Source organism: Nocardia sp. NPDC058058, assembly GCF_042885355.1.
Lineage (GTDB): Bacteria > Actinomycetota > Actinomycetes > Mycobacteriales > Mycobacteriaceae > Nocardia.
In genome coordinates, this window is record NZ_JBHVSA010000001.1 from 1,948,070 (window position 1) to 2,063,412 (window position 115,343).

69 protein-coding genes (1 of these 69 cut by a window edge) are annotated in these 115,343 nt (G+C 68.2%); 29 read left to right on the plus strand and 40 right to left on the minus strand.

Going from position 1 to position 115,343, the window contains the following annotated elements; translation table 11 throughout:
- Window positions 1-148 precede the first annotated feature (148 nt).
- A complete protein-coding gene (locus tag ACFVUS_RS09080; protein WP_387762895.1) occupies window positions 149-2,362 on the minus strand; it encodes a SulP family inorganic anion transporter in 2,214 nt (737 codons plus the stop codon).
- A gap of 209 nt (window positions 2,363-2,571) precedes the next feature.
- Complete coding sequence (locus ACFVUS_RS09085; protein WP_387762898.1) at window positions 2,572-4,821, minus strand: SulP family inorganic anion transporter; 2,250 nt, start codon at window positions 4,819-4,821, stop codon at window positions 2,572-2,574.
- Window positions 4,822-5,187: 366 nt separating this feature from the next.
- Here ACFVUS_RS09085 and ACFVUS_RS09090 point away from each other — a divergent pair, with 366 nt between their 5' ends.
- Together ACFVUS_RS09090 and ACFVUS_RS09095 are read left to right on the plus strand one after the other, a co-directional pair.
- Complete coding sequence (locus ACFVUS_RS09090; RefSeq protein ID WP_387762900.1) at window positions 5,188-5,604, plus strand: hypothetical protein; 417 nt, start codon at window positions 5,188-5,190, stop codon at window positions 5,602-5,604.
- A 284-nt stretch (window positions 5,605-5,888) separates the two neighbouring features.
- The gene (locus ACFVUS_RS09095) at window positions 5,889-6,401 is read left to right on the plus strand and encodes a hypothetical protein (protein WP_387762902.1); all 513 of its coding nucleotides are present in this window, start codon (window positions 5,889-5,891) and stop codon (window positions 6,399-6,401) included.
- A gap of 71 nt (window positions 6,402-6,472) precedes the next feature.
- On the opposite strand, the gene ACFVUS_RS09100 is transcribed toward ACFVUS_RS09095, so the two are convergent.
- Window positions 6,473-9,775: a hypothetical protein gene (locus ACFVUS_RS09100; protein ID WP_387762905.1), complete on the minus strand. Its 3,303-nt coding sequence runs from the start codon at window positions 9,773-9,775 to the stop codon at window positions 6,473-6,475.
- Between the two features lie 174 nt (window positions 9,776-9,949).
- Between ACFVUS_RS09100 and ACFVUS_RS09105 the strand changes: the two genes are divergently transcribed.
- Entirely contained in the window at window positions 9,950-10,681 is a 732-nt protein-coding gene (locus tag ACFVUS_RS09105) for a peptidase S1 (protein ID WP_387762908.1), read from the plus strand.
- On the opposite strand, the gene ACFVUS_RS09110 is transcribed toward ACFVUS_RS09105, so the two are convergent.
- Entirely contained in the window at window positions 10,678-11,814 is a 1,137-nt protein-coding gene (locus ACFVUS_RS09110; protein WP_387762911.1) for an agmatine deiminase family protein, read from the minus strand. The two genes, ACFVUS_RS09105 and ACFVUS_RS09110, sit on opposite strands and share 4 nt — an antisense overlap.
- Before the next feature lie 257 nt (window positions 11,815-12,071).
- On the minus strand, window positions 12,072-12,644 hold the full coding sequence (locus tag ACFVUS_RS09115) for a TetR family transcriptional regulator (RefSeq protein WP_364632151.1): 573 nt from the start codon (window positions 12,642-12,644) through the stop codon (window positions 12,072-12,074).
- Window positions 12,645-12,735: 91 nt separating this feature from the next.
- Between ACFVUS_RS09115 and ACFVUS_RS09120 the strand changes: the two genes are divergently transcribed.
- Window positions 12,736-13,767, plus strand: coding sequence for an agmatine deiminase family protein (locus ACFVUS_RS09120; RefSeq protein WP_387762915.1), 1,032 nt, complete (start codon window positions 12,736-12,738; stop codon window positions 13,765-13,767).
- A gap of 7 nt (window positions 13,768-13,774) precedes the next feature.
- On the opposite strand, the gene ACFVUS_RS09125 is transcribed toward ACFVUS_RS09120, so the two are convergent.
- The 7 genes from ACFVUS_RS09125 to ACFVUS_RS09155 are packed head-to-tail and all read right to left on the minus strand — an operon-like array spanning window position 13,775 to window position 21,083.
- Complete coding sequence (locus ACFVUS_RS09125) at window positions 13,775-14,584, minus strand: ABC transporter ATP-binding protein (RefSeq protein ID WP_387762917.1); 810 nt, start codon at window positions 14,582-14,584, stop codon at window positions 13,775-13,777.
- Window positions 14,581-15,579 (minus strand): ABC transporter ATP-binding protein, encoded by a 999-nt coding sequence (locus ACFVUS_RS09130; protein WP_387762920.1) that lies wholly within the window; start codon window positions 15,577-15,579, stop codon window positions 14,581-14,583. Before ACFVUS_RS09130 ends, ACFVUS_RS09125 begins: the two co-directional genes overlap by 4 nt.
- Window positions 15,576-16,433, minus strand: a complete 858-nt coding sequence (locus ACFVUS_RS09135; protein WP_387762922.1) for an ABC transporter permease — start codon at window positions 16,431-16,433, stop codon at window positions 15,576-15,578. The genes ACFVUS_RS09130 and ACFVUS_RS09135 overlap by 4 nt, the downstream gene beginning before the upstream one ends.
- Entirely contained in the window at window positions 16,433-17,380 is a 948-nt protein-coding gene (locus tag ACFVUS_RS09140; RefSeq protein WP_387762925.1) for an ABC transporter permease, read from the minus strand. The genes ACFVUS_RS09135 and ACFVUS_RS09140 overlap by 1 nt, the downstream gene beginning before the upstream one ends.
- 1 nt (window position 17,381) lies before the next feature.
- A complete protein-coding gene (locus ACFVUS_RS09145; RefSeq protein WP_387762927.1) occupies window positions 17,382-19,028 on the minus strand; it encodes an ABC transporter substrate-binding protein in 1,647 nt (548 codons plus the stop codon).
- Window positions 19,029-19,062: 34 nt separating this feature from the next.
- Window positions 19,063-20,049 (minus strand): nitrilase-related carbon-nitrogen hydrolase, encoded by a 987-nt coding sequence (locus tag ACFVUS_RS09150; RefSeq protein ID WP_387762929.1) that lies wholly within the window; start codon window positions 20,047-20,049, stop codon window positions 19,063-19,065.
- A complete protein-coding gene (locus ACFVUS_RS09155; protein WP_387762932.1) occupies window positions 20,046-21,083 on the minus strand; it encodes an agmatine/peptidylarginine deiminase in 1,038 nt (345 codons plus the stop codon). Before ACFVUS_RS09155 ends, ACFVUS_RS09150 begins: the two co-directional genes overlap by 4 nt.
- Window positions 21,084-21,461: 378 nt before the next feature.
- Here ACFVUS_RS09155 and ACFVUS_RS09160 point away from each other — a divergent pair, with 378 nt between their 5' ends.
- The 3 genes from ACFVUS_RS09160 to ACFVUS_RS09170 all read left to right on the plus strand — a co-directional run bounded on the left by ACFVUS_RS09160 (window position 21,462) and on the right by ACFVUS_RS09170 (window position 25,089).
- Window positions 21,462-22,406, plus strand: coding sequence for a M23 family metallopeptidase (locus ACFVUS_RS09160; RefSeq protein WP_387762934.1), 945 nt, complete (start codon window positions 21,462-21,464; stop codon window positions 22,404-22,406).
- Window positions 22,407-22,561: 155 nt separating this feature from the next.
- On the plus strand, window positions 22,562-23,758 hold the full coding sequence (locus ACFVUS_RS09165; protein WP_387762936.1) for an acyltransferase: 1,197 nt from the start codon (window positions 22,562-22,564) through the stop codon (window positions 23,756-23,758).
- A 134-nt stretch (window positions 23,759-23,892) separates the two neighbouring features.
- Window positions 23,893-25,089: an Ig-like domain-containing protein gene (locus ACFVUS_RS09170; RefSeq protein WP_387762939.1), complete on the plus strand. Its 1,197-nt coding sequence runs from the start codon at window positions 23,893-23,895 to the stop codon at window positions 25,087-25,089.
- A gap of 81 nt (window positions 25,090-25,170) precedes the next feature.
- Here ACFVUS_RS09170 and ACFVUS_RS09175 read toward each other — a convergent pair whose 3' ends face one another.
- Complete coding sequence (locus ACFVUS_RS09175) at window positions 25,171-26,568, minus strand: lipase family protein (protein ID WP_387762941.1); 1,398 nt, start codon at window positions 26,566-26,568, stop codon at window positions 25,171-25,173.
- Window positions 26,569-26,679: 111 nt separating this feature from the next.
- On the opposite strand from ACFVUS_RS09175, the gene ACFVUS_RS09180 reads away from it, so the two are divergent.
- The gene (locus tag ACFVUS_RS09180) at window positions 26,680-26,898 is read left to right on the plus strand and encodes a hypothetical protein (protein WP_387762943.1); all 219 of its coding nucleotides are present in this window, start codon (window positions 26,680-26,682) and stop codon (window positions 26,896-26,898) included.
- A gap of 62 nt (window positions 26,899-26,960) precedes the next feature.
- On the opposite strand, the gene ACFVUS_RS09185 is transcribed toward ACFVUS_RS09180, so the two are convergent.
- From ACFVUS_RS09185 to ACFVUS_RS09200, 4 genes are all read right to left on the minus strand, one after another.
- The gene (locus ACFVUS_RS09185; protein ID WP_387762946.1) at window positions 26,961-28,295 is read right to left on the minus strand and encodes a flavin monoamine oxidase family protein; all 1,335 of its coding nucleotides are present in this window, start codon (window positions 28,293-28,295) and stop codon (window positions 26,961-26,963) included.
- Between the two features lie 53 nt (window positions 28,296-28,348).
- Entirely contained in the window at window positions 28,349-28,969 is a 621-nt protein-coding gene (locus ACFVUS_RS09190; protein WP_387762949.1) for a TetR/AcrR family transcriptional regulator, read from the minus strand.
- A gap of 66 nt (window positions 28,970-29,035) precedes the next feature.
- Window positions 29,036-30,268 carry a cytochrome P450 gene (locus tag ACFVUS_RS09195; RefSeq protein WP_387762952.1) on the minus strand — a complete coding sequence of 411 codons (1,233 nt, stop codon included), beginning with the start codon at window positions 30,266-30,268 and terminating at the stop codon, window positions 29,036-29,038.
- Window positions 30,269-30,394: 126 nt separating this feature from the next.
- Window positions 30,395-31,555 (minus strand): hypothetical protein, encoded by a 1,161-nt coding sequence (locus tag ACFVUS_RS09200; RefSeq protein ID WP_387762955.1) that lies wholly within the window; start codon window positions 31,553-31,555, stop codon window positions 30,395-30,397.
- A gap of 107 nt (window positions 31,556-31,662) precedes the next feature.
- Here ACFVUS_RS09200 and ACFVUS_RS09205 point away from each other — a divergent pair, with 107 nt between their 5' ends.
- The gene (locus ACFVUS_RS09205; RefSeq protein ID WP_387762958.1) at window positions 31,663-32,337 is read left to right on the plus strand and encodes a class I SAM-dependent methyltransferase; all 675 of its coding nucleotides are present in this window, start codon (window positions 31,663-31,665) and stop codon (window positions 32,335-32,337) included.
- Window positions 32,338-32,476: 139 nt separating this feature from the next.
- Here ACFVUS_RS09205 and ACFVUS_RS09210 read toward each other — a convergent pair whose 3' ends face one another.
- Window positions 32,477-34,171 (minus strand): PucR family transcriptional regulator, encoded by a 1,695-nt coding sequence (locus ACFVUS_RS09210; protein WP_387762960.1) that lies wholly within the window; start codon window positions 34,169-34,171, stop codon window positions 32,477-32,479.
- A 194-nt stretch (window positions 34,172-34,365) separates the two neighbouring features.
- Between ACFVUS_RS09210 and ACFVUS_RS09215 the strand changes: the two genes are divergently transcribed.
- The 3 genes from ACFVUS_RS09215 (at window position 34,366) to ACFVUS_RS09225 (ending at window position 38,634) form a co-directional block, all read left to right on the plus strand.
- A complete protein-coding gene (locus ACFVUS_RS09215) occupies window positions 34,366-35,154 on the plus strand; it encodes an FAD binding domain-containing protein (protein ID WP_387762963.1) in 789 nt (262 codons plus the stop codon).
- Window positions 35,151-37,961, plus strand: coding sequence for a molybdopterin-dependent oxidoreductase (locus tag ACFVUS_RS09220; protein ID WP_387762966.1), 2,811 nt, complete (start codon window positions 35,151-35,153; stop codon window positions 37,959-37,961). Before ACFVUS_RS09215 ends, ACFVUS_RS09220 begins: the two co-directional genes overlap by 4 nt.
- A 226-nt stretch (window positions 37,962-38,187) precedes the next feature.
- The gene (locus ACFVUS_RS09225; RefSeq protein WP_387762969.1) at window positions 38,188-38,634 is read left to right on the plus strand and encodes a hypothetical protein; all 447 of its coding nucleotides are present in this window, start codon (window positions 38,188-38,190) and stop codon (window positions 38,632-38,634) included.
- Window positions 38,635-38,651: 17 nt separating this feature from the next.
- Here ACFVUS_RS09225 and ACFVUS_RS09230 read toward each other — a convergent pair whose 3' ends face one another.
- The gene (locus ACFVUS_RS09230; protein WP_387762972.1) at window positions 38,652-39,266 is read right to left on the minus strand and encodes a cutinase family protein; all 615 of its coding nucleotides are present in this window, start codon (window positions 39,264-39,266) and stop codon (window positions 38,652-38,654) included.
- Window positions 39,267-39,468: 202 nt separating this feature from the next.
- On the opposite strand from ACFVUS_RS09230, the gene ACFVUS_RS09235 reads away from it, so the two are divergent.
- Complete coding sequence (locus ACFVUS_RS09235) at window positions 39,469-40,329, plus strand: helix-turn-helix domain-containing protein (RefSeq protein ID WP_387765460.1); 861 nt, start codon at window positions 39,469-39,471, stop codon at window positions 40,327-40,329.
- A 7-nt stretch (window positions 40,330-40,336) separates the two neighbouring features.
- Window positions 40,337-41,455, plus strand: a complete 1,119-nt coding sequence (locus ACFVUS_RS09240; RefSeq protein ID WP_387762975.1) for a serine hydrolase domain-containing protein — start codon at window positions 40,337-40,339, stop codon at window positions 41,453-41,455.
- A gap of 11 nt (window positions 41,456-41,466) precedes the next feature.
- Here the strand turns inward: ACFVUS_RS09240 and ACFVUS_RS09245 are convergent, their stop codons facing one another.
- Window positions 41,467-42,027: a dihydrofolate reductase family protein gene (locus ACFVUS_RS09245; protein ID WP_387762978.1), complete on the minus strand. Its 561-nt coding sequence runs from the start codon at window positions 42,025-42,027 to the stop codon at window positions 41,467-41,469.
- Window positions 42,028-42,151: 124 nt separating this feature from the next.
- Here ACFVUS_RS09245 and ACFVUS_RS09250 point away from each other — a divergent pair, with 124 nt between their 5' ends.
- On the plus strand, window positions 42,152-42,808 hold the full coding sequence (locus ACFVUS_RS09250) for an LppP/LprE family lipoprotein (protein WP_387762981.1): 657 nt from the start codon (window positions 42,152-42,154) through the stop codon (window positions 42,806-42,808).
- Here ACFVUS_RS09250 and ligD read toward each other — a convergent pair.
- Window positions 42,805-43,776 carry a non-homologous end-joining DNA ligase gene (gene ligD, locus ACFVUS_RS09255; RefSeq protein ID WP_387765462.1) on the minus strand — a complete coding sequence of 324 codons (972 nt, stop codon included), beginning with the start codon at window positions 43,774-43,776 and terminating at the stop codon, window positions 42,805-42,807. The two genes, ACFVUS_RS09250 and ligD, sit on opposite strands and share 4 nt — an antisense overlap.
- 98 nt (window positions 43,777-43,874) lie before the next feature.
- On the opposite strand from ligD, the gene ACFVUS_RS09260 reads away from it, so the two are divergent.
- Window positions 43,875-44,687 (plus strand): class I SAM-dependent methyltransferase, encoded by an 813-nt coding sequence (locus ACFVUS_RS09260; protein ID WP_387762984.1) that lies wholly within the window; start codon window positions 43,875-43,877, stop codon window positions 44,685-44,687.
- Here the strand turns inward: ACFVUS_RS09260 and ACFVUS_RS09265 are convergent.
- From ACFVUS_RS09265 to ACFVUS_RS09285, 5 genes are all read right to left on the minus strand, one after another.
- Window positions 44,668-73,161 (minus strand): non-ribosomal peptide synthase/polyketide synthase, encoded by a 28,494-nt coding sequence (locus ACFVUS_RS09265; RefSeq protein ID WP_387765464.1) that lies wholly within the window; start codon window positions 73,159-73,161, stop codon window positions 44,668-44,670. The two genes, ACFVUS_RS09260 and ACFVUS_RS09265, sit on opposite strands and share 20 nt — an antisense overlap.
- Entirely contained in the window at window positions 73,142-74,182 is a 1,041-nt protein-coding gene (locus ACFVUS_RS09270) for a MupA/Atu3671 family FMN-dependent luciferase-like monooxygenase (RefSeq protein ID WP_387762987.1), read from the minus strand. The genes ACFVUS_RS09265 and ACFVUS_RS09270 overlap by 20 nt, the downstream gene beginning before the upstream one ends.
- Window positions 74,175-74,435, minus strand: coding sequence for an acyl carrier protein (locus ACFVUS_RS09275; RefSeq protein ID WP_387762990.1), 261 nt, complete (start codon window positions 74,433-74,435; stop codon window positions 74,175-74,177). The genes ACFVUS_RS09270 and ACFVUS_RS09275 overlap by 8 nt, the downstream gene beginning before the upstream one ends.
- Window positions 74,432-76,087 carry a fatty acyl-AMP ligase gene (locus ACFVUS_RS09280; RefSeq protein ID WP_387762993.1) on the minus strand — a complete coding sequence of 552 codons (1,656 nt, stop codon included), beginning with the start codon at window positions 76,085-76,087 and terminating at the stop codon, window positions 74,432-74,434. Before ACFVUS_RS09280 ends, ACFVUS_RS09275 begins: the two co-directional genes overlap by 4 nt.
- 197 nt (window positions 76,088-76,284) lie before the next feature.
- A complete protein-coding gene (locus tag ACFVUS_RS09285; protein ID WP_387762996.1) occupies window positions 76,285-77,739 on the minus strand; it encodes an MFS transporter in 1,455 nt (484 codons plus the stop codon).
- 127 nt (window positions 77,740-77,866) lie between these two features.
- On the opposite strand from ACFVUS_RS09285, the gene ACFVUS_RS09290 reads away from it, so the two are divergent.
- Window positions 77,867-78,454 (plus strand): TetR/AcrR family transcriptional regulator, encoded by a 588-nt coding sequence (locus tag ACFVUS_RS09290; RefSeq protein WP_387762999.1) that lies wholly within the window; start codon window positions 77,867-77,869, stop codon window positions 78,452-78,454.
- Between the two features lie 4 nt (window positions 78,455-78,458).
- On the opposite strand, the gene ACFVUS_RS09295 is transcribed toward ACFVUS_RS09290, so the two are convergent.
- Both ACFVUS_RS09295 and ACFVUS_RS09300 read right to left on the minus strand, forming a co-directional pair.
- Window positions 78,459-79,748, minus strand: coding sequence for an NtaA/DmoA family FMN-dependent monooxygenase (locus ACFVUS_RS09295; RefSeq protein ID WP_387763001.1), 1,290 nt, complete (start codon window positions 79,746-79,748; stop codon window positions 78,459-78,461).
- Between the two features lie 78 nt (window positions 79,749-79,826).
- Window positions 79,827-82,919, minus strand: coding sequence for a BTAD domain-containing putative transcriptional regulator (locus tag ACFVUS_RS09300; protein ID WP_387763004.1), 3,093 nt, complete (start codon window positions 82,917-82,919; stop codon window positions 79,827-79,829).
- 240 nt (window positions 82,920-83,159) lie between these two features.
- Here ACFVUS_RS09300 and ACFVUS_RS09305 point away from each other — a divergent pair, with 240 nt between their 5' ends.
- The 7 genes from ACFVUS_RS09305 to ACFVUS_RS09335 are packed head-to-tail and all read left to right on the plus strand — an operon-like array spanning window position 83,160 to window position 90,627.
- Window positions 83,160-84,674 (plus strand): GMC family oxidoreductase, encoded by a 1,515-nt coding sequence (locus ACFVUS_RS09305; RefSeq protein ID WP_387763006.1) that lies wholly within the window; start codon window positions 83,160-83,162, stop codon window positions 84,672-84,674.
- Window positions 84,671-85,777, plus strand: a complete 1,107-nt coding sequence (locus ACFVUS_RS09310) for an NAD(P)-dependent alcohol dehydrogenase (RefSeq protein WP_387763009.1) — start codon at window positions 84,671-84,673, stop codon at window positions 85,775-85,777. The genes ACFVUS_RS09305 and ACFVUS_RS09310 overlap by 4 nt, the downstream gene beginning before the upstream one ends.
- 19 nt (window positions 85,778-85,796) lie before the next feature.
- Window positions 85,797-87,305 (plus strand): GMC family oxidoreductase, encoded by a 1,509-nt coding sequence (locus ACFVUS_RS09315; protein WP_387763011.1) that lies wholly within the window; start codon window positions 85,797-85,799, stop codon window positions 87,303-87,305.
- Window positions 87,306-87,338: 33 nt separating this feature from the next.
- Window positions 87,339-88,787 carry an aldehyde dehydrogenase family protein gene (locus ACFVUS_RS09320; protein WP_387763013.1) on the plus strand — a complete coding sequence of 483 codons (1,449 nt, stop codon included), beginning with the start codon at window positions 87,339-87,341 and terminating at the stop codon, window positions 88,785-88,787.
- Between the two features lie 44 nt (window positions 88,788-88,831).
- Window positions 88,832-89,053, plus strand: coding sequence for a hypothetical protein (locus ACFVUS_RS09325; RefSeq protein ID WP_387763016.1), 222 nt, complete (start codon window positions 88,832-88,834; stop codon window positions 89,051-89,053).
- Entirely contained in the window at window positions 89,043-89,945 is a 903-nt protein-coding gene (locus ACFVUS_RS09330) for a catalase (RefSeq protein WP_387763018.1), read from the plus strand. The genes ACFVUS_RS09325 and ACFVUS_RS09330 overlap by 11 nt, the downstream gene beginning before the upstream one ends.
- A 25-nt stretch (window positions 89,946-89,970) precedes the next feature.
- Window positions 89,971-90,627 (plus strand): NADPH-dependent F420 reductase, encoded by a 657-nt coding sequence (locus tag ACFVUS_RS09335; protein WP_387763021.1) that lies wholly within the window; start codon window positions 89,971-89,973, stop codon window positions 90,625-90,627.
- A 9-nt stretch (window positions 90,628-90,636) separates the two neighbouring features.
- Here ACFVUS_RS09335 and ACFVUS_RS09340 read toward each other — a convergent pair whose 3' ends face one another.
- From ACFVUS_RS09340 to ACFVUS_RS09355, 4 genes are all read right to left on the minus strand, one after another.
- Window positions 90,637-91,956, minus strand: coding sequence for a DoxX family protein (locus ACFVUS_RS09340; RefSeq protein WP_387765466.1), 1,320 nt, complete (start codon window positions 91,954-91,956; stop codon window positions 90,637-90,639).
- Between the two features lie 88 nt (window positions 91,957-92,044).
- Complete coding sequence (locus tag ACFVUS_RS09345; protein WP_387763024.1) at window positions 92,045-92,779, minus strand: MBL fold metallo-hydrolase; 735 nt, start codon at window positions 92,777-92,779, stop codon at window positions 92,045-92,047.
- A gap of 11 nt (window positions 92,780-92,790) precedes the next feature.
- The gene (locus tag ACFVUS_RS09350; RefSeq protein ID WP_387763027.1) at window positions 92,791-93,738 is read right to left on the minus strand and encodes a fumarylacetoacetate hydrolase family protein; all 948 of its coding nucleotides are present in this window, start codon (window positions 93,736-93,738) and stop codon (window positions 92,791-92,793) included.
- Window positions 93,739-93,746: 8 nt separating this feature from the next.
- On the minus strand, window positions 93,747-95,081 hold the full coding sequence (locus ACFVUS_RS09355; RefSeq protein WP_387763029.1) for an alpha/beta hydrolase family protein: 1,335 nt from the start codon (window positions 95,079-95,081) through the stop codon (window positions 93,747-93,749).
- Window positions 95,082-95,185: 104 nt separating this feature from the next.
- Here ACFVUS_RS09355 and ACFVUS_RS09360 point away from each other — a divergent pair, with 104 nt between their 5' ends.
- Window positions 95,186-95,815 (plus strand): TetR/AcrR family transcriptional regulator, encoded by a 630-nt coding sequence (locus tag ACFVUS_RS09360; RefSeq protein WP_387763032.1) that lies wholly within the window; start codon window positions 95,186-95,188, stop codon window positions 95,813-95,815.
- Window positions 95,816-95,817: 2 nt separating this feature from the next.
- Here ACFVUS_RS09360 and ACFVUS_RS09365 read toward each other — a convergent pair whose 3' ends face one another.
- From ACFVUS_RS09365 to ACFVUS_RS09380, 4 genes are all read right to left on the minus strand, one after another.
- The gene (locus ACFVUS_RS09365) at window positions 95,818-96,309 is read right to left on the minus strand and encodes a hypothetical protein (protein WP_387763034.1); all 492 of its coding nucleotides are present in this window, start codon (window positions 96,307-96,309) and stop codon (window positions 95,818-95,820) included.
- A 306-nt stretch (window positions 96,310-96,615) separates the two neighbouring features.
- Complete coding sequence (locus ACFVUS_RS09370) at window positions 96,616-97,488, minus strand: DUF3298 domain-containing protein (protein ID WP_387763036.1); 873 nt, start codon at window positions 97,486-97,488, stop codon at window positions 96,616-96,618.
- Window positions 97,489-97,848: 360 nt separating this feature from the next.
- A complete protein-coding gene (locus tag ACFVUS_RS09375; protein ID WP_387763039.1) occupies window positions 97,849-100,500 on the minus strand; it encodes an AAA family ATPase in 2,652 nt (883 codons plus the stop codon).
- Between the two features lie 189 nt (window positions 100,501-100,689).
- Complete coding sequence (locus tag ACFVUS_RS09380; RefSeq protein ID WP_387763041.1) at window positions 100,690-102,084, minus strand: hypothetical protein; 1,395 nt, start codon at window positions 102,082-102,084, stop codon at window positions 100,690-100,692.
- 236 nt (window positions 102,085-102,320) lie between these two features.
- On the opposite strand from ACFVUS_RS09380, the gene ACFVUS_RS09385 reads away from it, so the two are divergent.
- Complete coding sequence (locus tag ACFVUS_RS09385; RefSeq protein WP_387763043.1) at window positions 102,321-105,008, plus strand: AAA family ATPase; 2,688 nt, start codon at window positions 102,321-102,323, stop codon at window positions 105,006-105,008.
- Between the two features lie 683 nt (window positions 105,009-105,691).
- Here ACFVUS_RS09385 and ACFVUS_RS09390 read toward each other — a convergent pair.
- From ACFVUS_RS09390 to ACFVUS_RS09400, 3 genes are all read right to left on the minus strand, one after another.
- Window positions 105,692-106,633 carry a response regulator transcription factor gene (locus tag ACFVUS_RS09390; protein WP_387763046.1) on the minus strand — a complete coding sequence of 314 codons (942 nt, stop codon included), beginning with the start codon at window positions 106,631-106,633 and terminating at the stop codon, window positions 105,692-105,694.
- Window positions 106,634-106,724: 91 nt separating this feature from the next.
- Window positions 106,725-109,763 carry an AAA family ATPase gene (locus ACFVUS_RS09395; protein WP_387763049.1) on the minus strand — a complete coding sequence of 1,013 codons (3,039 nt, stop codon included), beginning with the start codon at window positions 109,761-109,763 and terminating at the stop codon, window positions 106,725-106,727.
- A 39-nt stretch (window positions 109,764-109,802) separates the two neighbouring features.
- A complete protein-coding gene (locus ACFVUS_RS09400; protein WP_387763052.1) occupies window positions 109,803-110,129 on the minus strand; it encodes a hypothetical protein in 327 nt (108 codons plus the stop codon).
- A gap of 261 nt (window positions 110,130-110,390) precedes the next feature.
- Between ACFVUS_RS09400 and ACFVUS_RS09405 the strand changes: the two genes are divergently transcribed.
- Together ACFVUS_RS09405 and ACFVUS_RS09410 are read left to right on the plus strand one after the other, a co-directional pair.
- Entirely contained in the window at window positions 110,391-111,188 is a 798-nt protein-coding gene (locus ACFVUS_RS09405; RefSeq protein ID WP_387763055.1) for a hypothetical protein, read from the plus strand.
- A gap of 137 nt (window positions 111,189-111,325) precedes the next feature.
- Entirely contained in the window at window positions 111,326-113,404 is a 2,079-nt protein-coding gene (locus tag ACFVUS_RS09410; RefSeq protein WP_387763058.1) for an alkyl/aryl-sulfatase, read from the plus strand.
- Between the two features lie 81 nt (window positions 113,405-113,485).
- Here the strand turns inward: ACFVUS_RS09410 and ACFVUS_RS09415 are convergent, their stop codons facing one another.
- Entirely contained in the window at window positions 113,486-114,829 is a 1,344-nt protein-coding gene (locus ACFVUS_RS09415) for a hypothetical protein (protein WP_387763060.1), read from the minus strand.
- 458 nt (window positions 114,830-115,287) lie between these two features.
- Between ACFVUS_RS09415 and ACFVUS_RS09420 the strand changes: the two genes are divergently transcribed.
- A protein-coding gene (locus tag ACFVUS_RS09420) for an alpha/beta hydrolase (protein ID WP_387763063.1) crosses the window boundary here: on the plus strand, window positions 115,288-115,343 show its 5' end (the start). 1,000 nt of this gene lie beyond the right edge of the window; only the first 56 of its 1,056 coding nucleotides appear in the window; it begins with the start codon at window positions 115,288-115,290; its stop codon lies beyond the right edge, outside the window.

Below are 115,343 nucleotides of genomic sequence, written 5' to 3' on the forward strand. Positions count from 1 at the left end.
AGTCTTTTGCCGCCGTTCCCGCCGTATTTGTCCTGGGGGGTGGCTTGCTACCTGCTGTCGCAGTCGTGGCCGCCCCCGGCGGTGGGGTGGCTCTTCCTGTTGGCGTGGCGCCGGTTTGCCGCGCGGCCCCCGACAGTGCGGTGTCAGATCAGCTCATCGAGGACGCGGCCAGGACCGATAGGTCGGGGTCGGTGATCTCCGATAGGCCGTTGGCGGTGATCTGCATGACCCGGGCGGTGCCGATGTCGAAGAACAGACCCGAGACGGCGACACCGCGGCGCAGCATGGCATCTCGAACCACCGGGTGGTTGCGCAGCGTCTCGAGCTGCACCGCCACATTCACCATGGCCAGCTGATCGGCGCGATCGAAGCCCGCCGCGGCGGCGGCCTGGCCGACCGAATGGCCGCGATGCCAGCGATCCACGCTCGAACCGGCATTGGCGAGCCAGTCGCCCAAGCCCGGCCCTTCCGGAACCCCGCTCAGCAACGCCTTCATCGCACCGCAGGACGAATGTCCGCACACCACAACGTGATCCACTTCCAGCTCCTCCAGGGCGAAGGACAGCGCGGCTTCGACCGAGGAGTCCTGTCCGTTGGGCGGCACCAGGTTTCCGACATTGCGGATGGTGAACAGGTCACCCGGACCGGTATTGGTGATCAGGTTCGGCACGACGCGCGAATCGGCACAGGTCAGGAAGAGCGAGTGCGGATTCTGTCCGTCGCGCAGTTCGTCCAGGTGCGGGCGAACCACATGCGCGTTGCGGCGGTGGAAGGCTCGGACGCCGTTGTCGATGGGGTTGCCCTCACCTTCACGCCACGGCCGCAGCACCTCGTCGAGCAGCCCCTTGGACCGTCCGCGCACCGGCGGACCGGTGAGCGCGTCGGCCATCGGCGCGGACCCGAGTTCCACGAATTCCACTCGGCCGCCGGTGTTCTCATGCTGCGAGGCCCAGTCGTGAATGGCCTCGTAGGCGGCGTGATCGAGGAAGTCGACGCTCATCTCCACCAGCACGGTGGAGCCCTCGGGCACCTTCGCCAGCTGCGCCGAGAGCTTCGGCAGCGCCAGGAAGGTGCAGGTGCCGTCGATGCTGACCATCCAGCGATCGGTGCCGATCACCGGATCGGCGGATACGTTCACCCGCACCACCCGCCACAGCAGCAGCGCGAACGCCAGCAGCAGCCCGATGAGCACGCCCTCCAACAGGTTCAGGAAGACCACCGCGAGCACGGTCACCACGTAGACCAGCAGGTCTCCGGTGCGCCGGGCCAGGCGGATATGGGCCAACTTCACCAGCTGGATGCCGATCACGATGAGCAGACCGGCGAGCGCCGACTTCGGAATCTGCTGCACCACACCGACGAGCGCGACGGAGAACACCAGAATCCAGATGCCGTGCAGGAACGCCGAGGCGCGACTGCGCGCACCGGCCTGCACATTGGTGGCACTGCGCACGATGACACCGGTGACCGGCAGACCGCCGAGCAGACCGGAGGTCATATTGGCCGCGCCCTGCGCCATCAACTCGCGGTCGAAATTGGTACGCGGACCGGTGTGCATCTTGTCCACGGCGACCGCGGACAGCAGCGATTCCACACTGGCGATGAGCGCGATGGTCAGTGCGGCGAGCGCGACCGCGCCCCAGCCGCCGGACGGCATCTCCGGCAGTCCGATGGCGTCGAACAGCGAGCCGCTCAACACGATTCGTTCCACATTGCCGGGCACCACCATGGACAGCCCGGTGGCGATGACGATGGCGACCAGCGGTCCGGGTAGCGCGCGCAGCTTGCCGGGCACGTACTTCCAGCTCAGCATGATCGCGATGACCACGGCGCCGATGAAGAAGTCGTCACCGTGCAGGTTCAGCAGTTCATTGGGAAGTTCGACCAGGTTCTTCCACGCGGTGCTGTGCGACGCCCCTCCGAGCAGCACATGCAGCTGTTGCAGCGCGATGGTCACGCCGATGCCGGCGAGCATGGCGTGCACCACCACGGGTGCGATGGCCAGCGCGGCGCGGGCAATGCGGCTGAGTCCGAACAGGATCTGTAGCAGTCCGGCCGCGACGGTGATGAAACACGCGACCTTCCAGCCGAATTGGTTGATGGTCTCGGCGACCACCACGGTGAGACCGGCGGCGGGGCCGCTGACCTGCAATACGGATCCGCCGACCAGGCCGACCACCACGCCGCCGACCACAGCGGCGATGAGACCGGCGGCGATCGGAGCGCCGGAGGCGACGGCGATGCCGAGAGATAGCGGTAGTGCGACCAGAAAGACCACAATGGACGCGGGTAGATCGTGGCGCAGGAGCGTGCTGGACCAGCGGTCCGCTCTACCTGGCGGTGAATCGGTGTCGGTAGACATCTCGGCTCCTTCTCCGGATCGAATCGATCCGAAAGCGTCGAACATGTTCTGTGGGCATCGAATTGATGCTGTGGACAGCGTTGGCCACAGACTCACCGGACGAGCTGTTTGTAAGATTAGAAGTAAAGACTTAGTAAAAGCTGAGAAAACCGAGGCCATAATGTAAAACGGGCGTGAACCCTTTCGGATTCACGCCCGGCGTGCGCCGCCTACGCCGATCGACCGGCGCCAACGGTTTGCAGAAGACCTCTCGAACCGATGTCGGTCACTCTGCGATCCCCGATCTCCGCGATCCCGTCCATCGTGACCTCCACCACTCGGGCGGAGGCGATATCGAAGAACAGACCGGAGAGCACCACGCCCCGCTCGAGCACCCCGCGCCGAACCACGGGATGCCCGTAGAGGGTTTCCAACTGCACGGCCACATTCACCATGCCGAGCTGATCCACCGGCCCGAAGCCGGCCGCCGCGGCCGCCACCGCGACCGGGTGCCCGAGCCGGAAGCGCACCAGACTCGGGCGCGCGTTGGCGAGCCAGCCGTCCAGATCCGAACCGGTGACCGCCTCCGAGTGCAACGCCTCCATCGCGCCGCAACTCGAATGTCCGCACACCACCACCGAGCGCACATCCAATTTGTCCAGCGCGTAGATGAGCGCCGCCTCCATGGACGCGTCCCGCCGATCGGCCGGAATCAGATTGCCGATATTGCGGACCGTGAACAGATCACCCGGACCGCTGTTGGTGATCACGTTCGGCACCACACGCGAATCCGCACAGGTGACGAAGAGCGAATCCGGTTCCTGCCCATCGGCCAGCACGCCCAGGTGCGGGCGCATCACATGCGCGTGACTGCGGTTGTAGGCCGCCACCCCGGCGACGATGGGATCGACCTCTGCCCCGGTGCGCCGCCACGGACCCAGCACCTCGTTGAGGGTGTGCCGCGAATGTCCGCGCGCGGGCGGGCCGTCGGTCGCGCCCGCCATGCGCACGCTGCCCACTTCCACGAATTGCACTGTGCCGCCCTCGGATCGGTGCTCCTGCACCCATTCCTGCACCGCGTCGTAGGCGGCGTGGTCGAGGAAGTCGACGCTCATCTCCAGGGTGACGTCCGCACCGGTGGGCACCTTGGCCAGTTCGGCCGTCAGCTTGGGCACCGCCAGGAAGGTGAAGGTGCCGTCCACGGTGACCAGCCAGCGGGTGCTGTCGACCTGGGTGGCGTGCACCGCGACCCGGACCACCCGCCACAGCAGCAGCGCGAAAGCCAGTGCGAGCCCGACCACCATGCCCAGCAACAGATTCCAGAACACCACCACGATGATGGTGGCCGCGTAGACCACCAGATCGCCGGTGCGCTGGGCGCGCCGGATATGCGCGAGCTTGATGAGCTGGATGCCGACCACGATGAGCAGTCCGGCCAGCGCGGCCTTGGGAATCTGGCGCACCACCCCGACCAGGGCGACCGAGAACAGCAGAATCCACAACCCGCACAGCATGGTCGAGGCCTTGCCCCGCGCGCCCGCCTTCACATTGGTGATGCTGCGCACGATGACCGCCGCCACCGGCAGGCCGCCGATCATGCCGGACACGATATTGGCCGCGCCCTGACCGATCAGTTCCCGATCCAAATCGGTTCGGCGCGCGGAGTTCTGGCGGATGCGGTCCACCGCGACGGCCGAGAGCAGGGTTTCCACGCTGGCGATGAGCGCGATGGTCACCGCCATCAGCGCGACCGTGCCCCAACCGCCGTGCGGCACCTGCGGCAGCCGAATCTCGTCCAGCAGTGAGCTGTTGAGCACGATGTGCTCGACGCGGGTGGGCAGCACGAAGGACAGCGCGGTGGCCGCGACCACCGCGACCAGCGGGGCGGGCACCACCCGCAGCTGCGCGGGTAATCGCTTCCAGCCCACCAGGATCACGATGACCAGCAGACCGACCGCGAGGTCGCCGCCGTGCACCGAGCGCAATTCCTGCGGCAGGCCGACCAGGCTGTCCCAGGAGGAACTGAGCGAATTACCGCCGAGCAGCACGTGCACCTGCTGAAGCGCGATGACCACGCCGATACCCGCGAGCATGGCGTGCACCACGACCGGAGCGATGGCGAGCGCGCCGCGCGCGATGCGACTGAGCCCGAAGACTATCTGCAGCAGTCCGGCCAGCACGGTGATGAAACAGGTGGCGGCCCAGCCGAATTGGTTGATCGATTCGGCGACCACCACGGTGAGGCTGGCGGTCGGGCCGCTGACCTGCAGTGTGGAGCCGCCGATGAGTCCGGCTACCACCCCTCCCACTACCGCGGCGATGAGACCTGCGGCGACCGGGGCTCCGGCGGCGACGGCGATGCCGATGGAAAGCGGTAGCGAGACCAGGAACACCACCAGGGAGGCTGGTAGATCATGGCGTACCAACTCGGCGAGGCCGGGGAGCGACGTCCGGGGAGGCTGTTCGGTGTCGGTGGACATATTTCTCCTTCGCCGGTACGGCGGGAGCCGCCCGGTTCATCGGTCAACATGTACTGGCATCGAGAGCGAGCGACGGGCGAGGCTGTGACAGCACGACGCTAGGCAGAACGGCGTAATCGTAAAGACTCTTTAAAGAATCCGGAAAGGGTTTGCGGAAATTGGGGCGAACCTCTACCAAACTGTGACCTGCGCCACTTGCTGGACGGATGCCCGATTTGGCGGCAAACCGACTGGTCGACTGTCCGAAAAGTCTCGTGATCTCGACAATCCCGGTGCTACGCTCGTAGCGCAAATCGATCGAAAGCTTAACGGACACAATATCTTCCGTTGGGGTGGATGCTTTCATTCACAAAGAAACGAATTGTCATGATTCTCGTCTTCATTGCCAAAGACATCGACGTTCTGGATGACGGTTACAAGGACATGGGCAGCGAACTGGGTATCGCCTACGCCTACGTTCCCAAGCTATGGCCCGGCGGCATCCGGCTGGAGAAGAAGGAAAATCTCTTCATCACCGCGCACGGCAACAAGAAGGTCATCGGTGACGAGGGGCCGACCCTGTCCATCGACGCGACCTCCCTGGCCAAGATCATCTCCCAGATCATCCCGCTCAGCTACACCGGCGATATCTACATGTCGACCTGCAATTCCTACGAGTTCGCCAAAAGCCTCAAGAAGGAGTTCGGCGACAATCTGCCGCTGACCGACTACTACGGCACCAAGAAGTCGATCCCCTACAAGATTCAGGGCCCCTCCGGCGACAGCTGGCACAAGGCGCCCTGACCACCCGGATCCCGCCCGAACAAATACTGCCGCTGGTGAGCTCACCCGGTAGGTGGCACGCGAGCCACGCACGACGGCAACGCTGCCGTCCACGACCCCCGATCGGTGACCGGTTCACCGATCACCGAGGCCGGCAACGCGGCTCGCGTGGCTGCTCACCTCCCGCGAGCCAAAAGTGAACTTGGAATATTTCATTCCGAAAGGGCAACGGTAGCAAAGGATCTTGCAGTAGCCTCCTGGCCAGACCGGGTCGATAGGGCCCGGCTCGCCCTTGGAGAGTACGCATGAAGTTCGTGAAATACGTTGCTGCCGTTGCCATGTCGGTCGCCGCACTGGTGTCCTTGAATACCGGCCCGGCCAGTGCCGGCGCGAGAGGCGCGGTGCTCGACACGAATCAGGTACTGGCCCAGGGCGATTATCTGACGACCCTGCCGCAGAGCGGTTCTCGGGCCTTCGCCATCCTGCAGGGCGATGGCAACTTCTGCGTCTACCGTGGCACCGGCCCGAGCAACAACCAGGGCGGCGTCTGGTGTTCCGGAACCTCCGGCCACTCCCAGGTTTTCGGCATCATGCAGGGTGACGGCAACTTCGTCATCTACCGGGGCACCGGCCCCGGCAACAATCAGGGCTATCTGTGGGGCACCGGCGGCCGCAGTGGCGCTTCCGGCTTCTACCTCCAGCTCAACGGCACCGGCTTCGGACACTCCAACCCGAACCTCCAGGTGGTCGGGTTCCCCGCCAACGGCCACAACACCTGCTACTGGTCCAGCGACGGCAACTGCGCCCTGGGCGGCTAGCACCCGACAGCACTCGGCGATGACGTTGCTTCGCCGAGCGATGCGGCTCGTCGAAGCAACGCGCGGGTTTCCTATTCGTGCGCGGTGAAGGTGTTGTGGGCGGCGCGGCGGACGTCGGGGGCGGGGTGGGTGCGCAGGGTCGTCAGGAGGGTGGACCAGGGTGGGGTCCAGCCGAACTTGTTGCCGCACTTGGCGATCAGGTCGACTGCCGCCAGGGCGGTGGGTGCGGTCGGGGAGGCCGCCAGGGCGGTGGCGATGTGTTGCCAGCTGGCGGCGGGGATTTCGTCGGGGAGTGAGCCGAGGCGGGCGGACAGGCTGCGGGCCGGGTAGGTGGTCAGGGCTCCGATTGCCAAGGGAGACAGGGCTTCCAGGGCCGCGCCGGTCCGGTCGGGCTCGGTCCAGCGCAGCGCGGCGACGGTCAGGTCGATCGCCTGTTCGTGCCAGAGCGGGTCGGGGGTGAGCAGCGCGGTGACGCGGTCCGCCAGGGGGCGGGCGTCGTCGTTGTTCCGCAGGACCGGGGTGAGCCAGTGCAGCAGGGTCGAAAGTCGTTGGCGGGCGGGGAGATCGCGGTCGGGGAAGGTGTCGGTGGTGTGCGCGAGGAGTTGTTCCACGGCGGTCTCGACCGCCGAGGGGTGACCGGTTCCGGCCGCGTCGGCGAGCAGCGCGCGCATGGCGGCGGTCCAGAGGCCGATCTCGGACAGGTCCGTCAGGCGGGCGATCAGGACGTCCCGGGTGTCGGTCGGGGACCAGCGATACCAGCGGGTCAGGGCATCAAGGGCTTGGACGGCGACGCGGTGGTCGGGTCCGGCTGCCAGATCGCGCAGGAAGGCGGCGAATCGAAGGCGCTGCGGGACCGGCAGCAGCGACGGGGAGATATCGAGGACCGCGCCCGCCACATCGGGCTCGGTGGCGGCCTCGGCCAGCAGTTGCCAGGACGCGTCGCTGTCCAGCAGCCGGGCGGCCGCGAAGACGATGGCGCGCCGGATATCCCGGTGCACGCCCGGCCGGGCGCTCACCGCACCGATGATCGCGGCGGCATCGGGTGCGCGCAGGGTGGCGAGCAGTCGCACGCCCTCCTTCACCGAGGTGATCTTGGGCGAATCGAGCAGGGGCGCAAGGGTTTCGCCGAGCCGCGGGCGCGGCACCAGGCGGGCCAGGGTGGCGATGGAGCTGACCGCGACCCGCGCGCGATCATCGCCCACATATCCGGCCAGTACGGCGATGGCCCGCTCGGGTTCGGTGCAGCGGCCCAGCGCGGTCAGTCCCGCCTCGGCCACGATGACATCATCGGACCCGGTGTACGCGCGCACGCGCGCGAAAGTCCCCGGCAGCCGCCCCAATTGGCGGATCGCGTTCGCACGCTCACCGGCCGAGGCTTTCGGCGATTGCGCATAGGCGTCCAGCAGCCCGGCGTAGCGGTCGATGTGCGCGGTCGTCCAATTGTCGAATCCCGCGTGGAACATGGGCACGTAGTGAGTCTTCGAGGACAGAAACCGCCCGGTGGGAGCCTTGCGCAGCAAACCGTCCAGCAGATCGGTGCGGCGCCGGGCAATGAATTCGGCCACCTCCGGCACGGTGATGAGCGAGCGATCGCGGCGCAGCATATCGTCGAGATTCGTATCGCGCCGAACGGGATCGGTGAGCGCGAATCGGGCCGCGGCGCGCACGGTCGAATCATCGGATGCCCCGCACGCGCGCAGCACCAGATCCTGCAATCCCGGCACCGCGAAGGCACGGCGCTCCAGGCCGGTCGCCAGCGCGAGGGTCAGCTGCCACCGGTCCCGCGCGGCATCGGCTTCCAGTCGCGGTCGCAGCGCCTCGAACACTCGCAGCTCCGCACCGCGCGGCAGATTCTCGCGCAACCCGTACAGGTTCAGCCAGGTCGTTGTCTCGGCCAGCATCGCCGAAATACGCAGTGCCGCATCGGAATAGGAATTGTCACCGGTCTGCGCACCACGTTTCAACAGCGTCCGCATCAGCTCGCCGATCGCGCCCGAGGTGGCATAGGAGCGATCGCGCGCCTGCATGGCATCGGCGGCCACCTGTTCGAGCGCCGGAAGCTGCGCCGGCGCGAGCAACGACATGGGAATGGCGCGGACGGCCTGTAAAGCACTGCGGCGCACCGGTTCCTGTTCATTACGCAGTCGCCGCAGCAGCTCGAAGAGCTCACCGATCACGGCACTGTCGCGGCTACCGACGGCAGCGATCACCAGCAGCGGGTAGGCGGTGGCGCGCTCCTGCGCGGTGGGTCGCCGAATAGCTTCGGCCAGTATGGGTTTCGCCTCGGCCCAGGGCAGCCGGGCGGACAGGCGCTCGGCGACTTCCGGCACATCGGAGCCGCCCGGCCGGGCCAGCAGCTCCCGGGCGAGGGCGGTGCGCGCCGCACCGGGCAATGCGTCGAGGGTGTGCAGATCGACTTCCCCCGGATTCAGACCGGCGCGCATGAGAGCCGGGGTCGCGACGGCCGCGCGACGGGACGGCGGCAGCGTGCGCAGGAACCGATACCGCTGTCCGGGTGCACAGGCCAGGTACAACTCCCCCAGCTCGGCATCGGAGCATTCCCGCATGGCCTGCCACAGCGCCGGTCCGGCGAGTCCGCGCCCATTTCCGCTGGGGTGCAACAGCAGTCGGCGCACGGCCGCCGCATCGTGCCGGGCCAGCCTGCCCGCCAGCGGGTGCAACGCCACGATGGAGACGTGATCGACCGCGAGCGCGGCCAATGCGAGCAGCCGATCCGGGTCGTACAGCGCCGCCGTGGTCACGCTCGCGGTGAGCTCGGGCCACAGTTCCCGCCATTCATCGCGACCGGCCGCGGGCGCGCGCTCGGCCACATAGTCCAGGACGACCCCGATGCGCGTGCGACACAGCGCCGCCCAACTCGGCACCGCGTACGCCAGCTCCGGCAGCATCTCGGCCACCAGCGCCGGTGAGCAGTACGGCAGCAGTCGCGCGGCCTCGATATCGCCGAATGCGGATCGCGTCGGCGGCAGCAGCGCATCGGCGAGTGCCGTGCGCTCGCCCCGGCTCAATGCCCGGACCAGGGCGCGGCGCGCGCGCTGCGACAGGCTGGGCAGTACGCGCACCACCATCTCGGGCGGGACGCCGAGCCGGACGACCGCGGTGAGCGCGCGCACGGCGCATTCGGGGTCCGGAGAATCCAATTGCCCCAGTAGATGATTCCGATGTCCCGCGATCAGGGCCAGCTGGATGGCGGTCAATTGTTGATACCGGTCCCCGCCGGACAACTCGGTGAGCATCCGATCCAGTTCCGGAGTTCCGGCCAATCGGCGCGCCTCCCGGGCAATGGCCGACGCGCGTCGCGGCAGCGACAGCTCCGCGACTTCCTCCAGAAACCGTTTCCCCTGCGCAGTCACCCGGTCACGGTACCGCTCACCCTGGGCCGGGGCAGCGTGGCACAGTCCCAACAAAGGGGACATTCCAGATAAAAAATCCTGAATGGTATGTTTTATTCGCTTTCCAGATCCACCCGGTTCCAGTCCGCGCGAGCGGGCATTTCTGCTGTTGTCCCTCCCCGCGAGAGGTTCGGCATGGCATCCCTGGGCAAGATCTGCACGTATATCGGATCGGTCACTGCCACAGTGGTTTTCGGCCTCGCGCTGACACCCTCGGGCACGGCGACCGCAGCCGGACCGGCGGTGCTCGGTCCGGGCTCGGGTATCGCGATCGGCACCAGCGAACCCGATGAGTTCTCGCTGTGCACACTGACCGCGATCGGCTTCGACGCCGCCAATCGCCTGGTGGGAATTACCGCCGGACATTGCGGTGAGGTCGGCGCCCAGGTGCTCGCCGAGAATTCGATCGGCACCGGTTATATCGGCAGGCTGGCCGAACTGGATTACTGGTGGGATTGGGCGGTCATCGAATTCGATCCGGCCAAAGTAATACCGGTCCGCCAAATCACCGCGAGTACGGTCGCCGGAATCGGCGCACCACCCGGCCCGCTGCAAATGGTCTGTAAGAACGGCCGCACCACCGGATTCACCTGCGGCCCGGTCTGGGAGACCATGGCCGAGGGATTCAGCAGCCATGTCTGCGCGGACTACGGCGATTCCGGTTCCCCGGTGCTGGTCGGTGATCAGCTGGTCGGCATGATCGTCTCCGGTCAGCCCATCCAGCTCGGCAGCGTCAACCTGCGCTTGCCCTCATGCGCCAATCCCGCGAATCCGGTGCACGAGCCCGACCTGGCCACCGGCATCGGCCACGTGCTGGCCGATATCAACGCGCACGGTGGCACGGGCGCGGGCTTCCGTCTGCTCTAGACCGCGGGCTGCTGCTGGGTGGCGCAGTGAATACCGCCGCCGCCCTCGGCAACCGTATTGATCTCCACCTGCACGACGGTGCGACCGGGATGCAGATCGGCCACGATGCCCTTGGCGTGATCATCGGCCGCGCGATCACCGAAGCGCGGCATGATGACCGCGTTATTGGCGACATAGAAGTTCACGTACGAGCTGAGGAACGAATCCCCGCGATCGCCGAGATTGCCGGGATCCGGCTCGGGCAGTTGCACGATCTCGAGTTTGCGCCCCTTGGCGTCGGTCTCGTTGCGCAGCACCTCGAAGGCCTGATCGTAGGCCCGCACCCACACGTCATCGCCCTCGGGCGGCTGCGACATGATCACCACGCCCGGATCGGCGAAGCGCGCCAGCGAATCGATGTGGTAGTCGGTGATGTCCTGTCCGGCAACGCCTTTGACCCAGATGACCTTCGACACGCCGAACAGATCCTTGAGCGCGCGCTCGATATCGCTGCGGGATTTGCCGGGATTGCGATTGGAGTTGACCAGCGAGCTCTCGGTGGCCATCAGCGTGCCCTCACCGTCGATCTCGATGGAACCGCCCTCACCCACGATCGGCGCGTCCACGCGCGGCAACCCGAGACGGTTCAACAGCGTGCCCGCGACCGCGGCGTCGCGCCGATGCTGCTGTTTGTTGCCCCAGCCGTTGAAGTGCAGATCGACCCCGGCCAGACCGCCCGCGCCGAGCACGAAGGTGGGTCCGGTATCGCGAATCCACAGATCGTCGGTGGCGATCGGAATGACCTCCACCCCGGATCCGCACGCCTGCTGTGCGGCATCGGCCTCGGCGGGTTCGGCCAGCATGGTCACCGGCTCGAATTCGGCGATGGCGCGGGCGATTCCGGCGATGTCATCCTGCACCGCCGGACCGTCCTGCCCCTTCCACACCGAGTCCAGTGGCGGCCAGGACATGAAAGTGCGTGCGTGCCTTGCCGATTCGGGAGGCATGCGCCAGGCCCCGCCCGGACCGGACGGTGTGGCCGAGCCGGAGGACAGCAATCCCCCGTCCTCGGGCGAGCAGGCCAATAGCGCCGCGCCGCCGACTACCGCGAGAGCGCTCGAACGAAACATCGTCCTGCGCGAGAACTCAGCCATCATTGCCCCTATCCAGGTCGAATCACCTGACTAACATTTTGGTCAGCTCACACGCTAACAAGCCTAGTTCCCCTTCAGCTACCGCGTGGGACCATGAGGAATCCCACCCGTCGCCCTCACGAAAACCTCATGGAATCTGACCTAAATTTTAGTCAGATTCCCGCAGTGGGTGACCTCGAACCTCGCCATGAACAGGAGAAACCGTGAGAATCGCGTACGCGCACCGCTGCCGCCGACACCGTGGCCGGAACGCGAACCTACTCGCCGAGTTCGGCGAGCAGCGCACCGCGCAGCAACTTGCGGGCCTGCTCCAATTCCAGGGTGCCGCTGAGCCAGCGCATGCTGAGCCCCTCGACCAGCGCGGTGAGGCGTTCGGCGGCGTCATCGGCGGCCACCTCCGGGCCGATGGTGCCCTGTGCCTGGGCGCGGCGAATGAGTTCGCTGTTGAAATCGGTCCAGCGGGCCGACGCGGCGCGCAATTGGTCGCGGAGTTCGGGCTGGAAGACCGCCGAGGCCCGCAATTCGCCCCAGGCGCTGCTGTTCTCGACCACGACCGAGGAGTCCTGCAATTCGCGCAGCAGCGCCTCGCTGAGATGACCGCGCGGATCGGTTTCGGGATCGGCCGCCACATCGGTGTACTGCTCGGCACGCGCGGTGACGAAATCCAGTGTGCTGGAGACCAGACCGGCGCGGTCCTGGAAGTGGTAGTAGATCAGGGCGGTCGAGACCCCGGCCTCCTTGGCGAGTTCCTCCACCCGCAGGCCGCGAATGCCACGCTGGGCCACGACCCGGACCGCGGCTTCCATTATCTCGGTGCGACGACGAGACATGCTCTCTCTCCACTGTTCTGAACTCGGACGACAGTACAGCCTACCGTACGATCTTGACTGAATATTTGGTCAACCAGCTAGAGGAGACCCCATGTTCGACCAGTCCCCCACCGGCCGCCGACTCGGCGCGGAATGGGAAAGCCATAACCGCACCTTCATGTCCTGGCCCGCACTCGAATCGGTCTGGAAACGCGATCTGCGCTATATCCGGGACGATATCGCGCGGGTGGCGCGGGCCATCGCGGACTACGAATACGTGGTGATGCTGGCGCGCCCGGATCAGGCCGATGCCGCGCAGCGCGCGTGCGGACGCCAGGTCGAGGTGGTGCCGCTGCCGGTGGACGATCTGTGGGCGCGCGATACCGTGCCGGTTTTCGTCGAACAGCAGGGCATCGTGATCGGCGTCGACTTCAATTTCAACGGCTGGGGCAATAAGCAGGTCCATGACAATGACGCGTACGTCGCCCGGAATCTGCTGTACCAGTTCCAGATTCGCGGTGAACAGGCCCCGTTGATCGCCGAGGGCGGCTCGTTCGAGACCGACGGTCAGGGCACGCTGCTGGTCACCGAGAGTTCGGTGTTCAATGCCAATCGCAATCCCGGTAAGGACCGGGACCGCATCGAATTCGAGCTGAAGCAGACGCTGGGCGTCACCAAGGTGATCTGGCTGGCCGGGGTGTACGGCGAGGACATCACCGATGCGCACGTGGACAGCCTGGTGCGCTTCGTCGCGCCCGGAGTCGTATTGCTGGACACCGCGTTTCCGGGTATGCCCGCCGATTCCTGGTCGCGGGCGGCGGATCAGGCGCGCATGGTGCTGAGCAATTCCACCGATGCGATGGGCCGGCCGTTGCGGATCATCGATCTGCCGCAGCCCGATCCGTACAAGGTCAGCGCCTATGACGACGATATGGTCACCACCTACGCCAATTTCTATATCGCCAATGACGCGGTCTTCCTGCCCGAATTCGGCGATCGCAAGGCGGACCGGCGCGCCCGGGACATCCTGCAGGAGCATTTCCCGCAGCGCGATATCGTCCCGGTGCGCATCGATGTCATCGCCGCGGGCGGCGGCGGAATCCATTGCTCCACACACGATCTGCCCGGACGGCCCGCCGACTGAGCTGCCCTCATCCGGCGACCGACGCCGGCGCGACGGTGCGGCGGCTCGGTATCCAGCCCGGGCGCGGCACGCTCTCCAGCAGGGCGCGGGTGTACGGATGCCGCGGGTTGCCGAGCAGTTCATCGGTCGGCCCCTGTTCCACCACCCGCCCCTGCGCCATCACCAGGCTGTACTCGGTCACCTGCCGCACCACGGCCAGATCATGGGTGATGAACACGTACGAAATGCCGGTCGCCGCACGGACATCGGCGAGCAGGTTCAATACCTGCGCCTGAATCGACACATCGAGCGCGGCGACGGCCTCGTCCAGCACCAGGACCCGCGGGTTCGCCCCGAGCGCCCGGGCGATGGCGACCCGCTGCCGCTGTCCACCGGAGAGTTGCGCGGGCAGCGAGCCCAGCAGTCGTTCATCGAGCGCGACCATCTCCGCGAGTTCCCCGACCCGCGCCCGTACGGTCGCGGGTGTTCCGGTGTGGTGCAGTGCGACCGCTTCGGTGAGCGCCTGCCGAATGGTGTGCCGCGGATCGAGGCTGGAATACGGGTCCTGGAACACGATTTGGGCCTCCCCGGCGCGTTTGCGCCGGGCGCGGGTGGAGCGGGACGGTTGTGAGCGATCGTTTCCGCAGCAGCTGATACCGCCCGAACTGGGCTGTTCCAGCCCGATCACCATGCGCGCGACCGTGGTCTTACCGGAACCGGATTCGCCGACTATGCCCAGTGATGAGCCGGCCGCCAGTTCGAAACTGACATCGTCGACGGCGGTGAACGTGCCGAACCGCTTGGTCAGATTGCGCACGCTCAGTACGGATGTCGTCATGCCGGGGTCCTCTTCAGGTCGAGCCGCAGTTCCGTGCTGTGCAGGCAGCGCACCGATCCGGTGGGTTCGGTGTGCAATGCGATCGGGCCGGATGCGGTGCAGTCGTCTTGCCGATGCGGACAGCGGTGCGAGAACCCGCAATTGAGATCGGCCTGCCACGCGCCGATGGGTTGTCCGGGAATGACGGCCAGCCGCGCACTGGGATGTTCGAGATCGGGCCGCGCCCGCGCCAGCGCGGCGGTATAGGGATGCAGCGGATCATGGTGCAGCCGTTGCGATGTCTGGGTTTCCACGATCTGACCGGCATACATGACCGCGGTCCGATCGCATACCGCCGCCGCCAGATCCAGGTCGTGCGTGATGAACAGCAGTGCGACGCCCGAATCCCGGCGCAGCTCATTGAGTATCGCCATCACCTCGGACTGGGTGGTGACGTCCAGGGCCGTGGTGGGTTCATCGGCGAGAATCATCTTCGGCTTGCCGAGCAGCGCCGCGGCGATCATGACGCGTTGCAGCATGCCGCCGGACAGATCGCCGGGATACTGCTTCATGCGTCGCGCGGTATCGGTGATCCCCACGGCGGTGAGGACTTCCTGCGCTTGCCGGGTCGCGGTGCGCCGATCCACCCGGGCGACCGAACGCAGCTGTTCGGTCAGGAAATCCCCGATCCGGCGCACCGGATTGATGGCGATGCGCGGGTCCTGGAAGATCACCGCCAGATCCGCGCGCGCCCGGCGCAGCGGTTCTCCGCGCAGGGCCAGCAGATCGTGGTCGCCGAGCCGGATCTCCCCGGTGGCCACCGCGCGTTCGGGCAGCAATCGCGCGATCGCCTTGGCGGTCATGGATTTTCCCGCACCGGATTCACCGACGAGGCCCAGGGCCTCACCGCGTTCGATGGTGAAGGAGATATCGCGCAGGACGGTGCGCTGCTCCCCCTGCGTGGTCAGGGTCACGCCGAGCTCACGCACGGTGAGCAGCGGGCTGGCTGCGGTCATCGCGGCTCCTTGGTGTACCGGTCATTGAGGCGTTCGCCCAGGATGTTGAAGGCCACCACCACCAGCACCAGCACGGTGCCGGAGACCAGGGATTCGGCCGGATAGCCCTGGAGCACACCGGTTTTGCCCTCCGAGGCCATTACGCCCCAATCCGCCTGCGGCGGTTGTACGCCCAGGCCGAGGAAGGAGATGGCGGCCAGATCCAGTGCCGCCCAGCCGAACAGGATGGTGGACTGCGCGACCAGCAGAGCGGCGATATTGGGGGCGATATGGCGGACGCAGATGGTCCAGGCCGAACAGCCCTGTACCTCCAGGGCTTCGATATAGGGCAGCGACCGTTCGCGCAGCGCGGCGGCGCGCACGATCCGCACCACGTACGGGGTGTACGCCACGGCCAGCGCGATGGCCGCGGACCACTGGCTCGGCCCGGCGATGGCCGCGACCAGGACCGCGAGCAGCAGTCCCGGGAACGCGAACACCAGATCCGAGCCCGAGGAGATGACACTGTCGACCCAGCCGTGCCGCCAGCTGGCCACGATCGCCAGTACGGTCCCGGCCAGCATGGCCAGCGCGATGACGATGAGCGCGCCGAGCATGGAGGAGCGGGCACCGACCAGCACGCGCGAGAACAGGTCGCGCCCTTGGGAATCGAAGCCGAGCAGATGCCCGCCGCCGGGTCCGATGAAGGCGTTGGTGAGATTGCTCTGATTCGCCGGATAGGGTGCGAGCAGCGGTCCGAATACCGCCACCACGGCGGCCAGGATGATCACCACCGCGCTCGCGTAGCCGAGCCAGCCGATACCGGAGAACCTGCGCAGCAGCGCGCTGCCCGGCCGGTTCATGGTGAGGGTCATCAGCTCGCCGCCGTTCCGAGCGCCACCCGCGGATCGAGCCGTGCGAAGAGCAGATCGACCAGCGCGTTGATGATCACGAACCCGGCCACCATGAGCAGCGAGATCGCCTGCACCACCGCGAAATCCTTACTGGCGGCGGCCTTCACCAGTGCCGAGCCCAGACCGTTGAGGCTGAACGCCTCCTCGACGATGGACACCAGCACGATCAGGGTGGCGATGGTCAATCCGGTCACGGTCATGATCGGAATCGAGGCATTGTGCAGCACATGCCTGCGCAGGATCGCGCCGCGCGGAATGCCCCGGCTGATCGCGGTCTGCACCCGTTCGCTCTTGGCCTCGGCCCGCACCGAGGCCCGGGTCACCCGGGCCACCAGTGCGAGCGAGGAACTCGCCAAAGCTATTGCGGGCAAGGTGAGATGCCACAGCTGATCGGTGAAGCCGTGCCCGTCGCCCAGGGCCGGGAACCAGCCGAGGTTGACGGCGAACACGCTGATCAACAGGAGCGCCGCCACGAAGGACGGCAGTGCGGCGAGCACCGTGGTGACCAGCAGTGCGATGGTGTCGACAATGCCGGGTTTGAGCGCGCTCACGATACCGACGCCGATGCCAACCACGATCACGATCAGCGAGGCGTACCCCACCAGTTCGATACTGGTGGGCGCACGCTGGGCGATGAGCGTTCCGACATCCTGGCGGCTGGTGGTGGAATAGCCGAAGTCACCGTGCAGCGCCGAGCCGAGCCAATGCCAATACCGTTGCGGCAGTGGCTCGTTCAGGCGATAGCGATCCTCCAGGATGGCGCGCGCCTCCGGGGTGATCTGGCGGCCGCCGGTCAGCACCGAAATCGGGTCTCCCGGTGCGAGATACAGCGCACCGTAGATGGCGATGCTCGCCGCGAACATGGTCGCGCACAGCAGGGCGAGCCGCCGGAGCAGGAACCTGGCCATCTCAGCTCCCCGCGCCCAGCATGGCCAGCACCGGGGATTGCATGTACGCGAACGAGGTCGGGACGCCGGTGAGCTTATCGCTCAGTACCAGGCAGGTGACCGGGTGCGCGACCGGGATCCAGGGCAACTCCTGCATGAGCAGCTTGTCCACCTCGACCATATCGGCGGCGCGGCGGGCCGGGTCCGCCTCGGCGCGGGCCTTGTCGAGCCAGTCCGTGATGGCGGCGTTCTCGTAGCCGGAGTAGTTCTGATTGCCCTGCGGCAGTACATATGTCGCGATCAGCGCGGCCGGATCGGCGTAATCGCCGTAGGTGGTGGTGCTGAACGCGTCCACACCGGCCCGAGCTTTGGGATCGGTGAAGAAGTTGATGTAGTTCTCCGGGGAGACATTGAGCAGCTTGGCGTTCAGGCCGATGGTATTGGCCACTTCCAGCCAGGCATTGGACATGGTCGCGACGGTCGCCATACCGGAGGAGGTGCCGATCACCAGCGGCTTGCCCTCCGCGCCCGCCTCGCGAATGAGGCGTTTGGCCTCGTCCAGATCCCGTTTCACCTCGGGTGCGGCATTCCAGGCGGCGCTGAAGACATCCTTGGCGTAACCCCAGGTGCCGGGGTTGGCGGAAAGCCTGGGCTCCAGCGCGTTACCGGCGTACACGGCGTTGATGAAGCTGCGCCGATCGAAGGCCAGCGACAGTGCGCGCCGCACCCGGACGTCGCCGAGGACGCCGGTGAGGTTGGCGGGGATGAGGAATTCGCTCTCCAGGGTCGGGCCCATATGCACCGAGACGCCCGCGGTGCGCTGGAGTTGGGCCAGGTTCGAGGTGTCGGTGACATAGCTGCCGTCGATCTCGCCGGTGGTGAGGCCGGTGGTGAGGGTCGCCGCGTCCGAGACGCCGCGGAAGGTGACCTCTTTGGTCAGGGGTTTGAGGGTGCTATCCCAATAGTTCGGGTTCGCCGTCACTTTCAGCGTGTCGCCCGAGGTCCACTTGGTGAGCCGATACGCCCCGGTGCACATGGTGCCGGCCTCCGGGGTGCCGAATTTCGCACCGGCGCTTTCGGCGAACGCCTTCTGGATCACGATGCCGGGCATGGCCGAAAGTTCGCCCGGCAGCCAGTAATCCGGTGTGGTGAGGTTGATGGTCACGGTGCCCGGACCGGTCGCGGTGATCGAGTCCACGCGGTCGAAGACCGTGCCGTAGAAGCCGCCGAGTGCGGGATTGCGATGCCGTTCGAGGCTGTAGACCACGTCCTCGGCGGTGAGCGGTTTGCCATCCCAGAAGGTGACGCCGGGGCGGATGGTCAGCGCCAGCTGGGTCGGGGTGACATAGCGGTAATCACTGGCCAGGCCGAAACCGATACTGCCGTCCGGCTTTTGGCGCAGCAGCGCGTCGCACATGGTGGCGACGACGGTGTTCTCCGGATAGTCGAAGGCGGTGGCCGGATCGACGGTGGTGGGGTCGCGGTACAGCGCCCAGGTGGCGGAGTCCACGCCCTTGGTCGCGGCGGTGGTGGTGGACGGGAGGTTGAGCAGCGTGGCGGCGTCCGGGGCGGGCGGGGCGGCGGACGGCACCCGCCCGCCGCAGCCGGTGACGACGATGGCCACACATAAGGCGATCAGGGTGGCGCGGATTCGACTGTTCGTGAGCATGGTCGGAACCTGTTTTCGAAGTGGGGCGGGTGTGTCAGGGAGTTCCGGGCAGTGGCGAAACGGGCGCGGTGAGAACGGCATACGCGTCCGGGCGGCGGGTGTCGAAGAAGCCGAACCCGAGCCAGTCGCGGCGTTGATCGAGATCGAGATCGGCGACCAGGACGGTGTCGCGGTCGCGCGGGGCACGCACCAGGGTGCGGCCGTAGGGGTCGGAGATGAAGGACGAACCGTAGAAGGTGAGGCCGTCCTCGAGGCCGATGCGGTTGACCACCACCATGAAAGTGGCGTTGGCCAAACCGTTTCCGGTGATCATGCGGTGCCACAGCGGTTCGGTGTCGAAGTCCACCGGTTCGGGTTCGCTGCCGATGGCGGTGGGGTAGACCAGGATTTCCGCACCGCCCAGCGAGTAGGCGCGGGCGAGTTCGGGGAACCACTGGTCCCAGCAGGTGGGGAAGCCGAATTGTGCTCCGGCGGCGGAGATTACCGGGTAGCCGGTATCGCCGGGTTCGAAGTAGTGGTCCTCGTGGTAGCCGGGGAAGGCGGGGATGTGGATCTTGCGGGTGCGGGCGTGCAGGGTGCCGTCCGGGCCGACCAGGATGGCGGTGTTGAAACCGCGGCCGGTCTCGCTGTGCTCGTAGAGCGAAGCATGCACGTACACACCGTTCTTCACGGCCTGTTCGCGGGCGAACGTCGTGGTCGGGCCGTCCGGGATGTGCTCGCGATGCGCGGCGGCGTCGGGGCTGTCCGGAACCGTGGCGAAGTACGCGCTCAAGGTGAGTTCCTGGAGGCAGACCACCTGTGCGCCGAGCTCCGCGGCGCGCCGGATGCCCTCGGCCAGTACGGCTTTGTGTTCCGCCGGATCGGCGTGCCAGCTGGTCTGCACCGCGCCGATGCGCAGTGCGGGCCGGTTGGCCGGGGTGCGACGCGCGGGTGAGGGCAGGGTTTCCTCGACCGCGGTCACAGTGACGAAATGTCCGTCATCCTCGGTGTGCTGCACGGGCATTCGATCGCAGTCGCTCATCGGCCGATCCCCGCGGCCGGGATCTGCTGGGTGATGCAGTGCACGCCGCCACCGCCGTAGGCGACGATATTGCCCGGCACGCCGACGATTTCATGCTCGGGAAATGCCTTGGCGAGCACTTCCAGGGCCGCGCCGTCGAGCTCGTGCTCGCCGATCGGCACCACCACACCGCCATTGGCGACATAGAAATTGGCGTACGCGACCATGGTCTCGGTGCCGTCCGGCAGCGTCTTGATCGGGAACTGCGGCAATTCCAGAATCTCGAACGGACGTCCCGCCGCATCGCTGCTCTCCCGCAACACCTTCAGATTCGCGGCCATCCGCTCGAAGTCGGGCAGCGCCGGATCCTCACAGGTCTGCGCGATCACCACGCCCGGCCGCACATAGGTACACACGCCGTCGACGTGCCCGTCGGTGTGCGCATCGTCGAAATGCCCGTACGGCAACCAGATGATCTTCGTAATCCCCAGCCGCGCTTGGAGTTCGGCCTCGATCTGCGCCTTGGTCATGCCCGGATTCCGGTTCGGATGCAGCAGGCACTGCTCGGTGGTGATGAGCGTGCCCTCCCCATCCACCGTGATCGATCCGCCCTCGAGAATCATGTCCGAGGCGAACCGCTCGATCCCGAGCGTCTCCAGCACCCGCGCACTGATCGTCGCGTCCCGGTCATAGGGCAGGAACCGCTCCCCCCACGAGTTGAATCCGAAATCGACCGCGGCCCGATTCCCCTTCTCGTCCAACACGATCAGCGGCCCCGAATCCCGCAACCAGGAATCATCGATCCCCAGCTCGACCACCTCGACCCCGGCACCGCACGCCGCCCGAGCCTCATCCCCCTGCCCCGGATTCGCGATCATCAACACCGGTTCGAACCGAGCGATGGCATCGGCCACCGCCGCGTACTCCGCCTTCGCCTCCGCGAAGTACGGCCCCCACAAACTCTCCCTGGTAGGCCACCCCATCAAGCACCGCTCATGCGGCGCCCACTCGGCCGGCATCCGATACGTCGTTCCCTCATCTGTGGTCTGCGTCATGCCGACAAACGATAAACTGACTAAAAAATTAGTCAAGACCTGAGCCCAGATTTAACCCGAACGGAGCGAAGATGATTGAAACCTGACCATTCCACGCATACTCGCGCATGCAGCCGCCGGAGAGTGGTCTCCGGTTCACACGGAGGAAACCGTGGGCCGTGTCGAGCGGGCCGGGCCGCAGGAGGCGGTGCGGCGCGACCGATGGGATTCTCGCGGTGAACGTCGAGTGTCTTGTCGCGCAAGGAATTCCGGTGCCCGGGATTTCAGTCCGGAATTGATCACGGGTCTGTACAGTTTTCGGCACGTCGCGCATTCGGATTCTCGACTCGCCGGCGATCGGCGGGCGCGACGCCTCGACGATCGACCTGAGGACGAGCCATGCCGAACCACCGTGTATCTCCCGGTTCCCTCTCCGTCACCGATCTGCTTGATGTGGCCGAGATCCACTGTCCCAGTAGCCATCGCGCGGACTCATTCACCACCGGGCGGTTTCGCGCGGTGGCCGGGATCGCGGTCGCGGCGGGGGCGCTGCTCACCGCGGGGGCGCATCTGACGCCCGCCGTTGCCAATGCGGCGCCGGTCTCGCCCGCCGATGAGGAACCTGCCGATGTAGCCGAAACCACCCCCGCCCCAGTGCAAGTCACGCCACCGGCGACGATCGCCACACCGTTCGGGCTGGTCGGGCTCGCGCCCGAGATCGCCGCGCCGCTCGCGCAGGCCGAACAGTTCATCCGGGATATCCAGCAGCAGGTAGTCGACGCGCAACAGCAGGCGGTGGTCGACACCCAGCAGCAGGTGGAGGATGTGCAGGAGCAGGTGGTCCAGGTGCAACAGCAGGTGATCGCGTCACTGCCGGTGACACCGTCCATTCCGGTCGCGCCCGCACCCGCCCCGGCACCGCAGCTCACGATCAGCCCGACGGTGCTGCCCGTGGTCGGCGGTCAGATCAGTTCCGGATTCGGCAATCGCTGGGGCGAATTCCACTACGGCGTCGATATCGCCGACCCCATCGGCACCCCGATTCGCTCGGTCATGAGCGGCACCGTGCTGGAGGCGGGTCCGGCCTCGGGCTTCGGCCAGTGGGTCCGGGTGCGCCAGGACGACGGCACCATCGCGGTCTACGGCCACGTCAACGATATGTACGTACAGGCGGGCCAGCATGTCAACGTCGGCGACATCATCGCCTCGGTGGGCAATCGCGGCCAATCCACCGGCCCGCACCTGCACCTGGAGATCTGGGACACCGACGGCACCAAGATCGATCCGGTGGCCTGGCTCGCCGGAAAGGGCATTCTGATGCAGCAGCATTGGGGCGCCGACTGACCCGCACCCACCGCTGAGTCGACGCGGTTCGCGCGACGATCGCCACACAGCAGGTTCACAGGGCACAGGAACGGGCATCACAGTTCCGGGGGCCAACATGTGAGGATGGGTGCGGCGATCGAGTGCCGAGGTCCAGCCGGGAAATCGGCCGGAATATGAGTACTGCCACGGAGATTCAGCAGCCTGCCGCCGATACCGGCGGCGGGCGGCGCAAGCGGCCGTATCTGCATCAGGTGGATCTGTTCCGAATAATCACCTTCTGCTGTGTGATCGCGGTACACACCATCAGCAGCGCGAACGATGCGGACAGCGTGGCGGCCAATAGCGCGCTGGCGCTACTGCACTTCACCCGCTACGCGTTCTTCGCGCTGACCGGGTTCGTGCTGATCTACCAGTTCGGAAGCGAATCGCTGCGCGCCCGCGCCTTCTGGCCGCGCCGTTTCGCGCTGGTCGGCATCCCGTATGTGCTGTGGTCGGTGATCTATTGGGCGTATTCCATCCACCTGGGCCAGAATCGCGGTTCGGTGACATGGCTGCTGGGCCGGCTCGGTTCGGATCTGCTGTTCGGAACCGCCTACTACCACCTGTATTTCCTACTGGTCACCATGCAGGTGTACCTGCTGTTCCCGCTGCTGCCGAAACTGTTGCGCCGCACCGAGGGACGGCATCGCTGGCTGCTCGCGGCAAGTGCCGCAGTACATCTCGTCGTGCTGTGGACACTCGCGTATCCGCCGTTCACCAGCGGACTCCCGGCGCAGATCTGGATGCACCTGTACGCCACCATCCTGCCGTACCAGTTCTTCACGCTGCTGGGCGCGCTCGCGGCCTGGCATATCGACGCGGTGCACGCCTTCCTGCGCGAGCACACCCGGTTGATCGTGGCCGCGGTGCTGGCCATCGCGGTCGCCGCGGAGTGGGAGTATCAGCTCGCGGTGCACGACGGCCAGGTGGCGTGGGTGGCCTCGGATGTGTTCCTGCCCGAACGCACGCTCTGGTTCGTCGCGATCACGGTGGGGTTGTATCTGCTCGGCACGCGCTGGGCGGCCCGGCGGCAACAGCACGATCGGCTCGCCCGCATCGTCCGCTACGGCGCGGACCGCTCGTTCGGCGTCTTCCTGATCCATCCGTTCATGCTCGAATTACTCACTCCCGTACTGCTTCCGCTGGCATCCTCGATCGGCCGCTTCTGGTTGACGATCGTGCTGTATCTCGGTGTCGTTGCGGGCTCGCTGGCCGGAACCGCGGTGCTGCGCCGCAGTCCCGTCAGCCTCTATCTCACCGGCCGCCCGATGCTGCGCACCGATCCGGCCACGCTGGTGCCGAACCGTTTTCGCGGCCATTCCCGGACCTGAATCGCGCCCTTCCGATCGAGGAACGGTGACGGTTCCGCCTCGGATCGGTGGCGATAGGGCCTGTCGCCGCGCCGAATCGGCGCCGCTGCCGCATGCTGACTGGCGGTCGTGGACAGGGCGAAGGGAGAGCACCGGTGGCATTGCGACGTCGCGAGCTACTGATCGGATTCGCCGGTGCGAGCGGCTTGACACTCGCGGCCTGCGCGGGTGAGCAAACCCCTTCCGCCCCACCGAAACCCGCCGTGATCCGGTTCGATCCGGTCGCCGAGGCCCGCGACGTCGACGCGCGCAAGCCCGGCACGGTCACCGTCACCGACGGCGAATTGCGCAGCGTGGAATGGATCGACGAGACCGGCAGGGTGCTTCCCGGTACGCCGTCACCCGATAAGCGCACCTGGATCAGTGCCGAACCGCTCGGTTACGGCCACACCTACACCGCGAAAGCCGTGGCGCACGGCGCAACCGGTGAGATCAGCGCCGCCGCGAACTGTTCGACGGTCACCCCCGATCACCTGATCGACTTCTCGCTCGGCTCGGCGAATATGGTCGATCTCACCGAAAACGACACCTACGGAGTGGGTTTCGTCATCCTGGCGCATTTCACCGAACCCGTCGACCACGCGGTCGCGGCGGCCCGGATGAAGGTCACCACCGAACCCCCGGTACCCGGAGCCTGGTACTGGCTCGACGACCGCAACGCGCACTGGCGGCCGGAGTTCTACTACGCCCCCGGCACCCGGGTCACCATCGCCGCCGAACTCTACGGCGCGGATCTCGGCGGCGGCGGATACGGCCTGCGCGATCAACGGATATCGGTGCTCATCGGCCCCGCGCACGTGGCCATCGCCGATGACAACACCAAGATGATCGACGTCTTCGAGAACGGAAACCTGGTGCGCAGCATGCCCACCTCGATGGGCAGGGGCGGCACCGCGATGGTCGGCGGCCGACTGCTGTCGTTCTGGACCCGGCCCGGCACCTACACCGTGCTCGATCGCCAGCATCCGGTCATGATGGATTCCTCCAGTTACGGACTGCCGACCAATTCCGGCCTCGGCTATCGCACCAAGATCGATCACGCCGTCCGCATCAGCCACGACGGGATTTTCGTGCACGCGCTCGCGCAAAGCATGTGGGCGCAGGGCAATACGAATGTCTCGCACGGCTGCCTGAACATCTCCCCCGATGACGCGGCCTGGTTCTTCGACTTCGTCATCCCCGGCGATGTGGTGGAGGTCCGCAATACCGGCGGCGATCCCCTGGATATCTGGCAGAACGGGGACTGGAGCATCCCGTGGCCGCAATGGCAGCAGGGCGGCACACCCGCCTGAGCGACGGCCCCCGCCCCATGCTCCCGGTCAGGTACCGACCGGGAGCGGGCCCCACCCGGCGCGGTGGGGAGCTCGGGGAGGCTACTTCACGCCGATCGGCGCGCCGAAGAACGACGCGATGGTGTCGCCGAATGTCTGTGCGAGCAAAGACAATCCGGCGGGATTGAGGGCCATCAGACCCGCGTCGGAGGTGCTGCACCCGGGGGCCGCGGGGACGCCGTTGAGGCGGTCGCGCAACCACAGCAGCGCGGTCGCCGAACCGGAGACCTCGGTGGTGACATGTTCGGCGAGGTGTTCCCGGGTGTACTGGACCTGGGCGGAGGGGTCCTTGCAATAGGTGTCGACCAAGGTGTTGACCGGGCCGACCGGGATCAACTCGTCCGGATTGCCCTGCCAGATGAACATCGGCATGGCCGGGGTGGCCTTACCCATCCGGGTCTTGGCGAGGGTGTCCTGAACCACGGGGTTGCGCATCGGATCGCCTTCCGGGACGCGCAGCAGACCCTTCATATTCAGGAATGGGAACAGTGCGGTGTTGTACTGCACGCACATTCCGCCCTTGACCGTCGCGAGCGCCTGCCCCAGTGGGTCGAGGTCGCGGTTGAGCAGTTCGCCGAATTCGGGGTACTCCCGGCCTATGCCCAGCACCGCGGCCATGATCATGCCCGACCAGGCCTGACCGTTGCCGTTATCGAGCACCGGGCCGAAGTCGGCGGGCACACCGCCCTCGGCGGCGGCGACGATATTGAGTTCCGGTGCGTAGCTTTGCTTCAGCTCGGCCGCGTGCCCGGTGGCGATGGCACCGCCGGAATAGCCGTACATGGCGATGCGGGCATCGGGCGTGAGGCGCATCGGTTCGAAATCACGGGCGGCGCGGATGCCGTCCAGGGTGATCCGACCGGCGAGCGGACCCGCGGCGAAGGCATTGTTCGGACCCTGATGATCGGGGATCACCACACCCCAGCCCTGCTGCAATTCGGCCTGCGCGATGACGAATTCCAGTGGGGCGACGATCTGTCCGACGAAGGTCGCGGCCGACCACTGCTGGACCGCGTAGGACGGTGAGCAGTAGGCGGCGAGGGAGTCCTCGGCGATCTGCATCGACACCAGTTTGTCCGGGGCCGAGCCGCGCGGTTTGAGCACGGTCGCGACCGCGGCGATCGGTTCGTCCCGGCTGTTGTTCGATCGGTACGACACCTGCCAGGCATCGACATTGACCGGAATCAACCCGGCATTGGCGACATTGACCTGTCGCGCGGCGATGATCTGGCCCGGGGCCTTGGCTGCCACGATCTCGGGTGCGGGTTGATAGAAACCCGGGTCGAGTTCGGGCGGCATCGGGATCGCGGCCGCGGGCTGCACCGGCACTGTCCCATCCGGTTCACCGGCGGCCACCGCGGTAGTGACGGTTGCCGCCAGGGCGATCACTGCCACGCCCATAACGGCCAACCGGCGAGACGTCATCGTCCGCAGGTTCATTCAGACTCCATCCAGGTCCAATGTGAGACCACACCGACTCACACGGCTGCGAGGTTAGCCCGATCACACTCTTTGCGCAAGACCTGTCCGAGACAGTCAATCATTCGACCCGTGGAGCTAACCGATAGCGATCCTCACCGGGACGAATTCTGTGAAACATCCATCTTCCATAAAAGTCGTGAGCTAAGTTCACGACTACGCCGGACGTCGGCGACAATGAAGTCGGAGGACATCGTGGAATTTCTTGGCTCTATCGCCGGACTCGCGCAGATGGTGATCGGCACCATCCTCGCTAACACCGGATCGGGTGGTTCCGGCTCCGGCTGGTGAACGTGACGGTTCGGCTCGCCGTGCGCGAGCCGAACCAATCGGTCACAATGCGGCCCGGTCGATCACAGGGCCGCGATCACCTCGCGCGCCGCGCGCGCACCGGATTCGATCGCACCTTCGACGTAGCCCGCGTGATCGGCAGCTCGCTCGGTACCCGCCCAGTGGATGGCGCCGACCGGGTCGAATCCGACCGGCGGCAGTCCGGCGGTGGTCCCGGGCACGGGCACCGCCATATAGCCGCCACCGACGTATTCGTCTCCGCTCCACGACTTTTCGTGCCAGCCGACCGGCTCGCCCACCTCGGGGCCGATATGCCGGACCAGGGTGCCGAGCACCGCGTCGCGACGCCCGGCGGGATCCAGCCGATCCAGGTCGCGGGCTGCCGGTCCGCCCACGAGCACACACAGATGGCCCGGGCCACCGGGAGGCGTGGTGTCGAACACCGCTCGCCCGGGAGCGTCCAGGATGAGGAATTCACCGCCCGCGCGCTCGCGCCAGAACGGCTGCTCGTACACCGCGATCGCCTTGTACACCGAACCCATATAGCCGGCGGAGGCGAGTTCGGTATGCGCCGAGGGCAATTCGGGCGTGTAGGAGATCCGGTCGAGCAGTGGCGGCGGGACGGTGACGATCACCTTGTCGGCACGAATCTCACCCGCCGACGTCCGGACGATCACCCCCGATTCACCCTGCTCGATCGATAGCACCCGCTGACCCAGACGAATTCGCGCACCGAGCTCATCGGCCATCCGTTCGGACAGTGCCCCCATGCCCTCCACGAGAAGGGAATCCTGCGCGCCGCCGTGGGTCGAGAGCATCGTGTACAGCCCGCCCTGATTCCGGATCATGCGCGCCGCCGCGTGAATGGAGAGTCGATCCAGATCCGCCGTCCACGAGATGGCGGCGATGACGTCGAGCAGTCGCCGGGTGCTCGCGCCGGGCACCTTGGCGAGCCACGACGCGACGGTGACCGCATTCCACCGCCGCGTTATCCCGGTGCGGGACAACACTTCCGCGAGCAACAGGATGAACACGGCCAGGAAGGTCGACGGGGCCGGCACCGAGAGCCGCCGCGAACGATCGATCAGCACGGGCAGCCGCCCGGTATGCATCGGGAATGGGGTGGCACCGAGCTCGGCGGCCAGCGCGGTGACCCGATGGTGGTTGTGGCCGATCCACTGTCCACCCAGGTCCACCCGCGACCCGAGCGCGGTCGTCTCGGCCAGGGTCCGCCCGCCGACCCGATCGGCCGCCTCGACCACGATCACCTCGATCCCCCGCCGCCGCAGTTCCCGTGCCGCGACCAACCCCGACACTCCCGCTCCGACGACCACCACCGTGGCATCGCGCATTCCTGACTCCTTCCGAACGGCGACCGCTGAAACTAAGTCGTACAACCGACCGACTTTTTTCAGTAAGCCACAGCCGCAAGCCCCCGCGCAATGGGGAGTTAGCCGAATTCGCCCGCGACGGGCCGCGGATCAGCGAAACGTATGACCATATCGACGGCGAGATCCAGATCCCGCCGCGCCCGTTCGGCATCCGGATTCGCCACGTACTGCACGATGAGCCCGTCCAGCACCGCCAGCGACAGCCTGCCCAGCGTGTCGAAATCAACTGCACACCGCTGCCCCGTCGCCAGCGCGGCCTTTTCACAGAACTCGGCCACGAGCGAGGTGTACCGCTCGTACTGCAATCGCGCCAGCCCCCGGGATCCCTCGGTGCGCGCGGAGTGCATCGCCAACTCGTATTGCATTATCTGCAAACCGATTTCGTTCTCGACCAACGTGCTCCAGAAGTTGGCCACACTGCGCCGCAGCACATGCTCCACCCCCAGCCCGGGCTCGATATCGACCCGCAGCGTGGCGGCGACATCCTCGGTGACAGCCGCGACCACCGCCCGCAGCAAGCTGTCCTTACTTGGAAACACGTACTGCATGGTCCCCAGCGCGATATCCGCCTCGGCCGCGACGGCCCGCAACGTGGTCCCGGCCACCCCCACGGCCCCGAGCACCCGCACCGCCGCCGCGACAACCTGCCGCTCCCGCTCCGCCGCTTTGACGTACGCCACCCAACCTCCTCCTTCGGCGACCCGAGTCTTCCATGCCCGATCGCCCGGCGGTCGCGAGGCGCTCGGCTAGGCGGGGATCGGCAGTGGGGGTGCGGGGTCGAAGGTGGCGGGGAGGGCGGTCAGGGCTCGGTGGAAAGGGCCTGGGCGCCAGGATAATTCGGAGGTGGGGACGGCGAGGCGGATTTCCGGGAGGGCGTCCAGGAGTTGGTCTATGGCTTCCTGGGCGATGAGGTAGGCCAGGGGGCTGGCGGGGCAGGAGTGCGGGCCCGCGCCCCAGGCCAGGTGGGAGCGGTTGCCGGAGCGGTGGGCGGTGGTGATGGCCGGATCGGTATTGCAGGCGGCCATGCTGATGACCACGGGCTGGTGGGCCGGGAGCCAGGTGCGGTCGACCAGTACGGGCTGGCGGGGGAAGCTGATGCAGAAGTTGGCCATCGGGGGGTCGTTGAAGAGGACTTCGTCGAGGGCGTCCCGGGTGGAGAGGCTGCCGCCCAGGACGCTGCCGCCGAAGCGGTCGTCGGCCAGGATCACCAGCAGGGTGTTGACGATGAGGTTCTGCTGGGGTTCGATGCCCGCGCCGTAGAGGGTGGCGAGTTGGTGCACCATCTCGGTATCGGTGAGTTCGGCGGGGTGATGCAGTATCCGGGTGGTGACGTCGTCGCCGGGATACTCGCGTTTGTGCAGGGCCAGGCGTTGCAGGGCTTCGACGAGGAGTTTGTTGCCGTTCTCCGCGCCGATGCCCTCGAAGATGGCGCGAAAGCCCTGGGCGGCCTGGGCCGCGATGGCGGCGGGGCAGCCGAGCAGATGGTTGAGCACATCGAACGCGAGCGGAAAGGCGTACTCGCGCACCAGATCCACCGATCCGGTGGCGCAGAAACCGTTGATCAGGGAGACGGCGGTGCGCTCCACCGTGGCTTGCAGACCGTAGCGATCGACCCCGGCCAGTCCGGCGGTATTGGTCTGGCGATAGCGGGTGTGTTCGCTGCCCGCGCTGCGCAGCGCGTTGGGCCGCCACTGCATCATCGGCAGCACCGGGCAATCGGCGGGCACGCCGTCCTGCCAGACCCGGGGATCGGCGGGGAAGCGTTCGGGATCGTTGAGAATCGTTACCGCCGTGCGGTATTCGAGCACCAGGGTGGCGGGTATCCCGGGTGCGAGTTCGACCGGGGCCAAAGCACCGAATCTGGCCCGCATCTCGCGATAGGCCCGATGCGGGTCAGCGGCGAATTCGGCGGTGTACATGGGTACGCGCGGATCGGCGGTATCGACGGACACGGCGTGGGTGGGATCTGGTTCGGACATCGGAACTCCACGCGGTGAACGACATACCCCCCGCCGAACACCGCACACCCCGGACGTGGAACCAGGTCACCCTACCCAGGCGCACCGACAAACGCGCGGCTATCTCGCCGATTCTGGGAAGAACACCTACATGAAAGTGCTCTCCTTGGTCAGGCCGAGCGCGTCGTCACCGCCGGTGATGATGGGCTGGCAATTGCCGTATCCGACACCGCCGCCCACCGGATCGGTGATGCGCACGACGGTGTCGCGAATCTGATGCAGGCGGCGGGCATTGTCGTGGGTGGAGCAGTCGGCGATCCACTCACCGTCCAAATGTGTTCCCGGGCCCTGCCATTCGCCGTGATAGCGCCCTTCGAAGCCGTGGTAGAGGCCCGCGCCGAGATGGAATCCGGTATCGGACACCACCTCGATCTCCAGGATGCGGGTGCCGCCCTCCACATCGGTGGCGTGCACGCGCCCGCCGAGCAATCGCCGATTGTCCGGATCGAAGCGCAGTTCCGGGGTGAGGTCGCGCCAGCGCACGGTGCGGCCGTCGGGATATTGCAGGCCGCCCATGACGGTCTTGGAGGAGTATCCGGTCACCTCGACGATCTGATAGTGCAGGTGGATGCCGTATCGACTGCCATCGGGTCGTTCCAGCAGCGCCGGGGCCCAGATCATGCGGAAGGACACCTCCGGCGGCAACTCCATCGCCTGCACATCGGGGCGCGGCTGTCCGACGTCGTAGCGCACGCCCCAGGAGTGATCGCGGGTGGAAACCCAGTCCTGCGGCGTGATCTCGGTGCGCTGCCCGTCGATCTCGACCCAGCCCGATGCCACGCCGATCTGGTGGTAGCGCACCAGATCCGCCGAAACCCGGTAGCCGCTGCGCATATGGGTGCGGTCCTCGAGGTGCGCGGGCAGTTCGGCGGTGAACAGCCAATCGAACGCGATCGGCTGAATATCGTTGGGCTCCAAGATGAATCGGATCTGCTTGAGCGGTTCGACCACCTCGTATCGCACCGGCCCGATCACCGTGCGATCAGGTTCGGGCAGCAGTTCACGATTGGCGCGCACCGTCACCTGTTCGACACCGCGCGAGATGCCCGCGTACCCGTCCATGACATTGCGATTGGTGTACTTGCCGAGCCCGAATCCCAATTGCAGACTGCCATCCCGGGCCGCCGCCATCGCGCACACCTTCTCGGTCCAGGACAGATCGCTGCTGGCGACCGTTCCGAAGGTGTCGGCGATCTGATGATGGAAACCCTCATCGGCGGGCAGCAGTGGGCCGATCGATTCACTCATGACACGGGCTTACCGGGCCACACGCGCGACCGTCCAACCCGCATCCCGCTCACCGGTGCGCGCGCCGGCCTTGACCTCGACCACGCTCGAGGTTGCACCCTGGAGTCATGACCCGAACCGAAGAAACCTGGAATGCCGCATACGACAACGACACCGCGCCCTGGGTGATCGGCGAACCGCAACCGGCGATCGTGGCCCTGGAACGCACGGGTGCGCTGGGCGGCCGCATCCTGGAGCCCGGCTGCGGCGCGGGTGAACACACCATCGCGCTGACCCGGCTCGGCTACGACATCCTCGGAGTCGACCTGTCCTCCAGCGCCATCGAATACGCGCGCGCCAACGCCATCGCGCAGGACATGCCGACTGTGGCGTTCGAGGTGGCCGACGCACTTCAGTTCACCGAACGCCCCGACTTCGCCGGTAGTCCCCCGGGCTCCGCACCCGCCTTCGACACCGTCATCGACAGCGCACTGTTCCACGTCTTCGGCACCGAACCCGAAATCCGCACCGCCTACGTCCGCAACCTGCACGCGGTCCTGAAGCCCGGTGGCGTCCTGCACCTGCTGGCCCTCTCGGACGCCGAACCGGGCTTCGGCCCGCGCATCAGCGACCGCGTCATTCGCGAATCCTTCAGCGAGGGCTGGGAAGTGGAAGACCTCCACCCCACCCGCTACCGCGGCCGCGTCACCCCCGGAGTAGCCGAAGCGGCCGCCACCCTCGACGTCTCACCCGAGGGCCTGGTCGATGTCGCCGCCTGGCAGGCCCGCATCCGCCGCCTCTGACCCGACATCACTGCATCGTTCGGTATTGCGCGATAGTCGATCCGGGGCCGTGGGCCGGGGCAGCCGGACCACCACCTCGGCCCGCCGCGCAGCGCGCACGCGTGCCCAGCTCCGGCGAGAACCGGGGTGCAGGCAGCCCTCAGCAGGCGCGAGGGATGTGGGGCGGGGCAGTGCGGGCGTGCAGGGCGGCGCGCAGGTCGATGCGGTCGTCGAGGCGGGAAAGGTCACGGCCGGTGAGCTTCTCGATGCGCTCGATGCGGTAGTGGACGGTATTGACGTGCAGGTAGAGGGCTTCGGCGGTGCGGGTCCAGGAGCCGTTGTTGTCCAGGAAGGCGGTGAGGGTGGCGCGCAGTTCGGAGCGGGCCGGATCCGCGTCGAGCAGCTCGCCCAGCACCTGGGTGCTGAAGGTCTCGCGCACCGGATTCGGCACTCCGGCAAGAAGTTCGGCGAGTGTAGTGAGATCGGCGGCGGTGGTGACCGTGCGGCCCAACCGCACACCCGCCCGGCAGGCGTGGATGGCGCGAATCAGACTGTCCCGCAGCGTCGCAACGGGTTCGGCCGAGCCGAAGCCCAAGTGCAGTGCGACGTCCGGGGCACAGGAACGCACCAGCTCGCACGGGCCGGTCAGATCGTCCGCGGCGGATACGGGAATGATGCCGACCGCATGCTCCCCGCGCGCGGCGACCAGCGGCGGCTCCGACGTGCGGTGTGCCAGTAGCTCACTCAGCGCGGCCACCGCCACCACGGGCAGGACCGGTATCCCTCGCGTCTGCGCCGGCGCGCCCGTTGCCGCACCGGCTCGATGCGGAATCCCTTGCGACGGTGCCGATCTGGCCGGATTGGTCCGATGCGGTGTCCCCGCTGCCTGCGCGACGGTCGATGTCGCGCCCGAACGTTCCGACGTCGCTCCCGGCCGGTCCGGTGCGACCGCCGCGACCTCGGGCCGCACCGGTATGACCGCCGCGGTGACAATTCGGTACAGCCCCGCGCCCTTGTCCAATGTCATTGCGATGAAGGGGTTCTCGATATCGCCGCGGTCCAGCAGTGCGATCAGCGTCGCGGCGGTCTCGGCTCGCCGATCCTGATCCCGCGCGGCGAGTTCGCGGTAGTGCCGCAGCATTTCGGCGACCTCGCGCAGCGGGCGCGGCGGTGCGAGCGGACCGGGCAGGCGCAGGTACCAGCTGCCGTAGGGCGAATCCGACTCTCCCACAGCGTGATTGGCGCGCTCACCGCGTCGCAGGCTGCGGGCGACGGTCGCGGCGGGCTCCTCGGGCGCGGCGGAGGATCGAGCGACGGTGCGACCGCTGGCGGTCACCAGCGCGCACGGCAATCCGCCCAGGTGCACGGCGATGCGGTCCAGCACCTCGGTGGGTTCGGCCTGTTCCCGGATCAGCCGTTCCAATCCGCGTCGCACATGATCGGGCAGCGATGAATGCGGTGAGGCGGTCAGCGCACCCCAGCGCCGCAGATAGATCTCATCGGTAATGGTCCGGAAGGTGGTCTCGGCGGGCACCGACACCAGCACGATGCCGTGTTCACGGCAGGCGCGCTGCACTTCCTCGGGCACCCCGCCATGGCGCACCACACCCGCGAGCAGGGCCACCGCACCGGCATTCCGCAGGGCGGCGGCGAACCGATCGGCCTTCTGCCTACCGCCGCGCGCGGTCCACCAGACCAGCCCGCTCAGCACCACCTCGCCCGCGCGCAGGTATTCGCTGGGGTCCAGCAGATCGGTCGCGGTGACCCCGCCGATCTCCCGGCGCAGCAGTTCGGGACCGCCCCACACCAGCTCCAAGGCCAGGTTCTCCAGTTGCAGCAGGTCATCCACCCGCATGAGCTGCTCCTTCCGCGCGGTCCGCGACGACCGCCGACATCGCATGGTAGATGCCTTCGCGCGGTGTCGGCGATGTCTTGTTCGATCCACCGAAATTCGGTGCGGCACCCCCGGAATTTCGTATGCGCGGCCGATGGCAACGGCCCGGACCCCGGCTTGAATCGGGCGGGTCATCGATTTTCGAGGAGTGCCGGGTGGATCTGAACACGATCGCGCAGGTGTGCGACGCACGTGAATTCCGCGAGTGGCGACCGGGCGACGCCTGGCTGGGCGGAGGCACCTACCTGTTCTCCGAACCGCAGCCGCACCTGCGCCGCCTGATCGATCTGAGCCGCATCGGCTGGACCCCGCTGCGCCGATTGCCCGACGGCGGATTGGAGATCGCCGCCACCTGCACGGTGGCCGAACTCTTCCGATCCACCGAGCGTGAGCTGTTCCGGCAGTGCTGCCATGCGTTCCTGGCGTCGTTCAAGATCTGGAATATGGCCACCGTCGGCGGCAACCTCTGCAATGCGCTGCCCGCCGGGCCGATGATCTCGCTGACCGCCGCCTTGGACGGCGTCTGCCTGCTGCAATCCCCGGCGGGCGTGCGACGGCGGCTGCCGGTGCTCGAATTCGTCACGGGCGCGGGCGAGAACGCGCTGCGCGACGGTGAACTGCTGCGCTCGATCACCCTTCCCGCGGCCGCACTCGATCGCCGCACCGCCTTCCGGCAAGCCTCGCTGTACGGGCACGGCCGCTCCGGCGTCCTGATCATCGGCACCCGCGACCGCGCGGGCGTACTGCGCCTGACCATCACCGCCTCGACCACCCGGCCGATCCGCATCCGCTTCCACTATCGGCCCGGTGCGGACGAATTGCGTTCGGCCGTCGATCACGCCGTACCCGAACACATGTGGTTCGACGATATCCACGGCCTGCCGCGATGGCGCAGGCAGATGACCCTGCTGCTGGCCGAACAGATCCGGAGAGAACTGGTATGAGCTTCGAAATCCAGGTCAACGAGCGGACTTTCGGCGAGCAGCCGCGCCCGGGTCAGTGCCTGCGCACCTATCTGCGCGAGCGCGGCTGTTTCGGGGTGAAGAAGGGCTGCGATGCGGGCGACTGCGGCGCGTGCACCGTGCATGTGGACGGTGCGCCCGTGCACAGCTGCCTGTATCCGGCGGTGCGTGCCGACGGTCGCAGCGTCACCACCGTCGAGGGTCTCGCGCGCGACGGCGAACTGCATCCGGTGCAGCAGCGGTTCCTGGACGCGCAGGGTTTCCAATGTGGTTTCTGCACAGCGGGTTTCCTGATGACCACGGCCAAGCTCGACGAGGCACAGCTGGCGGATCTGCCGCGCGCGCTCAAGGGAAACCTGTGCCGCTGCACCGGATATCGCGCCATCGAGGATGCCATCAAGGGCGTGCGGCATACCGAGGACCCCGAGCCCGGCGCGGCGGTCGGGCGCAATCTCGGCGCACCCGCCGGACCACAGGTGGTCACCGGAACCGCCAGGTACACCTTCGATATCGATGTTCCCGGACTGCTGCATATGAAGCTGTTGCGCTCCCCGCATCCGCACGCCCGTATCCGGCGCATCGATACCGAAGCGGCCCAATGCGTTCCGGGTGTGCGCGCGGTGCTGACCCATCACGATGCCCCGGAGCGGCTGTATTCGAGTGCGCGCCATGAACATCCCGAGGAGGATCCGGACGACACCCGCGTCCTGGACGATGTGGTCCGCTACGTCGGGCAGCGGGTGGCGGCGGTGGTGGCCGACAGCGAGGCCGCCGCCGAGGAGGGCTGCCGCCGCATCGAGGTCGACTACGAGGTGCTGCCCTATGTCCTGGATCCCGAGGAAGCCATGCGCCCCGGCGCTCCACAGGTACACGCCAAGGATGCGAAGCTCGCGCGCATCGCCCGGCCCGAGGCGAATGTGGTGGGCGAGGTGCACGGTGAGATCGGTTCGGTGGCGCAGGGTTTCGCCGAGGCCGCGGTCGTGTACGAGGAGACCTTCCGCACCCAGCGCGTGCAGCACGCGAGCCTGGAAACCCATGGCGCGGTGGCCTGGTTCGACGAGGACGATCGACTCGTGGTGCGCTCCAGCACCCAAACGCCATTCCTGACCAGGCGCGCCCTGTGCGCCCTGTACGACCTGCCGCTCGAACGGGTGCGGGTGGTGGCCGGACGCGTCGGCGGCGGTTTCGGCGGTAAACAGGAGATGCTCGTCGAGGACATCGTGGTGCTGGCGGTCCTGCGCCTGCGACAGCCGGTGAAGCTGGAATACACTCGGGCGGAACAGTTCTACGGCGCGACCACCCGGCATCCGTTCACCGTTCGGGTCAAGGCGGGCGCGCGCCGGGACGGCACGCTCTGCGCGCTGGAAGCCCGCATCGTCTCCAATACCGGGGCGTACGGAAACCACGGCCCCGCGGTGCTTTTCCATTCGGCGGGCGAATCCTTCGGGGTCTACCGCTGCCCGAACAAGAAGGTCGACGGCTATGCCGTCTACACCAATACCGTTCCGGCGGGCGCGTTTCGCGGATACGGCCTGGGCCAGACGGTGTTCGCCATGGAATCGGTGATGGATGAGCTGGCCCGCCGCGTCGGCCTGGACCCGCTGGTCTTCCGCGAGCGCAATATGATCGGCCCCGGCGAGCCGATGGTCAGCCCCGGCGGGCATGAGGAGGATCTGCATATCGCCAGCTACGGGCTCGATCAATGCCTGGGCATCATCCGCACCGCGCTGGCGGACCCGTTCCCGCCCGCACCGCCGGGCTGGCGCACCGGTACCGGGTTCGCGCTGTCCATGATCGCGACCGGCCCGCCCGGCGGTCATTTCGCCGACGCGCGCATCACCCTGCTGAGCGATGGCACCTACGATCTCGCGGTCGGCACCGCCGAATTCGGCAATGGCACCACCACGGTGCATCGGCAGATCGTCGCGCAGGAGTTGGGCACCACCGTGGATCGGGTGCGGATTCGGCAATCCGATACCGATGTGGTCCGCCATGACACCGGGGCCTTCGGTTCCACGGGCACCGTGGTGGCGGGCAAGGCGGTGCTGCACGCGGCGCGCGCCCTCGCCGATGTGCTGATCGCGCGTGCGGCGGCGCACCTGGGCGTCGAACCGTCGCGCTGCCGATTGACCGAGCACGCCGTGGTCGCGGACTCGCGCCGGGTTTCGATCCCGGTGCTGTGCGCGGTCGCGGCCATCGACGGTGAAACCCTTGCCGCGGACGGGCATTGGGGCGGCACCCCGCGCTCGGTCGCCTTCAACGCCCAGCTGTTCCAGATAGCGGTCGACCCCGATTCCGGTGAGCTGCGCATCCTGCGCAGTGTGCACGCCGCCGACGCGGGCAAGGTGATGAACCCGCTGCAATGCCGCGGCCAGGTCGAGGGCGGCGTCGCACAGGCCCTGGGCGCAACGCTTTTCGAGAATGTGCGGATCGACGATCGCGGCGAGGTCGCCACCGCCGCGTTCCGTCGCTATCGCCTGCCCGCCTTCGCCGATGTCCCGCGCACCGAGGTCACCTTCATGGACACCTCCGACGCCATCGGCCCGCTGGGCGCGAAATCCATGAGCGAGAGCCCTTTCAATCCCGTCGCCCCGGCCCTGGCGAACGCCCTGCGCGATGCCACGGGCATCCGGTTCACCGAACTCCCGGTCACCCGCGATCGCATCTGGCTGGCACTGCACCACAGGCAAACTCGACAGTTGCCCGGGCCCGGGAAAACCGACGCGCCGATTTCCCGTTCCGATCTGGCGCGGCTGGTCGAACCGCTCGCCGATGATGTCGTGGAATGAGAATTCGACACAAACCGCAAAGTATCTTTCGCACCGCGAAACAAATACGCCGCACGGCGGGAAAATTCATGTAAGGCCCCTCGACAGATCCGTGGCTCACGCACCGGAAAGTGATAGCTTTTCTCTATGGCCTGTGCGTGCGCCGGGCCACCGGAACATTCAGGGAGATAACGTGTCACGGGCTGTGCGAGTCGCTACCGCGGGGGTATGCGGTGGAATTCTAGGGTTGGTTTCGTGCCTCTTCGGCACGGGCCCCGCACAGGCCGACGACTCCCCCGGTCCGGCGATCGTCGACGGCACCGCCTATTTCGCACTCGGCGGCTGGAACTGCTCCATCGATCCGGGCGGCACCATCGGCTGCGATCTCGCGACACCGGCGGCCGCCATGAACGTGCTGTACTTCGGGACGCAGATCTCGCTGCCCAATGTGCCCGCCATTGTGCTGGATTCGGCCGCGTTACCGGCTCGCCCGCAATGGAATTCGAATGGCAGCCATACGCTGCCGGGCGGGAATCCGGCGCTGGTGCGCCTGCCCGCCGCCACCTACCACGATCCCCAGTACTCCATCACCCATGCCGGGGCGACCTGTCAGATCACCTTCAACGACACCGCCGTCTGCACCTCGCTGGGGCATGGGTTCAGTCAATGGGGACCAGTGCCCAATGGCTACTGATCCCCATGATTCACCGATTACCGGTACCAGACGCCGGAATCCCAGTCGCCGTAGTCCCAGACGTTGAAGTCGTAGCGACTATGCGCGCCACCGAACAGATAACCCCACCAACCGGCCGAGGTATCGCAGATCTGGTCGTCCCGGTTGCAGACGGTCAGGGTCGGGAAATCGCCGAACCAATCGTCGACGCCGGCCAGTGGATAACCGATGATTCCGCTGCCGGGCGTGGAGGCGAGACCGCCCCAACCGGGTCCCGGAGCGCGCTTGGGATCCGCCAGCAGAATTGCATTGGCATTGTCGACGCCCTGATGCGCGGTGACCCAGGCGTGGACCAGGCCCGCGCCCTCGCTGTGCCCGATGATCCGAATGTGGTCTCCGGGACACTGATTGCGATGCTGCCAGAACAGCCGGTCGAGTTCGTTCAACCCCGACATCGGGTCGGCGGAGTTGTAGCCCACGGGCTGATTCACGAATGGGGCGAATACCGACGAGGAGTTGTCACCGAGTCCGCCGATGCCGATGGCCCAGTCGCCAAGGCACTCATCGGCATTCGCCCGCGGAGTCGTAACATAGGTAATGGAAAAGAGGACTGCCAACAATAATGCGGCGAAGAGCGCCGTTGCTCTACGCATGATCGTACTTCTTCACATATCGAGTTCTCCGGGTCCGGCCCGGCTTGATCCCTATGTACCCAGAAGTTGCTGGCGTTCTTGATTTCTGCCGAAACAGTTACCTCGCACCCATTTTCGTAGGCCGTACCGAAATGATCCGATACCGCCCGGTCTGCACCGCTCCGCGACCGGGCCGGGCGGCTAGCCTGGACGGGTGGGAACGATGAACGTCGATGGCGGCGGCGCTGATTCGGGGTGGGACTTCGCCCGCGCGGGCCGGTCTGCGGGAGCGGCGATGATCGGCTATCGGGATCTGCGCGGTGGCGCGATGGATCTGCGGGTCGCGGGCACGGCCGCGATCACCCTGGTCGTCGAATTCGGCGGCGGCGGACTGAGTATCGACGGTTCCGCCGGACCGCGCGGGCTCGGCGGATTCGTCGCCGGGCTCGGCATGGACGCCATGCGGGTCGGCGGTGACGGCGTGCACTGCGTCGAAGTTCGGTTGTCGCCGGTGCGGGCGTATTCGATGCTGGGCGTCGCCCCCGGCGAGCTGGGCCGCGAAGTTGTCGATATGGAGGAGCTTTGGGGCGACCGGGCGCGGCGGCTGCGCGAGGAGCTGGCGGCCGGGGCGAGCTGGGAGGAGCGCTTCGAGGTGACGAAAGCGTTTCTGGCACAGGGCGATCGAACGATGCGGCGGCCCGATCCGGAGGTGCTCGCGGGGTGGGATCGAATACTGGGATCCGGCGGCCAGGTGCGGGTGGGCGCGCTCGCGGAATCGGTGGGGTGGAGTTATAAGCGCTTGTGGGGGCGGTTCGAATCACAGATCGGGCTGACACCCAAGCGGGCCGCGATGCTGGTGCGGTTCCGGGCGGCGGTGGACGGACTGCTGGCGGGCCGGGCGGCCGCCGAGGTCGCGGCGGCGTGCGGATACGTCGATCAGGCGCATCTGTGCCGGGATGTGTCGATGTTCGCCGACCGCACGCCCGGATCGCTCGCGGTGGACTATCTGCCCGCGATCGCCGAGCAGCGCTATCGGGCGTGGGGAAGATTCGTCCAAGACCGGGCGGGGCCGCTCGGCCCATAGTCGGTGCGTGAGCAGAACATTCGAGCCCGAGAAGCTACAGAGCGCGCTGACCGCCATTCATGACGCGGGAATGCCCGGAGTATTCGCGCAGGTGCGCGATGGTGACCGAAGCTGGTGCGGGGCAGCGGGAGTCGCCGATCTCGTCACCGGCAAGCCGGTCACCGCGGATATGCGGCATCGCGTCGGCAGTATTACCAAGACCTTCACCGCGGCCGCCGTACTGCAATTGGTGGACGACGGCGAGATCGACCTGGATACGGCCATCGGCCACTACCTGCCGGACCTGGTCCCCGGTGAGCGCGGTGCGGCGATCACCGTCCGGATGTTGATCAATCACACCAGCGGTCTCGCCGAATACCTTCCGTATGCCTATCCCTCCCTCGCGGCCTTCCCGAACCTGGCGCAGACGACCCCGGTGAGCCTGGACGACAACCGGTTCACCAGATTTCACGCGACCGACCTGATCGCGATGGGGGTGGCCGCACCCGCCACCGGACGGCCCGGTATCCCGCCGGGCGTCTACTCCAACACCAATTACCTACTGCTGTGCCAACTCCTGGAATCGATTACCGGCACCTCGGCGGAGAAACTCATCACCCGCACCGTCATCGAGCGCGCCGGGCTGCGCGATACCGAACTTCCGCTGGGTCTGACCGTCAACGGTCCGCATGCGAAGCACTACGAGTCCTGGTTCGGAATGATCGACCCGCCACGCGATTACAGCGTCTACAACATGTCCTGGGTGGGTCCGGCGGCGTCCCTGATCTCGACGGTCGCGGATCTGAACCGCTTCTTCGCGCTGCTACTGGCCGGGGAGATCATCAGTCCGGCGGCGCTGACGCAGATGCAGCAGACCGTCCCGGTCATCTCGTTCGAGGGCAAGACCATCGACTACGGCCTGGGCCTGCACAAGACGACGGTCCCCGGACACGGAATCCATTGGGGCCATGACGGTTCCGTCTGGGGCGGCGGCGCGCTGTCCATGACCAGCGCCGACGGCACCCGTCAACTGTCCGTGGCGGTGAACCTGCAACGCTGGCACGACCTCGACGCCACCGGCAGACCGCAACCCCACCCCATCGACCACGCCCTCGCCGCCTTCACCCAGCTCGCCCTGGCAGGTTGACGCGTCCGGTCTCAGCGGTCGCGCCGGTAGCGGAGGTAGACGGCGCCCGAGCCCAGTACCCGGGATTCGATCAGGCTCAGTTCGAGCCGCTCGGCGAGCGGCGGGAAGTAGGGTGCGCCGTCGCCGAGGATGATCGGGATGACGAACTGGTGATATTCATCGATCAGATCCGCGGCCATGGCGGCGGCGGCCAGGGTCGCCCCGCCGATCGCGATCACGCCGTCACCGGGTTGCGCACGCAGGCGGGCGATCTCGGTGGCGAGGTCGGCGGTGGCCAGGCGGGCAGTGCCGGTGACCGCGTCCAGGGTGTGCGAGAAGACCACCTTCGGGATCGGACACCAGATCCGGGCGAACTCCAATTCCTGCGGGTCCGTCATGGTCTGCTCGGCGGTCTCCCACACCAGCATGGTCTCGTACAGGCGGCGGCCGCACAGATGGACGGCGACATCGCGGGTCTGCTCGATGTGCAGATCCATCTTCTCCGCGTCGGGGACGGACCAGCCGAGGTCGTCGCCGGGCGCGGAGACGAAACCGTCCAGCGACACGCTCATCGAATAGATCACGGGCGGCATCGAATCCTCCTCGGTGTGTTCGAGTAGGTCGGGGGCGTGGTGAGGGTATGCCCACGGGACCCGAGGTGCAACGCTATGCGCCCGGGACACGAAGTACTCGATATTGCCGAAGAGAAGGTGCCGGATGAAACGGGTAATCGGAATCCTCGTCGCGGTCACCGCGGTGGCCCTGTCCGCGGCCTGTCAGGACGACGGGACGACGCCCGCGGGCGGGTCGCCGACGGCGTCGACCGTCACCACGGATTCGGGAACCACCGCACCGCAGGTCACCCAACCGACCGTCGCGGAGTCGACGCCGAATCCGCAGCAGCCAACGGGCACAACCAAACCCGGCGGCACCGCGCCCGCGACCGCCGGGAACGGCAAATGCGTGGACCTGAATTCTCCGGTGGTCACCGCGGCGCTGGGCACGCTCGGCCCGAATGTCGGCGGTGACGGTTTCTACGCGGACAGCGGAACTCCCGCCGTGCTCGGCTCCTGCCCCGCCCTGCTGTGGGTGCTCGCGGGCACGCCGCGCGGCACCGCGAGCTCACCCTGGCATGTGTTGTTCTTCAACCACTCCCGATATCTGGGCACCGCCACCAAACATTGGACGGCATACACCACGGTGGTTGGTTCCTCCGATCGCAGCGTCCAGGTGCAGTATCGCTGGCTGTCCGATACCGATCCCAGCTGCTGCCCCTCGGGCGGTCCGGTGACCGTCACGCTCACGCTCGGCGCGGACGATCACACCGTCACCCCGGATCGCGATTTCCCCACGCAGGCAACGAATCCGCACTAGTCCTCGTCGAGATCGACCACGTCGACCTGGTCCCGGTCCGCCCATTCCAGCAGGGGTTCCAGGTCGAATACCGCGGCATCGATTCCGGCGTGCAGATCGCCCAGTTCGGCATAGCGGGCGGGCACGGTGGTCATGGTGAAATCGCGCGGGTGCAGATCCGGTATCTCATCCCAGCGGACCGGGGTGGATACCGTCGCCTCGGGAACACCGCGCACCGAATAGGCGGCGGCGATGGTGTGATCGCGGGCGTTCTGATTGTAGTCGACGAAGAGGTGGTGCGGGTCGCGGTCCTTGCGCCACCACGCGGTGGTGACGTCCGCGGGAGCGCGGCGTTCCACTTCGCGGGCGAATGCCAGCGCGGCGCGCCGCACCTCCTGGAAGCCGTAGTTCGGGGTGGTGCGGACGTAGATGTGTAATCCCTTGCCGCCGGAGGTCTTCGGCCAGCCGACCGCGCCGAGTTCGTCGAGCACCTCGTGCACGACCCCGGCCACCCGCTGTACCCGCGACCACGGACAGTCGGGCATGGGATCGAGGTCGATACGCCATTCGTCGGGGAGTTCGGTATCGGAGCGGCGCGAGTTCCAGGGGTGGAATTCGACCGTGGACATCTGCACCGCCCAGATGACATCGGCGAGCTTCTCGACGCAGAGTTCATCGGCGGTGCGGCCGTAGCGCGGGAAGTACAGCTGCACGGTCGGAATCCAGTCCGGAGCACCGGCGGGGACCCGCTTCTGATGCACCTTGCCGCCGGGCAATCCTTTGGGGAAGCGGTGCAGCATGCACGGGCGATCGCGCAGGGCGTTGACGATGCCGTCGCCCACGCTCAGGTAGTACCGCGCCAGGTCGAGTTTGGTCGCCCCGGTCTCGGGGAAATACACCCGATCCGGATTCGAGATGCGCACCGTATGCTCGCCGACCGTCAGTTCCAAGGCCGGAGAGGCGGACTTACTGGCCACCCGTCCGACCATATCGGGCATTTCGACCGGGTGCGCGGCACAACACGATTCACGTGCGGCGACCAGGCAAACCCCTAGCCAGTTAGTGCACCCTAAGTTAGGGTGCACTCATGAGTGAACAGGTATCGCTCGGCGCGATCCAGGAAACGCTGTTGATTCCGCTCTACGGCCGGGCGCAGGACGCGCGGCGGGGAAAGAGTGTGCTCTCCGATCGCAAGGCGATCGAACTCACCGAAACCATCGACTACGACTTCAGCAAATTCCGCGGCCCGTCGCTGGGCGGTTCGGTGCTGCGCGCCTCCATCTTCGACGAGTATGTTCGCGAGTTCCTGCGCGAACATCCGGCGGGCACCGTGGTGGATCTGGGCTGTGGCCTGTCGACCCGGTTCGATCGGCTCGACAACGGCCTTGTGCACTGGATCGACCTCGATGTCGAGGACACCATGGCGTTGCGGCGCAAGTACTTCGAGGATTCCGAGCGATACACCATGATCACCGGATCGATCTTCGATACCGACTGGTTCAGCGCTGTGACCGAACGACCCGGCCCGGTATTCCTGCTGAGCGAGGCCGTGCTGCTCTACTTCCCCGCCGAACGGGTGCGGGCCACCCTGAGCCGAATCGCGAAGCAGTTCCCTTCCACACCTTTGGCTTTCGACACCGGCGGCGCGTTCATGATGCGCAGTCAGGACCGCAATCCCGTGTTCAAGGCCGTCACCGCCCGGATGGAATGGATCTGCGATGATCCGAAGACCCTGGAGCAGTGCGGTTTACGGCTGCGCGAATCCCGAACTTTCGCGCAGCCGCAACCTTCGGTCGTCCGTACCTGGCCGCTCCAGTACCGCTTGGCGGCCAAACTGCTGGGCCGAACGGCCCCGGTCACCACCTACAAACTCAACCTCTTCACCACCTCGCCCGGGTAAGGCGCGATTCCAGGATCGGACCGATCTCGGCGGCCTTGTCCGCGTGCAGCATTCCGGTATGCCAGGCGTCGATCGCGATCTGATCGATGCGCCCGGTGATGTGCGCGCGCCAGATCTCCGGGAATCGGTCCCGTCCGGCCTCCCGCGCGGAGGTGAGCAGCAGTGCGTCGCCCGCGAAGCAACCGGGTTGATACGGAAGCGGTTTCGAGAACGACTCCAGTACCCGTCGCACCTGTTCCGGTGCAAGGATGCCCGCGGCGCTGATCCGGTCCGAGAGCAGGGCGTAGAACTCCTCCAGATTCCCGATCTCGGGCACCTCGTCCAGTTTCAGCACATCGCGCCAGCCGCCCAGAATGCGGGCGACCGCCTCGGCCACCTCATGCTGTTCGGGTTCGGCGGTCTCGCCCGCACCCGATTCCGGACTGGCGTCGACCAGGGCCAGCAGTCCGACCTCATGTCCCAGCTCGCGCAGGCGCACCGCCATGGCATGTGCGATCTGACCGCCGAGGGACCAGCCCACCAGGTGGTAGGTGGTATCCGGGAAGAACTCCAGAAGCTCGCGGACGTATCGATCGGCGTACGCGCCCACCGATTCCAGCCGGGCCTCACCCGCCACGATGTACGGGTCCTGCAATCCGTAGACCGGGCGGTCGGGGTCCAGATGACCCAGTAGCGAGCCGTACACCCAGGCCAGACCGCCGCCGGGATGGACGCACAACAGCGGCGCACGCGTGCCCGCGGACCGCAGCGGGGTCAATACACCCAGCGAGATGTTCATCTCGTCCGCGCTCTCCAGATCGCGGGCCAGCGCCGCGGGAGTCGCATCGGAGAACAGCCTGCTGGGTTGCAGCTGCCTGCCGGTGCGCGCGTGCACCAGTGAAACGACCTGTACCGCACTGAGCGAATTACCGCCCAGGGCGAAGAAGTCGTCGTCCGCACCCACCCGGGCGGTGCCGAGCACCTCGGCGAACACCCGCGCCACCAGCTCCTCGGCCGGGGTCGACGGCGCACGGAAGGTCCGCACCGGGAAGACCGGTTCCGGCAGTCGCCGCCGATCGATCTTCCCGGTCGCGGTGAGCGGGAACGCGTCGAGCACCAGCACCAGATCGGGCACCATATATCCCGGCAGGCGCTGTGCCACAGCGCTTCTGGTCTGCGCCGGGTCCACCGATCGGCCCGCCGCGGCCACCGCGTAGGCGACCAGCCGGACATCGGATTCCGCACCGCCCGCCGGGGTGTGCGCCACCACGATCGCCTGTTCGATCTCGGGCAGATCGCACAGTGCGGTCTCGACCTCGCCCAGCTCCAGCCGCTGCCCGCGCACCTTGATCTGGAAGTCCGACCGGCCGACGAACGCGAGAGTGGCCGCGCCGGAAGCGGATTCCGCAGCATCGCCGATCACGACCCAGCGCACCAGATCACCGGTGCGATAGAGCCGATCGCCGGGTGCGCCGAGCGGATCGGCCACGAACCGCGATGCGGTGAGACCGGCACGGCCCCGATATCCGCGTGCCACAGCGGAACCCGAGATATAGAGCTCGCCGACGACGCCCGCGGGTACCGGGCGCATCCACGAATCCAGCACCGCCACACGAACATCGGCGATCGGACCCCCGATACCCGCCGCCGGGCCCGGTGTCAGTTCGGAACCGGTGACCCAGATCGTCGCCTCGGCCGGACCGTACAGGTTGTGCACCCGCCGCAGCCCCGCCGCATCGGTGCCGGACCAGCGCGATACCAGGTGCGGTGTGCACCGATCACCACCGGTCAGCACCACCCGCAGCGAGTCGAGTCCCTCGACGTCCAGCGATACCGCCACCGACGGGGTCAGGAACGCGTGCGTGACGCGCTGCGCGTGCATCAGCTCCCGAAGCGGTTGTCCGCCATAGACATCCGGCGGCGCGACGACCAGCGCGCCACCGGCGTCGGTGGCCAGCAGCAGCTCCAGCATCGCGGCGTCGAAGGTCCGCGCCGCCACCCCGAGCATCCGGGAATCGCGATCGAGGGCACCGCGCCGCCGACCATCGGCGACGATCGCCGCCAGACCGGCGTGCGTGACCTCGACCCCCTTGGGCTCTCCGGTCGACCCCGAGGTGTACACCACGTAGGCGGTATTGCCGATGCGAACGGGATGCCGCCGATCGACGGCGGACATTACATCGTCGCCCGCCGTCGCTGCCCCATCCACATCGTCGGACGTCAGCCAGCACATCGGCTCACCCGGCAGCACATCTCGATACCGCGGATCGGTAATACCCACTCGTGCACCGGAATCAGCACAGACGAACCGATTCCGATCCAGCGGATGCGCCGGATCGACCGAGACGAACGCGGCACCGGTCTTGGCGATCGCCCACACCGCCGTCACCCAGGCCGCGGATCGCGGCAGACCCACCACGACCACCGATTCCGCCCCCGCGCCCCGCGCAATCAGCAAGCGCGCCAGTCGATTCGAGTCGGCATCCAGCTGCCGATAGGTCATCCGGAGCTGTCCGTCGACCACCGCGTCACCGTCCGGATTCGCGGCCGCCGCGGCCGCCAGCAGATCCGGCAGGCTCACCGCATCGATACCGGTTCCGGACTCGATACCGCGACCGGTACCCCAGTCATCGAGCACGCGCAGCCGCTCCGAACCGGAAACGGTCGCGATATCGCGCACTCGCACACCGGGATCGGCGGCCACCGCGGCCAGCACGATCCGAAGGCGCTCGGCGAACGCGGCGATCGTGTTCGGGTCGAAGAGCTCCGCGGCATAGCTGACGCCGATCGGCATCGCACCGGTCGCATCGGGGGCGTCGGTCAACGTCAGGCTCAGATCGAACCGTTCGACCCCGATATCGGCCCCGAGGGTGGTCACCTCGATTCCGGGCAGCGCGAATCCGGCCGCCTCGAGGTTGTGGAAGGCCAGCATCACCTGGAACAGCGGATGCCGCGCCCGGCTGCGGGCCGGATCCACCGCCTCGACCACCTGCTCGAACGGAATCTCCGCGTGCGCGAACGCTTCCAGGTCCGTCCCGCGCACACCGGCGAGCAACTCGGTGAACGGCAGCGATTCATCGATGCGGGTGCGCAGCACCACGGTATTGACGAACATGCCGACCAGCTCGTCCAGCAGCGCCGACCCGCGCCCGGCCACCGGGGTGCCGACGGCGATATCGGTGCTGCCCGACCAGCGCGACAGCACGATCGACAGGGCGGTATGCACGACCATGAACACCGTCGCACCCCGGGCGCGGGCGATCTCGCGCAAGCCGGTGACGGTTGCGGGATCCACCGCGAACTCGTACCGCGCCCCGCGATGTGAGGCGACCGGCGGGCGCGGGCGATCCACGGGGAGTTCCAGCGCCTCGGGCAGCTCCCGCAATCGCTCGGTCCAGTACCCGAGCTGACAGGCGAGCACCGAATCCGGGTCTGCCGCCGATCCGAGCGATTCCCGTTGCCACAGCGCGTAATCCGCGTACTGCACGGTCAGCTCGGCCCAGTCCGGTTGTCGCCCGGCGCTTTCGGCGCGGTAGGCCGCCGCCAGGTCTCGCGACAGCGGGGCCATCGAGAAGCCGTCGGCGGCGATGTGATGCACCACGAAGACCAGCACGAACTCATCCGGTCCCGTGGTCAGCAGCCGAGCGCGCACCGGAACCCGCTGTGTCACATCGAATCCCAGTGCCACCACGGCGGCGACGGCGGCGTGCAGCGCGGATTCGGCCACGGGTTCCGGGGTCAGATCCACGTCCACGGCGGCGGCGAGTTCGGCCACCGGCAGCACGAGCTGATACGGCACCCCGTCCACATCCGGGTACCGGGTGCGCAATACCTCGTGCCGGGCGAGCACATCCCACATCGCCGCGGTGAGAGCGGATACCTCGAGCGCACCGGACAGCCGCAGCACCAGCGGAATGCTGTATGCCATCGACCCCGGCGCGAGCCGGTTCACGAACCACATGCGCTGCTGCGCGAACGACAGCGGCACCCGCTCGGGTCGCACCCGGGCCGCGAGCCGGGGTTCGGTCTCCGCGACACCGGATTCCGGCGTCCGCGTCGCCAGCCACGCCGCGAGCCCCGCGACCGTCGGCTGGTCGAAGACATCGCGCACACCGACCGCCGTGCCCGCCCCGTCCGCCAACCGGGCCGCGAAGCGCGTGGCGGACAGGGAGTTTCCGCCCATGCCGAAGAAATCGTCATCGAGGCCTGCCCGGTCCGCCCCGAGCACCTCGGCGAACACCTCCGCCACCAGTCGCTCGGTCCGGGTCGAGGGCGCGCGATAGCCCGCGCGACTGTGCTCCGGGTCGGGCAGTGCTCCGCGATTCACCTTGCCGCTACTGGTCAATGGCAGCGCATCGAGCGGCATGAGCACATCGGGCACCAGGTATCCGGGCAGTCGCTCCCCGAGTGCTCGCCGGATCGCGGCCGGATCGACCGCATGTCCGGAAGCGGCCACGATATAGCCGACCAGGCGAGCGCCGGTGTCCAGCTGCCGCATCACCACCACGGCGTGCTCGATCCCCGGCAGATCGGTGAGGGCGGCTTCGATCTCGCCCGGTTCCAGCCGCTGGCCACGCATCTTCACCTGGAAGTCCGAGCGGCCGATATAGGTCAGTACACCGGTGCCGGAATCGGATTCGCCCGGCTGCCGGCACACCAGGTCCCCGGTCCGGTAGAGCCGGTCGCCGGGAGCACCGAATGGATCGGCCACGAAACGCGCGGCGGTCAGACCCGCCCGGCCCCGATAACCGCGTGCCACACCGGAACCCGACACGTAGAGCTCGCCCGTCACCCCGGCCGCCACCGGCCGCAGCCACGGGTCCAGCACGACCGCGCCCGTTCCGGGCATCGGAGCGCCGATGGTGACCGGATCCCCCGCGCGCAGTTCGGGACTGATCGAGGTGATGATGGAGATCTCGGTGGGGCCGTAGGTGTTGTGGAACCGTCGCGCACCGGCCGCGTCGGTGCGCGACCACCGCGCCACCAGTGCGGGCGGGCACGCCTCGCCACCGGCGAGCAGCACCCGCAGATCGTCGAGCCCGGCCGGATCCAGCATGGCGGCCACGCTGGGTGTCATGCCGGCATGGCTGATGCGTTGCTCGCGCATCAGCTGGGCCAGGCGCGGCCCGCCGTACACATCATCGGGAGCCAGCACCAGCGCCGCGCCCGCCGGAATCGCGAGCAGCAGTTCGAGCAGTGCGAAGTCGAAGGTGCGCGAGGCCGCGCCCAGTACTCGGGACTCGGAATCGACTCCGTAGCAACGTGATTGCGCCGCGGCGACCGCGAGCAGACCGGTGTGCGTCACCTCGACGCCCTTGGGCAGACCGGTCGAGCCGGAGGTGTAGATGATGTACGCGGTATTCCGCACCCGCAGTATCCGGGAGCGGTCGGCGTCGGTCACCGGGGCGGACGACAGCCCCTCGATTCGCGCCGCTACGCCCGGATCATCCAGGGATATCCAGGACATGCCCGCGCCCGGCAGCGCGGCTTGGTGACGACCCAGCGTAATTCCCACTCGCGCACCGGAATCCGCGCACACGAAGCGATTGCGGTCCAGCGGATGAGCCGGGTCCACGGGCAGGAAGGCCGCACCGGATTTGGTGATCGCCCATACCGCGAGCGCCCACTCCAGCGACCGCGGCACCGCTATCGCCAGCACGGACTCCGGACCCGCGCCGTGCGCGATCAGGTACCGCGCCAGGCGATTCGAGCGTTCGTCGAGTTCCCGGTAGGAGATGTGACGGTCGCCGTCGATCACCGCGTCACCCTCGGGATTGCGGGAAACCGCGGCCGCCAGCAGATCCGGCAGGGTCATCGCGGCCGCGGACTCGATACCCAGGAACGGCTCGATCTCGCGCGGTCGGCCCCAGTCGTCCAGCCGGATTCGTTCGGACTGCGACAGCAGCGCGATATCCCGTACGCGCGCGGTGGGATTCGCCGTGATCGAGTCCAGTGCCGAGCACAGCTGGGCGCCGAGTGCGTCGATGCGGGCGGTATCGAATACGTCGTCCCGATATTGCAGGCGGATGCGCAGCGTCTCCCCGAGGATGACGGTGCAGGACAGTGGATAGTGCGTGGAGTCCGTACCCGCCACGGCCGTGAGTTCGAGTTCCCCCAGCCCGGTGACCTGCCGAAGATTGTGCACGTCAACGGGATACGACTCGAACACCATCAGGGTGTCGAACAGATTGTCACCGTCGGCGACCGCGTGGATATCGGTCAGGCCGAGGTGATGGTGGTCCAGCAACCGGGATTGCTCACGCTGTACGCGCGTCCACAGTTCGGTCACGGTTTCGGCGGGATCGAAGCGGACCCGGGTCGCGATGGTGTTCACGAACAATCCGATGGTGCGATCCGCGCCGGGCACATCGGCCGGACGGCCCGAGACGGTGGTGCCGAACACCACGTCACGACGGCCGCAGGCGTGCCCGACCAGCAGCGCCCACACCGATTGCAGCACGGTGTTCACCGTCACCCCGGCCGCCGCCGCGACAGCGGACAGTGCGCGGGTGGTCGCATCGTCGAGTTCGATCGACCGATCCAGTACCGCTCCGGCGGTGGCGGCTGGCACACCGGGCCCCGCGATCAGGGTCGGTTCGGCCCCGGCGAGCGCCTCGGACCAGGCCGCCAACGCCGCGGGCCGATCCCGAGTCGCCAACCAGGCCAGGAAATCCCGGTACGAACCGGCGGGCGGGCCGGGCTCCCCGCCGTACTGCGTGAATATCTCGGTGACCAGCACCGGCCAGGACCAGCCGTCCAGGATGAGGTGGTGATCGGTCAGCACGACCGCCCACTCCCCCGCACCCAGGCGCGCCACCGTGCAGCGCAGCAGCGGTGCGGCGGCGAGGTGGAAGCGGCGCGCCTTCTCGGCCGCCGCCAATTGCTCCAGCGCCCGCACCGGATCGGTGCTCTCGGTCAGATCCGCTATATGCCAAGGCAATTCGGCGTGCTCCGAGACCACCGCGACGGTGGTCCCGCCACCGGTGGTGGTGAATGCCGTGCGCAGGCTCTCGTGCCGGTCAACCACGGCGGTGACGGCCCGGTGCAGTCGTCCCGGATCCAGCGGACCCCGCAGGCGCAGCACCACCTGCGCGGCATACACATCGGTCTCCGCACTGCCGAGCAACGCGGTGTGGAAGAGCAGTCCCGCCTGCAACGGGGTCAGCGGATGCACATCGGTCAGCGCCGGGTAGGCGCGTTCGAGCGCGGTGATATCGGATTGCGGCAGTCGCACCAGATCGAAGTCGGACGGGGAATGCCCACCCGCGCCGGGCATTTCGGCGTAGTCGGCAATGGCGGTCAGCGCCTGTGACCACAGTCCGGCCAATTCCGCCATCTCGACGCGGTCCAGCAGAGTGGTCGGGAATCGCACACTGGCCAGCAGGCTGTCGTCGATGACGATCGCGGAGATATCGAGGGCGACGGTCACCGGGGTCTCGGGATCCACCGCCACCTCGAGTTCGCCCAGCCCGCCGTCGACGCCGGTCCCGGACACCCGGCCCAGATAGTTGAATCCGATCTGCCCCGGCATCCGGTCCGGCAACGCGGCCGCGGTATCGGGATTCAGATAGCGCAGCATCCCGTAGCCGATGCCCTTGTCCGGCAGCGAGTTCAAGGTCTCTTTGATCGACAGCACGGCATCGCGCACCGCGGCGCCGCCCGCGACGACCGCGTCGGCATCGATACCGGACAGGTCGAAACGCACGGGGAACACGGTGGTGAACCAGCCCACGGTGCGGGACAGTTCGGCCCCGCCGATCACCTGTTCCTCGCGGCCGTGTCCCTCCATGCGGATCAGCACCGACGATTCGGACAGCCCCCGGCGCGCCCGCCAGATCCGCACGGCCACAGCCAGTCCCGCGAGCAGCCCGGCGTTCACGCCGCCGTGGAAGATCGCCGGAACCCGTCCGGTCAGGGCGCGCGTCACCGTTTCGGACAGTTGGAATCCGACCCGTTCGAGGGTGGCCGCGGTATCGATCACCGGATCGAGTTCGCGCCCGCCCCAGCGCGGTTCGGCGCCGGAGACGATGCGCTGCCACAGCGCGAGTTCGGCCACCCGCGCGGGTTCCCCGGCCGCCGTTGTCAGCCCGTACGCCCAGCGCCGCATCGAGGTACCCGCCGGAGCGAGCTCCGGAACCACACCGGCCCGCACCTGTTCGAAGGCCGATACCAAGTCGGGCACCAGGATTCGCCAGGACACGCCATCGACGACCAGGTGGTGGGCGGCGATCAGCAACCAGCCCGGCACCCCATCCCGGGGATCGAGCCAGGTGAATTGGACCATCACCCCGGCGGCGGGGTCCAGCCGGTCGATCGCCGAATTCAGGTGCAGCGTAGCCACAGCCGTGGCATCGGCGTCCGCGTCGAGGTCCACGCGCCGCACCACCGCCGCGGCGGCCACGCTGCCGGGCGGTGTCACCACCAGCGCCGCACCATCACCGCGCAGCCGCGAACGCAGCAGGTCGTGCCGGTCCAGCAGGACGGCCACGCAGGTGTTCAACCCCGCCTCGTCGATGCCCTCGGGCAGGCGCACCACCACATGCTGTTCGAACCGGCGGAATCCCCCGCCCCACTCCACCATCCAGCGCGCCACCGGCAGCAGCGGCTGCTCCCCGACCCCGCCGCCCGCCAGTTCCGGCACCGCTCCGGATTCGTCGGTGTCCACGGCGTGCGCGATCAGCGCCAGCCGGGCCGCGGTGCGCTGTTCGAAGACATCGCGGGGGCCGAAGACCACCCCGAGCGCCCGCGCCCTGGCGACCACCTGGATGGAGACGATCGAATCGCCGCCCAGGCCGAAGAAGTCGTCATCCGCGCCGACCCGGTCCAGTCCCAGTGCCGCGCCGAACGCCTCGGTGATCACCCGCTCGAACGGCGTCGACGGCGCGCGGTACGCCCGCTCCGGGAATTCCGGTTCGGGCAGTGCCCGCCGATCGATCTTGCCGCTGACGGTCAACGGCAGTTCATCCAGGACCAGCACCAGATCCGGCACCATATAGGCGGGCAGCCGGTCGGCCACCGATTCGCGCACCCGCGCGGGGTCCACGGTCCGATCCGGTTCGGCGACAACGTAACCGACCAGCCGCGCCGCGCCGTTATCGGGCGCGTGCACGGTCACCACCGCCTGATCGATACCGTCCACGGCGATCAGCGCGGCCTCGACCTCACCCGGTTCCAGACGCTGACCGCGCACCTTCAGCTGGAAGTCCGCACGTCCGGCGAACTCCAATACACCGGTGCCCGAACCGGATTCGCCCGGCACCCAGCGCACCAGATCGCCGGTCCGGTACAGCCGATCCCCCGGCCCGCCGAATGGATCGGCCACGAAACGCGTGGCGGTCAGGCCCGCCCGGCCCCGATAGCCCCGTGCCACACCCGATCCCGAGACGTACAGCTCACCCGTCACGCCCAGGGGCACCGGGCGCATCCACGCGTCCAGCACCACGACTCCCGCACCGGCGATCGGACCGCCGATCACCACCGGGCGGCCGGGCAGCAGCGCGGCGGCGGTCACCCAGATGGTCGCCTCGGCCGGGCCGTACAGGTTGTGCAGTTCGCGCCCGTTCGCGGCATCGGACCAGCGCGAAACCAGTTGCGGCCCACAGCGATCGCCACCGGTCAGCACCACCCGCAGGGCGTCGAGCCCGGCCGGTTCCATCGACATGGCCACCGACGGCGTCAGGAACGCGTGCGTGATCCGCTCATCGCGCAGCAATTCCCACAGCGGGTGCCCGCCGTACACCTGCGCGGGCGCGAGCACCAGGGCGCCGCCGCCGGAGGCCGCCAGCAGCAGTTCCAGGATGGCCGCGTCGAAGGTGCGCGCGGCCACGCCCAGCACCCGCGACTCCGCGTCGACCCCGCAGCGCCGCACGTGATCCGCCAGCAGCGCCGTCAATCCGGCATGGGTGACCTCGACGCCCTTGGGCCGGCCGGTGGAACCCGAGGTGTGGATGAGGTAGGCGGTATTGCTCGCGCGCGGCACCGCGTCGGTGACCGGATCGTGCGCGAGCCGCCGCATCCGCAGGGTTACGGCCGGATCGTCCAGCACCAGCCACGGCAGGCTTTCCCAGGGCAGCCCGTCGGTCTGCGCGTCGATCGTAATGCCCAGCCGTGCACCGGAATCCGCGCAGAGGTACCGGTTCCGCTCGAGCGGATGCGCCGGATCCACCGAGACGAACGCCGCCCCGGTCTTGGCGACCGCCCAGACCGCGAGCACCCATTCCAGCGAGCGCGGCACGCCGACGGCGACCACCGATTCGACCCCGATGCCGCGTTCGATCAGCAAGCGCGCCAAGCGATTCGAATCGGCGTCCAGCTTCCGGTACGACATCCGCCGGGCGCCGTCGACGACCGCGTCGCCGTCCGGGTTGGCGGCCACGGCCGCCGCCAGCACACCCGGCAGCGTCATACCGGCCGAGATCATCTCGCCGTCCTCGAGCATGGCCAGATCCAGGTCGGCCAGATCGGTGCGGCCCCACTCGTACAGCAGTCGCTGCTGCTGCGGTGCGGGCAGCACCCCGATCTCGCGCACGGTCGCCGCGGGTTCGGCCGCGATCATCGAGAGCACCTCGCGCAGCCGTTCGGCGAAGACCGCGATGGTGGCAGCGTCGAACAGTTCCGAACGGTATTGCAACCGGATGCGCAGGATGTCCTGGAGTACCGCGGTGCAGGTCAGCGGGTAGTGGGTGGAGTCCGCGGCGGTCACACCGAGCAGTTCGAGATCGCCGTGCCCCGCCGCCCGTTCGATATCGCGCATATCGACGGGGTAGGACTCGAGCACCATGATGGTGTCGAACAGGCTGTCATATCCGGTGCGCGTGTGGATTTCGCGCAGTCCGAGGTGGTGATGGTCCAGCAGTGCCGCCTGCTCGGTGTGGATGCGCGCCCAGAGCTCGGCGACGGTCTCGGCGGGGGCCAGCCGCACCCGGGCCGGAATCGTATTGATGAACAGGCCGATGGTGCGGTCGGCGGCGGGAAGTTCACCGGGCCGCCCGGAGACGGTCGCGCCGAACACGATATCGGTGCGGCCGGTGAGCCCGGCCAGCATGATCGCCCACGCCGATTGCAGCACCGTATTGACCGTCACCCCGGCCGCGGCCGCGGCGGCGGCCAGCTCCTGGGTGGCGGTGCTCTCGATGGTGAAGGATTGATCCGCCACGGCCGCCGCGTCGCCGCCCGGACCGGAGGTCCCGGCGATCAGCGTCGGTTCGGCACCGGCGAGCGCTTCGCCCCAGGCGGCCAGCGCGGCATCCTGATCACGAGTTCCCAACCACCCCAGGAAGTCTCGATACGAACCGGGTGCGACGGTGGGGGCCTCGCCCATATAGCTGGCCAGCAGTTCGGTCACCAGCAGCGGATAGGACCAGCCGTCCAGGATGACGTGATGATTGGTCAGGATCAGCGCCCAGTGGTTCGCGGTCAGGCGCGCCACGGTCAAGCGCAGCAGTGGCGGGACGGCGAGGTCGAAGGGGCGGGCCAGCTCCCGCGCCGCCAGTTCGTCCAGCGCCCGCTCGGACTCGGCATATCTCCTGAGATCGACCACCTCCCAAGGCAATTCGATGTCATCGCAGACCACCGCGATATCGATCCCGGCTACGGTGGTGAACGCCGTGCGCAGTCCGTGATGCCGGCGCAGTACCGCCGTCGCGGCCGTGCGCAGCCGTTCGGGATCGAGGTCTCCGGACAGATGCAGAATCAATTGCGCGACATAGGCATCGGTTTCGGCGTGCGCGTCGGCGAGATGCGCGTGGAAGAGCAGTCCCGCCTGCAACGGCGTCACCGGCCACACATCGGACAGCGCCGGGTAGGCCCGTTCGAGCGCGGTGACCTCGGACTGGGCCACCTCGACCGCGCCGAAGTCCGACGGCGAATGTCCGCCCGCGCCAGGTGTTTCGGCATATGCGGCGACCGCGGACAGCACCACCGTCCACAATTCGGCCAGCTCGCGGACCTCGTCGTGTCGGAGCAGGGTGCCGGGGAACCGGAAGCTCGCACGCAAACCGTCCTCGACCACGACGGCCGAGATATCCACCGCGACCGTCACCGGCATATCCGGATCCGGTGCGGCACTCAGCTCACCGAGCCCGCCGTGTACGCCGCCCAGCCCGTCGGTATCGACCGCGCCGATCTGCCCGAGATAGTTGAACCCGATGCGCCCGGGCATCGCGCCGGGCAGCAGCGCCGAGGTCTCGGGATTGCGGTATCGCAGCAGGCCGTAGCCGATCCCCTTGTCCGGCAACGTGTTCAGGGTCTCCTTAACCGTGAGTACGGCCGCGGCCACCGCCGCGTCACCCGCCGCCACGGCTTCGGCGTCGATATCGGACAGATCGAAGCGGACCGGGAACATTGAGGTGAACCAGCCCACGGTGCGCGACAGCTCCGCACCGAGTGCGATCCGTTCCTCGCGCCCGTGGCCCTCCAATCGCACCAGCACCGACGGTTCGTCGATACCGCGCCGGGACCGCCACAACCGCACGGCCACGGCCAGACCCGCGAGCAGGCCGTCATTCACCCCGCCGTGGAAGATCTCCGGAACCCGCGCGAGCAGGGTGCGCGTCACCGATTCCGGTAGCCGCACCTCGAGCTGTTCGAGGGTGGCGGCCGTATCGATCGCCGGATCGAGTTCGCGCCCACCCCAGTACGGGTCCGGGCCGACGGCCATGCGCTGCCACAGTTCGAGCTCACGCACGCGCGCCGGTTCGACGGCCGCGTCGGTGAGTGCGTGCGCCCAGCGGCGCATCGAGGTGCCGACCGGCGGCAATTCCGGAATCGCACCGGATACGGCCTGATCGAGGGCGGATATCAAGTCCGGCAGCAGGATTCGCCAGGAGACGCCGTCGACCACGAGATGATGTGCGACCAGTATCAGCCAGCCGGGTTCGCCCGCGGCGGGATCGAGCCAGACGAACTGCGTCATCCTGCCGTCCGACGGATTCAGCCGATCCAGAGCCGAATCCAATTGCGCCGCAGCTGCTGCCGTCACATCGGCACCGGGTTCGAGCGGTTGCCGGTGCACGATCGGGCGCACACCGCCCACGGGCCGCACGGTCAGCGACCAGTCGTCGTTCGCATCGCGCAGCAGGCGCGACCGCAGCATGTCGTGCCGGTCCAGCAGCGCGGTAGCCGCCACGCTCAGCGCCGCCTCGTCGACACCGGCGGGCAATCGCAGCACCACGTGCTGTTCGAAACGGTTGAAACCGCGGCCCCATTCGACCATCCACTGCGCGACGGGCAGCAGCGGAAACTCGCCTACGCCCGCACCCGGCAACTCGGCCAGACCGCCGACCGCCGCGCTCGTGGCGATCGCCGCGAGCCGGGCGGCGGTGCGCTGTTCGAACACATCGCGCGGACCGAACACCACACCCAGGGCGCGCGCCTTGGCCACCACCTGAATCGAGACGATGGAGTCACCGCCGAGGGTGAAGAAATCGTCATCGGCGCCGACCTCGTCGAGACCCAGGACCTGCGCGAACACCCCGGCCACCACTTCCTCGACGCGCGAGGAGGGCGCCCGGAACTCACGCTCCGGGAACACCGGTTCCGGCAGTGCCCGCCGGTCCACCTTGCCGCTGGCGGTCAACGGCAACTCGTCGAGCACCGTCACCACATCGGGCGTCATATATCCGGGCAGCCGCTCACCCACCGCCCGCACGATCGTGATCGGATCGACCGCGCGGCCCGATTCGGCGACCACGTAGGCCGCCAAACGGGCACCGGCGGACTCACTTTCGCCCGCGGTGTGCACCAGCACCACCGCCTGCGCGATATCGTCGAGCGCGCAGAGCGCGGCCTCCACCTCGCCGAGTTCCAGGCGCTGGCCGCGCACCTTCACCTGGAAGTCGGCGCGGCCCACGAACTCCAGAGTCCCGGCGCCCGTTCCGGATTCGTCGATGATCCAGCGCACCAGATCGCCGGTGCGATACAGCCGCCATCCCGGCGCACCGAACGGATCGGCGACGAAGCGTCCGGCGGTCAGGCCCGCGCGGCCCCGATAGCCGCGCGCCACACCAGCACCCGAGAGATACAGCTCGCCCACCACACCCACCGGCACGGGCCGCAGCCACGCGTCCAGCACGTGTGCGCCGATACCGTCGATGCCCGGGCCCATGGTGATGGACTCGCCCGCGCGCAGCTCCCGGCTGATCATCGTGATGATCGTGGTCTCGGAGGGACCGTAGGTGTTGAAGAATTCGCGCGCGCCCGCCGCATCGGTCCGGGACCAGCGCGAAATCAGTTGCGCGGCAAAGCGTTCACCGCCGACCGTCACCACTCGCAGCGCGTCCAGGCCGATCGGGTCGACCGATGCCGCCACCGCGGGCGTCAGGAACGCGTGCGTGATGCGCTGTGCGCGCATCAGGTCGGCCAGCAGCGGGCCGCCGTAGCTGTCGTCGGGCGCGATGACCAGTGCGGCCCCCGCCGGAACGGCGAGCAGCAGTTCGAGCAGTGCGGCATCGAAAGTGCGTGCGGCCACCGCCAATACCCGGGATTCGGCGTCGACCGTGTACTGCCGCAGTTGCGCCGCGGCCACGGCGGCCAGCCCGGCATGGGTGCTCTCCACGCCCTTGGGCTGCCCGGTCGAGCCCGAGGTGTAGACGATGTAGGCGGTATTGCCCAGCCGCAGCGCGGCAGGGCGATCGACATCGGTGACCGGAGATTTCGAATGCTGCCGGACGCGCGCGGTGACGGTGGGATCGTCGAGGAGCAGCCAGGAGACCTCATCGCGGGGCAGCCGCGCCGCGTGGCATTCGAGCGTAATGCCCTCCAGCACACCGGAGTCGCCGCACATGAAGCGGTTGCGGTCGGCCGGATGCGCCGGATCCAGCGACAGGAACGCCGCGCCCGCCTTGCTGATCGCCCACACCGCGAGCACCCATTCCAGCGAGCGCGGCAGGGCGATGGCGAGGACCGAATCCGGTCCGGCCCCGTGCCCGATGAGATAGCGCGCCAATTGATTCGACTGCTCGTCGAGCTCGCGGTAGGAGATTCGGCGCTCACCGTCGATGACGGCGTCGCCGGTCGGATGCGCGGCCACCGCCGCGCTGAGCAACTGCGGCAACGTCATCGGATCGGTGCCGCCGATGAGCTCGAACGCGCCCACCTCGCCCCACTCCCGCAGCAGCGCGTGTTCCGCGCCCGAGAGCATATCGATCGCACGCACGACGCCGCCGGGTGCGACGGTGATCGCCCGCAGCACCCGGTGCAGTCGCTCGGCGAGCACCGCGATCGTCGCGGCGTCGAAAAGGTCAGTGGCATAGCTGAGGTGGACCGGGATCGTCCCGTCGGGGTCGGGCGCGTCGGTCAGGGTCACGGTCAGATCGAAGCGTTCGACACCGGTCGCCGCGCTGGACGGGGTGACCACGAGCCCGGGCAGGGTGATGGCGGCGGGATCGAGATTGTGGAAGGCCAGCAGCACCTGGAACAGCGGATTGTGCGCCTGACCACGCACCGGATCGAGCGCCTCGACCACCTGCTCGAACGGAATCTCCGCGTGCGCGAAGGCATCCAGATCGATGCCGCGCACCCGGGCCAGCGCTTCGGTGAAGCTCAGCGTCTCGTCGATGCGGGTCCGGAGCACGACCGTATTGACGAACATCCCGACCAGATCGTCCAGTAGTGCCGAACCGCGCCCGGCGACCGGTGTGCCGATCGCGATATCGGCACTGTGCGAAAGGCGCGACAGCACGATCGCCAGCGCGGTGTGGAAGACCATGAATACCGTCGCGCCCTCGGCGCGGGCAATGCCGTGCAGTCCGGCGACCACGTCGGGCTCGAGCGTGAAGCTCTGTGCCGCACCGCGATGCGAGGCGACGGCCGGTCGCGGCCGATCGGAAGGCAGTTCGAGCACCTCGGGCAGCTCCCGCAGCTGCCCGGTCCAGTACCCGAGCTGACGGGACAGCGGCGATGCCGGATCGTCCTGCGATCCCAGCGATTCACGTTGCCACAGTGCGTAATCCGCGTACTGCACCGGCAGTTCGGCCCATTCCGGTTGCCGCCCGGCGCTGCTGGCGCGGTAGGCCTCGGCCAGATCCCGTGCCAGCGGGTGCATCGAAAAACCGTCGGCGCCGATGTGGTGGATCACCAGCACCAGCGCGAAGTCCTCCGGCCCGGTGGTCAGTAGGCGGCAGCGCACCGGAATCCGCTGCGCCACATCGAAGCCCGCCGAGACGATGGCAGCGATGGCGGCGGTCAACTCGGTTTCGGAGACCGGTAGCGGGGTCAGCTCCACGTCCACCGCGTCCGCCAGTTCGGCGACCGGGACCACGACCTGGTGCGGCACCCCGTCCACGTCCGGGTACCTGGTGCGCAGCACCTCGTGCCGGACGACCACATCGCGGACCGCGGCCGTCAGCGCCGCCACATCCAGCGCACCGGACATGCGCAACACCAGCGGAATGCTGTACGCGGCCGATTCGGGGGCGAAGCGATTCACGAACCACATGCGCCGCTGCGCGAACGACAGCGGCACCCGCTCGGGGCGCGCCCGCCGTGCCAGCCGCACGCCGTCGGCACCCGATTCGCGGGCGGACAGCAGGGCCGCCAGTTCGCCGACCGCCGGAGCCGTGAAGATATCGCGCACGGTGACCGCGACACCGGCCGCCGCCGCCAGCCGGGTGGCCAGCCGGGTCGCCGAGAGCGAATTGCCGCCGAGTGCGAAGAAGTCATCGTCCAGCCCGGCCCGATCGAGGGTCAGCAGTTCGGCGAAGACCCCCGCCACGAGCTGTTCGGTCGCCGAGGCCGGGGCGCGGTAGGTCGCGCGCGGGAGCACCGGATCCGGCAGCGCCGCCTTGTCCACCTTGCCGTTCACGGTCAGAGGCAGTGCGTCGAGCACGGTGAGCACATCCGGAACCATGAATCCGGGCAACCGCGCGCCCAATGCCCGTCGAATATGAGCGGGGTCCGCTGCCCGCTCGGGCGCGGGCACGACGTACCCCGCCAGCCGTGCGGTGGCATCGTGACCGTGCACAATGACGACAGCCTGCGCGATATCGTCCAGATCGGTGAGCGCGGCCTCGACCTCGCCGAGCTCCAGCCGCTGCCCGCGCACCTTCACCTGGCAGTCGGCACGGCCGACGAATTCCAATATGCCCGGCCCGCTGTCGAATTCGGCCGCCCCGTCCACCGTCGCCCAGCGCACCAGATCTCCGGTGCGGTACAGCCGATCGCCCGGTCGGCCGAATGGATCGGCGATGAATCGCGCCGCCGTGAGATCGGCGCGGCCCCGATAACCCCGTGCCACACCGGAACCCGAGACATAGAGCTCGCCTTCGACACCGGCCGGAACCGGGCGCAGCCACGCGTCCAGCACCACCGCGCCCATACCGTCGATGGCCGAGCCCAGGGTGACCGGATCACCCGCCCGCAAATCCGGACTTCCGGTCACCCAGATGGTCGCCTCGGCCGGGCCGTACAGATTGTGTACCCGGCGATGGCCCGCGCGATCGGTGCGCGACCACCGCGAAACCAGTGCGGGCGGGCAGGTTTCACCGGCGGTGATCAGCACCGCCAGCTCGTCCAGGCCCGCCGGGTCCAGCCCGGCCGCCACACTCGGGGTGAGCACGGCGTGCGTGACGCGCCGCTCGCGCAGCAGATCGGCCAGAGGTTCCGCGCCGAACACCTCGGGCGGCGCGATAACCAGTGCGGCACAACCGGATACCGCCAGCAGCAGTTCGAACACCGCCGCGTCGAAGGTGCGCGCCGCCACGCTCAGCACCCGGGAATCCGGGCGCACCGCGAAGCGCCGCCGCTGTGCGCCGCAGACACCCGCCAGTCCGGCGTGCGTGACCTGCACACCCTTCGGGCGACCCGTCGATCCGGAGGTGTAGACGACATACGCGGTACTCGCCGGCCGCACCGGCGCGTGGCGGTCGGCATCGGTCACCGGGCCGCTCGCGCGCTGCTCGATGCTCGCGGCCACGGCCGCATCGTCGACCACCAGCCACGACATATCCTCGCGCGGCAACAGCCCCTGATACCGGGACATCGTCAGGCCCAGCCGGACACCGGAATCCGCGCACATGAAGCCGTTGCGCTCGACCGGATGCCCGGGATCCAGGGACAGGAATCCCGCCCCGGCCTTCGCGATCGCCCACACCGCGGTCACCCATTCCAGTGACCGCGGCACACCCACCGCGACAACCGTTTCCGGTCCCGCGCCGTGCTCGATGAGTTGCCGGGCCAGCCGGTTCGATCGCTCGTCGAGTTCGCGATAGCCGATTCGGCGCTCGCCGTCCATCACGGCGACGCCCTCCGGGGTGGCGGCCACCGCCGCGGCGAGCACCTGCGGCAGGGTCAGGGCGGGCGCGCCGGAATCACCGCGCCCGCGTTCCAGCAGCCGATGACATTCGGAGCCGGACAGCGCACCGACCTCGCGCACCGGGATCGATGGATCGACGCTCATCGCGCACACGATCGCGCGCAGCCGCTCGGCGATCGCCGCGACGGCCGCCGGATCGAAGACATCGGATCGGTATTGCAGGCGCAGGCGCAGACCGTCCTGCACGGTGACACTGCACGTGAGCGGATAGTGCGTGGAATCGGTCGCGTCCACGTCCGTGACCTCGAGGCCGGCGCTACCGGCGATCCCCCGAATCCGGCGCATATCAAGGGGATAGGACTCGACCACCAGGACGGTGTCGAAGAGCCGGTCGGTGCGCTGTCGCGCGTGGATATCGGTGAGCGCGATGTGATGATGATCCAGCAGCGCCGCCTGCTCGCGGTGCAATCGCTTCCAGAGTTCGGTGGCGGTCTCGTTCGGCCGCATGCGCACGCGCGCCGGAATGGTGTTCACGAACAGGCCGATGGTGCGATCGGCGGCGGGCACTTCGGCGGGACGTCCGGAGACCGTCATACCGAAGGCGATATCGGTGCGCCCGCTCAATCCCGCCAGCACCATGGCCCAGGCCGATTGCAACACCGTGCTCACCGTGACCCCGGCGACGGCGGCGGCCGCCGCGAGATCCTGTGCGCCCGCCGCGTCGATCTCCAGCCATTGCTGCATGACCGCGCCGGTGCCCGGCCGGTCGGCGACCAGGGTCGGTTCCAGACCCGCGAGCGCACGCGCCCAGGCCGTCAGCCCGGCCGCACGATCACGAGTTCCCTGCCAGGACAGGAAGTCCCGATACGATCCGGCGGCCGGGACCGCGCCCCCGCCGTAGCGGGTGAGCAGGTCGGTGACCAACAGCGGGTAGGACCAGCCATCGAGGATCAGGTGATGGTTGGTCAGGATCAGCGCCCACCGGTCGACGCCGAGCTCGGCGACGGTGAAGCGCAGCAGCGGTGCCCGCGCCGGGTCGAAACGCCGGGCCCTATCCGTGGCCACCAGTTCGGCCAGTGCTCGATCCGGGTCGGCGTGGCTCGTGAGATCGACTACCTGCCAAGGCAATTCGATTTCCTCGCACACCACGGCCACACTGCTGCCGCTCTCGGTGGCGGTGAACGCGGTCCGCAGACCTCGGTGCCGCTCCACCAGGTCGCGGGCGGCCGCGTGCAGGCGATCCGGGTCCAGGCCCCCGGTCAGGCGCAGCACCAATTGCGCGACATAGGTATCGGTCGCGTTGTCGGCCTCGGCCAGCCGCGTGTGGAACAGCAGTCCGTCCTGCAACGCGGTCAGCGGCCACACATCGGTCAGGGCGGGATAGTCGCGGTCGAGCGCGGTGATATCGGGCTGGGTCAGCGCGAGGAGTTCGAAGTCCGACGGGGAATGTCCACCCGCGCCCGGGGTTTCGGCATGATCGGCGATCGCGGTCAGCGCCCGCGACCACAGGTCGACCAGTTCCTCGATATCGGTGCGGTCGAGCAGGGTGCCGGGGAATCGCACCTCGGCGCGCAGCTGATCCTCGATGACGATCGCGCTGATATCCAGTGCCACCGTCACCGGCAGTTCGGGATTCAGCGCCGCGTCCGGCGCGCCCACCTCGACACCGACATCGACGCCCGATACCCGGCCCAGATAGTTGAACCCGATCCGGCCCGGCATTCGATCGGGCAGCTCGATCGCGGTCTCGGCATTGCGGTAGCGCAGCAGTCCGTAGCCGATTCCCTTGTCCGGCAGCGAGTTCAGCGTCTCCTTCACCGCGCGCAGCACCGTCGCCACCGCATCGTCACCGGCGAGCACGGCGTCGAGATCGATACCGGACAGGTCGAAGCGGACCGGGAACATACTGGTGAACCAGCCCACCGTGCGGGCGAGGTCCGCACCCTCGACGAGCTGTTCCTCGCGGCCGTGCCCCTCCATGCGCACCAGGACCGACGACGCCGGAATTCCGCGCCGCGCCCGCCACACCCGCACCGCGACGGTGAGCCCGGCGAGCAGCCCGTCCTCGGCCCGGCCGTGGAAGACCGCCGGGACACGCGTCAGCAAGGTGCGCGTGAGCGCTGCGGGCAGGCGGAGACCGACCTGTTCCAGCGTTGCGGCGGTATCGATTTCCGGGTCGAGCTCACGCCCGCCCCACAGCGGATCGGCACCACTGACCATTCGCTGCCACAGCGGCAATTCGGCCACCCGAGCGGGCGCGGCGGCCGCCGCGGTCAGTGCGCGCGCCCAGTGGCGCATGGAGGTGCCCACCGGCGCGAGTGCGGGTGTGTGCACGCCATTGGCCGCCTGCTCCAGCGCCGACAGCAGATCCGGCGCGAGCACGCGCCAGGACACGCCGTCGACCACCAGGTGGTGCGCGGCAATGGCCAGCCTGCCCGGAACGTCGGTACCGGCGTCGAGCCAGACGAACCGCACCATCGAACCTTCGAACGGATTCAGTTCGCGCACAGCGGATTTCCACGCGGAGGTGGCGCTCGCGGCGCCCTCGTCACCGGAATCGAGTCCTTGCCGCCGCACCAGCGCGGCCGCGTCCACGCTGCCCGGCTCCGTCACCTCCAGCGACCACTCGCCGTCATCGCCGCGCCGCAGCCGGGACCGCAGCATGTCGTGCCGATCCAGCAACTCCCGCACCGCCGTGACCACCGCGGGTTCGGTCACCCCGACGGGCAGGCGCAGCACCACGTGCTGATCGAAACGGTCGAAACCCCTGCCCCACTCCACCATCCACTGCGCCACCGGCAACAGCGGCACCGTTCCGATACCGCCGCCGACCGGTTCGTGGGCGCTCGCGCCGGTATCCGGATCGGCCGTCCGGGCGATCACCGCCAAGCGCGCGGCGGTCCGCTGATCGAACACATCGCGCGGACCGAACACCACACCCAGCGCCCGCGCCTTGGCCACCACCTGGATCGAGACGATCGAATCGCCGCCGAGCGCGAAGAAGTCATCGTCGACCCCGACCCGGTCCAGGCCGAGCACCTCGGCGAACACCCCGGCCACCAATTCCTCGGTCCGCGAGGCGGGCGCGCGGAACTCGCGCACCGCGAACACCGGTTCCGGCAGCGCCCGCCGGTCGACCTTGCCGCTGCCGGTCAGCGGCAGCTCCGGCAGGACCGTCACCACCTCGGGCACCATGTATCCCGGCAGGCGCTCGGCCAGCGCCTGCACGATTCGCTCCGGATCGACCGCACAATCGCTCGCGGGCACCACGTCGCCCGCGGGCACCACGTATGCCGCCAGCCGAGCGCCGGTGCCGTCCGCCGGAACGTGCACGATCACGACGGCCTGCGCGATCTGCGGCAGCGCGGTCAGCGCGGCTTCGACCTCACCCAGCTCCAGGCGCTGCCCGCGCACCTTGACCTGATGATCGGCGCGGCCGATGAATTCGAGTGCGCCGGTCCCCGAATCGGATTCACGCGGGATCGTCCAGCGCACCAGATCGCCGGTCCGATACATCCGCCCGCCCGACCCCCCGAACGGATCGGCGACGAACGACGCGGCCGTCGGACCCGTGCGGCCCCGATAGCCGCGTGCCACACCCGAACCCGAGACGTACAGCTCGCCGATCACCCCCGCCGGGACCGGACGCAACCAGGCGTCCAGCACCACCGCGCCCATTCCGGGGATGGGCGAACCCATCGTGATCGGCGCGTCCGGTACGAGTTCGGCACCGGTCACCCAGATCGTCGCCTCGGCCGGGCCGTACAGGTTGTGCACCCGCCGCCGTCCCGCCCCGGCCGTGCCGGACCAGCGCGAAACCAGCTGCGGCCCAGACTGATCGCCGCCGGTCGCGAGTACCCGTAGCGCGTCGAGTCCGGCCGGTTCCAGGGACAGGGCCACCGCGGGTGTCAGGAACGCGTGGGTGATATCGAGATCGCTCAGCAAGTCCCGAAGCGGTTGCCCGCCATAGACATCCGGCGGAGCCACCACCAGCGCGCCCGCTCCCGATACCGCCAGCAGCAATTCCAGAATCGCGGCGTCGAAGGTCCGCGCGGCGACAGCCAGCACCCGCGAGTCCACGTCGACCGCGCAGCGCCGCCGGTGATCTGCCACCAGCGCGGCCAGTCCGGCATGGGTGATCTCGACGCCCTTGGGACGGCCGGTCGTGCCCGAGGTGTAGATGACGTAGGCGGTATTGCTCATGCGCACCGCCGCACGCCGATCCGCGTCGGTCACCGCGCCGCTCGCATACCCGTCCAGCTCGGCCCGCACGATCGGATCGTCCAGCGCCATCCACGACACATCTGCGGCCGGCATCGCAGCGCGGTGCGCGACCGAGGTAATCCCGAGGCGCACAACGGAATCGGCGCAGACGTACCGATTCCGTTCGAGGGGATGCGCGGGATCGACCGAGACGAAGGCCGCCCCGGTCTTGGCGATCGCCCAGACCGCCAGCACCCATTCAGGCGATCGCGGCACCCCGATCGCGACCACCGATTCCGGACCCGCGCCCCGGCCGATCAGCCACCGCGCCAGTCGATTCGACCGTTCGTCGAGATCGCGATAGCTCAGCTGCCCCTGCCCGTCCCACAGCGCCACACCGGCCGGATTCGCGGCGACGGCCGCGGCCAGCAGGCCCGGCAGGGTCACCCGTTCGACAGCGGCGGCACGGTTGCCGAGCCCCCACTCGGGAACCAGCACGCGATGCTCGTCCGCCGAGAGGGCATCGATATCGCGCACCACGATCGCCGGATCACCGGCGACCGCGCGCAGCACGCGGCACAGCCGTTCGACCAGTGCGAGGATCGTGGGCTGATCGAAAAGATCCGTGGCATAGCCGAGTTCGACCGCGAGGGTACCGTCGGCGGCGGCCGCGTCGGTCATGGTGAAGGTCAGGTCGAAGCGCTCGACGCCGGTATCCGCGCCGGTGGCGGTCACCGCCACCCCCGGCAGCTCCAACTCGACCTGATCGAGATTGTGGAATGCCAGCATGACCTGGAACAGCGGATGCCGCGCCTGACCGCGCGGCGGATCGAGCGCCTCTACCACCTGTTCGAAGGGGACCTCGGCGTGCGCGAACGCGTCCAGATCCACACCGCGCACCCGGGCCAGAAATTCGGTGAACGAGATCGATTCGTCCACCCGGGTGCGCAGCACCACGGTATTGACGAACATGCCGATCAGCTCATCCAATTCGGCCGCGCCGCGGCCCGAGACCGGTGAGCCGATCGCGATATCCGCACTGCCCGACAACCGCGACAGCGTCACCGCCAGCGCCGCGTGGAACACCATGAACACCGTCACCCCGCGCGCCCGCGCCAAGGCGCGCAGCTCGGCGGTCACCCCGGCGTCGATGACGAAACGCTGTGTGCCGCCGCGATGCGAGGCGATGGCCGGGCGCGGCCGATCGGAGGGGAGTTCGAGCACCTCGGGAAGGTCCAGCAGTTGTGCGGTCCAGTAACCGAGCTGGCGGGCGAGCACCGAGTCGGGATCGTCCGGTGTTCCCAGCGATTCGCGCTGCCACAGTGCGTAATCCGCGTACTGCACCGGCAGCGCAGACCATTCCGGTCGCCGCCCGGCGCACCGTGCGGCGTAGGCGGCGCCCAGATCCCGTGCGAGCGGGGCCATGGAGAAGCCGTCGGCATTGATGTGATGCATGATCAGCAACAGCACGAACTCCCGCGGTCCGACCGCGAGCAACCGCACCCGCAATGGAACCCGCTGCGCCACATCGAATCCGGTCCCGGCGACGGTGTCGATGGCCGCCGCGACCTCGTGCGCGCGCACCGGCAGCGGCGCGAGATCCAGATCGGCCAGCGCCGCCACTTCCGCCGTCGGCACCACCAGCTGGAAGGGCACGCCGTCCGCGTCCGGATACCTGGTGCGCAGCACCTCGTGCCGATCCAGCAGATCCCACACCGCCTCCGCCAGCGCGGCGGTGTCCACGGCTCCGCGCAGGCGCAGCACGGCGGGAATGTTGTACGCCACCGATTCCGGCGCGAACCGATTCACGAACCACATGCGCCGCTGGGCATGGGACAGCGGCACCCGATCGGGCCGCTCCCAGCGCCGCAATCGCGCACCCCCGACCGGATTCCACGCCTCGGGTACCCGCGCTGTCAGCAGCTGCGCCAGCGCGCCCACCGCCGAGGCGTCGAAGACATCGCGCACCGCCACCGCGACGCCGACGCCCTCGGACAGCCGGGCCGACAACCTGGTGGCGGACAACGAGTTTCCGCCGAGCGCGAAGAAATCGTCGTCGAGACCGATCTGCTCGATTCCCAGCACCTCGGCGAACACCTCGGCCACGATCTGCTGGACCGGCGTGGCCGGTGCCCGATAGCACGCGCGCGCCACCACCGGATCCGGCAGCGCGGCCCGGTCCACCTTGCCGTTCACCGTCAGCGGCAGCGCGTCCAGCACCATGACCACATCCGGCACCAGGTAGGCGGGCAACCGCTCGCTCAGGCGTTCCCGCATGAGTGTGCCGAGCAGGCCGGGGGCGCTCCACTTCTCGTCGCGGGCGAGCAGATCCGCGGACTTGCCGTCCGGCCCGGTGGTCGAGCCGAGCTGGACCGTGCCGCGCGCCGCGTAGACGATGTGCAGATCGGTGCCGATGACATTCGGGGACACCTGCGCCTGCACGTGGAAACCGTGCTCGCACAGCATCTTCTCCACCGCCGCGAGCCGATCCTGCACATCGTGCACCTCGATGACCATGCGGTCGATGAGCGGCCAGTGCCGCGGTTCGATACCGCGCAGCGCGTCGAGCTCGCTGCCCTCCACATCGATCTTGAGCAGATCGATGCGTGGGATGTCGTATTCGCCGATGATGTGCGACAGCGTGCGGACGGGTACTTCGACGCGCACGAAATCCAGGCGGTCCGCGATCAGCTGATCGACCAGGCCCTCGCCCAGATCCTGGCTCTCGGCCTGGAATTCGTTGTGTATGAACGATTCCAGGATCTGATGCTGTACCCGGCTGTCGGTGCCGCGCCCGGACAGCACCGACATCTCCGGGTAGTAGGTGAAGGTGTCGGTCGCGGCTTCCGCGCCGATCGCGTACGGGATCAGCGTCGAACCGAGGTCGTGCAGTGCCGAATTGGCCGCGTACATGCGCCGCAGTTCGGGCATCGGCTCCACCGCGAAGATCCGCACCGCGGGCGAGGTGCGCTTGGCATAGAGCGAGAACATCCCTACGTGCGCGCCGATATCGACGATGTAGCCGGTGGCCGGAATGCTCATGCCGGTGCGGCAGTACTCCTGCTGCTCGAAGATCTCCTGGTACAGGAATTCGATATTCGAGCGATTGCGGCCCACCATCGGCATACCGTTCGGCAGCTCGTGCAGCCATTCCGGCGGAACAGTCCGATCGCGTTGCAGCTCCAGGTATTTGGCGGCGACCGGCGCGTGCAGCGGGTCCGGGACCAGATAGGCCACCAGCTGGGTGTCCGGGGCGGCGTCCGGGGTGACCGGGGGTGCGAGGTAGGTGGTGACGACGGCCTGGGCCACGGCGGGCGCGGCGGCCAGGGTCGCCTCGATCTCGCCGAGTTCGATGCGGAAGCCGCGGATCTTGACCTGTTCGTCGCCGCGGCCCACGTATTCGAGGACGCCCGCCGCCGTCCAGCGCACGATATCGCCACTGCGATACAGCCGTCCGCCGCCGTTCCCATCGAACGGGTCGGCGAGGAACCGCGTGGCCGTCAGCCCCGGCCGAGCGTGATAGCCCCGGCCGACCTGATTTCCGGCCACGTACAACTCCCCCGCCACGCCGGGCGGCACCGGGCGCAGCAACGAATCCAGCACGTACACGCGAAGATTCGCCAACGGCGCGCCGATCGGACTCGCACCGTGCTCGCCCCGCAACCGCTCGGGGGTGAGCGGCTGTTTCGTCACGTGCACGGTGGTCTCGGTGATCCCGTACATATTCACCAGCGCCGGTGGATTCGGTCCGGCGAGCGGACGCCAGTGCCGCAAACGGCTGGGGTCCAGCGCTTCACCGCCGAAGATGACCATCCGCAGGTCCGACTCGGCGGTATCGGCCGTCCGCTGGGATTCGATCAAAGTGTAGAAGGCCGAGGGGGTTTGGTTCAGGATCGTCACGCCCTGCTCGACGACCAGTCGCCACAGTTCCGCGGGCGCGTAGGCGATCTCGCGGGGCACCACGACCACGCGCCCGCCGTGCAGCAGCGCACCCCAGATCTCCCACACCGAGAAGTCGAAAGCCTGGGAGTGGCACCAGGTCCACACATCAACCGGGCCGAACTCGCACCAGGGCAGCGTGCCCGCGAACAGCGATACCGCGTTCGCGTGGGTTACCGCCACACCCTTGGGGTTTCCGGTGGTGCCGGAGGTGTAGATGAGGTACGCGATATTGTCCGGGCGCGGCGCGCGCGGGGTGAGGTCGATCGTCGGCTCGGGCAGTCGGTCCATGCGCAGCCGGGGCACGGCGACCGCCACTTCGGCGGTGCCGTCATCGACGATCACCAGGGTGGGCCGCGCGTCGGCGAGGATGTAATCGAGTCGCTCGGACGGTGACCCGGGGTCCAGTGGCAGGTATGCCGCACCGGTGCGCAGGATCGCGAGCATCGCGGTGAGCAGTTCGATGCCCTTCGGAAGTGCCACCGCAACAATGACTTCCGGTCCCGCGCCGCGCTCGGCCAGCACGGTCGTCAGTCGCCGGGACCGAGTATCCAACTCCCGGTAGGTGATTCGGCGGTCGCCGGCCACGATCGCGATGCCGTCCGGGGTGGCCGCGGCCTGGCGATCGAACATATCCACCAGGGTGTCCGCCGCGTCGATCGGTGCGGCGGTGTCATTCCAGCCGCGCAGCACCAGGTTTCGCTCATCGGGTGCGAGTAGGGCGATATCGCGCACGAGCGCGGCCGCGTCGGTGGCCGCCGCCCGCAGGAACTCGTGGAAGAAGTCCAGGAACCGGCGGTGCTGTCCGGCGAGATCCTCGGGCGTGTACAGCGTGCGGTTCGCGACGAAGTCCACGCAGGTGGCCCCGGAGCCCGCCGCGGAATAGACACTCACCGACAGATCCGAGACCAGGCCCGGGGTCAGCACCTGCCAGCGCCCGGTGATCGAACCCAGGGTGATCTCGGTATCGAACAGCATCAGATCCACGTACGGCCCGAAGACCTGGGTCTGCGGGGTCAGCCGCCCGATATCGCGGAACATGTCCTCCTGGCGGTAGCGCTGATGGCGCAGCGCGTCGATGAGCTGGCGCCGAGTGGCGGTCAGCACGTCCCGCACCGTGTCGTGCGCACCGGTCCTCACCCGGAAGGGGACGGTATTGGCCAGCATGCCGCCCGAGCGCAGGGCGGCCGCGGTGACGCGGGCCGAAACCGGCAGGCTCAGAACGATATCGGCGCTGTCGGTCATGCGGCCGAGGAAGACCCCGAACGCCGCCAGAATCAGCGCGGCGGTATTGGTCTCCGTCGATTTCACGACCTGGTCGAGCAGCGCGCCGGTGCCTTCGGGAAGTACGCCCTGCACCGAGATCGGGTGCGCGTCCGCCTGCGCGCCGCGGCCCGCGAGGCTGACGGGAGCGGGCAGATCGCGCAGCCGCTCCCGCCAGAACTCGCCGTCGGCCTCGAAACGCGCTGAGCCCCGGTACTCTTCGTCGGCCGCGACCAGTTCGGCCAGGCCGCGCGATCGCACCCGGGCGGGCTCGCGACCCCGCACCGCGGCGGTATACAGCTCACCGACGCGGGTCAGCAGGGTCATCGCCGCCACCCCGTCCATGGCGATGTGATGCGCGCGCACGTACCAGCACCAGCGATCGTCATCGACACGCAGCACGGCCGTGGCGATGAGCCGATCCCGTTGCAGGTCAACGGACCCGCTGTACTCCTCGCGCATCCATTCCCGGGCGGCGGCGACCGGATCCGCCTCCGCCCGCAGATCGAGCAGCCGGATCGGCTCGTCCAGCCGCCGATCCAGCACCTGTGACACCGTGCCGTCGGCCTCGATCAGGCGCAGGAGGGCGGCCTCGCATTCGCCCGCCGCGCGCCAGAACGAGGCCATCAGCAATTCGACGTCGAGCGCACCTCGCAAATCGATATTCAGGGCATTGGTAATGGGTGTCGAACCGGTCAACTGTTGCGCGTACCAGATTCCCTGCTGAGCGGCAGAGAGCGGAAAAGGACGTGAACGGTCGCCGGACATTATGCTCCTGGGTCTCGAAAGCCTTTGCGATATGCGATATTCGGCAGATCTGCTATTCGGTCGAGAGGGAATTCTTCAGCGCGGCAAGCGATTCCAGTCCGGAAAGCACATCCGTATCCGGAATGCCGAAGTCGATCAGGCAGGCGATCTCATCCACGCCGATCTCACGCAATCGCGTGACCATCGGCAGTGCGGATTCCGGTGTGCCGAACAGGCCGTTATTTCGGTAATAGCGTTCGAATGCGAAATCCAATACCTTGGCCCGCGATTTCTCGTCCAGCCGGTCCAGTGCGTCCGAACCGCGCCGCCAGAGATCAACGGAATCCTCGAGATACCGCTTGAAGGGCGGTCCGACCGTCTTGCGCACCTGGGCGTCGCTGGTGCCGACGAAGGTGTGCAGCATGACGGTGACGGTGCCCTGCTCGATACCGTGCCCGTGGCGCGCCCGCGCCTTCCGGTAGGCGGCGAGCTTGTCCGCCAGCTCGTCCACCTCCTGGAACAGCAGCGCGGTCAGGATGTTCACCCCGAGCGCGCCCGCCATCTCGAAACGCTCGATGCTGCCGCTACAGGTGAGCCAGACCGGCAGTTCCGGCTGCACCGGCGCCGGGAAGATGCGCACCGCACGGTCTTCGCCGACGCCATTGGGCAGGGTGATCGAGTCCCCGCCCCAGAGTCGGCGCACGGTATCCATACCGGCGCGGGTGATCTCGACCCGATCGTCGTAGTTGTGCCCGGCCAGCACGAAATCGTCCACATTCCAGCCGGTGGCGAAGGCCAGATCGACGCGACCGCCGGACAGGTTGTCCACCACCGACCAGTCCTCGGCCACCCGCACCGGATTGTGCAGCGGCAGCACCACACTGCCCGCGCGAATCCGCACGCGCGAGGTGGTGGCGGCCAATGCCGCGCCGAGCACCGCCGGGTTGGGATACAGCCCGCCGAAGGAGTGGAAATGCCGCTCCGGAACCCACACCGCCTCGAAATCGTGCGCATCGGCGAAACGGGCGCTGTCGAGCAACAATTGATAGCGCCGCCCGCCCTGCTGCTGTGCGTCACTGGAGAAGAACAGCAGACTGAATTTCGGATTACCCACGCGGTGCGCCCACCTGCTGCGCGTTCACGCGGCGCGCCACATCCGCCAGGGTAAGTCCGTCGAAAATATCCTCCGCGGCGATCTCCGTCTGATAGCGATCCTCCAGGATCGTCATCAATTCCGCCGCATGCACCGAATCCAAACCCAGTTGGGTGAGGGGCGCATCGGCGTCCACCGTTTCCCTGCCGAGCCGCGAGGCGGCCCATTCCACGAAATATCCGAGCACGGCCGTGGTTGTCGCCGATTCACTCATAACGCACTCTCCTGGAAAGTCGCCGAACATGAGTAATGCTCCCGCAAACGCTGACGCTGTACTTTTCCGCTCGTCGTCTTGGGTACCTCGCCCTTACCGACGAATACCACCCGGTGCACGCTGATCGCATGCACCCGGCTGACGATCTCACGGATCGAACCCGCCAATACCTCGGCGTTTTCGGGCTCGAGTAAATCAGCCAGCTCCTGCACGACCATCACCCGGTCCTCATCATCGATGCTGGCCGCGAAGACGGCGCAGCCACCCGGGCGCAGCACCGGATGGGTGGTGACGATGGTGCGCTCGATGTCCTGCGGAAAGATATTGCGGCCGTGCACGATCATCAGTTCCTTGATCCGACCCGAGACGTAAAGCTCTCCGGCACAGACGAATCCGAGATCACCGCTGCGCAGGAACTCCGGTCCGTCGGTATCGGCGATCCGGGCGTGGAAGGCGCGTTCGGTCTCGACCGGCTTATGCCAGTAACCGGCCGCGACACTCGGACCGCGCAGCCAGATCTCACCGATGGTCCCCTCCGGACAGCGCATCCGGGTCTCGGGATCGACGATGGCGATCGAATCCGGTTCGGCCGGACCCAGACTCGGCAATTCCCGGCCGTCGGCATCCTCCAGCGCGGTACCGCGCTCGAGTTCGGCGACCGCGAATCGGCGTGCGCGCGCACCGCTTCCGAGTGCCGCGCCGGCGACGAACAGCGTGGATTCGGCCAGACCGTACATCGGGGTGAAACTCTCCGGACGAAAACCGCTGACCTCGAACAGTTCGGCGAAGCGGCGCAGTGCGTTCGGATCGATCGGCTCCGCGCCGACGAAGGCGATGCGCCAGCCGCTCAAGTCCAATTGCGCGGCCTGCTCCGGTGATACCCGCTTCACGCACAGGCCGTAGGCCAGGTTCGGCCCGCCCGCGGTGACCGCCGAATTCCGGGCTATCTCCCGCAACCAGGTGAGCGGATCGCGCAGAAATGTCATGGGAGACATGAGCGTGCTGGGAAATCCGCTGTGCACCGGCAGCAGCAAGCCCTGGATCAAGCCCATGTCATGGAACGGGGGCAGCCAGGAGACGATCGAGCTGTCCTGTCCCAGTTCATATCTCGACGCCAGCAGCCCCAGGTTGTGCATGAGGTTCCGGTGCAGCACCGCGACGCCCTTGGGCGATCCGGTCGACCCGGAGGTGTACTGCAGGAAGGCGATATCGTCCGGTCCGGGAGCCGCGTCCAGACCCGCCGCGATATCGAATCCCGGTCCGGCCGAATCGCTGTCGATAATCGTGATGCCCGCACCGAGCTGTTCGCCGGTGACCGGTATGACCGAGAGCGGCGCGACGGCCGCCACCGCACCGCTGTCCCGAATGATCTCGGCCAGCGTCGAGAACTGCTGCGCCGAGGACGGTAGGTGCACGGCGACCGCGATGCGGCCGACCGCTAGGCAGGCGAAGAACGCGCAGGCGAAATCCCTTCCGGGCGGGCACAGTAGCACCACCCGATCGCCCGGCGCGGTCACTTCGCGCACCAGCCTGGACAATCCGGAAACCCGGTCCCAGAGCTGGCCGTAATCAACGCTTTCCGAGTCAGTGCGATGGCCCGCGAAGGTGAATGCGATGCGGCGCGGAGTCTCGAGGACTCGCGCCGACAGCACGTCTACCAGAGTGCGGTGGCCTTGCGCTGAATTTCGGACATCCACAGAGAAGCCTCCGGATCCTCGGCTGCTTCGCCGCCCCCTACGGTGGTATCCGGCGAAGCAGCTGCCAAAGAACAGTCCAGCTCGACATCCTTGCAGAGATCAGCGATCCACCCGGGAAGCAATCTCCTTCCGCGTGTGTCGAGCGCCGGTTTTCACTTCGATGTGCTCAGGTTCCGATAGGTGAGGGCCACGGCGAAGGTCAGCGCGGCAATACCCGCCGCCGCGGCAAACGCCGTGGTCATACCGGCGACCAGGGCATGCTGGGCGGTTCCGCCCGCACCGCGCGAGGCGGTGCCGAAGACGGTCACCAGGATGGCCAGACCCAGCGACGCGCCCGTCTGCTGCAATGTCTGCAACGCGCCGCCCGCCGCTCCGGCCTCATGCGGTTCCACATTCGACATGATGATCACGTTCAGCGGTGAAACCGCCAGTCCGATACCGCATCCCATCAGCAGCATGGCCGCGAACAGTACCGGGAAGTAACCACTGTGCTCAGTGAGCTGGGTGAGCAGCAGCAGGCCGGTGACCATCGACGCGGTGCCGATCATGGTCAGCGGCTTCGGGCCGAAGCGCGGCAGCAGGCGCGGAATCATGCGAATCATGGTGAACATCAGCAGGGCCGTCGGCAGGAAGGCGAAACCCGTTGCCAGCGCACTCAATCCGAGGACGTCCTGCAGGAACTGGGTGAGGAAGAAGAACATCGACATACCCGCCATGGGCGCGAGGAACATACTCGCGTAGGCCGCGGCACGATTGCGGTCGGCGAACAGCCGCAGCGGCAACAGCGGTTGCGCGGTGCGGGATTCGATCACCAGGAACGCGGCGATGAGAATGACGCCCGTCGCCAGCGAGATATCGGTCTCGGGCTTACCCCAGCCGTGCGCGGCGGCATTGATGAAGCCGTACACCAGCGCGGCCACACCACCGGTCGCGGTGATCGCGCCGGGCAGATCCAGATGCGCCGGTTGCCGTTGCGCGCGCGGCAGATAGCGCAGTGCGAGCACCACGACCGCCAGCCCGAACGGCACATTGATGAACAGCACCGAGCGCCAGCTCAGCCATTCGGTGAGCAGTCCGCCCACGATCAGGCCGATCGCGAACCCCGCGCTGGACATGCCGGAAAACAAGGCCAGCACCCGAATTCGGGCCTTGGGATCGGAGAAGGTAGTGGTCAGTAGCGCGAGGGTGCTGGGTCCGGCCATGGCCGCGCCGATCCCCTGCACCACTCGCGCGATGAGCAGCCAGGTCGCCGAGGGCGCGAAACCGCCCGCGAGCGAGGCCAGGGTGAACAGGGCCGCACCGGCGATGAAGAGGTTGCGGCGGCCGAAGAGGTCCCCGGCCCGGCCGCCGAGCAGCAGCAATCCGCCGAAGACCAGGGTGTACGCGTTCATCACCCAGGACAGACCGGTCGGGCTGAAATGCAGATCCGCCTGAATGCGCGGCAGCGCCACATTCATCACGGTGATATCCAGGACGATCATCAATTGGCAGGTCAGCAGGGTGGCCAGCACGATGCCGGAGCGGATCCGGCGAGGTTCGGTCGCGGGAGCTCGGGTACCCGCGACAGCGGCATTCGAAGAAAGGGTGGTCGACAAGGATCGCTCCATCGAAAGGAAGATATGACTCGGAATCAAACGGAGGCATCCTCCGTTTCCGATAGAGCTATCATATGGAGGAGCCCTCCACTTGCGCAAGTGTATCCGGAGGGTCCATCCGTTTTCTAGTGGAGGGTTCGTGGGAGCACCGCCGACGGATAAGCCGATGCGCGCCGACGCACGCCGCAATTACGAGCGCATCCTGACGGTCGCCCGGGAGGCATTCGCCGAACTCGGGCCCGATGCCGCGCTGGAGGAGATCGCACGGCGCACGGGTGTCGGCATCGGGACGCTGTACCGGCACTTCCCCAATCGCGAAGCGCTCATCGAGGCCGTCTACCGGTCCAATATCGAGCGGTTGAGCGGACGCGCCTATGAGCTACTCGAAGAGCATTCGGGCGCGACGGCTTTCGAATACTGGCTGCGCGAACAGGTGCGGTGGGTGATGGCCAATCGCAGTCTGGCGACCACGCTCAAGGCCGGAATGGACCACAATTCACCGACATTCACGCTGTGCCGCTCGGCGATCAACGATGCGGCGAACGCACTGCTCGAGGCCGCGCAGCAGGCGGGCGCGGTGCGCGGGGATATCGAACCCCGGGATCTGGTGCGGCTCGGGCACGGTATCGGCATCGCCTGCGAGACGGTGCCGGATGCGGCCGAACGGCTCATCGCGGTCACCATCGATGGTCTGCGGGCCGCGCCCGGTGCGGGCGCGGCCGGGTAGCCGATCAGTTCGGCAGCGGCGGCAGTTCCAGGTTCTCGCGGAAAGTCGTTCCGGTGTAACCGGTTCCGACGATGCCGCGGCGGCGGAGTTCGGGCAGCAGGCCGTTCAGCAGGAAGTCGCGGGTGCGCGGATCGGCCAGACCGCCGAGTGAGATGACATCGAGCACGCCCGCGTCGTAGCGCTCGGCGATGACGTCGGCGAGCTGTTCGGGGGTGCCCGCGGCGGCCCAGTGGCCGGTGTCCTTGGCCGCGATGATCAACTCCCGCAGCGTCTTTCCCGATCGGGCGAAGTTATTGAAGATCTCCACCCGGCCGCGACGACGATGCACCGAACGCGCATCGGGGAGCAGCTGTTCGGGAATGGGCTGGTCCAGGGGCAGCTCGGACAGGTCGACGCCGCCGCCGAGCATATCGGCGAGCGCGAGCCGTCCCGAGTCGAAATCGGTGGCCTCATCGCGCTCGCGCACCAGCCGCCGCACTTCTTCTTCCGATGCGCCGTAGGTGGCGTGGAAGGAGCTCATGATCAGCGGTAATCCGTCGGCCCGGCCCAATTCCGCAGCGCGCGAACGGATCTTCTTGGTGTAGGTGACCGCATCCTCGAGGGTGGGCAGTGAGGTGAAGACGACCTCGGCGAACCGTGCGCCCAGTTCGACGCCCGCCTCGGACTGCCCGGCCTGGAATTGCACCGGACGCCGCTGCGGCAGCGGTGGAATGTTCAACGGCCCGCGCACGGTGAAGAATTCGCCCGCGTAGTCGATCGGCTCGACCAATTCGGCGTTCAGCACCGCGCCGCCGTGCCCGTCCGGCGTCAGCGCGCCCGGTCGCCAGCTGTCGAACAGCGCGTTGACCACTTCCAGGGACTCCCCCGCACGGCGGTAGCGATCCTCCGGGCTCGGCAGGTCACCCGAGCCGTAGTTCTCCTCTCCGAGAGAGGAAGTGACCGCGTTCCAGGCCGCGCGCCCATTGCTGACGTGATCGAGGGTGCCGAACAGGCGCGCGAGGTTATAGGGATGGTGGAACGTGGTGGTCACCGTGGCGATCAACCCGACATGCTCGGTGACCGCGCTCAACGCGGCGAGGAAGATCAGCGGCTCCTGCGCACCGATCGCGCCCTGCGCACCGAAACTCAGCAGATCCGCCGCGAACAGCGCGTCGAACCCGTGGGCCTCCGCCAGCTTCGCGATCTCGATCGACGATTCCAGCGTCGATCGCCCCGGATCCAGCGCGGCGGCATACACATCCGCCGAACCGCTAACTCCCGTAACCGTTTTCAGCAGCCGCCGCGAATCGCCCATTCCCTCGACGCTAGAACCCCGGTGGCCACGCGGCGATGGTTACCCTCGCCGTGAACCTAACCCACGACGCGGCCGCGGTTACGAGCGCCCGACCTCCCTCGGATGGCGCGACGCGCCCCGGGGTGCCGCACGAATCGCCGACTGGAAGGTCGCGGCGTCCGAGCGCGATCGATCGCGGGCGTTCGGCCCGGGAACAGCAGGAAGCAGGTCCAGGCGCTGGTCGATCAGTGCGAGCACGATATGGGCGTTCCTGGAATCGGCCAGGGTTCGCGCCTCCAGCAAGGTGGTTCGTGCGAGCTCGATCAGATCGTCGCTCGAATAGGCGGCGGCGAGATCGATCCGGGCCGCCAGCAACTCGGCGGTGGAATCACCGCGTTCCAGGTATGCGACAGCCCGGCGGAGCAATTCGGGTGTGGTGTCATCGGCCGCGGTCCGCGCGACCGCCCGCCACGCGCGGCCCAGGGCGACTGGGGTGTTCAGGCGAACAGCCAGTTCGAGTTCCTCGGCCGCGAGACGGCGGGCCTGGTCGGCCTCACCAGCCACTGAAATGAGTTGCAGCGCCGCCGAACTGCGCCACGGCAGATGTGAGGGGTTGTGTTGATGCCAGGATGCGAGACGACGCCCGCAGTCCAGAAAATGTCCGGCGGCCGCACGGGAGCGGCCCTGCGCGGCGCACAGCATGGCGCGCACGTAGGTGACCGTAATCCATTCCCAGGACTCGGAATTGGCGTGGATGCGGGCGGGTTCGAGCCAGCGGTCGGCCTCCTCGATACGCCCGGCCCCGAGCAGGGCGGCGGCGTACAGGGCGACCAGCCCGGCCGGACGCCGCACCGACGCGGGGGCGGGCACGGCCACCAGCGCGCAGGTCCGCGCCGCCTCGGCGTAACGGGCCTGGCGCAGCAGCACTTCGGTGTGCAGCATGAGCCGATAGGTGTCGAGCATGCCGAAGTACCTGTCCTCGCCCTGACCGGTGAGCCGATGGGCCGGGGTGAGGTCATCGGTCCACAGCGCGATATGTGCCTCGATGCCGAGCAATTCGGGCGGGACGCGTTCCCCCGTCGCACCGCCCGCCGCCGCCTCGAATCGGGTGCGCGCCTCGGCTGCCGAAATACGCACGGCCACCAGGTCGTCAATGGTGCGCACGGCCACGGTCACCGCATCGGGCGACGCCTCGGCGCGGGTGCGCGCGAGGTACGCGTTCCAGGCCCCCGAGGTCAGCCCGGTGACCATCCAGCGCGAGGCTCGCAGCGTCCGCGCGGCCTCCGGGTCATGGGCGGCGGTCTCGGTGATCACCTCGTCCAGCAGCGCCTCGGCATCCTGCGCCTGACCCGAGGTGACCAGCGTCCACGCGAGCGGAATGAGCGCCGTCGGAGCGACTTTCGCGGCCCGCTGCCCCGCCAGCGCCCGCTCGAAATACGCCCGCGCCGCCACCGGATCGGTCCACTGCTTCACCAGCCCGAGCCGCACTCCGATCTCATCGCGCTGTTCCGGCGCGCACACCCGCTGCGCCACTTCGAGATACCCGATCGCCTCCGGAAGCTCCAGCGCCCGAACAGCTTCCGCCCCCGCGTCCACCAACGTAGGCACCCACTCCGCCCACCGCTCCCCCGACAACTCCCGCAGATACCCCGCCGCCACCCGAGTGTCCTCGGTCACCGCCGCCGCACGCCGCGCCGCCGCCACCAACATGCCCTGCACCTCGTCGCGCGGGCACAATCGGCGCAAGGTATTGGCGAGCAACGCATGTCGCAGCCGAGACAGCTCCGGCGCACCACCGGGCACGGGCACCGGATCACCTACGCCCCCGTCGACCGCGGTGCCGTGGTCCGGCTGGGGCGGGGCCGTAATGCCGTGAGCCGTCAGTGTGGCGCAACAGTCCCGGAATTCGCTGTCGGACTGGCCGCAGGCGGCGGCCACCACCTCCGGCGGGGCGTCGTACTCGTTGAGCACCGCGATCGCACGGAGCGCGCGGGCCGCGGCCGGTCCAAGATGATCGAGTTGCCGGCGAACCGCGCGCGCATAGTTTCCGTTCGGGAGATATTTCGGAACGCACGGCGGATCATCCAGCAGGGCAAGGTCTTTCAGCAGCGCGGTGACAAGCATCGGAGCGCCTCCGGTGGCCCGATGGATATCAAGCGCGAACCGGCCGCCGGGGATTCCCGGCACCCGCTCGGCCAGCGCCGCGATTTCGGCGGCATTCAGTGCGCCCGGTCGAATGGTCGGCGGCGCCGGGGATTCCCGTAGGTCGATCGCCTCGGAGGTGGAGGATCGATACCGCGCACTTTCATCTCTCGATGCAACGGTCGAGGGAAGCGGGGACGCGGTAACTCCCGCCGCACCGTCATTGGGCCGACGAGACAGCACAGCCGGGAAGGTGTCCGGCGGCGACGGATGGCGGATGGGGTCCGGGATCGGTTGTCCGGCGAGGATGTTGGTTTGCAGGGCGCGCAGGTCGTTGCCCGGTTCGACGCCGAGGGTGTCGATCAGGGCGCGGCGGGTGCGGGTGTAGACCTCGAGGGCTTCGGAGCGGCGGCCCTGGCGGACCAGGGCGCGCATGAGGAGTTCGGCGGCGCGTTCGCGGAGCGGGTGTTCACCGACCAGGGGGCGCAGGCGGTCCAGGACCTGGTCGGTGCGGCCGAGCATGGAGGCTACGAAGAGGCTTTCCTCCAGGGCGGAGAGGTAGCGCTCGCAGAGCACCGCGCGCTGGGCGGATGCCGCCGGGCCGGGCAGTCCGGCCAGCGGTTCGCCGGAACACAGCGGTAGCGCGCGAGTGTAGAGCTGGTCGGCGACTTGCCAATTCCCTTGGGCGCGAGCGCTTTCCGCTCGTGCGACCAGCGCGTCGAAGATTCCGGCGTCGACCTGGTCGTCGGTGATCCGCAATTGGTATCCGCCGTGTCCGGACAGCAGCACTCGCGGTTCGGCGCGAGGTGCGCGGTCCGGTTCGAGCACGCGGCGCAGGGCGGAGATATGCGTCTGGACCAGGCCGGTGCCGCTGGCGGGGACGTCGGCGTCGTAGAGGCCATCCAGTAGGACGGTCGCGGGGATCCAGCGCCCGCGGCGCAGGGCCAGCGCGGCCAGCAGCGCACAGCGTTGCGGCGGACCCGGGCGTACGGGTTGCCCGTCGCGGAGCACCTCGACGCCATTGAGCAGGTTGATGCGAATTGTCGCCATTGTCGTGCGTCTTGCGCCCGGCCGGGGCTTCCTTCCTGCGTGACTCCGCCGATTCTCGAACTCGCGCAGCGTAGTCGGTCATCTACCCGGCCAGATCGCACCCCACCGCGCACTGAATCCGCTCGCACGCCGCTGACCTGGCCATTCTGAATCCGTCCAGAGGTTTTTCAGTGACCGAGAACATGGTTTGCCCGGTGCCGGGACCCCGGCGCGTTCGCGATACGAGAAGGGCTGCGGTCCATGAACCACGACTACATCGTCGTCGGCGCCGGTTCGGCGGGTGTGGTGCTGGCCCGGCGGCTGGTCGACGCCGGTCACCGGGTGCTGCTGCTGGAAGCCGGTCCGGCCGATACGAATCCGGCCATCCACGATCCGGTCCGGTCGATCGAACTGTGGGGCAGCGCGGTGGATTGGGGCTTGCGCACCGAACCGCAGACGCACGCCGATGGACGGCGGCTGCCCTGGCCGCGCGGTAAGACGCTCGGCGGCAGCAGCGCCTTCAACGGCATGATCTATGTGCGCGGTATCGCCGCGGACTATGACGCCTGGGCGTATCAGGGTGCGGCGGGCTGGGATTGGCGGAACGTGGAGCCCTACTTCCGGCGGCTCGAACATTTCGAGGGCGGCGCGGACGGCGGGCGCGGTGTCGGCGGCCCGCTCTGGGTGCAGCGCAATCCGGGACCGAACGCACTGGTCAAAGCCTGGGTGGAGGCCGCGGGACAGTACGGTCTGCCGTTCAACGAGGACTACAACAGCGGCGATATCACCGGTGTCAGCTACACCCAGCACACCATTCGCGATCATCGGCGGCAGAGCACCTGGGTGGCCTACGGGCAACCCATCGCCGGAAACCCGAACCTGACGGTGGTCACCGGCGCGCACGCCACCCGCGTGCTGTTCGAGCAGGAGCGCGCGGTCGGCGTGGAATACCTGGTGGACGGTATCGCGCACACCGCGTACGCGGACGCCGAAGTGGTGCTGTCCGCCGGTGTACTGGGATCGCCGCAACTGCTGCTGCTCTCGGGTCTCGGCCCGGCCGAACAACTCCGATCGTTCGGACTGCGAGTGCGCGCCGATCTGCCCGGTGTCGGGCGAAACCTCCAGGATCACTGGTCCAGCCCGCTCATCTGGCGCGCCACCGGACCCACCCCCGCCTGGTCCGCGCAGGGCCTGGAAGCGCACCTGTTCACCGGCACACGCCCCGGATTGATCGCACCGGATATCCAGCCGCTGTTCCTGTCCTGGGTCTACCCGCTGCCCGATCGGGCACTGCCCGAACACGGATTCTCGGCGGTCGCCCAGCTGCTGCATCCGTACAGTCGCGGCGAAATGCGTTTGCGCTCAGCCGATCCCACGGTCGCACCGAGCTACGACCCGAAGGTGTTCTCCGATCCGCGCGATCTGGAGACGCTGGTGGACAATCTCGAACTGCTACGCGAGATCGCCGCCCAGGACACGCTGCGCGAGTGGACCGACGGCGAGGCGGTACCCGGACCTACCGTGCGCACCCGGGAGCAGTTACGCGATCACGCCCGCGCGACCGTGGTCAGCGGACACCACCAGATCGGCACCGCGCGTATGGGTCTGGACGCGTTGTCGGTCGTCGATCCGGAGCTGCGCGTGCACGGCGTGCACGGTCTGCGAGTGGTCGACGCATCGGTGATGCCCGCACTGCCCAGCGGAAACACCAACGGCCCCACCATCATGATCGCCGAGAAGGCCGCCGATCTCATCCTCGGCCGGACCGCCGCATGAGCCTGATGATCACCGCGTCGGTCGCGCGCGAGAACGCGGCCGAATTCAGCGTGGAGCGGCTCGAACTCCAGGATCCGCGACCGGAGGAAATGCTGGTCCGCTATATCGCCTCGGGTCTGTGCCATACCGATCTGGAGGCGGCACGCGGCACCGTGCCGACACCGCGACCGGTGGTGCTCGGGCATGAGGGAGCCGGGGAGGTGGTGGCCGTCGGATCGGCGGTCACCGGTTTCCGGCCCGGCGATCGGGTGCTGTTGAGCCTGGATTCCTGTGGCCTGTGCGGGAATTGCCTGGCCGGGCAGCCCGCGTACTGCGTTCGGCATATTCCGCTCAACTTCCACGCGGTGCGCTCGGACGGGTCGGTGGGGCTGCGCGATGCCGACGGCGCGGCGGTGCACGATCACTTCTTCGAGCAGTCCTCGCATGCCACCTACGGATTGGTGCATCCGCGCGGTGCGGTGAAGGTCGATCCGGATCTGCCCCTGGAGGTGCTCGCGCCCATGGGGTGCGGTGTCATCACCGGCGCGGGCGCGGTGCTGAACTCGCTGCGCGTGCGAGCGGGCAGCACGGTAGCCATTTTCGGTGCGGGCGCGGTCGGGCTCAGCGCCCTGATGGCGGCCGAGGTCGCCGGGGCGGCGCGCATCATCGTCGTCGACCGCAATGTCGAACGGCTCGGCCTCGCAACGGATCTGGGTGCGACCGACACCATCGACGCCGATGTCGAGGATCCGGCCGCCGCGATTCGTGAACTCACCCGCGGACGCGGAGTCGACTTCGCGGTGGAGTCGACCGGCGTAGTGCAGGTGATGAATACCGCCGTCGAAGTCCTCGCGCCGCTCGGATCCGCCGCCATTCTCGGCGTCACCGCGCCGGATGCGGCCATGCGCGCCAATGTCTTCGAACTACTCAAGGGCCGCACCGTCACCGGATCGGTGATGGGCCATCAGGCCCCGGCGGTACTGATCCCGCGCCTGCTCAACCTCTTCCAGGCGGGCCGATTCCCGATCGGCCGCATGGTGCGCACCTATCCGCTGGAGCAGATCAACAGCGCCGTCGCGGACGTGCGCGCCGGGACAACCGTCAAAGCCGTTCTCACACCCTGATATTCCCGAAAGGACAGCCATGTCTCACACCCCCGACATCCTCATTGTCGGTGGCGGTTCCGCCGGTGCGGTGCTCGCCGCCCGGCTCAGCGAGAATCCCGAGCGCCGGGTACTGCTGCTGGAGGCCGGACCCGCGTACCCCGCGACGGGCTATCCGGAATCTGTTGCCGCCAGCGACATGCTGGGCGGATATACCGGACACGATTGGGGTTACGCCTCCGAACCCGGCGTCATCGGCCATCCGGTGCAGGCGTACCGGGGCAAGGTGCTGGGCGGTAGTTCCGCCGTCAACGGGTCGGTCGTGGCCCGTGCCCTACCCGCCGATTTCGACCGCTGGGCCGCGCGCGGTCTGACCGGCTGGTCATTCGAGGAGGTGTTGCCCAGCTTCCGCGCACTCGAGCGCACCGATGCGGGTGACGAGCACTGGCACGGACGCACCGGACCGCTGCCGGTGCATCAGCTGAGCCGCGCCGAATTGAGCGATATGCAAAGGGCTTTCGTCGACGCGGCGCTGTCCTGCGGCATTCCGGCGACCGAGGACTTCAATGGTCCGCAGCCCTACGGTGTCGCGCCGTACGCCATGAATGTGGTGGACGGGGTGCGCGTCAATACCGGCATGGCCTACCTCACCGATGCCGTGCGCGCCCGGCCGAATCTGGAGATCCGGGCGGACACGCTCGTGGATCGCGTGCTGTTCGCGCAAGGTGACGCCGGTGCCCACGGGGTGCGGCTGGCCGATGGCTCCGAACTCCGCGCCGGCGAGGTGATCCTGAGCGCGGGCGCGTACGGTTCCGCCGCCATTCTGCTGCGCTCCGGTATCGGTCCGGCGGAAGACCTTGCCGCACTGCAAATCCCGGTCGTCGCCGATCTTCCGGTCGGGCGCACGCTCTATGACCACCCGTTCTACTACAACGCCTACGCCGCCCATGCCGATCGGATCGGCGATGCGCATCCGGTCATCGGGGCCAAGGTCTGGACCGCGAGTTCCGATGCCGCCGCGGGCGAATTGGATCTGCACATCACCGCCACCCACCTGATCGATCAGAGCCTGAGTCCGACCGGTGCGGCGTTCGTGCTGGCGGTCGCCCTGACCCGGCCGCATTCGCGCGGATCGCTGACCCTGCGCAGCCGCGATCCACTGGACGCGCCGCGTATCGACCTGAATTTCCTGGCCGAACCCGCCGATCGCAAGCGACTGCTGGAGGGCATCGCACTGAGTCGCCGGATCGGGGCGACCGCACCACTGTCCGATCTCATCGATCACGAAATGGCCCCGGGCGCAACGGCACTCAGCGAATCCGAGGTCGAGGCCGCGATGCTGGCCACGCTGGACACCTACCACCATCCGAGCTCGACCGCGCCGATGGGCGGGCCCGATGACCCGAACGCCGTGGTGGATCGACTGGGCGCGGTGCGCGGGGTGGCGAACCTGCGCGTGGTGGACGCGTCCATCCTGCCCGACGCCGTCTCCGCGGCCACCAACGCCACCGTGATCATGGCCGCCGAACATATCGCCGCCCAACTGTAATCACCTGCCCGGCAGGAATATTCAGGAGAATCAGTGACAAACGACCGACTTCCGCACGCCCGCAACTGGATCGACGGAGCCTGGTACGAGGGCACCGGCACCGGCACCTCGTACAGCCCCGCGACGGGACAGCCGGTGGGTACCTTCGCCGAAGGCGGTGCGGCCGAGGCACAGGCCGCGATCACCGCCGCGCGCCGCGCCTTCCGCACCGGAACCTGGTCCCGGGACCGGGAATTGCGCGCCCGCGCACTGTTCGAGATGGCCGATCGTATGGCCGAACGCCGCGACGAACTCGTCGCCCTGCTGGCCCGGGAGAATGGAAAGATCCTGGCGGAGGCCGCCTTCGAGGTGGATCTCAGCATTCCCAAGCTGCGCTACTACGGTGCGCTGGCGCTGGCCGAATCCGGGCGCGCCGCCGAGGTCAAGCCCGGTCTGTACTCGATGACGCTGACCGAGGCCGCCGGTGTCGCCGCGGTGATCGCACCGTGGAATTCGCCGGTGGTGCTGGCGGTGCGGTCCTTCGCCCCGGCGCTGGCGGCGGGTTGCACGGTCGCGATGAAGCTGCCCGGTCAGACCGGATTGGTCAACGGCCTGCTGTACGAGATCATCGCGGCCACCGCATCGCTGCCGGCCGGGGTGATGAACTGTTTCACCGAATCCGGCAATGACGGTGCGCCACTGCTGGTTTCCTCACCCGAGGTCGATGTCGTCAGCTACACCGGGAGCACCGTGGTCGGGCGCGTCATCATGCGCAATGCCGCCGATACGCTCAAGCCGCTCTCGCTGGAATTGGGCGGTAAGAGCCCGATGCTGGTGTTCGACGATGCCGATCTCGATGTCGTGGTGCCGGTGCTCACCAAGGCGATCACCACCTTCACCGGGCAGTTCTGTATGACCGGCAGCCGCATTCTGGCCCAGCGCGGTATCGCCGACGAGTTGCGCGACCGGATGGCGAAATCCCTTGCGGCGGTGCGGGTCGGCCCCGGCGACGATCCCGCCAGCGAGATGGGTCCGATGATCGATCGCGCCAATGCCGAGCGGGTGGATCGCACGGTCGCCGAGGCGGCCGAATACGCCACCATCGTGGAGCGCGGCGGATTGCTGACCAGCGGCCCCGACGCCTACTACCACCCCAGCCTGATCGAGGTCGAGGATCTGAACTCCCCCATCGTGCAGCACGAGGTGTTCGGGCCGGTCGCGACCTTCGAGCGCTTCGACGATGAGGCCCAGGCCATCGAACGCGCCAATGCCACGGAATACGGTCTCGCGGCGAGCATTTGGACCCGCGATGTGGATCGCCCGCTACGGGTCGGGCGCGAACTCCAGGCCGGAACGGTGTGGACCAATACCTGGGCGGTCGTGGTCGATCAGTTCGAGGAGGGCGGGTTCAAGCAGAGCGGTATGGGCCGCCTCAACGGGCTGCGCGGGCTCGGCGAATTCCAGGAGATCAAGCATATGGTCCACCCCGCGCCCCGGGGATGATCAGCACCTGTGCGTGCCCGCGGCCGCCGCGCTGGAAACAGGCGGTGGCCTCGGGCCTGGCGATCTTCCCGATCTCGTTGCTCGGCAATGCCGTCCTGGGTCCGCTGCTGGCCGGTGCGCCACTGGTGTTGCGCACCTTGGTGTTCACCGCGCTGTTCAGCGTGCTCATGACCTTCGCGGCGCTTCCGGCCGTCAGCGGCCTGTTGCGCGCCTGGCTCGCCCCGCACTCCCGTCCCGCGAACGAAGTACGCCACCATGACCACTGAAAAAGATTTCACCGCAGGGGAATCGGCCGAGCGCATGGCCGAACTGCTACCCGCCGAACCGCATACGCGGCTGCTGCACAGTCGCGGCACGGCGGTAACCGGGGTCTTCCATGCCGAGGCCACCGCCGCCGAACTGAGTACGGCCGCGATATTCGCGGGCGGGCCGGTACCGGTGGTCGGGCGCTTCTCGGGCACCCGCGGCGATGCGCACGGGCATGACGCGCACACCGGCGATCAGGGATTGTCGGTGCGGTTCGCGCTACCGGGCGAGCCGGTCGTCGATCTGACCGCGTTCACGCTGCCGGTGTTCTTCGTGCGCAGCGGTGCGGACATGCTCGAGTTCTTCGCCGCCATCGCACCGGATCCCGGTACCGGGGCACCGAAACCGGAAGCGATGACCGATTTCACCGATCGGCATCCGGAGGCCGCCGCCGCGCTCGCGGCGGGATCCGGTCTCGCACCCGCCAGCTATGTATCGCAGCGGTACCACGCGATTCACGCCTTCGGCTTCATCGCGCACGACGGCACGCAGAGCTGGGCGCGCCTGGAATGGCATCCGGAGGTGGGCCTGACCGGACTGGATCCCGTTGCGGCGGGCCGTCTTCCGGCCGACTACCTGGCGCGGGATCTCGCCCGGCGGCTCCCCGCGCATTTCGGGCTGTACGCGCGCCTGGCGGTCGATGGGGACGCGGTGCACGATCCGACCGCGCTCTGGGCGGATCCGCCGCGATTGTTGCGACTGGGCCGCTTACGCCTGGACCGCGTCATCGACGACCACGACCTGGATTTCGATCCGCTGCGCCTGCCCACCGGTATGACCGCTCCGCGCGATCGACTCGCCGCGGACCGATCCGCCATCTACGCGGCGGCCCGACGCCGCCGCATCCGATAACCCGATTTCACCGAAGGAGCACATCATGACCCTGGCCATCATCGGCACCGGCAATATCGGCCGCCGCCTCGCCTCGCACCTCACCGAGGGCGGCGTGGATATCCTGCTCGCCGGGCGCGATCTGGATGAAACCCGTTCGCAAGCAGTGGAACTGGGCGCGCACGCCACCGCCGTCACCGTCGACGAGGCGATCGAGCGGGCCGATATCCTCATCCTGGCCGTCTGGTTCGACACCATTCGCGAGCTGGTGGCCACCTATGGTGATCGACTGGTCGGCAAGATCATCGTCGACCCCTCCAATCCCATCGCCCCCGATGGTCAGGGCGGCTTCGTCAAGACCATCGGCCCGGACGAATCCTCCGGCGAATTGCTCGCGGCCCTGCTGCCCGAGGGCGCACGCCTGGTCAAGGCCTTCGGCACGCTCTCGGCCGAATCCCTCGATACGGCCGCCCGCCGCACCCCGGAACTCGCGGTGGGCTTCTACGCCACCGATGACGAGGGCGCGGGTAGTGCCGTGGCACAGCTGATTTCGGCCGCCGGATTCGATCCGGTGCACGCCGGTGGCATCGACGCGTCCATCCGCCTCGAGGTCTTCGGCGACCTGCACGAATTCGGCGCACTGGGCCGCCCGGTCAACCGCGCCGAGGCCGAAGCCGCCCTGCCGCGGCTCGCCGCGCGCTGATCCGGACCGCTACCGGTTATACGGCTCCTCCCGCACCCAGCTGAACCCACGTTCCAAGAGCGGGAACGATTTCGGGTCGAGTTGGGTGAACCAGGCGTGGATGCGATGTCCGGCGTAATCGTCGGCATCGATGACCAGGCGACCGGGACCGGGCCACCAGTAGGTGAGCCGGACCCGGACCGGGGTCTCGGCATAGGTGCCCAGTGCGATCCGATGCGCCAGATCGATGTGATGCTTCCTGGGATCTATTGTGCCGCCGTAGATCTCGAAGGAATCGTCCATATGCTGAATTGTCAGCACCAGCGGATCCGAGACATGGAACGGCCGGTCGACAACCACCCTGCGCCAACGTAATTCGTCGGTCAGCAGCGGATCACGGGCATACCCCTCGGAGGAGAACCCGTCCACCCGGTATATCCCGTACAGCTCCGGTGTGGGCGTCTGCCACTGCCGCCAGCTCTGCACCCCGATCACCGCGAGCAGGAGCAGCCCCACCACCACCTGCGCCACCAGCGCGATCCGGTTGGCCCGCAACGATTCGAACAGCGGCACCGACCGGATCGCGGGCGGCACCCGGTCGGTGAACAACACCGCGAACAGCCGCCGCGCGTACGGCGCCAGCAGAAACAGGCTCAACAGCAGAAACTGCGACGACACCGTCTTGAGCCGAATGTCATAGGTCATATTCAGCAGGAACACCTGCGTCATATCCACCGCGCACAACAGCGCCCCCGCCGCGGTCGCGCGCGGCACCAGCAAGAGCAGCCCCGCCAGCAATTCGGCTGCGCCGAGCGCGATCTCATACGGCTGCGACACACCGACCTGCGACCAGAGCACCCCCTCCGGACTGAAATTCCCATAGGGCTCCACCAGCCGATTCAATACGAACGGCATCTGCGTCGGAATCGCCTTGGCCATCCCGAAATAGAACATCGCCAACGCCAGCACCAGCCGCAAATACACCCGCGACCACGCGAACAACCGCGGATACCACCCCCTGCGCCGATCCAGCACCGACCACACCGCCGTCGCCAGGCCCGCGACCACCACCATCAAGAACAGCGCGGCCCACTGAAAAGCGCTGTCACTCCCCACCTGCGTACTGACCACCCGCAACCCCAGCACATGCGAGGCGGTCCACTCGATCGGCGGCCGCACCCAATGCAGCACCCCCAGCACCGACGCCCACCCCGCATCAACCCCCATCCCCGCCAACAGGATCGGTATCAACCCGAGCACACCCGCCAGCCCGAACAATCCGAAATAACAGAACCCGAACCGGAACCCGATCCGAGTCAACGGATGCCAGCGTTCCTCGGGCGCACCCATCACATCGGTATCCACGGACCCTCCCCCACGTCTGAACGCTGCGGCTCGACCGTAGGGGCGGGGCCTTAAAGGACGGCGGTGGATCCGCTTAAGACTCGAAGGCGCGCCGCACTGCTTCGGGGTCGAAGTTCGTCGGGAGGCCGTGGCCGGGGACCAGGATCTTGGCGGGCTGGTCGGCCAGCGACAGGGCGCTGGCGCGGGTGCCGGACTCGTTGTGGTTGAAGAAGCCCGGGAGTAGTTGCAGACCGGTGCTCAGCAGCAGGGGGTGGCCGGTGACCAAGGTGTCGCCGGAGAACAGAACGCCTTCGGCGGGGTGCAGGTAGGCGGTGTGACCGTCGGTGTGACCGGGGGTGGGGATGGCGATGATGCCGCCGGGCAGGGCCGCGAGGGTGGCGGGGTCCGCGGTGGTGGCCGAGGGGATGGACATATTGATGTGGCCGAAGCAGGCGCGGGCGGTGTGCGCCACCCAGCGGCGGCCGCGGGCGGTGCCCAGGCGTTTCACCATTTCCACGGGGGTGATCTGCTGGAGATATTCGCGTTTGGCGTGGCGGACTTCCTCCGCGCCCGTGTAGACCGGCATGCCCACCTGTTCGACCAGGGCGGGGATGCCGCCGATGTGGTCGAGGTGAGCGTGGGTGATCAGGACCGCGGCGACATCGGGGAGTTTGTGGCCGATCTGCCGGACCGAGTCCAGCAGATCGGACGCATCGGCGGGATAGCCGCCGTCGATGACGGTGACGCCGGAGCCGTCGGTGACCAGGGCCCAGTTGACATTGGTTCCGGCCACCACGTAGACGGAATCGGAAATCTGGTCGATCTTCACAAACGCCTCGCTCAGTTGGGGATTCGGTGTTCGATGACGCCGATGCCGTCGATTTCCAGCCGCAGCTCATCACCGGGAGCGAGCCACCGCCCCAGTTCCATGCCACTGCCGCCGGGGAGAGTACCACTGCACAGCAGCTCGCCCGGGAAGAGCTGTTCACCGCGCGATACGTGCGCTATGGCCTCGGCCATCGAGTACTTCATGGTGCGAGTTCCGGTGTGCGAGATGACATTTCCATTGATGCTCACGGTGGCGGTGAGGTCGCCGAGGCGGTCGGCGACCGCCGCACCGGTGACCGCGGTCGCCGACATCGAGGTGGCGAAGTGTTTGGCCCGCTGCGGGCCGAAACCCGAACGCATCTCCGCCAATTGGACGTCGCGGGCGGAGAAGTCATTGACCACCACCACGGCGGCGATGGCGGCGGCCGCCTCCGCGACGGTGGCGTCGCGCAGCGGGACACCGAGTACGACACCGAGCTCCAGCTCGAAATCCAGTGCGCGACTGTAGGAAGGCGCGGCGACGGGCGTTCCGGAGGGAACCACCGTCAGCGCGTTGGACATGTAGTAGATCGGCTCCCGGTACCACAGCGCGTTCGGGCGGAACGGCGGGAAGGTACGCCGGGTCACCGCCTCGTACGCCGTGGCGATCCGGTGCGCGGCGGGCAGGAATCGTGCGGCCATCCCGCGCGCGGCGTCGACGGCGTGCTTCTCGAAGACCATGAAATCGCGGAACGACACCGGGCACACCGGCAGCACCGTGGCGCCGTCGGGCAGGCCGAGCAGGTCGTAGCGGGCGATCTCGAAATCGGCGGAGAAGGCGGGTGGGAGCACGGAAATCCCACCGGCGCTGTCGCTTTCGTCGAATGCGCGCCACCCCTCACCGGTATCGACCTGGGTGTCGATGCGATGGTCGGCGCGGTTGAGCACACGGCGGATGCGCGGCGGCGAAGTCGTCGTCATACCGCCCATCATGCGACCTCGACGGCGATCGGGGCGGTCAAGTGCTCGCGCAGGAACGTCGCCGACAGCGCAGACCAGTGTTCGGCATTGCCCATGGCGCAGTGATCGTCCTCGGCGTACAGCACCAATTGCGCGTTCGGCGCGCCGACCGCGATATCGATCGAATCCTGCGTGCTGGCCAGCGTGTCGCGTTCGCCGTTGATCACCAGCAGCGGGCAGTCGATGCGCCGATACAGTTGTGCCAGTGAGAGTTTCGCGAGCTTGCGGGTCAGGTCGAGGGTTCCCGAGGCACCGAGGGTGGCACTCAGCGTGGAGATCATGATCTCGGGCATCCCGATCGAATTGCGCGCGCCGAAACTGTGATGGCTGAGCGGGCCGTTGGATACCGCCACCGTCAGCCGGGGATCGACCGCCGCCATCCGGGTGGACCAGTAACCCCCGAAACTGAAGCCCAGCATGCCGATTCGACCGGCATCGATGCGCGTGTCGGCGGACAGGTGATCGATGACCGTCGCATACGCCCGCTCGGCGGCATCGGAAAGCCGCGCACGATAGGAGTAGGTGCCGGGCATCTCCATCACGAACATGCCCAGACCCGCCGCACGCTGGGCCAGCAGCGGCAACAGCACCTCGCCGATGGTGCCCTCCAGACCATTGGTGACCAGCACCGCCGGAACGGGGCCGGAATCGCCGGGCAGCACCAGGATTCCGCGCACCTCATCCCCCTCGATCGGAATGCGCACCACCTCGGCGGTCATGCCCAGCGCCGGAGCCAGCGCGAGCACCAGCACCTCGCACAGCCGATGCGAGCGCTCATAGGCCCGCAGCCGCCGCGGACTCCAGCCCGGCCAGGCGGCGACGAACTCGTACACCAGCGCCTTGATCAACCCGTCCAGCGCGACGGCGGCATCGGCCGCCTCGGGATGCGCGGCTCGGAACCGTTGCACCGCATCGGGATCGGCCACCGCACCGCGATCGGCCAGAATCGTCACCGCCGGGGCGAGCAGTGCGCCGAGGGCGGGCAGATCGGTGGCGACCGCCGGATCGAGCAGTTGCCCGGAGGCGGGTGCGCCGAGCCGGGCGAGCGCGGCATCGGCGCGTGTCAGGTGTTCGCCCGCTAAGGCTCCCCAGTATCCGGCCCAGCGCGCGTCTTCGAAGGATCGGCATCCGGCCAATTGCCGACCGAACTCCCCTGCCTCGATTCCGCCGAGGTGGGTGAACCGGTCCGCGAACAATCGGGGCAGGAACGGTGCGACACCCAGCCGGTGCGCCGCCCGTTCGGTGGTGTGGGTCAGCGCGTGCGCGGTGATTCGAACCCGTTTACCGATCTCCGACAACGTCATCGTCGTACCTCTCGCCGCGAGCGCAATTCGCAGAAGTCTCTGCTTTAGCGAGGGTAGACAGCGCGCGGGACCAAAAGCAAGAAGTTCTGCTTTAGAATCGCGATATGTCCGAAGCCGAGCAGACCGCACCCCAGCGCCGACCGGGCGGGCGCGCGGCGAAGGTCACCGAAGCCGTACAGCACGCCGTCCTGGCAGCCGTCGCCGAACACGGCGTCGACAAGGTCGGAATACCCGATATCAGTCGGCGCGCGGGCGTGCGGGACAGCTCCATCTACCGCCGCTGGGGCACGCGCGAGAATTTGATCCTGGACGTCATGCTCACCACCAGTGAACGCACGCTGCCGCTACCGGATACCGGCGAGTTGCGCGGGGACCTCACCGCGTTCGCGCGCGCTCTCATCGCCTACTTCGACACCCCGCTGGGGAACGGTCTGGCGCGCGCCCTCGCCTTCGCCACCGAATCCCCCGAACTCGCCGCGGCACGTAAAACCTTCTGGGACAAGCGCTATGAAGCCAATCGGGCCATGATCACCCGTGCCGTCACCCGCGGCGAACTACCCGCCGGGACCGATGCCCGCACCGCCCTCGAATCGCTCATCGCGCCGATTCACTTCCGGCACTTCCTCACCCACGAACCGATGGACGCCGAATTCGTCGAGGGCCTGGTCACCCGCGTGCTGCACACGCTGCTGCCGGCAACGGGTAAATCCCCCATCACCACCGACGGCGGATAACCTCAGTGCCGCCGTACCGGTGGGTCGGGGGGTGTATCGGGATCGCCGTCCCGGCCCGGCTGCTCGCGATCCACCCCGGTCGGCTCCCCCGTCGACTGTCCGATCCGGCGCGGGCGCGCCACCCGCCGGATACCGGCCGCGGGCGCGTCACCGGCGCGTTTGCGCCGCAATGCGTCGAGATCGATGATGTTCGCGTCCGGGCCGGCGGCATTCGCATCGTCCTGCGGCGCGGGTTGCGGCATGCGACCGGGATCGACCGGCCACCAACCGGTCTCGCGCTGCAATTCCGAGCGCAGCACGGGCCGGGTCGGTGCGGGATCGTAGATGGTGCCGCCGTCGGGACGCCAGATCTGGTCCGGGCGCGCACCCGGTTCCTCGGTCATGCGCCGCGGGCGGCGCGGCAGCCGGGTGACCCCGGAGGCGTCGTCTTCCGCATCGGGCGCGGGTGTCTCGGCGGCCTTCAGACTTTCCAGCTTCCGGCGCAGCCGTTCCACCGCTTCGAACCTGTTCGTGCCTGGTCCGGGTACGGATCCCCGTCCCGGTCCTTCCTGCTCGGACATCGAACTAGCCGCCGACAGGAGTCGCGGCGGCGGTCGCCACCACCACCGCCTGCTCGAGCTGGTCGCTGAAATTCTTCCTGTTCGTGTAACTCACGTTCGTATTCTCCCTCAGCACCGCTACACTCTTCGTCCCGCCCCGAGCCCAATGGGCGACAGGATCCATACGCGAACGGCCCCTCCGAATGTACCGCCCGGGACGCCGGAAACGTTCAGCCGGATTTCGCGGCCGCCGGACCGTGGTCAACCCGGAATCAAGCCACGCTGGCCGGGAGCGATCAGATCGGCTAGTGCGGACCACGGAATGGTGACGCTCCGCATACCGAAACCGCCGAGTTGATAGTCCGGAAAAAACAACACCATTCCGGACTCGGCGGGAATCCAGTTGCCGAAATTCGCCTCGACGGGACGTACGCCCGGCAACGTCGCCGGGACCCCGACCCGCTCCACAACCTGGTCGGACAGCCGCCGTAACCCGGCCTGTACATCGGTGAACAGGTCCGCGAGGGTGATCGGCTCGGCCGTGCGGGAATCGATCACGATCGTGCTGACGGTGTTGTTGTAGTGCGCGGCGGGCGCGCAATACCAATTGCCCGCGAGCACTTCCCCGATCGCGGTGGGGCGGAATTCGATCCGGCGCGGCTCCACCCGGGCCACGCACGAGCCGTCGCCGGTCTCGACCAATCCGCTCGAGCGCAGATTGGTTTGCGCCGAAGATCGCGATGCCCGGTTGAAAGCCGTTGTCACAGCGTCTGATCCATCGAGTTCGTAATACCGGACGTCCCAGGTGTGCGCCCCGCCGGGTCCGGCTCCGACCGATTGCCGCAGGGCACCGGAGAACGCCCGTTCGTTCGAGGTGCCGGAGATCGTCGCGGCGGCGGTGAACGGGCGCAGATCACCGTCGGGGTCGGCCTTGCGCTCCGTGGTGCCGACGGGCGCCGAATTGCCCGGGGCCGGTGGCGTACTGGTGCGCGAGGCGGCCAGGGGCGTGCCGGTCACCGATACCGCCGCCGAACCACCCGGCGATTCGGGCCGATCCCGCGCGCTCCCGCATCCGGCCAGCGCCAGCATCCCCACCACTGCCAGACATGCCGCCGGAACGATTCCGACCCGCATCACCGCCACCTCCCGCACTCGCTCCGGCGATGCCCGGCACACCGCGCATCCCGTCAATCGCCCTGGACGGCAGCACGGTATCGACGGTGCCTTGCGATGGCCTTAAGAATTCACTGCGGCCGTCGTTCAGTGCGGGATGACGCCCCAGGCCTGGAGCAGATAGGTGATATTCGAGGCGATGCCGGTGACGGTGTCGGCGAGATTGATGGCGGCGGAGCCCAGATTGATGATGGGTAGCATGATTCCTCCTCGAAACTGCTTGCGGAACAGCGGGATTCGAGGTCGGTGGCGATGGCGGACCGGCCTCCCAGCTGCAACGCTACCCGGGGAGATCGGTCGCGATATCGGTCATCGGATCGGTCACAGGGTCAACCGCATCCCGTGTTCGAAGTCGATCGCGGCCAGATCCTCGCGCGCGGCCAGGCCCAGTTTGGCGAAGACCTGCGAGAGGTGGTGCCCGACCGTGCGCGGGCTGATGAACAGCTGGGCGGCGATCTCCCGATTGGTCAGCCCCTCGGCGGCCAGGCGGGCGACACGCAGCTCCTGCGGGGTGAGCAGTTCATCGCCGGAGGGCCGGACCGGATCGCGCCTGCGGTCCCCGACCAGAACCAGTGCACTGTCCGCGCGCTGTTCCCAGGGCGTCGCGCCGAGTCTGGCGAAGGTCTCGCGGGCGGCGGTGAGCCGCACCCGGGCATCGCCGCGGCGGCGAGTGCGGCGCAGCCATTCCCCGTACAGCAGTTCCGCACGGGCGTGCTGGAACGGCCGGTCGGCGGCCTCGGGCACCGAGAGTGCGGTCAGGAACAGCTCTTCCGCCGCCGGGCCGTCCGCCAGCAGCGCACGCGAGCTCGCCGCCGCGGCGAGCGCCCATGGGACGCTGGTCTTCTCGGCCCAGTCGACCAGTACCGCGAGATGATCCCCGGCGGCCTGGATCCGGCCCATCCGCACCGCGGCCTCCACCGCGTCGGCGGCGGCCAGGGCGGCGACGGTGGGGTGGCACGCGTCGCTGTCCGGATCGATGGTGGCGGCGAGAAAGCCAAGTGCCGCATCGGGTTTCCCGGCGCTGAGCGCGTTGACGCCCAGATGCCAGTACACATAACCGATTTGGATGCGCGAATTGCGGATGCGCGCGATGGTCAGCGATCGCTCACTCAGCGCGGTGGAGGAGTCCTCGTCACCGCGTACCGCCGCCAGCCAGGCCAGGGTGTTGAGCGCCAGCCCCGAGGAGGCGGGGATACCGCCCAGATCCTGCGAGGTCTGTAGCGCCTCACTGGCGTCGACCGCGGCGTCGTCCCAGCGTCCCAATGCGAGTTCGGTGATCGCCGCGTGCGCCAGCATGGAGGACAGCCAGCCCGCGTCACCGCGCGCCCGCAGCGTGGCGACCGCGCGGCGCAGCGCCTCGGCCACCGGGCGGATCCGGCCCATGGCCAGCGCCATGGTCGCCGACGGCACCCGCCAGGGCGCGGGCGCCTCGCCCTCGGGCATGCCGAGCAGTTCATCCTCGAGCCCGGGCTGCCCGGACTCCCAGGCGGCACGCGTTGCGAGGTAACGCAATTCGGCGGCGGTGACCGGATCGGCGAAATCGGCGGCCCGCAGCAGTTCACCGCGCGCGTGCGCGGCATTGCCGAAACTCAGGTCGATGCGTGCCGCCAGTCCCCCGCTGGCGTGCACCACCAGTGCGGTGCCCGCCCGCGCGGTCGCCTCGGCCAGGTACTCCCGAGCGGCGGCGACATCACCGCCCTCCCAGGCGGCGCGCGCCGCGAGCGCGAGGCGACGTCCGGCCGCCTCCCCGTCGGGCGAGAGCCCCGCGGCCTGGCCCAGGGTTTTGGCGGCGGGCAGCGGTCCGCCGCGGTCCCAGGCCAGCATGGCCCGTTCCTCCAGCAGCAGGGCCACCGTCTCGCTGGGACCGGTGGTCGCGCGCGCCACATGCCAGGCCCAGCGGTCCGCGTCGGCGCCGCGCAGTACCGCGCCCAGCGCGCGGTGCACCGCTATTCGATCGGCATCGGCCGCCCGTTCATAGGCGATGGCGCGAATCATGGGGTGCCGCATGGTGATCCGGCCGGGTTCGGAGTGGATCAGGTCGGTGTCCAGCACCGCGTCCCAGGCCGATTCCGGCAGTTCCAGGGTGGCGGCCGCGCGCCGAATCACCTGGGCCGCACCGCTTTCCTCGGCCGCGACGATCAGCAACAGCAGGCGTGCCGCGGGGGTGAGCGCCGCGATCCTGGCGTCGATGACGCGGTGCAGGCGCGGGCCGACCGGTATCAGTCCCGGTGCGGCCGGACCCGGTTCACCGTCCTCGGCCGACGCCAATTCCCGCAGTGCGAGCGGGTTTCCGCGCGTCAGCCGCAGTACGCCACCGGCTCGGTCGGCGCTGATATCGGGCTCGACGCGGCGCAGCAGCGCGGCCGCGCTGGCATCGTCGAGTCCGCGCAACCGCAGCGCCGGGATATGGTCGGCGGGACCGCCCGCCGGGTCGGTATGCCCGGTGAACAACATCAGCACCGGTTCATCGGTGCAGCGCCGGGCCACGAAGTACAGGCTCTGCGCGGACGGCGCGTCCAGCCACTGGGTGTCGTCGGCGATCACCAGCACCGGTTGTTCGGCCGCCAGATCGGACAGCAGGGTGAGCACCGCGACGCCGATCAGAAAGCGATCGCCGGGTGAGGGCATATCCATGCCGAGCGCGGCGCGCAGCGCGCGGGCCTGCGGTTCTGGCAGGGCGTCGATACGATCGGCGATCGGGCGCAGCAATTCGCGCAGCCCGGCGAATGCCAGCACCGATCCGCTGAGCGTGCCGCGACAGCTCAGCACGCGGAATCCGGTGGCGCGTTCGCGCGCCACCTCCAGCAGGGCGGATTTGCCGATGCCCGGATCACCCCAGAGCACCAGCGCCGAACCGTTGCCGTCACGGGCGGCGGCACACCGCCGAGCCAGTTCGGCGAGCTCCTCGTCCCGGCCGTACAGCTGCGGCGCGGCGGCCGCGTCCGACGCGATACCGAGGGGGGAAGCAGCCATGAATTCGTCCTCGCAATCCTCGGACCAGGTCCGATATCCGAAGCAACACCGCTGCGGGAAGTATGCCCGCCCGCTGACTTCGCACCGCGACGCCTACCACTCGATCCGATACAGGCCACGGAAATCGGCGACTGGCAGGCGCCGGCGGGCACGCCGGGCGGGTGCGAATCCGGCGTGTCTGTGACCGGGTCAGCCGATCGCCGCGTACGACAGCGGCTTTCCGTATTTGGCGTTGACCTCGGTTCCGGCCAGGTCGAAGCGTTCACCGCGCAGCACGTGCACCGCATCGGCCCCGTCACCGAGCGCGGTGATGCCCCCGGCCACCTCGAGCCGCCCCAGCGTGCCCTCGATCTCGACCGCGGGCACCCGCGCGCCCTCGCTCACCACCTGCCCGCCGATATCGACGGTGTCGATGGCCCCGCCGGGTTTGATGCTCAATGCCACGGCCTCGAGTTCGGTCTGGACGCCCTCCACCAGGCTCAGCGCCCGCCCGCCGTGCGTGTGCAGATCGCCGGTGATGCTCAGGCGCAACAGTTTCCGGGTGACCTGGAAGCCGACCGCGCCATCACCGTAGGTGGTGATGCCCGCGAAACGGGCGTGCCCGACGCTGCCCGCGTACAGGTTGAAACCGCGCGCCCCCGCACCCCGGGTGACGATGGGGGCGCGTACCTCGAGTTCCTCGATATCGCCGAAGTTCACGAATCCGATCCCGCTCGGACCGAATGAGCACACCGGCGACTGCGCGATCCAGCGCACCACCGAACCCCAGTTGTCGAGCACCATATCGTTGGGCCCGTGGGTGGTGACGGATCCTTCGTTGACCACCAACCCGATATGCGCGCCGCCGAGTACGAATACCCCGCCGCTGATGAGATCGGCTGTGCCGGGCGCGATTCCGCCGTCGCTGTGGATCTCGCCGGTGGTCAGGGACGAGATATGCACGCGCCCGCCGGTGTCATCGGCGTGGAACCCGCCGACCATGACGCCGCTGCCGCGCACCGGTGCGGCCGCCGTGCCCGCCGCGATCGCGCGCAGCCGCGCGGTGAGCACCACGGCCGGATCGTCCTGGCGGTTCCACACCGTGACCGCGCCCTGCCGGGCGCTGACCCCGTATCCGGCGGGGAGCACCGTCCGGGCCCGGGTGTCGGCGGCGACCACGCTCAGCCCGTTGATATCGATATGCCCGGCCCGGACCGCGCCCGCGGCCTCCAGCAGCACCTGGCCGTGAGTGCTCACCTCGTGCAGTACCAGCACCCCGAAATCGGCGACGGCGCAATCGTTCCGGATCGCGATCTCATGTTCGGGGGTGCGGACGGTGACATCGCGCAGCTCATTGTCCGCGGTGAGAATGAGCCCACCGGAGGTGAATTCGAGTTCCCCGCCGCACAGCGTCACCCCCGGTGGCAGCCGGAACGAGGGCAATCCGTACAGCGCGCCCGCGACGCGGATGGTCCGCGCGCCGGATTCGAGCGCCGCGGTCAACTCGCCCGCGGTGCCGACGATGCAGCTGTCCGGGAGCACGGACCCCGGCCCGGTGGGCGCGTCGCCGTGCGCGGATTCTCGTTCCAGACTGATATCGGTCACCGAAACCCCTCTTTCGGATGCGTCGCCGCCGCACACCGCGACCGCTGTATCGATATCGAAGGTAGGTGGCGGCATAGGCCCCGGCATCGGTCGTCGAATAGGTAACCCACCCCTGGGGCAATCACCTGGCAACTCAGCGGGCGGCGCTATCCTGATCTCACGTCAGCCCGTTGACCAGGCATAACCCATTCGAGGCCAGTATTCGGAGGAAGCGGCGATGACCCAGGAAGCAACTGTTGCCCGGCACCGGTGAGGGTCTGCTCGGCCGCGCTGCCGAGCAGACCGCGCTGACTCGGGCGATCGACGCCGCGCGTGCCGGACACGGCTCGGTACTGGTGCTGTGGGGCGATCCGGGGATCGGCAAAACCACCCTGCTGGACTACGCCGCCGAACGCGCCACCGGCTTCCAGGTGTTGCGCTGCCGGGGCACCCGGGCCGAGTCCATGCTCGCGTACGCGGCGCTGCACGAATTGCTGTGGCCGATTCTCGATCGCATCGCCGCGCTGCCCGAATCCCAGGCGGACGCGCTGCGCGGTGCGCTCGGGCTGGCGGATCAATCGCGTGATCCGTTCCTGGTCGGCGTGGCGGTGCTGACGCTGCTCTCCGATCTCGCCGAGGAACAGCCGGTACTGGTCGTCTCCGATGACACCCAGTGGCTGGACGCCGCCTCGAAGGACTGTCTGACCTTCCTGGCCGATCGGGTGCCCGGCGAATCCATTCTGATGCTGGGCACCACGCATCAGCGGCCGGTGCCCAATGGCCGGGACTGGCTGCGAGGACTGCATGTCACCGAACTCGGGCAGGATGACGCGCGCCGCCTGGTCACCGCGCACCGCCCGGAACTGCCCGCGGCCCAGATCGATCGGGTGCTCGAGTACGCCGGCGGCAATCCGCTTGCCCTGCGCGAACTTCCGGACGCCATGAGTCCGCGGCCCGGGGAACCGGCCACGGCAGAACAGCCCGCCGCCGGGTATTCCGTTGCGGGCGGCACGGATCCGAGCGAACCGGTGGCGGTGGGTCCGCGACTGCGGCGGGCCTTCGACTGCCGGGTGGCAGCGCTGCCCGCCCCGGTGCGGACCGCGCTGCTGGTGGCCGCCGCGGGCGATGGGGCCGACGCACAGGCCGTACGCGCCGCCGGCGCGGAACTGGGGTTGGACGATCCGGTGTGGCGGCAGGCCGAGCGGACCGGGCTGTTGCGGTCCGATGGTGGGCGAATCCTGCTGCGGCACCCGCTGATTCGCGCGGTCGTGTACGACCGGGCGGGGGCGGCCGAACGCCGGGCCGTGCACCGGGCGCTGGCCGCGGAATCCACCGGATTGACCGCGGACCGGCGCGCCTGGCACGCGGCCACCGCGACCGACACCCCCGACGAGCACGTCGCGGAGGCGTTGCAGGAGACCGCGTCCCGGGCCTGGGTGCGCGGGGCTCCGGAGGCCGCGGCCCGGGCGCTGTTGCGCGCGGCGGAGTTGTCCCCGGATCCCGAGCGCGCGGGTGAGCGACTCGCCTTGGCGGCGCGGGCCGAATGGGATTGCGGCCATGTGGATTCCGCGCGCACCCTGCTGCGCGAGGCCGAGGCGGTGGCGGGTCACGCGCCGGTGGCGCGCTGTAGCGGCGGGCTGGAGGGCATGATCGAACTGGGACAGGGCGATCCACGCCGCGCCATGGAGTTGTTCGAACGGGACGCGGCGGTGGCCGGACCCTATGTGGAACCGGAACTGCGGCATCTGGCCCGGCGCGCGGCCTGGTCGGCCGGACTCGGCGATCCCGATACCGATCACGATCGCATGGTCATCGAGGCGCTGGCCGCGGGCGTGGATCTGCGGGGCTGGTGGCGGCTGCCGCCCGCGGTGCAGGCCAACGCGCTCGGTGCGACCGAACCGGCATGGGAGCTGTTCCGCCAGGTCTCGCAGCACGTCCGCATCTCCGGAAATATGACCGGGCTGGTGACCACGCTCAATTCCCTTGCCATGCTCGAACTTTCACTCGGACGCTGGGATGATGCCGCCGAAAACGCCGCCAGCGCGCTATATCTGGCCGAACAGCAGGGGCAGCAGAATCCCATCGCGCGGGCGCTGCTCACCGTGGGATGGCTGGCGGCGGTGCGCGGTGAGCACGCCGACGCCGGCGCGGCCAGTGCGCGCGCACTCGCGCTGAGCCGTCCGCGCCGGGTGCCCGCGCTCACCGCCGCCGGATACTGGAATCTGGGGCTGGACGCGCTCGGTGACGGAAATCCGGAGTCCGCCTTCGGATTTCTGGCCGCGGTGCTGGATCCCGATGATGACGAGGCCCACCATCCCACGATCGCGGTGCTGGCCGCGCCCGATGCCGTCGAGGCGGCCATCCGGCTGGGGCGGGGCGAGGCGGCGGCCATCTTCACCGGGGTGCTGGCCGAATGGGCCGAGCGGACCGAGGCGGCGTGGGCGGTGGCGGCGACGGCACTGTGCCGGGCGCTGGCGGCGGACGGTGAGCGAGCCGAGACGCTGTTCCGGGAAGCGCTCGCCATGCCGGGGGCCGCGCAGCGGCCGTTCCAGCAGGCGCGCACGCAGCTGCTGTACGGCGAATGGCTGCGCCGGGCCCGGCGGCGTTCCGATGCCCGGGCGCAATTCGCTTCCGCGCTCGAAGTTTTCGAACGGTTGCGGGCGGTGCCGTGGATCGCGCGCACCCGGGCGGAATCGGCGCTGGCGGGCGAGCGGCAGGATGACGCGCCCGCGGCGTCCTCGCACACGCTGCTCACCCCGCAGGAGTTGCGGGTCGCCCGGCTGGCGGCCAAGGGGCTGACCAATCGGGATATCGCCGCGCAGTTGTTCATCAGTCCGCGCACGGTCGGTCATCATCTGTCGCATATTTTCCCGAAACTCGACATCACGAGCCGGGAAGAACTGTCCGGCATCGATTTCGAGCACGATGTCCGGGCCACCGGCTGAGTTGGATCCACCGCGGTATCGGCGGGGATATCGGTCATCGATAGGGCCGCCGTATCCGGTGGCGTCGACGCTGTGGCGGATATTTCTGAAGTAATACTTCGAATCCGGGCGTGAAAACCATTTCATTTGTTCGCGAAATTGCGCCGAATATGGCTCCCACCAGTCATTTTCACTATGTTTTCGGTCATTTCGGAGCACTCCTTCGGCATTTTGATCAGCGACGTGGCATCCCTATGTTCGAACACGTCAAGCACACCGAAATATGAAGGAGTTCCACACATGGGTTCGCTCTCGATGGGTTCGCTCGCTGGCGTCACGCTGCTGGGTTCTGCCGCACTGAATCTGGCGAACGTGCTGACCAGCATTCCCGCCAACATCATTTCGATGTTCCCGCACTGATCCAGTGCGCCTAGGCCCGCACCACGCAGGAGGTGCGGATGCCGTTTCCGGATAGGTGAGAGAGAGCGAGGTGCGCGATGCCGCTATTCCGACATCGACCACGGTCGATCGGCCGCGCGCGCCACGTTCTCCGCCAGCTGGTGACGGCAGCGATCGCGGCCCTATGGCTCGCGTTCATCGCCGGTGCGCTGCTCGCGCTCGGTTCGCTCGCTCCGGGAGGCGATGCGAATTCCGAGCCGGGCGGCGCACCGGCGTTTCGCGTTTCCATATCGGAATACGCTGTGTCAGCAGGGCTCTCGCAATACGTAGCCGATCCCGCGCACGGTGTGAATGAGTTTGGGCGCATCGGCCGCCGCCAGTTTCCGGCGCAGCGAGCCCAACACGACGTCGATGGTATTGGTGTCGGTGGCGAAGTCGAAGCCCCACACCTGACGCAGCAGCGCCCGCCGCGTCTGTACCTCACCCGCCGCCCCCGCCAATTGATCGAGCAGATCGAATTCGCGTCTGGTGAGCCGAACCTCACGCCCGTACACCGTCACCAGGCGGCCCGTGCGATCCAGCAGCAGCGGCCCGACGACGGTCCGCGTGCGCGGCGCGCGGGGCAACGACTGCGAACGCCGCAGCAGCGCACCCAGCCGGGCCACCAGCTCGGCCATCGCGAACGGTTTCATCAGATAGTCATCGGCCCCGCTGTTGAGCGCGATCACGCGGTCCCGCAGCGAGGTACGCGCACCGACCACACAGATGGGCAGCACGCTCCCGGCGGCCCGCAATGCGGTCACCAGATCGGCCCCGCCCCCGGGCAGCTCCGCGTCCAGCACGAGCGCGTCCGGCGGCCGCTCCACCCCGCGCGCCACCGACCGCACATCCGGCACCGCCCGCACCGCGTACCCGGCAAGCCGCAACCCACGCTCGAGTTCGACCCGCAAAGCCCGGTCCGCACTACCGATCAGCACACAATTGGCCGCCGCCACCTCCCCCACCGGCTCGAGCACCGCCCCTCCTGGACCGCGCGCCGCCCCGGACGATTCCAGCGGCGCATGCGCGGGCTCGAGCACCGCCCCACCCGACCTACGCACCGCCCCTGACGATTCCAGCGCCGGGCGCCCGGAGTCGTGCGCGCTGCCGGCGGGGTCGACGTCCGGCCGGGCGGATCCGCGTTCCGCTGTCGGGGGTTTCGGGTTCGGGGTGGTGACGGCGAGCGATTCGCCTCGGTCGGCGATCATGTACGGGACTTCCTGTCTACGGGCGGGCCGGATGCACGCCGCGGTTTCGGCTGCGGGGGAACATATTTCGTATGAGCGCGTAGGTGGCTCGTCAGTCGAGCGGGGGTGCCGGGCGGTCGTCGTCACCGTCATCCGGTGTGCGAGGACGCGTTTCGGCATCCGGTGGGGAGCCCAGCTCGGGGGTGCGGGCCAGTTCGGCGCGGCAGGTCAGCCCGAGTTTGCCGAAGACGCGGGACAGGTGATGGCCGACGGTGCGGGGGCTGATGTACAGGCGCGCGGCGATATCGCGGTTGGTGGCCCCGGTCGCCGCCAGGCGCGCGACCCGCAGCTCCTGCGGGGTGAGGATCTCGCAGTCGCCCGTTCCGGGTTGCAGGTATGAGCGGGTGTCGACCAGATCGGATTCCTGCCGGGCGCGCGCCGCCCAGGGGTGTGCGCCGAGTCGATCGAAAGCCGTTGCGGCGGCGTCGAGTTGCTCGCGCGCGGCGGCGCGACGGCGGGTGCGGCGCAGCCATTCGCCGTAGAGCAGCCGGACGCGCGCGCGTTGGAAGGGTTGTTCGCTCGCTTCGGCGGCGGTCAGCGCCCGCTCGAACTCCGTTGCGGCGGTGGCGTCGTCACCGAGCAGGGCCCGACCGCAGGCGAGCGCGGCGACCGCCCACGGTGCGCCGCTGTCCGCCACCCGGTCCGCGAGCACGGTCAGGAATTGCGCTGCGACGCTGGGCCTGCCGAGCCGGATCGCCGCCTCGATGGCGTCCGGGGCGGCGAGGGCGGCGAGGGTCGGGTGACACATTTCGTCGTGCGGGTCGAGCAGCGGAGTCAGCCGCGCCAGGGCGATATCGGGTTCACCCGCGCCCAGTGCGACCAGCCCCAGTGCGAGATGCGCGCCCGCGATGAGCACCGGCATCCGGCGCGGCCGGGACAGTTCCAGCGAACGCTCACACAGCCGCACCGTGCCGTCCTGATCACCGCGCATGGCGGCGTGCAGCGCGAGCGTATTCAAGCTGAGCACGGTCGAATTGGTGAAGCCGTGGGGTTCGGCGATGAACAGCGCCTCGGTCGCCTCGGCCACGGCGTCCTCGCACTGGCCCAGTGCCAGTCGCACGGTGGCCGACTGCGCGAGCATCAGTGCCTGCCAAGGCAATTCGGCACGCTCCCGCGCCGCCTTGGCGGCCTGCCGATAGCATTCGAGCGCGGGAGTGGCCAGTCCCGCGCTGATCGCCAGGGTTCCGGGCGGCAATTGCCACGGTTCGGCCGCGCTATCGGTGAAAGCGGTTCCCGGATCCCACCTGTGGCCCGCGACCCACGCGATCCGCTGCACCGAGACGCGCAGCTCGGCCTCCGCGCCGGGATCCACGGACACCATATCGAGCGCCAGTTTCTCATTGGCGCAGTCCATTTCGCCGTTCCCGAAAGCCAGCAATCCCGCGAGTCCCGCACTCTCGCGCGCGACCACCGCACTGTCGCCGGCGCACTCGGCGCGGGTCAGGAAGTCCCGGGCGGCATCGATATCGCCGCCGGTCCACGCCGCGCGGGCGGCCCGGGCCAATCGAACCGCCGCCCCCGCGGCATCCGGTGACAGCATGGCCGCCCGATGCAGCAGATCCGCTGCGGCCAAACGCCGTTCCCCGCACGCAGCGGTGGCCGCGGCATCGGTGAGTTCCCGGGCGAGCTCTTCATCCGGCCCCGGCGCGGCCGCCGCCAGCTGCCGATACCGCAGCTCCGGCTCATCGCCCTCGGCCAGGACATCGGCGAGTGCCGCATGCGCCGCCCGCCGTTGCGCGGGCTTCGCCGATGCGTAGACGACACCGCGAATCATCGCTCCGAACAGCCGAATACGCCCATCAGCCACCACAACCAGGTTCGATTCGAGCGCCTCCAGCCATCCCCGATCGGTAACACCCGCCGCAGTCGCCGCCGACCGCACCACCGAAACCTGCCCGTCCCCCGCCGCCGCGGCCAACAACACAACGGTGCGTGCCTCATCGCCGAGATCACCGATCGTCTCGGCGAACGCGGCGCACAGCCGCGGACCCACCGGATACGGATCGCCACACCGTTCCGAAGCCCGAAATACACTGGGCCACACCGTGGATCGCGCCACTCCGGCATGGTCGGCGACGCCGAACACCCCACCGGACACATCATCGACGCCGCGCACCCCTGCGACGCTCCGTGATCCGGTGATTCCCTGCGGTCCGGGCGAGTTCCCCGAGTTGGCAGCGGTGCGCGGCAGTGGATCACACCACGGCGCACCGGTGTATGCGCTCGAACGCCGGGCAGGTTGTGCGCGGTCGTCGAGCGTGGCGGTTTCACTCAGTGCCAAGGGATTTCCCTCGGCCATGTCCAGCAGACGCTGGGTGGCGGAAGCACTCAGCGAGGGATTACGAGATGCGATGAGGGCACGCGCGTCAGCCTCGCCGAGGCCGAGGATGTGGTGCGACGGCAGCGCTTGCAAGCCGCCGCCGACCGGGTCCGAGCGGGTGCCGACCAACAGCACCAGCCCGGTCTCGCTCGCCCGGCGCGCCACGAACGCGAGGCAGGCGCTGGTGGCGGCATCGAATCGATGCGCGTCATCCGCGAGAATCAGCACCGGCTGCTCGGCCGCGAGGTCGCCGAGCAGCGCGAGCACCGCCGTGCACACGGTGAGGCGATCACCGGCGGGCGGTCCGAGCCTCAGCAGTCCGCGCAGCGCGGCGGCGGCCCCGGCGGGCAAGCGCGGAATACGCGCGGCGAGCGGCCAGATCAATTCGTGCAGCGCCGCATACGGCACCGACGAATCCTGCGATGCGCCATGACATCCCAGCACGTGGAAGTCGCTCGCGCGGCAAGCCGCCGCCCGCATCAGCGTGGATTTTCCGATTCCGGGCGCGCCCCACAGCACCAGGGCCGAGCCCCGGCCCGCCCGGGCGCTGTCCAGCAGTCGGCCCAACTCGGCCGACTCCGAGTCACGGCCACGACAACCTTGCGCGTCGATGATGCTCCTCCTGTCCGAACATGCGCTGTCGAGCCCTACCGGCCCACGACGCCGAATGGTCAACGGGCAAACGGTCATCGGAACGATCCGCCCGGCCGCGCGAAACAGCCTGCCGTCGAACATGACTCGACCCGGGTGTCCCGAAACATGCTCGGGCATCGGGCCACCTGCTCCGAACCTCTGCGGCGAGTGGACCGATCAGGGGATGAAATGGATCTCCGGGCCAAGGAACGGGCGCAGCGGTGTCGGCGTGATGATCACCGCGGGCAGCATTCGGCCGGCGGAGCCGGTATGGATTACCGGCCCGGCGAAGGGGCGCAATGGTGTCGGCTCGACCCACGCCACCGCTTGGCCCGGCGCGGCGCCATCGACGGCGGAGGCGGGTGGGACCGGCCAGGTGCCGCCCGGTGCGGCGGCGGTGGCCAGGCCCGCGCCGAGGGGTGCGAACGCGGCCAGCAGGATGCCGAGCAGCAGGGTGCGGGCGGATCGGCGGCGGTGTCGGTCGGCAGCGGCCGGCAACCTCATCAGTGAACCTCCAGTGAATTCGATTCGGGTACCGCTCCACTGTCTTCGGGGCCGCCGGTCGGCGCATCGGTCATCGCATCGGTATGCGGCTGTGCAACTGCGCGTTCCACTCCCGCCGCCATTCCGGTCGCACGGATGTCGGTGCAGGTGAAGCCGTGAATTGCCGATTCGATGACCGATGTTGGGCGAGCCCGCGCCGCCTAACCTCGGACCGCGACCGACGCGCACGACGCGTCGGCATACGCGGAGAGGACTCGGCACATGATCGGCACCGCCACCGGAATCGGGCAGCAGTCAGCAGCACCCGCGGTTGCTTCCTGGTTACCACCGAGCGACAGCGGGCAGCGGCCGCGCGGCGCCTGGGTGACCGGTAGTTTCCGGGCCGCGCACCAGGCCACCCGATTGAGCGTGTCCGCACTGTTCGATGGCAATCTGCACGAGGTGACCGCGTGCTTCTCCAGCGCTCGCGACTGGCAGACCGAGCACGATGCCGATACCGGCTGTCAGGTGTTCTCCGTGCGAATCCATCTGCCCTCGGGTGCGGCGGATCTGATCACCCACACCGTTCCGGGATTCCGGGCACAGCCGACGAACGAGCCGATGGAGCCGGTCGTACTGGTCCCGCTCGCATCGCCGCGGACCGCACCGAGCGGCTATACCGGCCTGCGCTATCACTCGACCCATGCCTTCGGCCTGATCGACGGCAATGGCCGCACCCACTGGGCGCGCCTGGAGTGGCGGCCGGTGTACGCGCGCAAGCCGCTGCCCTATGCCCAGGCTCGCGCCCTGCCGCACAACTATCTGACACAGGGTCTGGCCACGGTGCTCCCGGCACGATTCAACCTGTGCGCCATGCTCGCCAAACCCGGCGACGATGTCCATAACCCCGCCGCGGTCTGGGCGGAAACGGGGTTGCGCCGTCTGCTCGGCACGCTCGCGGTGCATCGGACCCGGGAAAGCCCCTGTCCGCAGCCGGATTTCGACGCGCTGCGGCTGCCCCCGGGCATCGCACCGCCACGCGATCTGCTGATCCGGCGGCGAGCCGCGCGGCCCCACTGATTCCGCGACCGATGCGGCCCCGGCCGCGGTCACCGATTCTCGAGGCGTGACCGACTGCGGGCGAATGGTCGGCTGTCCACGCGCCCGCACTCACGACCCAAGTGTTCGCATCGAGTGTGGAGCCAGGAGAGCATTTCATGACCGAAAGACAGCACAATCGGGACGACGACGCGCGAAATGACGAGCGGGACAAAGGATTCGCACTGTCGCGGCGGGGCATGTTCGGGTTCGGGGCGGCATTGGTAGCGGCCGGTGCGGGTATCGCCGCCTGCGATTCCCGGTCCGGTGATACCGCGCTGGAGGCCGAGGCGGTCACCAGGACCGCGTCCGAGCCGAGCCCGGACATCACCCGCCAGCAGCAGGTGCAGGCACGGTCGCTGCCCTTCGGCGACACCGCGGATTTCGCCGCGACCGATCGCGGCTTCATCGCCGCCATGAAGCCCGATGCGGTGCGCGATGAGCACGGCAATGTGGTGTGGGACAACGATTCCTACGCCTTCGTCAGCGGAAAGTGCCCCAATTCGGTGCATCCCAGCCTGTGGCGGCAGTCGCAGCTGACCGTGAAACAGGGCCTCTACGAGGTGACCCCCGGCATCTATCAGGTGCGCGGTCTGGACCTGTCCAATATGACGCTCATCGAGGGCCGCACCGGCGTGATCGTCATCGATCCACTGGTCTCGACCCAGACCGCGAAGGCCGCGCTGGAGCTGTACCGCGCACACCGCGGCAACCGCCCGGTGACCGGCATGATCTACACCCATTCGCACGCGGACCATTTCGGCGGGGCGATGGGTGTGACCAGCGCCGAGGACGTCGCCGCCGGCCGCTGCCCGATCCTGGCGCCCACCGGTTTCCTGGAACACGCGGTCTCGGAGAACATCTACGCGGGCACCGCAATGGCCCGGCGGTCGGCCTACATGTACGGCGCGGCGCTACCGCGCGGCGATCACGGCCAGGTCGGCGCGGGACTGGGTATGACGGTCTCCACCGGAACCATCAGCCTCATTCCGCCGACGGTGGATATCACCCACACCGGTCAGCAGGAGATCATCGACGGGGTGCCCATCGTCTTCCAGCTCACCCCGGGCACCGAGGCCCCGTCGGAGATGAACTTCTATTTCCCGGACCATCGCGCACTCTGTATGGCGGAGAACGCGACTCATACGCTGCACAACATTCTCACCCTGCGCGGTGCGGTGGTGCGCGATCCCCTCATCTGGTCCAAATATCTCACCGAGACGGTGAATCTGTTCGGGGACAAGACCGATGTCGCGTTCGCCTCGCATCACTGGCCGACCTGGGGCGGCGAGGAGATCGTGGAATGGCTTGCGCTACAGCGTGACAGCTACGCCTACCTGCACGATCAGACGCTGCGCCTGCTCAATCAGGGCTACACCGGCATCGAGATCGCCGAGGTGATGCGGCTACCGCCCGCACTCGGCGAAAAGTGGTACAACCAAGGCTATTACGGCACCATCAGCCACGATGTCAAAGCCATCTACCAGCGCTATATGGGCTGGTTCGACGGCAACCCCGCACATCTGTGGGAGCATCCCCCGGTCGAGGGCGGCAAACTGCACGTGGCGGCCATCGGCGGCGCGGATCAGGTGCTCTCGCACGCCCGCAAGGCTTTCGACGCCGGTGACTACCGCTGGACGGTGCAGCTGCTGAACTACCTCATCTTCGCCGAACCGGATAACCGGAGCGCGAAGATGTTGCAGGCCAGTGCGTTCGAACAGCTCGGCTACGGCGCCGAGAACGGCACCTGGCGCAATTTCTACCTCTCCGGCGCGTACGAATTGCGCAATGGCAATTTCGGCACCCCGACCAAGGCCAATTCGCCCTCCCTGGTCGCGGCCATGACCGTCGACCAGACCTTCGACGTCATCGCGGCGAGTATCGACGGACCGCGGGCCTGGAGCGCCCGGCTCACCGCCGATTGGGTGATCACCGATGAAAAGCGCACGCACCGAATCGAATTGCGCAACGGGGTACTGGTGCACTACGACCTGGTGCCCGGTCGACAGGTGCGGGTGCCGGACGCGACCTTCACCCTGACCCGGCCCACCCTGATCGCGGTGCTCACCGGGGCCGAGGAGATGAGCGCGGCGGTGACGGCCGGGAAGGTCGCCGTATCCGGCGATCCGGGCACGCTGACCCGGCTCACCGGACTGCTGGACAAACCCGATCCGGATTTCGCCATCGTGACACCTTGATCCGGCCGGGACACCTCGATCCGGCGTATCGCGCCGACCGGCGTCCTCCGGCCGGCGCGGTCCCGGACGGACCGGCAGTGGTTATCCGGCAATGTGATTCACGTGCGGCACGCTGGGCGGGCGGCGCGGTACGGGTACCAGGCGCAACTCCCGGCCGCGGTGCGCGGTGATCGCCACATCGTCCAGGTCCAGCACCCGCACACCCTGGACGCAGACCGCGTCCGCTCCCGCGCCGAAGGCGAACACACCACCGGCGACCCGGGCCGGGCCGAGCTCACCGCCGATCTCGACCGCGGGACTCGCGGTGCCGTGGCTGGCGATTCGCCCGCGCACATCCAGATTCCGCACCCGGCCACCGCGTTGGATGCGCAGACCGGTCGCGGGTGCGTCCGCGGGCGACTCACGATCGCCGTAGGTGCACAGATCCTCCGCGATATGCAGTCTGCCGATCGAATTCGATACCCGCACACCGATCGCACCCGCACCGAAGGTCGTCACACTGCGCAGCGCGGCGCGCGCGATATTGCCGCGCAGATCGGCCCCGTGCCCGTCCCGGCCGTAGGTGACCAGCGGGCCGAGCAGGGCGAGGGTGCCGATCCGGCCGATATTGCGAATCCCGACCGCCTCCCGCCCGGAGGCCGTAATCGACCGCATGGCAACGCATCTGGTGATCGCGCCGAGATTGCAGAGCCCGACCTGACGTGTGCCGTAGCAGACCAGCGGCCCGGTGATGACGAGATCACCGACGTATCCGCCCGGCTGCACCAGCACGCCCACCTCGACCACCGCACCGCAGGGCGCGGGGGACGCACCGCCGATGTGCACCTCGTCGACGGACAGTTCGTCGATCCAGATCTTGCCGCCGTCACCGTCACCGTCATAGCGGCCGCCGACCACCACACCGCAGCCCTGCACCGGTGTGCGGCTGTTACCCACCCGGAGCCCGCACAGTCGCGCGGTCAGTGCCGCATCCGGATCCAATTGCCGGTTCACCACCGTGATCGCGCCCTGGCGCGGGCCGCCGCCGCCCGCCGGATGACGCGCTCGGACACCGAGATTCGCGGATTCGACGTAGAGGCCGTCGATATCGATATGCCCGGCGCGCGTCATCCCGTCGGCGCGCAGGTGCACCCGACCGCGGGTCCGCACGCCCCGCAGGGTGAGTGTGCCGAGATCGGGTTCGGCGCCGTCATTGGTGATCGCGGTGGCGCTGTCGGGCACCGTGATCGCGATATCGGCGACCGTATTGTCGCGAGTCAGGCGCAGGCCGCCGCCTTCGAGTGCTCCGCCGCGCAGGCTCACGCCCGGCGGCAGCGTCACCATCTCCGTACTTCGCACCGTGCCCCTGATTCGAATATCGGTGTTACCCGCCGCGAGTGCGGCCATCAGTTCGGCGGATGTGGTCACGCTCGTCGCTTGTTTCACTACCGAATCCCTTTCGGACAGACCTCCGGCGGCCGGAAGAATTCCGAACCGCCGGAGGCACCCACGGGCGATATGGGTTGATGGGTTGTCAATTCAGTTGTGCTCGGTGTCCGCGCACCGAGTGATTAAGCGCTGCCCGGGAAATGCAGAAAAATCCCCGGTGTCGCGGAACCGCTACCGCCGCCCGAGCTACCGCCACTCAGCAGGCTGAAGGGATTGAGAAAGCTGGAAAGTCCGCTCACTGAATTCTTCCTTTCCGAGAGGTATCGCCTTGCGGCGGGTTGATCCGTCCGGATCGACCGACGACGACGTTAGGGAGCCGGGCTACCTGCGTGGATCCGTCATCGCATCGGTCATCGGAAGCGGCGCGGGGTGACCTATCCGGTGACCTATATGGGCGCCGAGCCATTTCCATACTGTTCGTTCCGCCACGGAATCAGCAGTAGGAGGAGATCGCCATGCCCCGGTTCTTTCGCTCCACGCTCACCTGTACGGCGGTCGCCGTCACCGCTAT

Coding starts and splice junctions, on each gene's coding strand:
- ACFVUS_RS09360 (WP_387763032.1), top strand. CDS start 95,186: ATGTCCGAAGCCGAGCAGACCGCACCCCAGCGCCGACCGGGCGGGCGC.
- ACFVUS_RS09300 (WP_387763004.1), bottom strand. CDS start 82,919: ATGGCGACAATTCGCATCAACCTGCTCAATGGCGTCGAGGTGCTCCGC.
- ACFVUS_RS09155 (WP_387762932.1), bottom strand. CDS start 21,083: ATGACGCAGACCACAGATGAGGGAACGACGTATCGGATGCCGGCCGAG.
- ACFVUS_RS09160 (WP_387762934.1), top strand. CDS start 21,462: ATGCCGAACCACCGTGTATCTCCCGGTTCCCTCTCCGTCACCGATCTG.
- ACFVUS_RS09310 (WP_387763009.1), top strand. CDS start 84,671: ATGAGCCTGATGATCACCGCGTCGGTCGCGCGCGAGAACGCGGCCGAA.
- ACFVUS_RS09165 (WP_387762936.1), top strand. CDS start 22,562: ATGAGTACTGCCACGGAGATTCAGCAGCCTGCCGCCGATACCGGCGGC.
- ACFVUS_RS09275 (WP_387762990.1), bottom strand. CDS start 74,435: ATGAGTGAATCGGCGACAACCACGGCCGTGCTCGGATATTTCGTGGAA.
- ACFVUS_RS09340 (WP_387765466.1), bottom strand. CDS start 91,956: ATGGGTGCGCCCGAGGAACGCTGGCATCCGTTGACTCGGATCGGGTTC.
- ACFVUS_RS09395 (WP_387763049.1), bottom strand. CDS start 109,763: ATGCCCGAGCATGTTTCGGGACACCCGGGTCGAGTCATGTTCGACGGC.
- ACFVUS_RS09220 (WP_387762966.1), top strand. CDS start 35,151: ATGAGCTTCGAAATCCAGGTCAACGAGCGGACTTTCGGCGAGCAGCCG.
- ACFVUS_RS09305 (WP_387763006.1), top strand. CDS start 83,160: ATGAACCACGACTACATCGTCGTCGGCGCCGGTTCGGCGGGTGTGGTG.
- ACFVUS_RS09245 (WP_387762978.1), bottom strand. CDS start 42,027: ATGCCGCCCGTGATCTATTCGATGAGCGTGTCGCTGGACGGTTTCGTC.
- ACFVUS_RS09175 (WP_387762941.1), bottom strand. CDS start 26,568: ATGAACCTGCGGACGATGACGTCTCGCCGGTTGGCCGTTATGGGCGTG.
- ACFVUS_RS09400 (WP_387763052.1), bottom strand. CDS start 110,129: ATGAGGTTGCCGGCCGCTGCCGACCGACACCGCCGCCGATCCGCCCGC.
- ACFVUS_RS09145 (WP_387762927.1), bottom strand. CDS start 19,028: ATGCTCACGAACAGTCGAATCCGCGCCACCCTGATCGCCTTATGTGTG.
- ACFVUS_RS09390 (WP_387763046.1), bottom strand. CDS start 106,633: ATGATCGCCGACCGAGGCGAATCGCTCGCCGTCACCACCCCGAACCCG.
- ACFVUS_RS09110 (WP_387762911.1), bottom strand. CDS start 11,814: ATGGCTGAGTTCTCGCGCAGGACGATGTTTCGTTCGAGCGCTCTCGCG.
- ACFVUS_RS09130 (WP_387762920.1), bottom strand. CDS start 15,579: ATGACCGCAGCCAGCCCGCTGCTCACCGTGCGTGAGCTCGGCGTGACC.
- ACFVUS_RS09205 (WP_387762958.1), top strand. CDS start 31,663: ATGACCCGAACCGAAGAAACCTGGAATGCCGCATACGACAACGACACC.
- ACFVUS_RS09335 (WP_387763021.1), top strand. CDS start 89,971: ATGACCCTGGCCATCATCGGCACCGGCAATATCGGCCGCCGCCTCGCC.
- ACFVUS_RS09235 (WP_387765460.1), top strand. CDS start 39,469: ATGAACGTCGATGGCGGCGGCGCTGATTCGGGGTGGGACTTCGCCCGC.
- ACFVUS_RS09200 (WP_387762955.1), bottom strand. CDS start 31,555: ATGAGTGAATCGATCGGCCCACTGCTGCCCGCCGATGAGGGTTTCCAT.
- ACFVUS_RS09250 (WP_387762981.1), top strand. CDS start 42,152: ATGAAACGGGTAATCGGAATCCTCGTCGCGGTCACCGCGGTGGCCCTG.
- ACFVUS_RS09120 (WP_387762915.1), top strand. CDS start 12,736: ATGTTCGACCAGTCCCCCACCGGCCGCCGACTCGGCGCGGAATGGGAA.
- ACFVUS_RS09260 (WP_387762984.1), top strand. CDS start 43,875: ATGAGTGAACAGGTATCGCTCGGCGCGATCCAGGAAACGCTGTTGATT.
- ligD (WP_387765462.1), bottom strand. CDS start 43,776: ATGGTCGGACGGGTGGCCAGTAAGTCCGCCTCTCCGGCCTTGGAACTG.
- ACFVUS_RS09090 (WP_387762900.1), top strand. CDS start 5,188: ATGATTCTCGTCTTCATTGCCAAAGACATCGACGTTCTGGATGACGGT.
- ACFVUS_RS09410 (WP_387763058.1), top strand. CDS start 111,326: ATGACCGAAAGACAGCACAATCGGGACGACGACGCGCGAAATGACGAG.
- ACFVUS_RS09355 (WP_387763029.1), bottom strand. CDS start 95,081: ATGACGTTGTCGGAGATCGGTAAACGGGTTCGAATCACCGCGCACGCG.
- ACFVUS_RS09370 (WP_387763036.1), bottom strand. CDS start 97,488: ATGCGGGTCGGAATCGTTCCGGCGGCATGTCTGGCAGTGGTGGGGATG.
- ACFVUS_RS09230 (WP_387762972.1), bottom strand. CDS start 39,266: ATGCGTAGAGCAACGGCGCTCTTCGCCGCATTATTGTTGGCAGTCCTC.
- ACFVUS_RS09285 (WP_387762996.1), bottom strand. CDS start 77,739: ATGGAGCGATCCTTGTCGACCACCCTTTCTTCGAATGCCGCTGTCGCG.
- ACFVUS_RS09095 (WP_387762902.1), top strand. CDS start 5,889: ATGAAGTTCGTGAAATACGTTGCTGCCGTTGCCATGTCGGTCGCCGCA.
- ACFVUS_RS09405 (WP_387763055.1), top strand. CDS start 110,391: ATGATCGGCACCGCCACCGGAATCGGGCAGCAGTCAGCAGCACCCGCG.
- ACFVUS_RS09195 (WP_387762952.1), bottom strand. CDS start 30,268: ATGTCCGAACCAGATCCCACCCACGCCGTGTCCGTCGATACCGCCGAT.
- ACFVUS_RS09085 (WP_387762898.1), bottom strand. CDS start 4,821: ATGTCCACCGACACCGAACAGCCTCCCCGGACGTCGCTCCCCGGCCTC.
- ACFVUS_RS09115 (WP_364632151.1), bottom strand. CDS start 12,644: ATGTCTCGTCGTCGCACCGAGATAATGGAAGCCGCGGTCCGGGTCGTG.
- ACFVUS_RS09150 (WP_387762929.1), bottom strand. CDS start 20,049: ATGAGCGACTGCGATCGAATGCCCGTGCAGCACACCGAGGATGACGGA.
- ACFVUS_RS09135 (WP_387762922.1), bottom strand. CDS start 16,433: ATGACCCTCACCATGAACCGGCCGGGCAGCGCGCTGCTGCGCAGGTTC.
- ACFVUS_RS09330 (WP_387763018.1), top strand. CDS start 89,043: ATGACCACTGAAAAAGATTTCACCGCAGGGGAATCGGCCGAGCGCATG.
- ACFVUS_RS09295 (WP_387763001.1), bottom strand. CDS start 79,748: ATGGGCGATTCGCGGCGGCTGCTGAAAACGGTTACGGGAGTTAGCGGT.
- ACFVUS_RS09105 (WP_387762908.1), top strand. CDS start 9,950: ATGGCATCCCTGGGCAAGATCTGCACGTATATCGGATCGGTCACTGCC.
- ACFVUS_RS09140 (WP_387762925.1), bottom strand. CDS start 17,380: ATGGCCAGGTTCCTGCTCCGGCGGCTCGCCCTGCTGTGCGCGACCATG.
- ACFVUS_RS09210 (WP_387762960.1), bottom strand. CDS start 34,171: ATGCGGGTGGATGACCTGCTGCAACTGGAGAACCTGGCCTTGGAGCTG.
- ACFVUS_RS09350 (WP_387763027.1), bottom strand. CDS start 93,738: ATGACGACGACTTCGCCGCCGCGCATCCGCCGTGTGCTCAACCGCGCC.
- ACFVUS_RS09125 (WP_387762917.1), bottom strand. CDS start 14,584: ATGACGACATCCGTACTGAGCGTGCGCAATCTGACCAAGCGGTTCGGC.
- ACFVUS_RS09080 (WP_387762895.1), bottom strand. CDS start 2,362: ATGTCTACCGACACCGATTCACCGCCAGGTAGAGCGGACCGCTGGTCC.
- ACFVUS_RS09315 (WP_387763011.1), top strand. CDS start 85,797: ATGTCTCACACCCCCGACATCCTCATTGTCGGTGGCGGTTCCGCCGGT.
- ACFVUS_RS09375 (WP_387763039.1), bottom strand. CDS start 100,500: ATGGCTGCTTCCCCCCTCGGTATCGCGTCGGACGCGGCCGCCGCGCCG.